The organism is Azospirillum aestuarii, assembly GCF_016632405.1.
Lineage (GTDB): Bacteria > Pseudomonadota > Alphaproteobacteria > Azospirillales > Azospirillaceae > Azospirillum > Azospirillum aestuarii.
The window spans coordinates 513,939-625,824 of sequence record NZ_JAEPIV010000001.1 but is presented as its reverse complement, the minus strand read 5'-3'; the positions used below and the strand labels follow the sequence as shown (position 1 = coordinate 625,824).

Here is a 111,886-nt window from a genome sequence, read left to right as displayed (position 1 = left end):
GTCCGCGCGCCCGCTGGCCTTCCAGGGTCAGGAGATTGCCGCCAGCGTCAGCATCGGCATCGCCGCCTGTCGCAGCGGCGAGGATCTCGACACGGCGCTGGCGGCCGCCGATCTGGCCCTGTACCGGGCCAAGCGGAACGGCCGCAATCAGGTTGTGATCGCCGAGGCGGCGGGATGAGAGCGGAACGGCTTACGCCTGCTCCGCTTCCGTCTCGTCCACGCCGCGCGTCTTCTCGATGCGGCGGCCGATCAGGATCGACACCTCGTAGAGTGCCAGCAACGGAATGGCGAGACCGACCTGGCTGATGACGTCCGGCGGTGTCAGGATCGCCGCTACGACGAAGACGAACACGATGGCGTAGCGCCGCTTGGCGGCCAGGGTCTCCGTCGTCAGCAGGCCGGCACGGATCAGCAGGGTCAGAAGGACCGGAAGCTGGAAGGCCAGACCGAAGGCGAAGATCAGGTGCATGACGAGGCCGAGATACTCGCTGACGCGAGCCTCGAACTCGATCGGCAGGGCGCTGGTGTCCATCCCCGGGTGGAATTCAAACCCCAGGAAGAAGCGCCAAGCCAGCGGGAAGATGAAGTAATAGACCATCGCCCCGCCCAGGAAGAACAGGATCGGGGTAGCCGCCAGGAAGGGCAGGAAGGCCTTGCGCTCGTGCTTGTAGAGGCCGGGTGCGACGAACATCCAGATCTGGCTGGCGACGATGGGGAAGGACAGGAAGCAGCCGGCCCAGAAGGCCACCTTCACATAGGTGAAGAAGGCTTCGGTCAGGCCGGTGTAGATCATCCGCCGCCCCTGCCCGGCCAGGATGTCGGCCAGGGGCTGGACCAGGAAGTTGTAGATGCGGTCCGAGAAAGCGTAGCACACGAAGAAGGCGATGATGATCGCCAGCGTCGCGTACATCAGACGGTTGCGCAGCTCGACCAGATGGTCGATCAGCGGCATCTTGCTTTCTTCGAGCTCGTCGTCAGACTCGCCGGTCATGCGCGTTTCGCCGGACACTTAGGTCACGCCTGCTTGTTCGTGGTTGCCGCCGCAGCGGAATCGGCGGAGGCCGGAACCGGCGGCTGGGCCGGGGCCGGGACGAATTCCGCGGGCGGAGCCGGAGGAAGCGCGGCCGTGACCGGCGGTTCGGTCGCCGGCTGCGGCTGGGCCGCCGTCACCTGCGGCGATCCGACGGGAGGCACGGGGGAAGCGACCGTCGGGGTCTGGCCATCCTCCGGCGGGCTGCCGTGATAGCCGTCGGCCCCGAGGTTGGCCCCCACGTCGAAGGCGCCCTTCAGTTCCCCCTTTGGATCGATCGTGTTCTCGACCATCTTCTGGAGGTTCGTGTCGCGGACCTTCAGGGCCTCCTTGCGAAGCTCGTCAAGCTCCGCCTCGCGCATCATGTCGTCGATGTGGCCCTGAAAATCGCGCGCGACGACGCGCGCCTTCTTCACCCATTTTCCCAGGGTGTAGATGGCCTTGGGCAGGTCCTTCGGGCCGATCACCACGAGGGCGATGACCGCGATGACCATCAGTTCCGACCATGCGATGTCGAACATGGCTCCTCAGCCTTTCGAAGCGGCGCGGGGATGACGGGCGCCGGACGGTCAGGTGCGGGCCGTCTCGTCCTTCTTCACGCCGGGGTCGGCAGCGGGCGGAACCGGGGCGGGCGGAACCGGATGGACCGAGGACACCGGCTGGGCCGGCGGAACCGGCTGGTTCGGCAGGACCTTGGAGTCGGCACCGGGAGCAGCACCCTCTTCCTCGTCCTTCAGGCCGGCCTTGAAGTTCTTGATGCCCTTGGCGAGGTCGCCCATGACCTTCGGCAGCTTGCCGGCGCCGAACAGGAGCAGGACGATCAGAAGGACGATGACCCAATGCCAGACGCTGGAGAATCCCATGACACACGTTTCCTGAACAGGCAGCCCAATGGCGGGGCGGCACTATGGCAGAAAGGTTCCCCTCCCGCAACGATCGGTCGGGTGAAACCGCTCAAACGACTAAGTGGGTGCACCGGCTGGAAAAACGAAGGCCTGACACAGGTCCATGCACGCCGAGACATGACTTTGTTCGGGGGGCAGGAACTGGCCGGGCATGCGGGAGTGCAGATGCACCGACCCGCCCTTCCCGTCCGGCACGTCGAGATGCACCAGGCTGGTGCGACCCAGCAGGCGCGCCGCCATCACCCGCGCCAGAACCGGCAGGTCCCCGGCGGGGACCGTGGCGGCGGGCTGGGCGGACAGCTTCAGCGCTTCCGGGCGGATCAGCACCTCCACGGCGGTGCCTTCCGCGATCTCCGTGGGGATCGGGCCGACCGGCGTGTCCACCGCACCGCCCTGCACGACGCCGGACAGCCGGTTGACCTCGCCGAAGAATTCCGCTGCGAAGGCGTTGACCGGGCGGGTGTAGAGGTCCACCGGGTTGCCGACCTGCACGACCTTGCCGGCGCGCATCAGCGCGATGCGGTCGGCCAGGAACATGGCCTCTTCCGGGTCGTGGGTGACCAGCATGGTGGCGGCGCCGTTCTGCTTCAGCACGTGCAGCGTCTCGTCGCGCACCTGCTCGCGCAGCCGGGCGTCCAGACCCGAGAAGGGTTCGTCGAGGAGCAGAACCGCCGGGTTCGGGGCGAGCGCGCGGGCCAGCGCCACGCGCTGCTGCTGCCCGCCGGACAGATGGTGCGGGAAGGAATCGGCGTAGCCGGCCATGCCGACCTGCCCCAGCGTTTCCAGCGCGCGCTTGCGCTGCGCCTCGCCGGACAGGGCGGTCAGGCCGAACCGCACGTTGTCGAGCACCGACAGGTGCGGAAACAGCGCGTAATCCTGGAAGACGAGGCCGACGCCGCGGCGTTCCGGCGGCACCGCGCCGCGTTCGTCCGCCACCACGGTTCCCCCGATCCGGACGGAGCCGGTCTGTACCGCCTCCAGCCCCGCGGCGATGCGCAGCAGCGAGGACTTGCCGCAGCCGGACGGGCCGCACAGGCAGACGATCTCCCCCGCCCCGATGGTCACGCTGACGTCGTCGACGGCGACGACGCGCCCGTAGCGGTGGGTGACGCCGTTCAGCGCCAGGGCCTCCACCGCGATGGCGGCACCACTGCCCTGCGGGCCGAAGGCGTCGAGATGCCGCCCGTTGCTCGGGAGCGTGACCGGCGCGGCTTCACAGGGCGCGCCCTGCCGCGGATCGGTCCCGCGGCTGAACAGGGCCGACGCCTTGTCGCGCAGCGCATTGCGCAGGCTGGCGGGCCGGGGTTCGGAAACGGCGTCTCCGGTCGCGGAGAAAGAACGGGCGTCGGTGACGGACGGACGATCCATGGCAGTCCCAGTCTATGGCGGTCCCAGTCTGAAGCGGCCCGGGGGTCGTTTGATGGCGGTCGATTGACCTTACTACCGGTGCGCCGACCCCGATGCAAATGGTTCTTATTTTCGAGCATTCCGCTCAGGTATCGGAATCGTCAGCGTTTTCCGATGGTTCCGCATCCTCCAGGCCGGCTCCGCCGATGCCCAGCAGCACCGGCCGCGAATCGAGCAGGCCGGCGGCGCGCAGATCCTCCACCCCCGGCAGGTCGCGCAACGTCTCCAGGCCGAAATGGTCGAGGAAATGGTCGGTGGTGATCCAGGTCAGCGGACGCCCCGGCGTCTCGCGGCGGCGGCCCGGCCTGATCCAGCCATTTTCCATCAGGATGTCCAGCGTGCCCTTGCTGGTCGCCACACCGCGGATCGCTTCGATCTCGGCGCGGGTCACCGGTTGGTGGTAGGCGATGATCGCCAGCGTCTCGATGGCGGCGCGGGACAGCTTCTTGGAGACCTCCTCCTCCTGCCGCAGCAGCGGGGCGAGGTCCACCGCCGTACGGAAGGACCAGCCGGCGCCGGTGCGGATCAGGTTCACGCCGCGCGCCGCGTAATGGACGCGCAATTCCTCCAACAGCGCCCGGACGTCGGCGTCGCGGGTCAACCGCCTGCCCAGGGTCTCCTCGTCCAGTGGGTCGGCGGAGGCGAACAGCAGAGCTTCCAGCAGTCGCAGATCGCGCAATCGCTGCTCGACCTCCTCCGGGTTGTCGATCTCCTGGATCATGCCGTCGGGTCCGCTCATTCCTCGTCGCCTTGCTCGTGCCGGCGCGATGCCCGGCGGACGTAGATGGGGGAAAAGGCGCCGTCCTGGCGAAGCTCCACCTGCCCCGCCTTGGCCAGTTCCAGCGTCGCCGCGAAATGGGCGGCCAGCGCCGAGCGGGTCAGCAGGCCGCCGCGCACGCCGTCCGGCAGGAAGCTCGACAGGGTGGCCCAGTCCGGCATCCGGCCCAGCAGCTCGGACAGGCGGCGCACCGCGTCCTCCAGCGAATAGAGGCGCACCGGTTCGATGTGCAGGACGCCGCCCTCCTGCCGCTTCCTGTGCTCGCCGTAGGCTTTCAGCAGGTCGTAGAGCGTGACCTGGAAGACCGACTTGCGCAGGATGTCGAGATCCTCCGGAGCGCCGCGGGCGAAGCGGTCCACCCCGAGCTGCGGCCGGGCGAACAGCTTGGCGGCCGCCCCCTTCATCGCCTCCAGCCGCTGGAGCTGGAAGGCCAGCGCCGCCGCCATGTCCTCGCCCGAGGGCTCCTCGTCCTCGACCTCCGGGATCAGCAGGCGGGACTTGAGGTAGGCCAGCCACGCCGCCATGACGAGATAGTCCGCCGCCAGCTCCAGACGCACCTTCCGCGCCTCGGCGATGAAGGCGAGAAACTGGTCGGCGAGCTGGAGGATGGAGATCTTCGTCAGGTCAACCTTCTGCTCGCGTCCCAGCGCCAGCAGCATGTCGAGCGGCCCTTCGAACCCGTCCAGAACGAGGACGAGCTGTTCCGCCGGGCTGACCGCCGCGGCCTCGTCCTCGCGATCCGGGGGTTTCCTGCCGACCATGCCGTCAGTTGCCGCTGAGGATGCGGATCAGCTCGATCATGTAATCCACCGGCGGGCCGAGCACCCAGGAGAAGACGCTGAGGTCCATGCCGAGCTCCCGCCCGATGAAGGGCAGCAGGAAGAAGGCGCCGATCAGGATCAGCATGCCGTACTTCTCCAGCCGGGCCAGCGGGAAGGCCAGCGCGTCGGGCAGGATGCCGACCGCCACGCGCCCGCCGTCGAGCGGCGGCAGCGGGATCATGTTGAAGACCATCAGCACGACGTTGACCAGAACCGACACCTCCAGCGCGGCGCGGAACCACATCTCCATCGCCCCGCCCTGCGGGCTGGTGAAGCCCCAGATGATGGCGGAAACCAGCGCCAGCACGAAATTTACCCCCGGGCCGGCCAGCGCCACCCACACCATGTCGCGGCGGGGGTGGTGCAGGCGCCCGAAATTCACCGGCACCGGCTTGGCCCAGCCGAAGACGAAGCCGGTGGTGAAATACATCACCGCCGGCAGCACCACCGTGCCCAAGGGGTCGATGTGGCGGAGCGGGTTCAGCGTCACCCGGCCCAGCCGCCACGCCGTGTCGTCGCCGCGCCACATCGCCACGAATCCGTGCGCCGCCTCGTGCATCGTGATGGCGAGGATCGCGGGGATGGCGACCGCGAAGATCATCGGTATGCGGTCGATCAGACCTTCCAGCACGCCCGTCTCTCCCGTTGCGCTCCCCGGACCCGTCCGGGAAGCCTGAGCATGGCCTTGAACCTGGCCCTAAACCTGGGGAGTTCCCAGCAATTCCGCCAGACGCGCCCGCAAGGCATCGGCGTCCACGGGCTGCACCGGGCCTAGCATCGCCTCGGCCCTCGCCCAGCGGCGGACGGCCGCGCCGCTCATCGCCGGAACGCCCTCGGCCACCGCCACCATCTCCTCCATCACGCCGTTGCAATGGAGCACGACGTCCAGCCCGGCGGCCAGGACCGCCTCGGCCCGACCGCGCATGCCGCCGGCCAGCGCGCCCATCGACAGGTCGTCGCTGAACAGCAGCCCGTCGAAGCCGATGGGGGCGCCGCGCACCACGTCGCGCACCACGATCGCCGAAGTGCTGGCGGGCGCGTCCGGGTCGATGGCCTTCATCACCACATGGGCGACCATGCCGAGCGGCATGTCGGCCAAAGCGCGGAAGGGCGCGAAGTCGGTGGCCTCCAGCGCCTCGCGCGGGGCGTCGACCACCGGCAGCTCGGCGTGGCTGTCGGTGAAGGCCCGGCCATGGCCGGGCAGATGCTTGACGACCGGCAGCACGCCGCCGGCCATCAGCCCCTCGCAGGTCGCCCGCGCCAGATCGGCGACACGGGCCGGATCGCCGCAGAAGGCGCGGTCGCCGATGATGTCGTGGGCGCCCTCCACCGGCACGTCGCAGACCGGGGCGCAATCCACCGTCACGCCGCAATCCGCCAGCATCAGCGCCAGCAGCCGGGCGTTGATCCCGGCAGCCTCCCGCCCGGCGGCGGCGTCGCGGGCCGCAAGGTCGCCGAAGGCGCGCATCGGCGGAAAGGCCGGCCAGTGCGGCGGGCGCATGCGGGCCACCCGCCCGCCCTCCTGGTCGATCAGCACCGGAGCGTCGGCTCGGCCCACCGCCATGCGCATCTCCGCCACCAGCGCGCGGACCTGCTCCGGCGTGTCGCAGTTGCGCCGGAACAGGATGAATCCCAGCGGATCGGCGTCGCGGAAGAAGGCGCGCTCGTCCGCGGTCAGGGCGGTGCCGGCGGCGCCGAACACCACCGCGCGATGGGGGTCGCGATGAGGTCCTGACGCGTTTCGGGCGTTCGGCGAGGCCGGATCAGGGACGGACAACCACACACCCCACATTCTGGGACTTGAGCTGGGCGCAGACCGACTTGGCGCGCTCCTCGTCGAGGCCGACGCCCTGGATGCGGTAGAAGATGCCCTTCTCGCCCAGATCGGCCTTGGCGACCTGCATGGACAGCCCGCCGAGCGCCGCGCCGTAGCGGCTGGTCAGGCGCTTCCATTCGCTCGAGGCCTCGGCCTCGCTGCGCACCGCGGCGAGCTGGACGCGCCAGTTCCCCCCACCCGACGCCTTGGCGGGTGCCGAAGCGGGTGCCGGCTGCGGAGCCGGAGCGGCGGCCGGCGCAGGCTGCGGCTTGGGCGCCGCGGCGGGCGGCGCCTGGGGAGGCGTCTGGGCCTGCGGCGGAGCCGGGGCCGGCTTGGCGGCGGGCGGCGCGGGCTGTGGCTTGGGCGCCGGAGCCGCCGGTGCCGGGGCCGGAAGAGCGGCCACGGCGGGCGGCGCGGGCGGAGCGGCAGCGGGCGGCGGCGCCGCCTCCCCGTCCTGGCGCGGCACCGTGGTGGTGGAACCCGGCGGCGGCGGCGGAAGCTGGGCCACCGCGGGCGCCTCCGGCAGGGTCGGCGACGGTGGCACCTGAGGGGCCACGACCGGCCGCGGCAACGGCTCCTCCGGCGGCGGCAGCAGCCGCTCGATCTGCGACTTCGCCCCGCGGTCGTTCAGCCGCTCGTAGACCAGCTTGTCCTGGTGGGGCACTTCCATGCCGCCGGGCTGCTCCGGACGGGACTTGGTCGGCGCGGTTTCCGCCATCAACAGGGGCGGAGCGCCGTCCGGCGTGCCGCGGCTTCCGCCACCATAGACCACGACGATCGCGCCGGCGAAGGCCACGATGCCGACCACCGCCAATCCGAGGCCGAGCAGACCGCGCCGACCTCCCCGCTGCGGCGGCGTGCCGTAGGGGTCGCTGGCGTAGTTGGCATCGCCCTCATACCTCATGACCGCAATTCCTCCACCGGCTCCACGCCCATGACGGCAAGGCCGGAGGCGATCACCGTGGCGACCGCGCTGATCAGCGCCAGACGGGCCACCGTCACCTCCTCGTCGCCGTCGATCAGGAATCGCAGGCTGGTGTCGTCGCGGCCCTTGTTCCACAGCGCGTGGAAGTCGCTGGCGAGATCGTAGAGGTAGAAGGCCACGCGGTGCGGCTCGTGCGCCTCGGCGGCGGATTCGACCAGACGCGGCCAGGTCGCCATGCGCTTGGCCAGCGCCAACTCCTCCTCGCTGTCGAGGCGGGCTAGGTTGGCCTTGGCGGCCAGCGCCGCCAGCGACAGGTCGGCCCCCGGCAACGCCGTCGCGGCGTGGCGCAGGACCGAGCGGCAGCGGGCGTGGGCGTACTGCACGTAGAAGACCGGGTTGTCCTTCGACTGCTCGACGACCTTGGCGAAGTCGAAGTCCAGTGTCTGGTCGTTGCGGCGGGTCAGCATGATGAAGCGGACGACGTCGCGGCCGACCTCCTCGATCACGTCGCGCAGCGTCACGAAGGTGCCGGCGCGCTTGGACATCTTCACCGGCTCGCCGTTCTTCATCAGATGGACGAGCTGGCACAGCTTCACGTCCAGCGACGCCTTGCCCTCGGTGATCGCCGTGGTCGCCGCCTGCATGCGCTTGACGTAGCCGCCATGATCGGCGCCCCACACGTCGATCTGCAGGTCGAAGCCGCGGCGGTGCTTGTCGTAGTGGTAGGCGATGTCGTTGGAGAAGTAGGTGAAGGACCCGTCCGACTTCTTCAGCGGGCGGTCGACGTCGTCGCCGAAGTCGGTGGACTTGAAGAGGGTCTGCGGGCGCGGCTCCCAGTCGTCGGGCTTCTTGCCCTTCGGCGGCTCCAGCACGCCGACATAGATCAGGCCGCGGTCCTCCAGCGCCTTCAGCGCCGTGTCCACCGCCCCGGCCTTCACCAGCGCGCGTTCGGAGCTGTAGACGTCCATGCGGACGCCGAGGACGCCGAGATCCTCCTTGATCCATTCCATGATGGTGGCGATGGCGAAGTCGCGGCAGGCCGGCAGCCAGTCGGCCTCGTCCGCGCCGACCCACCTGTTGCCGTCGCGCTCGGCCAGCGCCTGCCCGACCTCCTTCAGATACTCACCGGGATAGAGGCCCGCCGGGATCTCGCCGATCTCCTCGCCCAGCGCCTCGCGGTAGCGCAGGAAGGTGGAGCGGCCGAGCACGTCGACCTGGGCGCCAGCGTCGTTGATGTAATATTCGCGGGAGACGGCGTAGCCCGCCTTCTCCAGCAGGGCGGCCAGCGCGTCGCCGAACACGGCGCCGCGGCCATGGGCCGCGTGCAGCGGGCCGGTGGGGTTGGCCGACACATACTCGACGTTCACCGGACGCTTGCCGCCCAGCGCGCTCTCGCCATAGGCGGTGCCGGCCGTCAGCACGTCGCGGATGCGGTCGCGCCAGACATCGGCCGACAGGCGCAGGTTCACGAATCCCGGACCGGCGATCTCGGCGCTCGCCACGTCGGGGCGGGTCTTCAGCTTCGCCACCAGCAGCTCGGCCAGCGCGCGGGGCGGCTTGCCCGCCGGCTTGGCCAGGATCATCGCCGCGTTGGTCGACAGGTCGCCGTGCGCCGCCTCGCGCGGCGGCTCCACCGTCAGGCGCGCGGTGTCGAGCCCCGCCGGGATCTGGCCCTCGGCGGCCAGCTCGTCCAGCAGCTTGCGGATGTCGTTCTCGAAGACCTTGAAGATGTTCATCGTTTCAATTCTTGCTTTAGGTCTGGGCCGGTTAGGTCTTAGCCGTTTAGGTCTGGGCCGTTCAGGTCTTGGCGTCCATGTCGAACAGGCGGGCGTATTCGGCGAGCGCGTAGCGGTCGGTCATCCCGGCGATGTAGTCGGCGACCAGCCGCGCCAGCACCGTCCGGTCCCCGTGCCCGCCCTGTTTGGCGACGTCCTCCTGCCACTGCGTCGGCAGGGTGTTCGGCTCGGCCATGAACAGGTCGAACAGGGCGGTGACCACCCGCTTGCACTTGCTCATTTCCCGGTTGACCCGGTAATGGCGGTACATGCGCTGTTTCAGGAAGGCGCGCAAGGGCCGCTGCGCCTCGAACATCGCGGGGGAGAAGCTGACGACCGCCTCCGGCAGGGCGCGCAATTCCCCGGCGCTGCCTGGGCGGTGGCGGTCCAGCCGCTCCCGCGTCTCGGCCAGCAGGTCGACGACCATGTTGTTGATCATCCGCCGGATCGTCTCGTGGATCAGGCGGGACCGCTCCAGCCCCGGATAGCGGTCGCAGACCTGCCGCACCACCGGTCCCACCAGCGGCAGTTCCGCCACCTCGTCCACGGTGAACAGGCCGGCGCGCAGTCCGTCGTCGATGTCGTGGTTGTTGTAGGCGATGTCGTCTGCCAGCGCCGCCACCTGCGCCTCGGCGCCCGGGTTGGTGTGAAGCTCCAGGTCCCAGCGCTCCTGGAAGGCGGCCAGCGTCGTCGGCAGCCTTTCACCGTTGCCAAGTGGCAGCAGCGGGCCGTTGTGCTTGACCACGCCCTCCAGCGCTTCCCAGGTCAGGTTCAGCCCGTCGAAGTCGGCGTAGCGCCGCTCCAGCATCGTCAGGATGCGCAGCGTCTGGTCGTTGTGGGCGAAACCGCCGTAGGGCGCCATGCAGGCGTTCAGCGCGTCCTCTCCGGCATGGCCGAAGGGGGTGTGGCCAAGATCGTGGGCGAGCGCCACCGCCTCCGCCAGATCCTCGTTCAGCCCCAGCGCGCGGCTGATCGAGCGGGCGATCTGCGCCACCTCCAGGCTGTGGGTCAGGCGTGTGCGGAAATAATCGCCCTCGTGATAGACGAAGACCTGGGTCTTGTACTTCAGCTTGCGGAAGGCGCCGGAATGCACGATGCGGTCGCGGTCGCGCTGATAGCACGAGCGCGTCGGGCTTTCCGGCTCCGGGAACAGCCGGCCGCGCGTCTGTGCGGGGTCGCAGCCATAGGGCGCCGGGCGATCCTGGAAGAAGTCCGCCGTCATGGCGCGGACACTACCGGCGCAAACCGCGCTGTGCAACGGCGAAGGCGGAGACCCGTCGAGACATCCGGCAGCCGTACGCAGGCATTCGGGCGCAGGCGAACCGCAGGTCAGGCATGAGTTCGCCGGACATGCCTTTGACGAAAGGCGGACGCACCCTTACATTCGTCATTGTGTCGTCTGTCCCGCGAAACACCCCCGCGAAACACCGAGGTCCGTCCCATGCCCGACACCGCCCTTCCCGCCACCGCGCAAGAGGGTGCGCGCGTTCTCGCCGTGTCCGACAGCGCCGCCAAGCGCGTCGCCTTCCTGATCGAGCACGAGGGCGACCCGGCCCTGATGCTGCGCCTGACGGTGTCGGGCGGCGGCTGCTCCGGCTTCCAGTACGGCTTCGCCTTCGACGCCACGGCGAACGAGGACGACCATGTGTTCGAGAAGAACGGCGTGAAGGTCGTCACCGACGACGCCTCGCTGGATCTGCTCGCCGGCTCCACCCTCGATTATGTCGAGGATCTGATGGGGGCCGCGTTCCAGATCAAGAACCCGAACGCCACGGCCTCCTGCGGCTGCGGCAACTCCTTCGCCGCCTGACGGTTCCTTTTTTCCCTGGCCTTTGCCGAACAAGAAGAACACGACGTGAAGATCGCCACCTGGAACGTCAATTCGGCGAAGGCTCGCCTTCCGCTGATCACCGACTGGCTGCGCGCGGAGTCCCCAGACGTCGCGCTTCTGCAGGAGATCAAGTGCGAGACCACGGCCTTCCCCCGCGCCGCCTTCGAGGACCTCGGCTATCACGTCACACCGGTGGGACAGAAGTCCTACAACGGCGTGGCGTTCCTCTCCAAGGCGCCGCACGAGGACGTGCTGACCCGCCTGCCCGGAGAGCCGGAGGATGAGCAGGCCCGCTATGTCGAGGCCACGGTGGGCGGTGTGCGCATCGCCTCGCTCTATCTGCCCAACGGCAACCCCCTCGGGACGGAGAAGTTCGCCTACAAGCTCCGCTGGATGGACCGGCTGCACGCCCACGCCCGCGGCCTGCTGGCACAGGAAATCCCCTTCGTGCTTGGCGGAGACTACAACATCATCCCGGAGCCGCGCGACGTCTTCGACCCGGTGGCCTTCGCCGGCGACGCCCTGTTCCAGCCCGAATCGCGAGCGAAATTCCGCGCCTTGTTGAATCTGGGGCTGACCGAAGCCTACCGCGCCCTTCACGACGACGACCACGCCTACACCTTCTGGGACTATCAGGCGGGCTGCTGGCCGCGGGATCTGGGGTTGCGCATCGACCATTTCCTGCTGTCCCCGCAGGCCGCCGACCGTCTGGTGGAATGCCGCATCGACCGTCGCCCGCGCGGTGCGGAAAAAGCGTCCGACCACACGCCAGTCCTGCTCGACCTGTGCGACGGATCAGACATTTCTTAAATTTTTTCACGCATCCTCAAGACCGACTCGGAAACCGAGCGAGCGTCCATCCGCGGGGAGAGGCGGCAAGACGATGGTCTGGGGACAGGACAGCGGCCGCAGGGCGATCGAAGAACTGCTGACGGCCATCGAGCAGCAGGCCGGCGAAGCGGTCGCACTGGGCGTGCGTGCACAGCGCGATATCCAGGAGGACCGTTTCTCCTCGTTCCTTGGCTTCCGCCGGAAGGTGGAGGAGGTGCGCGCCCTCGTCACACTGACGGAAGAGCGCCTGACGACCGTCGGCACGGCGAAGCTGTCCGACCTGCGCACGGAGTTCGAACGGATCGACCTTCTCCTGACCGGCCTGCTGGCCCGCGCCACCCGGAACTATTTCGAACGGATGCGGGACGATCAGGCGCTCCCCATCGGCGCCCGCGAACTGTTCGAGCCGGAGTTGAAGATCATCGAGGAGATGCGCAGCAAGCTGGACCGCCCACACTACGCGGGCCGCGTTTCGGCCACGGTGATCGACGATCTGGAGGCGACCGGCGTCATGATCCGCAAGGTCCTCAACCGAGCCCCCAGCCTGCCCGATTTCTCCGACTCCCCGACGCCTCCGAAGCCGACGAAGCGGCTGTCGAACCTGGGCCGCCCGATCCGGATGTGACTTCCCCACGTTGAACCAAGACGACCCCCGCGCGACGAGCATCAAAAGCGAGTTGACCGAGGAACGGGGACACGGCATGTTCCCCCCGCTTCTGATCCCCGGTGAGGAGATAGCCTGAAATCGGGCGCCAATTTCGGGGATCAGGGTGGGGACCAGAGAGCGATGGTTCCCAGACGCGCAAGGCAAAGCCCTTGAAAGCGTTGATTGGATGGGTGGCCGAGCGGTTTAAGGCTCCAGTCTTGAAAACTGGCGTGGGGGTAACTCCACCGTGGGTTCGAATCCCACCCCATCCGCCAATTCTCCCTTGCAGCAAACTCAGGCCACCGTCCTATCGTTGAAAATCCCCTTGTTTTCGACAAACCTCACTTGTATTGGCCCCTTTTTTTCAGTTGGGTTGGCACACACTACCCGTCGATCCAGGTTCATTCGGAAATCCATACGGTTGTAATGTTTCCTTCAAGGCTTTGTGCTTCTCTGGAGCAATGGTCGTGGAGGCCGCATGCGGATTTTGGTGGTGGACGATTCGCGCATGGCGCGCACGGTGCTGTGCCAGCAGCTTGAAGGCTTTGGCCATCAGACGGCCTTTGCCGAAAGCGGCCAGGCAGCCTTGGCCCGCTGCCGCGACGAGCCCATCGACATCGCGCTCGTCGATTTCCGTGTCGGCGAGACGGAGGGAGTGGAGGTGTGCTGGCACCTGCGCGCGGCGCAGCGGGAACGGCACCTCTACCTTATGTTGATGATCCCCGGCAGCATCACAAACCAGTTCTTCGAAGTCGTGGAGAACGGCGCCGATGAATTCCTGCGCAAACCGCTGGACCTCACGTGGCTTCGCGCCCGTCTGCTCGCCGCCTCGCGCGTGGTTGACATGCAGCGCCAGTTGGAACGGCTCGCCACCACCGATTCGCTGACCGGGGCGCTGAACCGTGGACGCTTCATGGCGCGGGCCGCCGACGAGGTGGCGCGGGCACACCGCAACGGCCAACCGCTGTCGGCGATCATGCTGGACATCGACCATTTCAAGAAGGTCAACGACACCTACGGTCACGCCACCGGGGACGAGGCCATCCGCACCGTGGTCCGCGTCTGCCGGTCCATGGTGCGCGGCGCGGATGTCCTGGGCCGGCTGGGCGGCGAGGAATTCGCCATCCTGCTGCCCGAGACGCCGCCACAAGGGGCGGCGCTGCTGGCGGAACGGCTGCGCCGCGCGCTGGCCGAAACCGACGTGCGAATCGCCAACGGCGCCGGGTCCGTCCTCACCTTCACGGTCAGCATCGGCGTCAGTGCGCTGAGACCGGGTGAGAACGGAGTCGCCGCGGTGCTGGCGCGGGCGGACGAGGCGCTATACCGCGCGAAGAATGGCGGCCGCAACCGGGTGGTGTGCGACGCGGTGCCGTAATCCGGCATAACGCCGTCAAGTTCCCGGCATCAGCCAAGGCCGCGCTTCCTCATCCGCGCGATCGAAGGCGTCGATGGCGTCTTGGTAACGCAGCGTCAGAGCCACGTCGTCGAGGCCTTCGATCAGGCATTCCTTCTTGAACGGGTCGATGGCGAAGGGCCGCGGCTGGCCGTCCGGACCGGTTAGAGTCTGGGCCGGCAGGTCCACGGTGACGGCGGCGCCCGGCGTCTCCTGCAATTGACGGCGCAGCTCCGCCACCGTCTCTTCCGGCAGGGTGATGGTCAGCAGGCCGTTCTTGGCGGCGTTGGCGGCGAAGATGTCGCCGAAGCTGGGAGCGACGACGCAGCGGAACCCGCCGTCCACCAGCGTGTAGACCGCCCCCTCCCGCGATGACCCGCAGCCGAAATTGCGGTCGGTCACCAGCACGCGCGCCCCGGCATAGGCGGGGTCGTTCAGCGGAAAGCCGGGCTTGCGCTCGTCATGGAGCAGGAAGTTGCCGTAGCCGGCGCTGCGCGGCTTCTTCAGGAAGCGGGCGGGGAGCAACTGGTCGGTGTCGATGTTGGCGATGTCGAGCGGCACCGCCGGAGCGGTCAGCGTGACGAAGGGGTCCATCCTTACGAAGCTCCCAGCTTGCGGACATCGGTAAGTTTGCCGGTCACGGCGGCGGCGGCGGCCATCGCCGGGCTCATCAGATGCGTGCGCGCGTTCGGCCCCTGCCGGCCGGGGAAGTTGCGGTTGGTGGTCGAGGCGCAGCGCTCCCCCGCCGGGACGAGGTCGCCGTTGATGCCGACGCACATCGAACAGCCGGGCTCGCCCCATTCCAGACCGGCGTCGGTGAAGACGCGGTCCAGCCCCTCCGCCTCCGCCTGACGGCGCACCGGGACCGATCCCGGAACCACCAGCCCCGGCACCACGGCGCGGCGGCCGCGCAGCACGGCGGCGGCGGCGCGCAGATCCTCCAGCCGGGCGTTGGTGCAGGACCCGATGAAGACGCGGTCGATCCCGACGTCCTCCAGCCGCGTGCCGGGGATCAGACCCATGTAGTCGAGCATTTTGCGCATCTGGCCGGCGCGCACCGGGTCGCTCTCGGCGCCGGGATCGGGAACCGCGCCGGTGACCGGAACCGCGGTTTCCGGGCTGGTGCCCCAGGTGACGGAGGGGGCGATGGCGGCGGCGTCGAGCGACACCTCGCGGTCGAAGTCGGCGTCCGGGTCGCTGGGCAGGGTCCGCCACTGCGCGACGGCACGGTCGAACAATTCCCCCTTGGGAGCGTAATTCCGCCCCTCGATCCAGGAGAAAGTGGTGTCGTCGGGGGCGATCATGCCGGCCCGCGCCCCCGCCTCGATCGACATGTTGCAGACGGTCAGCCGGCCTTCCATCGACAGGGCGCGGATGGCGCTGCCGGCGTATTCGATGACGTGGCCGGCCGCCCCGTCGGCGCCGATGAAGCCGATCACCGCCAGGATCAGGTCCTTGGCCGTCACATGCGCGCCCAGCACCCCGTCGATGGTGACGCGCATGGTCCTGGGCCGGCGCTGCCACAGCGTCTGGGTCGCCAGCACATGCGAGACCTCGGTGGCGCCGATGCCGAAGGCGAGCGCCCCGAAGGCGCCGTGGGTGGAGGTGTGGCTGTCGCCGCAGACGATGGTCAGGCCCGGCAGGGTCAGCCCCTGTTCCGGCGCCAGCACATGAACGATGCCCTGCGCCGGGTCGTGCAGACCGAAATGGCGCAGACCGTGACGCCCGGCGTTGGCCTCCAGCATCGTCACCATGTTGGCGATTTCGGGGTCGGCGATCGGCTTGGCGCGGCTGTGCGAGGGCACGTAATGGTCGGCGACGGCGAAGGTCAGCTCCGGCCGGCGCACCGGGCGTTTGGCGTGGTCGATCATGCCGAAGGCGTGGAACGAGCCCTCGTGCAGGAAATGGCGGTCGATGGCGAGCAGCGCCTGACCGTCCGGCCGGGTCGCCACCAGATGGGCGTCCCAGACCTTGTCGAACAGGCTGCGGGGGTGCTGCGTCATTGAGTGTTCTCCTCCCTCACTGCCTCCGCGGCGGCGGCCCCGGCGATGCGCCCCAGCGCCACCGCGGTCAGCAGCCCGTTGCCGGACAGATAGCCGGACGCCTTCGCTCCCGACACGCCGCAGGCGGCCCCGCCGGCGGCGTAGAGGTTGGGCAGCGGACCACCCTGCCCGTCCAAGACGCGAGCGTCGTCATCGACAACCAGCCCGCCCTGGGTGTGGAACAGGGCGCCGGTGACTCGGACCGCACGGAAGGGTGCGACCAGCGGCGCAGAGCCGGCGAAATCCCGGCCGAAGCCATCGTTCCCCCCCTCGACCTTCAACCGGTCGACCTCGGCCAGCGTGGCGGCCAGCGCCGCCGCGTCGATCTTCATCTGACAGGCGAGGTCCGCCGGATCGTCGGCGCCGAGCACCGCGCCCATCGCCTCGGCCTGCCGGAAATCCTCGAACTGGCGGGCGACGGCGGCGATGCGCTCGTCGAAGACGGTCCAGGCGATGCCGTCGGGCTGGCGCAGCACGACGGCGGCCTGCTCCGAATAGCCCTGCGCCTCGTTGGAGAAGCGCTTGCCCTCGGTGTTCACCTGCACGCCGCCTTCGGTGACCGTCGCCCAGGTGACGAGGATGCCGGCGGGATGGGCGACCGAGCCGTGGCCCTGGTGCCCCGACAGGTGCCGCGTCGCCGCCCCCAGCGCCTCGCCCCAGAGCAGCGCGTCGCCTTGATTGCCGGGATGGCCGAAATAGAGCGCGTCGGCCAGTTCCGGGACATGGCGCTCGACCAGGGCCCTGTTGCCGCCATAGCCGTTGCAGGCGAGGATCAGCGCCGCGCAGCCGACCCGCTCGACGCTGCCGTCGGGCCGGGTCACTTCCACGCCGCGGACACGCGGGCCTTCGGCGTAGAGCGCGGTCACATGCGCCTCGCACAGCACGTCGATGCCGGCGGCTTCCACGGCGCCGCGCAGCCGGTCGATCAGTTCGGCCCCCGACCGGCTGGGCAGCCCGTGCATGCGCCGGGCGCTGTGGCCGGGATAGGTGAAGTTGTCGACCACCGAGAACGGCAGGCCATAGCGGTCGGCCAGCCATTCCAGCGCCGGGCCAACCGCGTGGGCGACGCGGGACACGTTCGCCGGATCGGGCTCCCCCTTCGCCTTGGCGATGATGTCGGCGGCAAAGAGTTCCGCGCTGTCCTCGATCCCGGCGGCGCGCTGCCAGCGGGTGCCCGGCGCCGGGATCAGACCGGCCGACAGGGCGGTGGAGCCCTGGGGCAGCGCGTCGCGCTCCAGCACCAGCACCTCCGCCCCGCGCTCATGGGCGGCGAGCGCCGCGATCATCCCGGCCGCACCGCCGCCGATCACGACGACGGGCACCGTGAATTCGAACGTCACGCCCTCGCCGGGCAGGATGCGGCTCATGGCGCGGACAGTTCCTCCAGCATCGCCGCGACCGTCGCCACGCGGCAGACCGGGCGCAGGGCGGCGACCGAGACGTCATGGACCTGCGGCGTGAAAGCGGCGCAGCCGTCCTCCAGCAAAATGGTGTCGAAGTCGCGGACATGGGCGTCGCGCACGGTGGAGGCGACGCCGCCGTTGGTGACGATGCCGCAGACCAGCAGCCGCTCCACCCCGCATTTGCGCAGCACCCACTCCAGCCGCGACATGTAGAAGGCGGAATAGGCGATCTTCTCCACCTCGACATCGACGGGCTGGAGCGTGTCCACGGTGCGGTGCCCCCAGCCGCCCGGCTGGAAGTCGCCCTTGGTCAGGAAGGGACGCAGCGCCTTCAGGTGGGGGGAGATCATCGGCTCGCCGCCGCGGCCGGGAACCAGGGTGAAGTTGGTCGAGATCACCCAGCCGCCGCGCGACCGCAACAGGTCGGCCAGCGGCTTCACCCGCTCCGGCAGGGCCAGGATTTCCGGCGCCGTCTGCCCGGCGCGGCCATAGGCCCCCTCGGCGTGCAGGAAATCGTTCTGCAGGTCGCAGACCAGCAGCGCGGTGCGCTCCATGGGAATCGCCGCGGCGCTCATCGGGCGCTCCTTTCCACGATGACGTTGCCGAAGCCATCGACGCGGGCGCTCAGGTCGGGATCGATGACGGTGGTGGCGTCGGGCTGCTCCAGGATCGCCGGTCCCTGGATATGCGCGCCGACCGGCAGGTCGAGGCGGTTGTAGACCGCCGTCTCGTGCCACGCCCCGTCGAACCACACAGGCCGCGCGCCGGCACGGGCGCCCTCCACCGTCGTGCCGGCGGCCGGGGCCAGCGCGGCGAGGTCGAAATGCGGGCGACGGCCGATGGCGGCGGTGCGCAGGTTGACGATCTTGGCACCCACCCCCGGCAGCAACCGGCTGAAGGAGGCCTGATAGGCGCGCTCGAAGGCGGCGCGGATGGTCGCCTCGTCGACACCCGTGGTCCCGTTCGCCACCGACAGCGGCAGCGGCACGGCGACCGTGTGGGTCTGGCCGATGTAGTGCATGTCGAGTTCGAAGACGAGGTCGATGCGCTCGACGCTGAGGCCGGCGGATTCCACCACGGCGCGGGCGGCGGTCGCCTCCTCCACCATGCGGCGGTCGAGCGACGCGGCGTCGATGCCGGCCAGCGGCAGGTTCACCGTCTGCACCTGATCGTGGCGGATGTCGGCGATGACGCAGCCGAGCGCCGAGGTCACGCCGGGGAAGCGCGGCACCAGCGCCGCCTTCAGCCCGACCTCCTTGATCAGCGCGCCGACATGCAGCGCGCCGCCGCCGCCGAAGGGCACCGCGGCGAACTTGGCCGGGTCGTGCCCGCGCTCGATGGAGACGAGGCGGATGGCGCCAGCCATCTTGCTGTTGGCGATGCGCACCACCGCCTCTGCCGCCGCCATGACGTCGAGGCCCAGCGGCTCGGCGACGTGGGTGGCGATGGCGGTGCGGGCGGCGTCGACGTCGAGCCGGGCGAGCTTGCCGCCGATCGGACGCTCCGCGTTGATGCGGCCGAGCAGCACGTTGGCGTCGGTCAGCGTCGGGCGGCTGTTGCCCTGGCCGTAGCAGACCGGCCCCGGCCGCGAGCCGGCGCTCTCCGGCCCGACCTGGAGCATGCCGCCAGGATCAACCCCGGCGATGGAGCCGCCGCCGGCGCCGATGGTGGTGATCTCGATCATCGGCGTGCGGACGACCAGACCGAAGTCGATGGTGGTCTGGGCGGCCAGCATGGTCTGCCCCTCCACCACCAGCGACACGTCGAAGCTGGTGCCGCCGAGGTCGCCGGTGATGACGTTGGGGAAGCCCGCCGCCTTGGAAATCGCCGCCGCGGCGATGACGCCGGCCGCCGGTCCGGACAGGGCGGTGCGCACCGGCAGGCGCCGGGCGGTGTCGGTGGACATGACGCCGCCGTTCGACTGCACGATGTGGAAGCGGCCGCCGAACCCCTCCCCGGCCAGCGCGTTGTCGAGCTTGGCGAGGTAGCTGCCGACCACCGGCTGGAGATAGGCGTTGAGCGCGGTGGTCGAGGTGCGCTCGAACTCGCGGATCTCCGGCAGGATGCGCGACGAGCATTCGAGGTTGGCGTTGGGCCAGACCTCGCGCGCCGCCTCCAGCGCCGCCAGCTCGTTGGCCGGGTTCGCGTAGGCGTTGATGAAGACGATGGCCAGCGCCTCCGCCCCCATGTCTGCCAGACGGCGGGCGGCGGCGCGCACCTCCTCCGGATCGACGGCGGCGCGGACGGTGCCGTCGGCCAGCGTGCGCTCGGTCACCTCCAGCCGCAGGTCGCGGTCGACCACGGGGACGAAGTCGCCCCACAGGCCCCAGGTCTGGCGGCGGTCGCGGCGGCGCATCTCCAGCACGTCGCGGAAGCCGGCGGTGGTGATCAGCCCGACCTTGGCGCCCTTGCGCTCCAGCAGCGCGTTGGTGCCGACCGTGGTGCCGTGGACGATGGAGCCCAACTCGACGACCGGGCCGAAGCTCTGCAGGCCGGCGAGGAAGCCGACTGCCTCGTCGCCGCGGTTGGACGGGACCTTGGCGGTGCGGAAGCTGCCGCGCGCCTCGTCGTAATGGAACAGGTCGGTGAAGGTGCCGCCGACATCGACGCCGACGATCGCGCCACCGGGGATAGAATTGCTCGTGCTCATGGTCTTGGTCCCGGATTCGTCAGGCGGCGGGGGATTCGCGGAGCGCCGCGGTGGCAGCGACGTCGAGCGTGCCGTCGTCGGTCAGCGCCACGCCGTAGGCCCTGCGCGCGGCCTCGGCGCCGAGATAGCCGAGCCGCACGTCGCGGGCCACGGCCACGGCGTCGCGGCGGAACGGGTCGCCCCAGCCGCCGCCGCCGGGCGTCTCCAGCCGCACGCGCTGGCCGTCGCGGACCTTCACGTCGGTGACCTTGGAGGCAAGCGGCGGCGACTTTTCGCCCTCATCGCTCTGCCACGTGAAGCGGTTCAGCGCGGCGGGCGTGCCGCCGGCCACCCCGAAGGGCGCGAAGACGCCGCGCTCGCCCAGCAGGAAGACGTCGGCGGCGGTCAGCGCCTCGATCTCGTAGACGGCGCCCAGCCCGCCGCGGTGCAGGCCGGCCCCGGCGGAATCGGGGCGCAGTGCCCATTGGGTGAACATCACCGGATAGGCGGCTTCGAGGATTTCCACCGGCGGGATGGTGGCGGTGGAGATCGGGTTGTTCGCGTGGTTTAGCCCATCGCTCTCCGGGTTGCCGCCCAGGCCGCCGCCGAAGAAGGAGAACATGACCCAGCGCGAGCCGTCCTGGCGGTGGCCGGCCAGCGACAGCGCGTTGATGGTGCCGAAGGGGGCGGCGGTGGCGCGGGACGGGTCGGCCAGGGCCAGCGCGCCGAACACCACGCCGATGACGCGCAGGATGGTCTCGGTGTAGCCGCCGACCGGCTTGGGCGGCTTCACCGCCAGCAGCGTCGTCTCGGGGATGACGAAGGTGATCGGGTTGAGGCAGCCGGCGTTGGCTGGCACGTCGGTGAAGACATGCTTCAGCGCGACGTAGCAGCAGGCCACCGCCGTGGAATAGGCGATGTTGAGCGGCCCGGCGCAGGGTGCGGCGGAGCGGGAGAAATCCAGCACCATACGGTCGCCCGCGATGGTCAGGTCGAGGGCGATGCGCAGGCGGTCGGCGGTGATGCCGTCGTTATCGAGATAATCCTCGAAGCTGTAGGTGCCGTCGGGCAGCTTGGACAGGGCGCTGCGCATCAGCGCCTCGGCCCGCGCGGTGAAGGCGTCGAAGGCGGCGGCGACGGTGTCCTCGCCATGCTCGTCCAGCAGCTCGGTCAGGCGGCGGACGCCGAGGTCGAGCGCGTTGAGCTGCCCGTTCAGGTCGCCGTAGTTGGACACCGGCACGCGGGAATTGGCGGCGAGGATCGCCAGCAGGTCGTGGTTCATCACCCCGGCCTTGACCAGCTTCACCGGCGGGATGCGCACGCCCTCCTGGAAGCTGTCGGTGGCCCGCGCGTTGAAGTTGCCCGGCACGTTGCCGCCGATGTCGAGCCAGTGGCCGACCGACGCCATCCAGCAGAACAGCCGGCCCTGGCGGAAGATCGGCCGCACCAGCCGGAAGTCGTTCAGATGGGTGCCGCCGTCGTAGGGGTCGTTGAACAGGAAGATGTCGTCGGGGTGCAGGTCGCCCTCCCGCGCCACCTTGTCGATCACCGCCTTGACCGCAAAGGCCATGGCGCCAACGAAGATCGGCAGGCCGTTGGTGCCCTGGACCAGGGTCGCGCCGGTCTCGGCGTGGTAGAGGCCATGGCAGGCGTCGCGTGCCTCGGCGATGATCGGGTTGAAGGCGGAGCGGTAGAGCGTCGCGTCCATCTCGTCGGCGATCTGCTCCAGCCGGCCCTTGAGGACGGCCAGCGTGACGGGGTCGATTGTGGGGCTTTTGGTGGTCATGCTGCGTCCTCCCGATTGGTGGAGGTGAAGTCCTTGTAGGTTTCGCCGAGCGCCAGCATCTCCGGCGTGCCGATGAGATCGTTCAGCGCGTTGAAGTCGAACATGCGGTCGCGGAAGGGCTGGGTGGTGCCGTGGGCAGCCAGCGAGGCGTAATAGTCCTGCGCCTGCCGGGCCAGCGCCCGCACGATGCCGCCGGGGAAGATCACCAGCCGGTAGCCGAGATCGCCGAGGTCGGCGGCGGAGCTGATCGGCGTCTGCCCGCCCTCCACCATGTTCGCCAGCAGCGGGCGGATGCCGCCGAGATCGGTGGCGATGGCGGAGAGCTGCTCGCGGCTCTTCGGAGCCTCGACGAACAGCACGTCCGCGCCGGCCTCGACATAGAGGCGGGCGCGGTCGAGCGCCGCCGGGACGCCCTCCACCGCCACCGCGTCGGTGCGGGCGATGATCAGCGTGCCTTCGCTGGTCCGGGCGTCGACCGCCGCCTTGATCTTGCCGGCCATCTCGCCGGCCGGGATCACCGCCTTGTCGGTCAGGTGGCCGCAGCGCTTGGGAAAGCTCTGGTCCTCAAGCTGCAGTGCGGTGGCGCCGGCCCGCTCGAACATGCGCACGGTGCGCTGCACGTTGAGCGCGTTGCCGTAGCCGGTGTCGGCGTCCACCACCAGCGGCGTCGGCACGCGGTCGCGCACCAGCGCGATGGTGTCCGCCACCTCGCTGACCGAGACCAGCCCAATGTCGGGCCGCCCGAGCCGGGTGTAGGCGATGGCGGCCCCCGACAGATACAGCGCCTCGAACCCCGCCGCCGCCGCCAGCGAGGCGGTGAAGGCGTCGTAGACGCCGGGGGCCAGGACGACGCGATCCTGGGCCAGTCGGTCCCGGAAACTCATGCTGGGGACGGTCATGTCAAGCGCTCCCCCCGGTACCGGTCCGCGAAGCCGTCGCAGCACCACCGGGTCAGGGTTGAGAGATGTCGGGACAGGGCCGGAGCACGCATCGCTCACAGCCCCAGATAGGTGCGTTTCAATTCGGGGTCGCGCGCGATCTCGTCGGAAGGTCCCGACAGCGCGAAGACGCCGTTTTCGAGGATGTAGGCGCGGCGGGCGACCTCCAGCGACTGGACGACGTTCTGTTCGACCAGCAGGATCGCCAGCCCGTCCGCATTCAGCTTGCGGATCAGCCCGAACATCTCCTCCACCACCAGCGGCGACAGGCCGAGCGACGGCTCGTCGAGGATCAGCAGGAGCGGTTCGGCCATCAGGCCGCGCCCGATGGCGAGCATCTGCTGCTCGCCGCCCGACAGCGTGCCGGCAAGCTGGCCCTCGCGCTCCTTCAGGCGGGGGAAGGTCGTGAAGATGCGCTCCAGGTTCCGCGCCCGGTTCGGCTTGCCGCGCCGGTAGCTTCCCAGCTCCAGATTCTCGCGGATCGACAGGTTGGGGAAGATCTTGCGGCCTTCCGGCACCTGGATCAGCCCCTCCTCCACGATGCGCGCGGCGGAGCGGCCGTCGATGCGGCTGCCGGCGAAGCGGATCTCGCCCTCCCAGGGCGGCAGCACGCCCGACAACACCTTGTTCAGCGTCGTCTTGCCGACGCCGTTGGAGCCGAGGACCGTGACGATCTCGCCGTCCAGCACGGCCATGTCGATGCCGCGCAGCACCTCGGTGGCGCCGTAGCCAGTCTTCAGCCCCTGGATGCTCAGAAGCGCCTCAGCCATGGGCCGCCCCCTCGGCCGCCAGACGGGCGGCGGCGCCGTGGCCGAGATAGGCCTCGATCACGCGGGGGTCGGCGCAGACGGCGGCCGGCCTGCCCTCGGCGATCATGCGGCCCTGCGCCAGCACATAGACGCGCTCGCACAGGTTCATCACCGCCTGCATGACGTGTTCGATCATCAGGATCGTCACCCCTTCGTCGCGGATGCCCCGGATCACCGGGATGATGTCGCGGATCTCCGACGGGTTCAGGCCGGCCAACACCTCGTCCAGCAGCAAAAGCTTCGGCTCGGTGGCGAGCGCGCGGGCCAGCTCCAGCCGCTTGCGCCCGGCCACCGTCAGGCCGCCGGCCGGCCGGTCCAGCTCGGCCGCCAGCCCGACGCGGCGGGCCACCTCGCGCGCCTTGGCGATGGCGTCGGCGCGCCTGGCGTGGCGCAGATAGGCGCCGACCGCGATGTTCTCGCACACCGTCAGCCCGGCGAAGGGCTGGACGATCTGGAAGGTGCGGCCGATGCCGCGTTCGGCGCGGCGGTGCGGCTCCTCGCCGGTGATGTCGGTGCCCTCAAACAGAATCCGCCCGTCGCTCGGTGCGACGAAGCCGGAGATCATCGAGAATAGCGTGGTCTTGCCGGCGCCGTTCGGCCCGATCAGGCCCACGATGCCGCCCGGCTCCAGCGCGAGCGACGCGTTGTCCACCGCCATCAGCCCGCCGAAGCGCTTGGACACGGACTCAACGGCCAGCATGGGACACCTCCTTGGCGCCGCGCGCCACCAGCCCGCGCCCACGGTCGCGCAGCCGCTCCAGCAGGCCCAGGATGCCGCCGCGGGCGAAGGCGACGGCCAGCACCAGCACGCTGCCGAAGACGATCAGGTCGATGCCGGGGATGCGTCCGGCGAACTGCTTGGCGAGTTCGCCCAGCCCGTGCAGGGTCAGGGCGCCCACCACCGGCCCGAAGACGGTGCCGACGCCGCCGATGATCGGGGCGAGCAGCAGCTCCACCGAGATCCAGCTGCCGTAGGCGATGTGGGCGTCGATGTAGAGGAAATACTGGGCGTAGAGGCAGCCGGACAGCGCCGTCACCGCGCCCGACAGGGCAATGGCGCGCAGCTTCACCTTCAGGGAATCGACGCCCAGCGCCTTGGCCGCGTCCTCGTTCTCGCGCACCGCGACGAGCTGCGCACCGAAGCGGGAGCGCTGGATCCAGCGCGTCAGCAGCAGCACGCCGGTGACGAAGGCCAGGACCAGCCAGTAGAAGACGGCGCGGTCGGCGAATTGCAGGTTGGCGGGGTGGACCTCCAGCTTGATCAGCAGGCCGGCGGCGCCGCCGGTGACGGGCGTCGCGTTGGCGAGGATGCGGAACACCTCGGCGAAGGCCAGCGTCACCAGCGCGAAGTAGGACCCGCGCAGGCCGGAGCGGAAGCTGAGGAAACCGATGGCCCAGGCGACCGCCGCCCCCGCCGCCGCCGCCAGCAGCAGACCGGCCCAGGCGTTGACGCCGTAGCGCATCTGCAGGATCGCCGTCACATAGGCGCCCGTGCCGAAGAAGGCGGCATGGCCGAAGCTGAACTGGCCGCCGAAGCCGCCCAGGATGTTCCAGCCCTGCGCGCCCAGCGCCACGATCAGCGTGAAGACGAGGAAGTTCATCACCGGGCTGGACGTCACCACCAGCGGCAGCAGCGCGGCAAGGACAGCCAGGACGGCGATCGGGATCAGGTCGCGCGCGGTCATGCCTTGGCTCCGAACAGGCCGGTCGGCCGCACCAGCAGCACGGCGATGAAGATCAGGAAGACGCCGATCTGCCCCAGGCTGTCGCCCAGGAACAGGCCGCACAGGCTCTCCACCACGCCGATGAACAGGCCGCCCAGCAGCGCGCCGGGGAGCGACCCCATGCCGCCCAGCACCACGACCGTGAAGGCGACCAGCACGAAGGCGCTGCCGATGCGCGGGTTCACGTAGAAGGTCGGCATCAGCAGCCCAGCGGCCACGGCGAGGCAGGCGCAGCCCAGCCCGAAGGTGATGGCGTAGACGTGCGGCACGTCGATGCCGACCAGATTGGCGCCCAGCTTCTCCTTGGCGACGGCGCGGATGGCCTTGCCGGTGTCGGTGCGGTTCAGCACCAGCCAGAGCAGCCCGGTCACCACCACCGCCACCGCCAGCCCGATCACCCGCGGGAAGGACAGCAGCAGCGGCCCCAGCGCGACCACCTGGAACGAGTAATCGGTGTCGAGCGTGCGGGTGTCCGACTGGAAGACCGCCAGCAGCACATTCTCCAGCACGATCGACAGGCCGAGCGTGACCAGCAGAATGTTGCCGTCGTCGCCGTGGCTGGCCGGCCCGATGACGAAGCGTTGCAGCCCGTAGCCCAGCACGAACATCAGCGGCACCAGCGGCACGATCACCAGATAGGGGTCGAGGCCCAGCCACGCCCAGGCGATCCACACCGCGAACATCGCGCAGGTCAGCAGCGCGCCGTGCGCGAAGTTGATGATGTGGAGCACGCCGTAGATCAGCGTCAGGCCGAGGGCGATCAGCGCGTAGACCGCGCCGGTCATCAGCCCGTTCAGCGCCGCTTCCAGGATGATCTGAGGTGAATACATGGCAGCCCGCGCATGAGGGGAGCGATCCCCCTACCCGTCCGGGAGGCCGATGCGCGGCGCCTCGGGACGGGCGAGGGAATTGCGGGAGGTGCGGAGGCGGACGGACCGGTCACGCCGCCGGGAAGTTGACCTTCGCTTCCGCGACGGATTCGGGGAAGATCACCTTGATGTCCTCGCCCTGGATCTGCGTGTTGATCGGGGTGGCGCCCTCGTTCTGGCCGTTCACGAACTTCGTCGGGCCGTAGGGCATGATGTGACCGGCGAAGGTGGAGGCGTTCAGCGCCTCGATGATCGTCTTGCGGTCGGCGGAGCCGGCGCGCTCGATGGCGTCAGCCAGCAGCAGCAGGTTCGAATAGTTCAGCGGAACATTGTAGGCGAAGGACTTGCCCTGCCCCTCCACCGCCTTGCGCAGCGCCAGCGCCTTCGGATTCTTCGGGTCGTGCCAGTGGTTGCAGTCGATGACGTTCTGGGCCGCCTGCGGGAATTCCTTGACGAAGCGCCCGTTCGACGCCGCCCCGCCCAGCACCGCGTAGACGCCCTTCGGCTTGATGCGCTGCTGCTGCATGGTGCGGGCGAGCAGAACGAACTCGCCGTAGTAGTTGGACGGGATGACGAGATCCGGGTTCAGCGAGCGGATGCGCAGCGCCACGTTGGACATGTCGCGCGCCGGGGTCGGATGGGCGATGGTCTCCAGGATCTCGAAGCCGCGCTTGGGCAGTTCAGCCTGCAGCAGCTTGGCGAGGCCGGAGCCGAACAGGCCATCCTCATGCACCAGCACGACGGTCTTGGCCGGCTTGCCGGCCAACTCGTTGATCCTGGTCAGGTTGTCGAGCGCGACCTGGGTGACCTTGCCGAAGCCGGGGCTGAAGCGGAAGGTGTTGGTCAGGCCCCGCGCCATGATCTGGTCCGACACGCCGACATCGACCAGATAGGGCAGATCGTAGCGCGCCGCGGCCTGCGAGGCGGCGAGGCAGATCGGGCTGGCGAAGCCGCCGACGATGGCGCACACGCCCTCGGCCTGCATGCGCTCGACCTCCTGCGTGCCGGCCTCCGGCGTGGAGCGGGCATCGCCGAACACCATCTCGATCCTGGCGCCGCCCAGCGACTTGATGCCGCCCGCGGCGTTGATCTCGTTGATCGCCATCTCGGCGCCGAGCCGGCCGAGGTCGCCGTCATGGGCGAGCGCGCCGGTCACCGGCTGGAGGATGCCGATCTTCACGGCCGGGGTCTGCGCCCGCAGAATAGACGGGGCGGCCACCGGCACCGTCGCGAAGGTGGCGGCCGCGGCGCCCGCCTTGAGCACCGTGCGGCGGGAGATGCCGAAGGGTGCGGAGTCCTGAACCGAACGTCCCATAACGCTCAACTCCTCTGCTTGATGGCCCGCGAGCCGCGGGTGGGCTTTTCGCCCGCATTGTTCTTGTCGGTGTTGGCTTTGTCGGCCTTGGTTTTGTTGGGGGCGCGCGGCCGACCCAGCGCCGGGCTCCAGCGCCGTTCCCCGTCATCGCCGATGCGCACGAGATCCATGTGAAAGCTGTAGCGGTCGGGCCGGTACAGCGCGTGCAGATGCTCCACCCCGCGGCCGGACGGGTCGTGCACGACGCGGGTCAGGGTCAACAGCGGCGAGCCGATCTCCAGATCCAGCGCCGCCGCCGGCTCCGGACCGGCCAGCGTGGCGTTGATCGCCTGGGTCGCCCGCTCGGTCTTCACGCCCGACCGCTCGATCAGCTCCAGCAGCGGGCGCGCCGCCAGCTCCGCTTCCGAATAGGTCAGGCCGAGCCATTCCGGCACATGGGTGGTCAGGTAGGAGAAGGGCTCCCCGTCGATCAGCCGGACACGCACCGACCGCTGGACCCGCTCGCCCGGCTTCAGCCCCAGGCTTTCGGCGATCGCCTCCGGCGGCGCGACATAGCCGAAGGAGAGCAGCTTCACGTCGGTGCTGCGCCCCATGTCGATCAGGTGCGACAGCACGTTGGAGAGGTCGGCGACGATCGGACGGACGCTGCGGGTGTCATGGACGAAGGTGCCGGAGCCGGCCTTGCGCTGCACCAGCCCTTCCTTCTCCAGCAGGTCGAGCGCCCGGCGCACGGTCACCCGCGACACCTCGTGTTCGGCGGCCAGCGCCGGCTCCCCCGGCAGCCGGCAGCCCGGCGGCAGGTCGCCGGCGACGATGCGGTCGCGCAGCAGCAGATAAATCCTACGCGCCTTCAGGGGTTCGACCGCCGACTTCACAGTGCCCCGCCTCCCTCTCGCTGGAAACCGGTGTCTGTCTTTGCACCAGACAGAAACCTGTATGATCTATGATACAGCTTCGGTCAACAGCGATGTTGGGGGTGCGAATGATCCAGGCGCGATCAATCGGGTTCCCGCAGGCACGCGCGGCGGGAGGGCACGGCGGGCGAGGGATGGGCAAGCCGGATGCCCAAAAGAAAAAGGCGCCTCGGAAGGGAGGCGCCTTTTCGTCGTTTTCGTCGTTTGCCGTCAGGACTGTTCCAGGTTGATCCGACTTGGCAGCGGGTCGAGCTGGTCGCGGTATTTGGCGTCGGGGCGCGCGGCGTAGGGCTTCGAGGTCGGCGACATCAGCGTCTCGAAGCTGAGGGCGCAGATCCGCATGCCCGGACGCAGCGCCAGCGGCAGCCGTCCGCAATTGAAGAATTCCAGCGTGATGCGGCCGTTCCAGCCCGGATCGATGGTGTGCGCGGTGGCATGCACCATCAGGCCCAGGCGGGCGAGGCTGCTGCGGCCGTCCAGGCGGCCGGCGATGTCGTTGGGCAGGCCGATGCGCTGGACGGTGATGCCAAGCACCAGTTCGCCCGGATGGAGGAAGAACGGCTCGCCGACGGGAACCTCGACCCGGTCCATCAGCTTGTCGGGAACCTGGCTGGGATGGCCCTCGGGCGGGGCGAGGTCGACGAAGGCCGCCTTGCCCGGCGGGAAGACCTGGAAGGCGCTCCCGAGTTGCAGGTCGACCGACATAGCGCCGATCTGGCTCTCGGCCGGCAACGGGTCGATCTCGATGCGTCCTTCGGCGAGGTATCGGCGAATATCGACGTCTGACAGCTTCATTCTTTCCGACCCTCCTGTCGAAACCGCAATCGGCGCGGCTCCGGTCGCTTTCCTGGCGCACTCTATAGCCGGATCGACGCCTCTCGACAACACAATCACCAGTCCCTTAGATGAGGCTCCTTAGCACAAGGGGTGATGGGAATGGCGGTATCCTCGATCGACGCGGCGGCAACGGACCCATCGGCAACAAACCACGAGGCCGAGTTGCGGCGTCTGTCCGTCATCCTGGGCGATGTCCCGCCCGCGGGCGCCCGGCCGGACGTGGTTTCGCTGTTCCGGACTCGCGTCGCCGAACATGGAGAGCGGGTCCGACACCTGCGGGACTCCGTATCGCCGCTGTTCGTCATCAACGGCGACCTCGCCTCCTACAGCGCCGAGGACGGGCCTCTGCCGACGTTGATCCTGGTCGGCGACAATCCGGGGCGCCGGGAGTATGAGCAGTCGGTCTATCTGTGCGTCCAGGGGCGCGCGGGGGCCATGGCGCACAGCTTCTTCGACGGCATCTTCGGCGCCGGGTCCTTTCGCAGCAAGGTGATGGTGCTGAACAAAAGCTCCTTCCACACGCCGCGCACGGTGGGGCTGACCGAGGCGATGCGCGACGATCCGGCGCTCGCCGAGGCCATCCGGCGCGACCAGGAGGAGAACGCCCGCCTGATCGCCGACTCGGTGGCGCTGCTCGGCGTGCCGGTCGTCACCATCGGCATGGAGAGCGGAGGGACGAGCTTCCAGAGCTTCCGCAAGTCGCTGGAGGCCCGTTACCGCGCCCACGGCAACCCGTCGGCGATTTTCCAGGGGAAGCGCCTCGCCGGCCCCTTCCGCAAGGTGCCGCACTTCTCGCTGTCGAAGATTTTCTGCCGCAACGCCGATCCCGCCTGGAACGCCGCGCTCGAACGTTTCCTGGCTCGCCACGCGGCGGTGGCAGGACTGCGGACGGACAACGGCAACGTGTCGTCCAAGCTGCTGCTCGGGCTGGGAGACGGTGCTCTGCTGGCCGATTATCTGGACACGGTGATCCTCGGGAATGGCGGGTAACCGCGGGTGTCCAACGAAACGGTCGGTCTGACGGCGCTGATCCTGGCCGTCGCCACGCTGTACGCCGCGGTCGGACAGGCCGGCGCCTCGGGCTATCTGGCGGTCATGGGAATCGTCGGACTCGATCCGGCGACGATGAAGCCGACGGCGCTCGCCCTCAATCTCCTGGTGGCAACCATCGGCACCGTCCGTTTCGCACGCGCCGGGCTGTTCGACTGGCGCGCCTTCTACCCGTTCGGCGTGCTGGGGATGCCCTTCTCGTTCCTCGGCGGGACGCTGCACCTGCCGCCGCATCTCTATTACCCGCTGGTCGGGGCGATCCTTCTCCTGGCGGCTCTGGAACTCGCGCGTTCCACCTGGGCGGCGCGCGGAACGCCCGAACGGGCGGATGCGACCGTGCCGCCCATCCTGCCGGCGCTCGCCGCCGGGGCCGCCGTGGGGTTCCTGTCCGGGATGACCGGCACGGGCGGCGGCATTTTCCTGGCGCCGCTGATCCTGCTCATGGGCTGGGTCGAGACGCGCCGCGCCGCCGCCGTGTCGGCCGCCTACAACCTGCTGAACTCGGCGGCGGCGCTGGCCGGGACCTGGACGACCGCGACGACCCTGCCCGCGGCCCTGCCCTGGTGGCTGGCCGCCGCCGGGGTGGGCGGGGCGGTCGGCGCGTGGCTGGGCAGCCGCCATCTGCCGACCGCGGCGCTGCGCTATCTTCTGTCGGCGATCCTCGCTCTGTCCGGCCTCAAGATGCTGACGGCCTGACCCTCGAGTCCTCCCACGCCCGCCGCTCCCAGACCTGGGCGGGCAGACGGCTCATCAGCGCGATGGGCAGCAGGAACAGGGCGAGATTGGTCCAGGAGAAGGCCCGGCGTCCGTCCGTCCGTCCTTGCGGCGCCTGCGCGGCGGCGCGCTCCATCCAGCCGCCGCTCGCCTCCCGGTAATCGGGCATGGCCTCCAGAACGCCGCCGGAGGTGTCGTGGGCCGGACGGTTGTCGAACATGTCGCGGTCCATCCGGTGGGCCAGCATGCGGTCGGCCAGCGCCGGCGCCACCGCGTGCGGCAGGGCGGCGGTGCGCCCCGCGGCGCCGACGAACAGTTCCGGCCGGGGGTTCTCGGCCAAGCGCAGGATGGCCTCGGCCACCTCCTCCGGCGGGCGCAGCGGCGTCATCGCCTTGACGGCGCGGCCGGTGTAGTTGGCGCCATGCTGCCACAGCGGCGTGTCGATGGGACCGGGCAGCACCGTGCAGACCTGGATGCCGGGGTCCTCCACCAATTCCTGCCGCAGCGTTTCGGAGAAGCCGCGCACCGCGAATTTGCTGGCGGCGTAGGCGGCGGCGTAGCGCTGCCCGACGATCGAGGCCAGCGAGGCGACGTTGATGACCGTGCCCTCCTCCCGCTCCAGGAAATGCGGCAACACGGCCCGGCAACCATTCGCGGTGCCGAAGAAGTTCGTGCGCATCACCTCCTCGAACACGTCCTGCGGAGTCTCCTCGAAGCGCCCGAAGGCGATCACGCCCGCGTTGTTCACCCAGACGTCGATCCCGCCGAACACCTCGATGGCGCGCTCGGCCAACCGGTTCATCTGCTCCTGGTCGCGCACGTCGGTGGGCACGACCATCGCCCGCCCCCCGGCCTCGATGCAGTCCTCCGCGACCTCGTGCAGGGCGGCGTGGCGCCGCGCCGCCAGCACCACCGCGGCGCCGTGGCGCGCGAACTCCAGGGCCGTCGCCCGGCCGATCCCGCTGGACGCCCCGGTGACGACCACCACCTTGTCGAAATGCCGACCAGCCATAAGCGTTGCTCCCGCATTGTTCGTTCGAATCCGTTTCCCTGGCTAACATCCCAACCCGGCAAAGGTGCCCTGGGCCTCCGGACCGCCGAACTGTCCGGAACGGTGGAGACGGCGGCGCGAACCCGCTACAGTCGCGGCGTCCGGTGCCCATGCAGAAGAAGAGGTTACGTTCGTGGCGGCCAAGGAACTCGACGTGAAGGGGCTGCATTGCCCGCTGCCCATCCTGCGGACGCGCGCCCTGCTGGACAAAATGGCCGAGGGGGAGGAGGTGATCGTCTACGCCACCGACCCGGCGTCGATCATCGACTTCAAGCATTTCTGCAACACGACCGACAACGTGCTGCTGGCGCACGAGACGCGCGGCGAGGTGTTCGTGTACCACATCCGCCGCGGCGTCTCCGTCGCGTGACTTTCGTCTCCATCTCCGAAGGAGCCCGCCCCATGCCGACCCTGCGCCCCGCGGTTCCGCCCCCGCTGCGTCCCGGCGCGGTGGTCCATGGCCCCGGTTCCGCCGCCGTGGACGCGATGATCGACCGCTTCGTGACGGAGTTGCAGCGGCGCGGCTTCCGCGTCGGCGGCGTGATCCAGCGCAACACCGGCGCCCCCGGCGACTGCGCCGACCTGATGGAGCTGGTGGACGTCGCCACCGGCCAGGCCTACGACATCTCGCAGCATCTGGGCCGCCAGTCGCAATCCTGCCGCGTCGATCCCCAGGGAGTGGCCGAGGCCAGCCAGGCGCTGCGCCGCGCCATCGCGGAGCGCGCCGACCTGCTGGTGGTCAACAAGTTCGCCGGTCTTGAGGCGCACGGCGAAGGGCTGGCGGACGAACTGCTGGCCGGCATCGCCGAAGGCATCCCGGTGCTGACCAGCGTCGGCAGCCGATTCCTCAACGAATGGCAGAGCTTCACCGGCGGCTTCACCTCCCTGATCTCGCCGGACGAGGACGCGCTGTGGCGCTGGTGGGGGGCGCACCGGCTCTACGACGACCTGCTGCACGGGGTTGAGGATGCCGAGGTCCGCGCCATCACCATCGGCGCCAAATGGATCATGGTGGAGACGGACGGCACCACGGGAGCCGGCATCGGGCTGGCCGCCCGCCCGCAGTCGGCGCCGCCGCCCGATCCGGCGCGCTGGGCCGGGGTCGGCCTCGCCGGACTGGCCGCCCACGCGGCGCGCTCCTGGGACCCGCAGGAGGCCGCGGTCGGCATGGCAGCGCTGAACGCCCACTACAACCGCCCCGACCTGACCGGCTCAGCAGCGAACGGGCTTGACCTGTTCACCGGGATGGAGGGGCGCGTGGTCGTCTTCGGGGCCTTCCCGCAGATTGCCCGGCGCCTGCCCAACGCCCATGTGGTCGAAATGAACCCCAGCGACGGGGAGTATCCGCAAGCCGCCGGGGAATGGCTGCTGCCGGGCGCGGAGGGCGCGGCGATCACCGCCTCCACCCTGACGAACCGCACCCTGCCCCGCCTGCTGTCGGTGGCCGAGGGAACCCGCGTCGCCCTGGTCGGGCCGGGGACGCCGCTGACCCCGCGGCTGTTCCGCTACGGCGTCGCCGCGCTGGCTGGTTTCGTGGTGGAGGACCGCGACGCCGTGGCCGAGGCGATCCTGGGCGGCGGCTCGTCCCGGAGCTTCCACCGCCATGGCCGCTTCGTCACGCTGCACAACGAACAGAATTGAGAGGGATTGGAATGGACGAGAAGACCCGCACCGAGCTGGAAGCCGCCGCGTTCCGCGGTCTGGTCGCGCATCTCCAGAAGCGCACCGACGTGCAGAACATCGACCTGATGAATCTGGCCGGCTTCTGCCGCAACTGCCTGTCCAAATGGTACGCCGCCGCCGCCAGGGAGCGGAACGTGCCGCTGACCGACGAGGAGGCCCGCATCGCCGTCTACGGCATGCCCTATTCGGACTGGAAGGCGAAGCACCAGAAGGAAGCCACCCCCGAGCAGCAGAAGACGTTCGAGGACACCAAGCCCCTGCATGCCGAGATCAGCGGCCACATGCCGAAGAAGTAAGGGCTCCCCTCCCTCTCCCGGAGGGCCGGGAGAGGGATTGTCCGGCGCTCAGGCGAACAGGCCGGTGAAGGGCAGGAACTCCACCATGTCCCCCTCGCGGATCGCCGTGGCATCCGCCGGCATATCCACCAGCCCGTCGGCCTCGACCATCGAGGTCAGGACGCCGGAGCTGTCGCTGGGAAACTTGTGGGCGACTGGGCGGCCATCCGGTCCGGTCGCCAGACGGGCGCGCAGGAACTCGCGGCGCCCCGGCTTCTTCTTGAAGTCGAAGCCGGCAACGACAAGGCAGCGGGGGGCCGGCGCGTTCTTCGCACCCGACAGGCGCAGCACCAGCGGGCGCCCCACCAGCATGAAGGTCACCATCGCCGAGACCGGGTTGCCCGGCAGGCCGAGGAAGGGCGTGGTCCCGATGCGCCCGAGCGCCAGCGGCTTACCCGGCTTCAGCGCGAGCTTCCACAAATCGACGGACCCCAGTTCGCCGACCACCGCTTTCACATGATCCTCCTCCCCCACCGACGCTCCGCCGGAGGTGACGACGAGATCGGCGGTCGCCGCGGCGTCGGCCAGGGCAGCGCGGGTCACGTCCGGCTTGTCGGGCAGGATGCCGAGGTCGCGCACGTCGGCCCCCAGCGCGTCGAGCTGGGCGGCCAGCGTGTAGCGGTTGGCGTCGTAGATGGTGCCCTCCGGCTTGTCCGTCCCCGGCTCGCGCAACTCGTCGCCGGTGGAGAACAGGACGACGCGCAGACGCTTGCGCACCGACAGGCTCGACCGCCCGACCGCGGCGGCCAGACCGATCTCCTGGGCGCGCAGCCGCAGGCCGGGGGTCAACACGACCGACCCGGCCGTCATGTCCTCCCCGGCGTCACGAATGTTGGCGCCGCGCTGGAGGGTGGCGGGCACCAGCACCGCACCGTCCTCGGCCCGGCAGTCCTCCTGCATGGCGACGGTGTCAACCCCCACCGGGATCGGCGCGCCGGTGAAGATGCGCACCGCCTCGCCCGGCCCGACCGTTCCGGGGAAGACGGAGCCCGCCGGCACACGCCCCACCACGGCCAGCCGCCGGACATCGCCTTCCGCACCCGCGGAGTCCGCCTTGCCGTATCCCCAGCCGTCCATCGCCGAGACGGCGACCGGCGGCACATTCACCGTCGCCGTCACCGGTTCCGCCAGGATGCGGCCGAGCGCGGCGCGCAACGGCACCTCCTCGGGCTCCGTCACCGCGCCGTAGGTCCGCTGCACGCGGGCCAGCGCCTCGTCCAGCGGGATGGGGGCGGCGGGGCCGGGGCCGGCGAAGCAGTCCATGCGACAATCCTTCTCCCTTGAGGGCCACCCTCACGGGGCGGCGCCGCGTCATATCACCCCGGATAGTCCGGTGCGCGGTCATGTTCCACCTTGATCATCGTCAAGACGCGGCGCGGCGCAAGCGTCCGTTCGTGGATGCTCCATCACGGTGGAACATCACAGCGGATATTTCGCGTCTTAATTGTTTGATGCGCGAATTAAATTTCGCAGCGCTGCGTTTTCCGTCTTGCGCATTTGGATCGATCCAAATAGGCTCCCCCAACATCCGGCGCCGGAGGCATCGCCGCGGTTCGCCGGACGACGAGAGGCCGATAACGAGAATCCCGCACAGGGACCGTCCGCCGGCGGCGCGCAACGCCCTCGGCATGGTTGCGGCCGGTCCGGATGCGGAGGGAAAGCCCGTGAACTACACCTTCGATTTCAAGGCGGTCATCGATTCCTGGGACTATCTGCTCCAGGGCGCGTGGCTGACCGTGCAACTGTCGATCGGCGCCATGGTGCTCGGCCTGATCGTCGCCATCCTCTGCGCGCTCGGCAAGACGTCCGGGCCGAAGCCGGTCCGCTGGGTGATCAACGCCTACATCGAGGTGGTGCGCAACACGCCCTTCCTGGTGCAGATCTTCCTGATCTTCTTCGGCCTGCCGACCATGGGCATCCGCCTGTCGCCCGACCTCGCCGCGCTGATCGCCATGGTGATCAATGTCGGCGCCTACGCGACGGAGATCATCCGGGCCGGCATCGAATCGATCCAAAAGGGCCAGATCGAAGCCGGGTTGGCGCTGGGGCTGAGGCCGTTGCAGGTCTTCCGCTACATCGTCATCAAGCCGGCGCTGCGCACCGTCTACCCCGCGCTGACCAGCCAGTTCATCCTGCTGATGCTCAGTTCCAGCGTGGTCTCGGCGATCTCGGCGGACGAGCTGACCTCGGTCGCCAACAACATCCAGTCGCAGACCTTCCGCAGCTTCGAGATCTACATCGTGGTTACCGGCATCTATCTGGCGCTGGCGATGATGTTCTCCGCGCTGTTCGCCGGCATCTACAAGCTGGCCTTCGCCTACGACACCGACCGGCGCTGAGGGAGGGCCGAATCATGATCCGCGCCTTCGGTTACAACGAGTTCCTCTTCCTCGTCAGCGCCATGCAATGGACGCTGGCGCTGTCGGCCATCGCCTTCGTCGGCGGGGCCACGGTCGGGCTGGTCATCGCGCTGGCCCGCACCTCCGACATCAAGGCGGTGCGGCTGGCCGCCACCGGCTACATCCAGCTGTTCCAGGGCACGCCGCTGCTGATGCAGCTCTTCCTGGTCTTCTTCGGCGCCACGGTGCTGGGGCTCGACCTGAATCCCTGGGCCGCCGCCGCGCTGGGCCTGACGCTGAACGCCAGCGCCTTCCTCGGCGAGATCTGGCGCGGCTGCATCCAGGCGGTGCCGCGCGGCCAGTGGGAGGCCGCCTCGGCGCTCGGCCTGCGCTATCCGGGGCTGATGCGCTACGTGATCCTGCCGCAGGCGGTGAAGGTCGCGGTGCCGCCGACGGTGGGCTTCCTCGTGCAGCTCATCAAGAGCACGTCGCTGGCCGCCATCATCGGCTTCACCGAGCTGACCCGCGCCGGGCAGATCGTCAACAACGCCACCTTCCAGCCCTTCCTGGTGTTCGGGATCGTGGCGGTGCTCTACTTCCTGATGTGCTGGCCGCTGTCGCTGCTCAGCGCCCGTCTGGAGCGGCGCTACGCCCTGGCCACCCGCTGATACTCCCCTTTCATAAGAACCGTGAGGAAACCCCAATGACCCTGTCGATCACCCGCCGCCTCGCCGTCGCCGGCGCCATGATGGCCGCCGCCGTCGCCCTGGCCGCTCCGGCCGCCGCCCAGACCGTCGACGAGATCAAGTCGAAGGGCAAGCTGACCATCGGCATGCTGGTGGACTTCCCGCCCTTCGGCATCACCACCGCCGACGGCAAGCCGGACGGCTATGACGCCGACGTCGCCAAGCTGCTGGGCAAGCACATGGGCGTCCCGGTGGAGATCGTTCCGGTCACCGGCCCGAACCGCATCCCCTACCTGCTGACCAACAAGGTCGACCTGCTGGTCGCCTCGCTGGGCATCACCCCGGCCCGCGCCGAGCAGGTGCAGTTCTCCGAGCCCTACGCCGCCATCGAGATCGGTCTGGTCGCCCCGGCCAACACAAAGATCAAGGAGGCCGCGGAGCTGTCGGGCAAGCGCGTCGGCGTCGCCCGCGCCAGCACCCAGGACAACGCCCTGACCGCCGTCGCCCCGAAGGACGCGCGCATCATGCGCTTCGACGACGACGCCAGCGCCGTGCAGGCGATGCTGTCCGGTCAGGTGGACGCGCTGGGCCTCAGCAACGTGGTCACCAAGGAGATCAAGAAGCTGGCCCCGCAGGCCAACTACGAGATGAAGTTCGTGCTGAACCGTCAGGTCCAGGGCATCGCCATGCGCAAGGGGCAGGACGCCCTGCTGAAGTGGGTCAACGAGTTCATCGAGACCGCGAAGTCGAACGGCGAGCTGAACGAGGTCCACAAGAAGTGGCTGGGCACCGACCTGCCCCCGCTGACCAAGTCGTAACGACGTAACTCCCTCTCCCCTCTGGGGAGAGGGCTGGGGTGAGGGGGTTGCGCTTTTGCCGGACGCTCCGACACGCGCATCCCCCTCACCCTCCCCTCTCCCCAGAGGGGAGAGGGTTTACACAGAGCAGGAGGAGTCCCCCCATGGCCTCGGCTTACGATACGACGGACGTCCCCGCGCCGCGGCCGGTCAGCGGCGAGGTCGTCATCCGCATGGCCGGCGTCCAGAAATGGTACGACAGCTTCCATGTGCTGAAGGACATCGAGCTGGAGGTCCGCAAGGGCGAGCGGATCGTCATCTGCGGCCCCTCGGGCTCCGGCAAGTCCACGCTGATCCGCTGCATCAACCAGCTGGAGAAGCACCAGAAGGGCACGATCACCGTCAACGGCGTCACGATCGACGCCCACCACCGCCACCTCGATCAGGTGCGGCGCGACGTCGGCATGGTGTTCCAGCAGTTCAACCTGTTCCCCCACCTGACCGTGGTCGAGAACTGCATGCTGGCGCCCATGCGGGTGCGCGGCACCTCCAAGCAGGAGGCGCGCGACATCGCCATGAAGTATCTGGCCCGCGTGCGCATCCCGGAGCAGGCGGACAAGTATCCCGGCCAGCTCTCCGGCGGCCAGCAGCAGCGCGTCGCCATCGCGCGGTCGCTGTGCATGAACCCGAAGGTCATGCTGTTCGACGAGCCGACCTCCGCGCTGGACCCCGAGATGGTCAAGGAGGTCCTCGACACCATGATCGGGCTGGCCGAGGACGGCATGACCATGCTCTGCGTCACGCACGAGATGGGCTTCGCCAAGTCGGTCGCCGACCGCGTCATCTTCATGGACCGCGGCGAGATCGTCGAGCAGGCCACCCCGGCCGAGTTCTTCACGAATCCGAGGTCCGAGCGGACCCGCAACTTCCTCGGCCAGATCCTCACCCACTGAGTCTTCCCCATTAAGGACAGCGTTTGATGAAGCCGGAGATCCTCCTCGTCGAATCCATGATGCCGGACATCGAGGCGGCGCTGGACGCGGGCTACACCGTCCACCGCCTCGCCGGGGCGCCCGACCGCGACCGGCTGATCGCCGAGGTGGGACCGCGCGTCCGCGCCGTCGTCACCGGCGGCGGCACGGGCGTCAGCAACGCGATCATGGACGCCTGCCCCAGCCTGGGGATCGTCGCGATCAACGGCGTCGGCACCGACGCGGTGGACCTGAAGCACGCGGCCAGCCGCGGCGTCCGCGTCACCAACACGCCGGACGTGCTGACCGACGACGTGGCCGATCTCGCCATCGGGCTGATGATCGCCGGGTCGCGCCGCATGATGGTCGGCGACCGCTTCGTGCGCGCCGGGCGCTGGCCGGGCGGCGGGCTGCCGCTGGCCCGCAAGGTGACCGGCAAGCGGCTGGGCATCCTGGGTCTGGGCCGCATCGGGATGGCCATCGCCCAGCGCGCCGCCGGCTTCGGCATGGACATCGCCTACACCAACCGCAAGCCGCGCAGCGACGTGTCCTACCGCTTCGTCGCCTCCCCGATCGATCTGGCGCGGGAGAGCGACATCCTGATCGTCGCCGCCTCCGCCGGTCCGGACGCCCGCAACATGGTCAACCGGGCGGTGATCGAGGCCCTGGGTCCCGACGGGCTGCTGGTCAACGTCGCCCGCGGCGCCGTGGTGGACGAGCCGGAGCTGGTCGCCGCTTTGACCGACGGGCGCCTCGGCGGGGCCGCGCTGGACGTCTTCGCCAACGAGCCGCACGCGCCGGAGGCCCTGTTCGGCCTCGACAACACCGTGCTCCAGCCGCATCAGGCGAGCGCCACCATCGAGACGCGGATGGCCATGGGCAATCTGGTTCTGGCGAACCTGTCGGCCTTCTTCGCCGGTCAGCCGCTGCCGACCGCCGTCGTCTGAATGGCGGCGTGAATGCCCATCCTCGACGAGCGCGGCGGACCGGCCCGCATCACCCTGACGGAGGTGGCACACCACGCCGGGGTGTCGCGGTCCACCGTCTCGCTCGTCCTGCGCGGCAGCCCGCTGGTCGCCGCCGAGACGAGGGAGCGCGTGCAGGCCGCCATCGCGGCGTTGGGCTACGTCTACAACCGCGGCGCCGCGACCCTGCGCGCCGCCCGCACCGACACCGTCGGGCTGCTCGTCTGCGAGATCAACAACTCCTTCTACGGCGAGCTGACCGCCGGGGTGGATGACGTCCTGGGTGAACAGGGGGTCGTCGCCTTCCTCGCCAACACCGCGGAATCGGGAGAGCGGCAGGACCGCTACCTCCAGCGCATGCGCGAGCAGAACGTGGACGGGGTGATCATCTGCCCCGCCGCCGGCACGTCGCCGGCGCTGCTGGACCGGCTGCGCCAGTGGCAGCTTCCCGTCGTCCAGGCGCTGCGCTTCATCTCCGCCCGCGAAGGTGACTACGCCGGGGTGGATTACGAGTTCGGCATGGAGATGGTGACCGAGCATCTGCTGCGCCTCGGCCATCGCCGCATCGCCTTCGTCGGCGGCAACCTGTCCCACTCCGCCTTCGCCGGGCGCCGCGTCGGCTTCGCCGCGGCGCTGCGCCGCCACGGCCTAACCCCGGACCTTGTCGTGCGCTGCCCGGCCACCCGGCGCGGCGGGCTGGACGCGGTGGGGCCGCTGATGGACCTTGCCGACCCGCCCACCGCGATGCTGTGCTACAACGATCTGGTCGCGTTCGGCGTGATGCTGGGGCTGGAGGCTCGCGGTCTGCGGGCGGGACGGGACATCGCCGTGACCGGTTTCGACGACGTGACCGAAGCGGCGATGAGCCGCCCCGCCCTGACCACCGTTGCGACCTCCGCCCGCCAGATCGGGCAGGAGGCCGCCCGCCTGCTGCTGCGCCGCATCGCCGACCCGCAGGGCGCTCCGGAGCGCGTGATCCTGCCCGCCCGGCTGGTCATCCGCGAATCCTGCGGCGCCATGAGAGTCCAACCCGACAAGCACCAATAACCAAAGAAAAGCAAAGGCCCGAAGAGATGAACGATTCCGCATTCAGCGACTCCGTCGATGCCCTGATCCAGGCGCGCGAGACCCGCAACTGGCTGTCCGCCCTGCCGACCCGCCCCACCAGCGAGGCCGAGGCCTACGCCATCCAGGACGCCGTGGCGCGCCGCCTCGGCCCGGTGGTCGCTTGGAAGGTCGGCGCCCGCACCCCGGACTCGGAGCCGTTCCGCGCCCCCATCCACGCCGACACGCTGTTCTTCGACACCACGGTGCTTCCCGCAGCGGACTATCAGGTCATCGGCATGGAGGCCGAGATCGCCTACAAGTTCGCCAAGGACCTGCCGCCCCGCGCCGAGCCCTACAGCCGCGAGGAGGTCCTCGACGCCGTCGAGTCAGTCCATCCCGCCTTCGAGATCGTCGACACGCGCTTCGCCGGCTTCGGTTCGCAGGAGTGGTTCAGCCACATGGCCGACCAGTTCAACCACGGCGCCCTGGTCGTCGGCCCGGCCATTGCCGACTGGCGCTCGCTGGAGCCGCTGAAGGAGCGAGTGGCCCTGGTCGTCGACGGCGAGACGAAGGCCGATACGGTCGCCGGCAACTCGGCGGGCGAGCCGGTGCGGCTTCTGGTGTGGATGGCCAACACCGGCGCGGTCAGCCTGGGCGGCCTGAAGGCCGGCGACGTGGTAACCACCGGTTCGCACGTCGGCACCGTCATGGTCCCGGCGGGAAGCACGTCGGTCGCCGTGTACGGGACGATGGGCACCTACGAGCTGACGGTGAAGTGATTGGACTTCCCTGGCGCCGACCAGGGCCGTCACCTCTGGCCTTTATAGCCCTCCCCCCCTGGGGAGAGGGTGGCCCGGAGGGCCGGTGAGGGGGTTGTGCATGGCGATACGTACGGCATACGCGCACCCCCCTCACCCTAACCCTCTCCCCGGAGGGGAGAGGGAAACTGCAATAGGATCACCCCTCAGCCGAACACCGACGCACCGGCCTCGGCGCTGCCGACCGCCCGGCGGAACACACCGAACAGCTCCCGCCCGCAGCCGACACCGGCATCCGCCGGCGCGTCCGCCAGCGAGCGAGCGTCCCACTCCGCGTCGTCCACTAGCACCTCCAGCGTGCCGCGCTCGGTGTCCAGCCGCAGCCGGTCGCCGTCCCGCACCCGGCCCAGCGGGCCGCCCGCCGCGGCTTCCGGCGTGACGTGGATCGCCGCCGGGACTTTGCCCGACGCCCCGGACATCCGCCCGTCCGTCACCAGCGCGACGCGGTAACCGAGATCCTGGAGCACGCCCAGCGGCGGCGTCAGCTTGTGCAGTTCCGGCATGCCGTTGGCCTTCGGCCCCTGGAAGCGCACCACCACCACCACGTCACGATGCAGCTCGCCGCGGCGGAACGCCGCCTGAACCGATTCCTGATCGGTAAAGACGCGGGCCGGCGCCTCGATGACGCGATGGTCCGGCTTCACGGCGGAGACCTTCACCACCGCGCGGCCCAGCGGCCCGCTCAGCACGCGCAGCCCGCCCTCCGCCGCCATGGGCGACGACACCGGAGCCAGCACGGCGGGGTCGGCGCTCTCCCGGACCGGCGCGCCGCGCACCAATTCCCCTTCCTCCAGCCGCAGCGGACGGCGGTAGGCGGCGATGCCCTCACCCTCGCACACGGTGGCGGCGTCACCGTGCAGAAGCCCGGCGCCGGCCAGTTCCCCGATCAGGAAGGCCATACCGCCCGCCGCCTCGAAATGGTTCACGTCGGCGCTGCCGTTCGGGTAGACGCGGGCGAGCAGCGGCACCACCGCCGACAGCTCGGCGAAGTCCTCCCAGGTCAGGGCGATCCCCGCCGCCGCCGCGATGGCCGGCAGATGCAGCGTGTGGTTGGTCGAGCCACCCGTCGCCAGCAGCCCGACCACCGCGTTGACGATGGCGCGTTCGTCGACGATCTCCCCGATGGGCGTGCGCAGTGACACCACCCGCCGCGCCGCCGCGTCGGTCAGCGCGTCGCGCAGCGCCGTGCCGGGGTTGGCGAAGCTCGCCCCCGGCAGATGCAGCCCCATCATCTCGACCAGCATCTGGTTCGAGTTGGCGGTGCCGTAGAAGGTGCAGGTGCCCGGCGCGTGGTAGGACGCCGCCTCCGCCTCAAGCAGCGCCTCCTTGTCCAGCTTGCCTTCCGCGTATTGCTGGCGGATGCGCCCCTTCTCCTTGTTGGGCAGGCCAGAGGGCATCGGCCCGGCGGGCACGAAGACGGTGGGCAGATGGCCGAAGGACAGCGCGCCGATCAGCAGCCCCGGAACGATCTTGTCGCAGACGCCCAGGCACAGCACGCCGTCGAAGGTGCCATGCGACAGGGCGACCGCCGTTCCCATGGCGATGACCTCGCGCGAGAACAGCGACAGCTCCATCCCCGGCTCGCCCTGGGTGACGCCGTCGCACATCGCCGGCACGCCGCCCGCCACCTGCGCCACGCCGCCTGCCGCGCGCACCGCCGCCTTGAGCCGCTCCGGGTAGTCCCCATAGGGCTGATGGGCGGACAGCATGTCGTTGTAGGAGGTGACGATGCCGATGGCCGGCGTGGAGCCGCCGCGCAGCGCCGCTTTGTCCTCCGCGGCGGTGCAGCCGGCGAAGCCGTGCGCCCGGTTGGCGCAGCCGAGCGCCAGACGGCGCGGCCCCTGCGCCGCGGCGGCCCGCAGCCGCTCCAGATAGGCGGCGCGGGAGGTGGCGCTGCGCTCCCGGATGCGGCGGGTGACGGCGTCGAGGACGGGGTGAAGACTCATGGCGCGGTCCTTCCAGACGGCAGAATGTTCAGGCGGCGGGAGCGATCCGGGAGGAGACGCGGGCGGCGATCTCCGCCGGGCTGGCGTCGATGTCGCAGACGATGCCCATCTCCCCGGACTTTAACGGCTCCAGCGCGGCGAACTGGCTGTCGAGCAGGGCGGTCGGCATGAAATGACCGGCGCGCAGGGCCATGCGGGCGTGTATGGTTTCCCGGCTGCCGTGCAGATGGACAAACAGGACGCGCGTCCCGCCGGCGCTCAGCCGGTCGCGGTAGCGCCGCTTCAGCGCGGAGCAGGACACCACAATCGGCGCCTTCGCCTCCCGCGCCAGCGCGATGTGGGCGGCGATGGTGTCCAGCCAGCCCCAGCGGTCTTCGTCCTGAAGCGGGATGCCGGCGGACATCTTCGCAATGTTCTCCGGCGGATGGAAGCCGTCGCCCTCCAGGAACTGCCAGCCGAGGCGCCGGGCCAGTTCCTCCCCCACCGAGGTCTTGCCGCAGCCCGCCACGCCCATCACCACGATCGCATCCACGGCCCCGCTTATGTTAGCGGTAACATCAGGAGTCGGGAGAGCGCTCATGCCGGTCGGTCCTCGAAACAATATGTGTGGGGAGTGATGCGCATGTTACCGCTAACAAACGAGGCTTGTAAAGCCCAATCCGGCGCGGGATAATGGCCGCCGGACAACTGGAACGCTGATGACCGCCACTCCCCGCAAGCCCCGATCCTCGCGCAGCGGACGCGCCACCATGGCCGACGTCGCCGCCGCCGCCGGGGTCAGCGCCATGACCGTGTCCCGCGCCCTGCGCCGGCCCGACACGGTCAGCGAGGAGGTGCGCGCCCGCGTCGAGGAGGCGAGCCGCCGCCTGGGCTTCGTGCCCAGCCGCGTGGCCTCGGCGCTGGCCTCGGCGCGGACGATGACGGTGGCGGTGCTGATCCCTTCCCTGACCAACGCCGTCTTCATCGACCTGCTGGCCGGCGTGCAGGAGACGTTGTGCCCGCAGGGCTACCAGCCGCTGATCGGCATCACCGGCTATGGCCCGGAGGCGGAGGAGCGCGTCCTGCGCACGCAGCTCGCCCACGATCCCGACGGGGTGATCCTCAGCGGGCTCGACCATACGCCGGGCACCTGGGAGCTGCTGCGCGGCCTGACGATCCCGGTCGTCCACACCATGGATCTGGCCGTGGAGGGTTATCCGATTGCCGGGGGCGGGCACGACGATTGCCCGGTGCAGACGGTCGGCTTCTCGCAGTTCGACGCCGGCTACGCCGTCGGCGCGCATCTCGCGGCGCGGGGGCGGCGGCGCATCGGGTTGATCGCCGGGCAGCTCGACCCGCGGACGCGCCAGCGTTGTGACGGCTGGCGGCAGGCTCTGCGCGACACCGGGCGGTACGACCCGGACCTTGAGCTGATGGTGCCGGATGCCACCTCCGTCGCGCTGGGCGCGGAGTTGCTGGAGCGCGTGCTGGCCACTCACCCGGATACCGACGCGCTGTTCCTGTGCAACGACGATCTGGCCCAGGGCGCGCTGTTCCGATGCGCGCGGCTGGGCATCCCGGTGCCGGAGCGGCTGGCCGTCGCCGGCTTCAACGATCTGGCGGGAGCGGCCTGGACCGTCCCGCCGCTGACCACCGTCGCCACCCCCCGCCGCGCGATCGGCGTGGAGGCCGCTCGCCTGCTGATCGCGGGCATGGCGGACCGGACGCCGAATAGCCCGGAAAATCCGCGCCGCGTGGATCTGGGCTTTCGCCTGATGGTCCGCGAGACCACTTGAGAGACCGCAACCGACCCCCCGCGCCGCGGGGCGTCATCGAAAAGAAAGTACGGGAGTTCGTCGTAATGGTGCAGGGCAACGCGACCGAGACCGGAGCGGAATCCGCTGCCGTAGGCTCGGCCGACATCGCCGTCCTCGGCCTGGGCGTGATGGGGCGCAACCTCGCCGCCAATCTGGCCGACCACGGGGCCGTGGTGGCGGGCTACGACCTGGACGAGGGGCGCCGGGGCGCCTTCGCCGCCCAGGTGGGCAACGCCGTCCCCTGCGCGTCGGTGGAGGCGTTGCTGGGCGCGCTCAAGGCGCCGCGCACGATCCTGATGATGGTGCCCGCCGGCGCCCCGGTGGACGAGCTGACGGCCGCCCTGCTGCCCCGCCTGTCGCCGGGCGACGTGCTGATCGACGGCGGCAACTCCCACTTCCGCGACACCAACCGCCGCGCCGCGCTCGCCGCCGCGGCGGGCGTGCGCTTCGTCGGGCTGGGCGTGTCGGGCGGCGAGGAGGGGGCGCGGCGCGGCCCTGCCCTGATGGCCGGCGGCGACGCCGAGGCGCTGGCCCCCGTCGCCCCGCTGCTGGCCGCCATCGCCGCCCGCGCGCCGGACGGCGAGTCCTGCTTCGCCCGCGTCGGGCCGGAGGGGGCGGGTCATTTCGTGAAGATGATCCACAACGGCATCGAATACGCCGACATGCAGCTGATCGCCGAGGCGTATCATCTTCTGCGCGAGATCGGCGGCTGCTCCTACGAGCGTCTGGCGGACATCTTCGCCGAATGGAACGGCGGGGAGCTGGCTTCCTACCTGATGGAGATCACCACCGACATCCTGCGCACGAAGGACGGCGAGACCGGCGCCCCGATCCTGGAGGTCATCCGCGACGCCGCCGGCCAGAAGGGCACCGGCCATTGGGCGGCGACCACGGCGCTGGAGCTGGGCATGCCCGCCCCGACCATCGCCGAGGCCGTGCACGCCCGCTGCCTGTCCGCCCTGAAGGACGAGCGCGTGCGCGCCGCCGAGGCGCTGGCAATCCCGCACGCCCCCTCCACGGAGGATCTGGTCGCGTCGGTCGGCGACGCTCTGCTCAGCGGGCGGATCGCGGTCTATGCCCAGGGCTTCGCGGTGATCGCGGCGGGCAGCCGGCAGTTCGGCTGGGACGTCGATCTGGCGGCGGTGGCGCGCATCTGGCGCGGCGGCTGCATCATCCGCGCCCGCCTGCTCGACCGCATCCTGACCGCGCTGAACCGTGCGCCGGAACTGCCGAACCTGATGCTGGACCCCGACATCGCCGGCCTGATGACCCGCGGCGACGCCGGCTTCCGCCGCGTGGTGGCCGCCGCGACGCTGGCTGCGGTGCCGGTTCCGGCGATGGCCTCGGCGCTGTCCTACTGGGACGGCTACCGCAGCGGCCGGCTGTGGGCCAACATGATCCAGGCCCAGCGCGACTATTTCGGCGCCCACGGCTATGAGCGCACCGACCGTCCGGGCATGGTGCACACGGAGTGGAAGGTGGGGTGAGTGGTTGAACCGGGCCCCCTCCCTAACCCTCCCCCGCTATCGCAGGGGAGGGGATTAAGCTCCCTCCCCTGCGATAGCGGGGGAGGGCCGGGGTGGGGGCCTACGCTCGCACTCACCCCTTCGGAAACACCGGCGCCCGCTTCTCGAAGAAGGCCGTCACGCCCTCCCCGGCCTCGTCGTTGAACAGCGACTCCACGAAGGCGTCGCGCTCGCGGTCGAGCTGATCCGCCAGCCCGCCGTAAGCCACTTCCAAAAGCCCCTTGGCGCGGCCCAGCGCCGCGGTCGGGCCATTCGCCAGCCGCTCCGCCCACGCCGTCGCCTCGGCCAGCGCGCCGCCGGGGGCGGTCAGCCGGTTGATCATGCCGAGCTGCGCCAGACGCGGCGCCGCCACGCGCCCGCCCTCGAACAGGATCTCCGCCGCGAGTTGCGGCGGCAGCGCGCGGGCCAGCGACGCCGTGCCGCCGCCGTCCGAAGTCAACGCGACCTTGATGTAGGACAAGGTGAAGACCGCGTCCTCCGCCGCGACGATCAGGTCGCAGGCCAGCGCCAGCGGGAAGCCCGCCCCGCCCGCCGGCCCCTCGACCGCGGCGATCACCGGCTTGGGGCAGGCGCGCAGGCTGCGGATCATGGCGTGGAAGCTCTCCACCCCCGCCCGCACCGACTCGCGGTCGCCGTTGCGCGCCTCCTTCAGCCATTTCAGATTGCCGCCGGAGCAGAAGGCTCCCTCGGCACCGGTCAGCACCACCGCCCCGACGCTCGCGTCCGCCGCCGCCGCGTCGAAGGCGGCGCGGGCCGCCTCCATCAGCGCCGGGCCGATCGAGTTGCGGGTGGCCGGGTCGTTGATGGTCAGGCGCAGGACACGACCGTCCTGGGCGATGTCCAAACCAGTCTTCTTATCGTTCGTATTGGTCATCGGGGCGTTCCCTCCGGATTTTCGCTTCCGGGGGCATATTTGAACATTCCCTCGGCGGACGCCAGCAGCGCGCCGTCCTCCTTGCGCCGCACCTCGCCCCGGCAACCGACGATCTTGCGCCCGCCACCCAACAGCGTGCCGCGGGCCACCACCGTGCCCTCCGCCACGGCACCGAGGAAGTTGGAGGACAGCGACAGCGTGACAACCCGGCGGGAATGGCCGGGCACTGCGCAGTGGGTCGCCGCGAATCCCATGACGGTGTCGAGCAGGGTCATCAACGCGCCGCCGTGCAGGACGCCACCCCGGTTGCGGTGCTGCGGAGCGATGGTCAGCTCCACCTCCGCCACGCCCTCTTCCCACCGCACCAGCCTGTAGCCGAGCAGGTTTTGGAAGCCGGAGGCCGGTTCCCCCTTCATCAAGTCGTCCATAAAAGCGCTCTCCAACCCGTCTTCTTGGTTCTGGAGCGCAAGTGTCGCACGAATGGGTGTGTCAGTGCCGCCGCGCCGCCTTCAAAAAACGCTCGCGGTCGCTGGAGCCGACGCGCATGTCGAACACGTCGCCCTCCCGCTCCATGGTCAGCGGCACGTCCACACCCGCCGGGCCAAGATTCCACAAGGCCCGGTAGAAGTCGGCCAGCGAGCCCACCGGCTGCCCGGCGACGGCGCGCACCACATCGCCGGCCCGCAGTTCCGCCCGCTGCGCCGGCCCGTCGCCGGCCAGCCCGACCAGCACCACCCGCTCCCGCTCGTCCTGGGTGGCGTAAAGACCGAGCCAGGGGCGCGGCGGGTCACTGACCTTCCCGCGGGTCATCAGGTCGTCCAGGATCGGCTTCAGCAGATCGATCGGCACATTCATGTTCAGCGGCAGGACACGCTCCTCCGGCGCCCGGTACTGGAGCTGGAGGGAGCCGATGCCCAGCAGTTCGCCCCCCGCCCCCAGCATCGCCGTGCCGCCCCAATTCGGATGCGCCGGCAGGGTGAACAGCGCGTCGTCGATCATGTACTCCCAGTAGCCGGCGAACTCCTGCCGGGCGACCACCCGCGCGGTCATGGACCGCTCGCGCCCGCCGGCCCCGGCCACCACCACCGGGTCGCCCAACTCCACATGGCGCGACGAGCCGAGCATCAGCGCCGGCACGCCCAGCGGCGACAGCGCCTGCACCAGCCCGAATCCGCTGGTGTGGTCATAGGCCACCACATGGGCCTGCACCGCCCGCCCGTCGTTGGTGGTCAGCCAGACCTCCTCGGCCTCCGCGATCAGATATCCGATGGTCAGGACCAAGCCATCCTCGCGGATGACGGCGCCCTGCCCGGCGCGCTCGGTGCCCAGCACGCCGGCGGTGTAGGCATCGTCCGGCACGTTGGCGCGCAGCCCGACCACGGCGGACAGCGCCCGGTCCAGGTCATAGGCCAGCTCATCCGGATCGGGCTGGAATTGCGGCGGAATCCGCCAGTCGTCGGACGGGTTCATCGGCGGCTCCTTTGCGCAGGGGGCGGGGTGATCCTCTGCCCTTTCAGCGTGATTCTCTATGACGTTATTTGGGCTCCATGACCTTATTTGGGAAGTCGAACGCGCCTGCTAAGCCCGGCGTTCCGCACCCCCTCCTCCGCGCGTGAAACCAGCGGGCCGCAACGGTGTTGTCCGGGATCGCTTCACCAAGGCGACCAACCGAGGGAGGACATGATGGGCCTGTTCGATTTCTTCCGCCGTGATCACGGCGAAAAGGTCGGCGATGCGGACACCCCGACCGCCGACGAGCTGAAATCCCACCTGACACAGATCGGCCTGCCGACCAACGGGCTGGACATCCAGGTCGCCGAGGACACGGTGACCGTGCGCGGCAGCGCCGCCTCGCAGGAGGAGAAGGAGAAGATCGCCGTGGCGCTCGGCAACGTGAAGGGCGTGTCGCGGGTGGACGACCAGACCGCCGTCATCGCCAAGGACCAGGGGGCGGGCGGCCCGGACCAGCCGACCGTGCCGCCGACCGGGCAGCCGGCCAGCCAGACGCAGTTCCACACGGTGGAGACGGGCGACACCCTGTCCGCCATCGCCAAGAAGGTCTACGGCGACCCCAACCGCTACAATGCCATCTTCGAGGCGAACAAGCCGATGCTGAAGGACCCGAACAAGATCTATCCCGGTCAGGTCCTGCGCATCCCGCCGCAGTGAAACGGCACCGTCCCGCGGCGGGGGCGAAAACCCTGCCGCGGGATCGATCCGCAAAGGTGCAGATCGCGGCGGAGTCTCCCGCCATTCCGACCGATCTCGAATTGCTCCGCCCAAGCCGCTTCGGCAGGCTTCCCGCCACTAACCGGCAGGGAGGAACAGGCTATGAAGATCATCGGATACCCGGACGAACTCATTCCGCGCGTGGCGACGGCCAGCCTGGGGACGTACCGGACCCGGCAGGAATGCGCGGATCTGCTGGCCGGGATGGCTGACGCGGAGAAGGCGTTCAACTCGATCACGTGGCACAAGGTGATGCTGCTCGCCCTCACCAAGCCTGAGCCGTTGGACGAGGACACCATCCACGTCTATGAGAGCGAGGTGGACAACGCCATCGCCCGCGTGTTCCGCAAGATGAAGATGCTCAACACGCTGGCAGCCGCAGCCTCCAAGGATCTCGGCGCCCTGGCGAAGGCGAACCCGAAGGACGCGGTGGCGAAGAAGGCCCTGGCCGCTACCAAGGCGGTGCCGGGCGTCACGGCGAAGCTGGTGAAGGCCCTCGAGGACGCCATCGACAAGGACCACAAGGACATCAAGACCCGCTTGGCCAAGGACGAGGCGGCCCATGAAAAGCAGCGCAAGGCGGCTGCAAAGGCGGCACAGCAAACCAATGGCGGCCAATTCGTGAACCCCTTCGAAGGCAAGGACATCGACGACATCCTGAAAAGCAGCAAGCTGACGCTTCTGCTGCACGCCTACGCCAAAACGGAGCAAACCGACGAGAACGTCGAGTTCCTGTCGATCACGCGCAAGGGCGTCGACCAGCGGGGCGCGCTGAAGCTCTACAACCTGTTCATCGACCCGAACGGCGCGAAAAGCCTGAACATCACGGGCCAGCAGCGCACCGATTTCTCCAATGGGATCGGCAACGGTGCCTATGTGGGCGTCCTGAAGGACATCCAGACCCATATTCGGATCGTCGTCAGTGGGAACACTCTGACGCGGGCGCAGGCCCTCGATGAGCCGGCCCTGCGCAAGCTCGGCTACAAGTGATGCCAACCGGCGCTGCCCTTCAGGCGACCTTCCTTCAAGGAACCTCCTTCAGGCGGCGCCGGGCCTCCAGCGGGTCAGCCGCGCCGCCAGCCGGTCGAAGCCGGCGTCCAGCACCACCGCCAGGGCGGCCACGATCACCGCCCCCTGGATGACGTAGGCGGGGTTGGAGCCGTTCAGCCCGACGATGATCGGCAGGCCGAGGGTCTTCGCCCCGACCGTGGAGGCGATGGCCGCCGTGCCGAGATTGACGACCGCCGCCGTCCGAACCCCGGCCAGGATCACCGGGGCGGCCAGCGGCAGTTCCACCCGCCACAGCATGGCACCCGGCCCCATGCCCATGCCACGCGCGGCCTCACGCACCGGCTCCGGCACCGATTCCAGACCGGCCACCGTGTTCTCCACGATGGGCAGCAGCCCATAGAGCGTCAGCGCGATCAGCGCCGGGGCGGGGCCGAAGCCGAGGACGGGAACCGAGACGGCCAGCACCGCCACCGGCGGGAAGGTCTGGCCCATCGCCGCCACCGCGTCAAGGACGCCGCGGAACTCCCGGCCGAAGGGCCGGGTCACCGCGATGCCCGCCGCCCCGCCGAGCAGAGCCGCGATCAGGCTCGCCCCGCCGGCCAGGGCAAGATGGTCCAGCGTCAAAGCGAGGAAGCCGTCCGCCTCGTACATCGGCCGGTCGAGCGCCGGGAAGGTTGCGGCGAACAGCGGCTTCAGCGCAGGCATCCCCAGCACCAGCGCCGCCAGGACGAGCAGGCCCAGGATCAGCCGGTCCGTCAGCAGAACCGTCAGAGCGCCCCTCATGCGCGATCCGCCCCACGCAGAAGGTCCGCGAGGTGGAGCACACCCATCGGGCGCCCCTGCCCGTCCGCCACGGGAAGCCGGTCGGTGCCGCATGCCACCATCGCGGCCAGCGCCTGACGCAGCGATGCTCCCGCCGCCAGGGGATCGCCCGGCGCCGTTTCGCCGGGGCGCGTCCGCTCCGCCACCGTCTCCACGGCCAGCCGCTTCAGCCCCCAATCCTCGCGCCCCACCAGATTGCGCACGCGGTCGTCGGCGGGCCGGGTCAGGATGTCGAGCGGCGTGCCGGTCTGCACCAGCCGCCCGCGGTCCAGAATGGCGATCCGGCTGGCCAGAGTCAGCGCCTCGTCCATGTCGTGGGTGACGAAGACGATGGTGGTCCCGGTCGCCTTGTGGATCGCCGCCATCTCCGCCTGCAAGGCCCCGCGGGTGATCGGGTCGAGCGCGCTGAACGGCTCGTCCATCAGCAGGATGTGCGGCTCCGCCGCCAGCGCGCGGGCGACGCCGACGCGCTGCTGCTGCCCGCCGGACAATTCGTACGGGTAGGCGCCGCGGTACCGCTCCGCATCGAGATTCAGCAGGGTCAGCAGCTCCGTCACCCGGTCGCGCACCCGCGCCCTGGGCCAGCCGAGCAGGTCCGGCACGGCGGCGATGTTGCGCTCCACCGTCCAGTGCGGGAACAGCCCGACGCTCTGGATCACGTAGCCCATGCGGCGGCGCAGCGTCTCTGGCTTCAGGCGGGCGATGTCCTCCCCCTCCACCCGGATGGTCCCGGCGTCCGGCGCGATCAGCCGATTCATCATCCGCAGCACCGTGGACTTGCCGGAGCCGGACGGGCCGATCAGCACGCGGAACTCCCCCGCCGCCACGCTCAGCGACAGGTCGTCCACGGCGGTCCAGGCGCCGAACCGCTTGGTCACTCCCTCGAAGGCGATCACGCCGCCATCCTCCCGAGTCGCGACAGCGCCAGCGCCGAGGCCAGCTTCAGCGCCGCGTCGGCGGCAACGGCCAGCAGGATCACCGGCACCGCCCCCAGCAGCACGAGGTCCAGCGCGTTGGCGAACAGCCCCTGGAACATGATCGCCCCCAGCCCCCCGGCGCCGATCAGCGCCGCCACTGCGGCCAGCCCGACCGCCTGGACCAGCGTGATCCGCAAGCCGGACAGGAACACCGGCAGGGCCAGAGGCGCCTCGACCCGCCAGAAGACTTGGCGCGGCGTCATGCCGATGCCGCGCGCCGCCTCCCGCACCGGCTCCGGCACGCCGGCCAGCCCGGCGGCGGTGTTGCGCGCGATGGGCAGCAGCGAATAGAGCGTCAGCGCGATCACCGCCGGCACCGGCCCCACCCCGCCGATCCCCAGCCCGGGAAAGGCGGCGGCCAGCGCCGACAGCGGCGCCAGCAGCAGCCCGAACAGGGCGATGGACGGGATCGTCTGCACCACGTTCAGCACCGGGAAGACCAGCCGCCCCACGGCGGGCGAACGCTGCGCCGCGACGCCCAGCGGCACGCCGATCAGCAGGGTCGGCAGCAGGGCCGCCGCGACCAGCGCGGCGTGGCGCAGCACGGCTCCGGCGAAGACGTCCCGCTGGTTCGCGTATTCCTTCATGATCGACAGCTGGTCGAGATGCCCGGCGGCGAATTGCCCGCCGATCAGCGCCGCCGCCAGCGCGCCGACGGCGACCCGCCCGGCGGGACCCAGCCCCAGCCGCCGCACCCCGTCGAGAACGGCGAGCAGAGCCGCCGCCTCCATCACCCAGAACCCCGCCGCGAAGGAGGTCCGCGCCGCCGGGCTGGCGGTCGCGGCGAGCAGGGCGGCGTGCTGCCCGGCCAGCCAGACCAGCCCCGCCGCCGCCAGCGCGCCGGCCCCGGTGTAGAGCGCGTTCACCATCCGCCCGGCGCGCAGGAACGGCACGGCCAACAGCAGGGCGACCGGCAACAGCGCCGCCGCGCTCCACCCGCCGCCCGCCGCCGCGCTCAACGCGATGGCCTTCCCCGACAGCAGCCGGTTCGGCGCGAAGCCGAGGAACGGCAAGGCCAGCGCCGCCACCACGGTGACGGCAGCCAACAGCAGGGCGACGCGGTTGTGAATAAGCCGGACGCGGGTCATCCCGTCAGTTCAGGAAGCCTTTCGACTTCAGGTACGTCGTGGCGACCGCTCGAGGGTCCTGCCCCTCCACGGAAATCTTGGCGTTCAGCCCGCGCAGGGTCTCGGTGTCCAGGGATTTGAAAACCGGGTCCAGCAGGTCGCGGATCTTCGGATAAGCGTCCAGCACGCCGTCGCGGATGGCCGGGGCCGGGGCATAGACCATCTGCGCGTTCTTGGTGTCCTTCATGACCACGAGGTCCAGCGCGGCGATGGCGCCGTCCGTGCCGTAGACCATGGCGGTGTTCACGCCGGACGTGCCCTCCGCCGCGGCGCGGATGGTCGCCGCCGTGTCGCCGCCGGCCAGCACCAGGATCTGGTCGGGCTTCAGCGTGAAGCCGTAGGATTTCTGGAAGGAGGGCAGCGCCGCCGGGCTTTCCACGAACTCAGCCGACGCGGCGAGCTTGGCCGTGCCGCCGGCACCGACCCAGCGGGAGAAGTCCTCCATGGTGGCGAGGTTGTTGGGCGCCGCCACGTCGCGGCGCAACGCGATGGCCCAGGTGTTGTTCGCCGGGGCCGGGGTCAGCCAGACGATGTTGTGTTTGTCGCGGTCGAGCTGCTTCACCGTCTCGTAGCCGGCGGCGGCGTTCTTCCAGGCCGGATCGCTGTCGAGGTTGAAGAAGAAGGCGCCGTTGCCGGTGTATTCCGGATAGACGTCAATCTCCCCGGCCAGCAGGGCGCTGCGCACGATCCGGGTGGGGCCGAGCTGGATCTTGTTCTCCACCGGGATGCCGTTGGCCTCCAGCACCTGCAGGATCATTGTGCCGAGCAGGCCGCTTTCGGCATCCAGCTTCGATCCGACACGGACCTTGTCCGCCGCCGCGGCGCTCCCCGCCGTCAGCAGCGCACCCAGCGCCAGGGTGGCCACCGCCCGAACCACACGCCGCATCGCCCGCATCCTCCCAACCATCGTCCATTGTGTCCGTCCGCTAGGATGGGGAAACCGGGCCGCCGCGACAACCCGCCCTTTCCGCCTGTGCGGTCCTCCATTTTGGGGAAGGGTGTCACGCCGTGACGTGGTCCTCCGCGTCGCGGGCCGCCCGCGCCCCGGCGCCGTCCACCCAGCCGCCCAGTTCGCGCTCCACGATGTCGGCCAGGAAGGCGACGTGGTCGGGATGATCGTTCAGGCAAGGAATGTAGGTGAAGCGCTCGCCGCCCGCCGCCATGAAGGCGTCCTTCACCTGGAACTGGATCTCCTCCAGCGTCTCGACGCAGTCGGCGGAGAAGCCCGGCGCGATCACCGCGATCTTCGTCTTGCCGGCGCGGGCCAGCTCCTCGACCGTCTTGTCGGTGTAGGGCTTCAGCCACTCCGCCTTGCCGAAACGCGACTGGAAGCTGTACTGCACGCGTCCCGGCTCCCAGCCCAACCGCTCGGCCAGCAGGCGCGCGGTCTTCACGCAGAAGCAGTGGTAGGGGTCGCCACGGTCGAGATAGGCCTTGGGCAGGCCGTGGAAGCTCGCCAGCAGCACGTCCGGCGTGTGGTCCAGCGCCGCGATGTGCCGCACCACCGACCGCGCCAACGCCTCGATGTAGCCCGGCTCGTCGTGGTAGGCGGGAACGGTGCGCACCGCTGGCTGCCAGCGCATGGTCATCAGCTGGCGGAAGGCCTGATCGTTGGCCGTGGCCGTCGTCGTCGCCGAATATTGCGGGTAGAGCGGAAACAGCAGGATGCGGTCGCAGCCCTGGTCCTTCATCCGCTGGATCGCCGGGCCGACCGCCGGCTGGCCGTAGCGCATCGCCCAGTCCACCACCACCGTTTCGCCGTGCCGCACCGCCAGCGCCGCCGCCACGCCCTCCGCCTGGGCGCGGGTGACGGTCTTCAGCGGGCTTTCGTTGCGCTCCTCGTTCCAGATGCTTTTGTAGGCATGGCCGCTCTTGCCGGGACGCACGGTCAGGATGATGCCGTTCAGCACCGGCCACCACACCGCCTTCGGCACCTCGATCACGCGGGGGTCCGACAGGAACTCCTTCAGGTAACGGCGCATCGACCAGTAGTCGGTTGCCTCCGGCGTTCCGAGATTCATCAGAAGCACACCGACACGGCGCGCGGGAACCGGCGGATGGTCGGCGGGCTTGGAAATAGGCTGCATGATGTCGGTCACCTCGATGTCGCGGCGGGCAGCATAATAGCGAGCCGAACCCATCGGAAGCAGCCCTTTGTCCCTATGCGGTCGATAGGGCCGGGCTATCCTCCGACCGTTCGGACAGGGCCTTACGTCGGGTCCGCCAGCCGATCCGCCGGCCGTTCCGCGAAGACGGATTTCAGATCGACCGCGCCATCCGGCCGCAGGTCGAGGTCGAGCTGACGCTCCACCTCGTCCAAATGCTCCATCATCAGCCGCATCGCCTCGCCCGGCGGGCCGGACTCCAGCGCCGCCACGAACCGCCGGTGCTCGGTGGCGGAGCAGGAATGGGAGGACCGCCGTTCAAAGGCCGCGATGGCGAGGCTGGAGCGGTCGATCAGGTCCGCCAGAATTCCGGCCAGCGTGGCGTTCCCGGCGAAGTCGGCCAGCAGCAGGTGGAACTGGCCCGACAGGCGGATCAGCGCCATGCGGTCGCCGGAGCGGTCGGCCTCCTCCTCCCGCGCCAGATGGGCGCGCAGCTTGTCCGACATCTCGTCGGGCAGGGGGCGTGGAGTGCGGTCCAGCGCCTCGACCACGGCGCGCTCGATCACCCGCCGGGCCTCGAACACCTCGCGCGCCTCCCGCGCGGTTGGTCTGGCGACGAAGGCGCCGCGGTTGGGGATCAGCGTCACCACGCGCCGCTGCGCCAGCAGGAGCAGCACCTTGCGCACCCGCTCCCGGCTGACGCCGAACACCTCGGCCAGACTTTCCTCCGCCAGCTTGGTGCCGGGCGGCAGACGGCGGTCGGCGATGGCCTCGCCGATGCTGCGGACGATGCGGGCCTCCGCCCCCTCCCCCCGCCCCCGGACGGCGCGGCGGGGTGCGCTCAGGACAGTCTTCATGATGGCACGGGCGCTGTTCAAACCTTCGCCGCGGATTGTGCACAAAGCGGACCAGCGGACAAACGCCAACGCCGCGCCGTGCCCATGCATCGGGCACAGCCCACCCATGCACAATTTCGCGCCATAGCGCCGAAATCCTGACCATTCGCTGATTTGCGCCACTGGAAAGGCGTGGGATTCCGCCATTCACACGCTGGCATGGAACTTGCGGACATCTCCGACAGCCGCACCGGGCGCCTCAGATTGTGCACAAAATGGAGAAGGCCATGACCACCGGATCGACCACAGCCGGATCGGCCACCGCCGGTTCAAACGTCGAGCTGGTGAAGCTGCGCAAGTTCTATGGCTCCACCATCGCCGTGGACGGCATCGACCTGCGCATCGCCGCCGGCGCCTACTGCTGCCTGCTCGGCCCCAGCGGCTGCGGCAAGACCTCCACGCTGCGCATGATCGCCGGCCATGAGGACATCTCCGACGGCGACCTGCTGATCGGCGACACGGTGGTGAACGGAGAGCCGCCGGCCCGCCGCGGCACCGCCATGATGTTCCAGAGCTACGCTTTGTTCCCCCACCTCGACTGCACCGACAACGTCGCCTTCAGCCTGAAGATGAAGGGCGTGGCGAAGGAGGAGCGGCGGCGCCGCGCGCGGGAGATGCTGGACCTCGTCCACATGTCCCAGTACGCGGACCGGCTGCCCGCCCAGCTCTCCGGCGGCCAGCAGCAGCGCGTGGCTCTGGCCCGCGCGCTGATCACCCGGCCGGGCGTGCTCCTGCTCGACGAGCCGCTGTCGGCGCTCGACCCCTTCCTGCGCATCCGCATGCGCGAGGAGCTGAAGCGCCTGCACACCGAGCTCGGCATCACCTTCGTCCACGTCACCCACAGCCAGACCGAGGCGATGGCGCTGGCCGACCTCGTGGTGGTGATGAACCAGGGCCGGATCGAGCAGGCCGGCCCGCCGCGCGAGGTCTTCAACCAGCCTCGCACCGCCTTCGTCGCCCGCTTCATCGGCGGCCACAACGTGGTGGAGGACGCCGCGGGCCGCCGGGCCGTGCGGGCCGACCGCATCCTGCTGGGCCGGCCGGAGGGCGCCGACCATCAGGTGGAAGGCACCGTCCGCGCGCTGGAGTATCACGGCGCGTCGGTCCACCTGACGCTCGACGTGCCGGGTGCGGAGGACTTCGCCGTGGTGCTGGACGAATCCCGTTTCTACGACGCCCCGCTTGCCATCGGCGACCGCGTGACCGCGGGCTGGCGGGCGCGCGACGTCCACCCCCTGGTTGCCTGATTTCCCGAACCAATCCCCAAAACGACCGACCATACTGGAGGCACAGAGCATGACCGAGACGCGCACCGGCTCGCCCCTTTCCGCCGGGACCACCATGGGCGTCAGCCGCCGCACGCTGCTGAAGGGCACCGCCGCCGCCGCGGGTGTCGCCATCGGGTCGGGGGCGATCACCGGCTTCCCCACCATCTGGGCGCAGAACATCAAGAACGTCACGCTGCGCCAGTTCGGCACCGGCGTGTCGAACCTGAACGCCGTCGCCGACAAGGTGAAGGAGGATCTGGGCTTCACGCTGCAGATGACCGCGCTCGATTCGGACGCGGTGGCCCAACGCGCGGTGACCCAGCCGAAGTCCTACGACATCGCCGACATCGAATACTGGATCTGCAAGAAGGTCTTCCCGGCGGGCGTGATGCAGCCGATGGACGTGTCCAAGATCAAGAACTTCGACAAGATCGTACCGATCTTCGTCAACGGCAAGCTGACCCCGGAAAGCGCCGTCGCCCAGGGCACCGCCCCGCACACCGTCGGCTTCGTCGAAGGCAAGGACAGCATCAAGTTCGCCAAGTCGGCTACCCAGTGGATGACGCTGATCCCGACCATCTACAACGCCGACACGCTGGGCATCCGCCCCGATCTGGTCGGCCGCCCGATCACCAGCTGGACGGACCTGCTGGACCCGGCCTTCAAGGGCAAGGCGTCGATCATCAACATCCCCTCCATCGGCATCATGGACGCCGCCATGGTCTGCGAAGCCATGGGCGAGGTGAAGTACGGCGACAAGGGCAACATGACCAAGGAGGAGATCGACAAGACCCTCAAGATCATGACCGACGCCAAGAAGGCCGGCCAGTTCCGTGCCTTCTGGAAGACCTTCGACGAGAGCGTCAACCTGATGTCGTCGGGCGAGGTCATCATCCAGTCGATGTGGTCGCCGGCCGTGGCCGCCGTGCGCGCCAAGGGCATCCAGTGCGTCTACCAGCCGCTGAAGGAAGGCTACCGCGCCTGGGGCGGCGGCCTCGGCATCGCCAAGCATCTGAGCGGGCTGGAGCTGGAGGCGGCCTACGAGTACATCAACTGGTACCTGTCGGGCTGGGTCGGCGCCTATCTGAACCGCCAGGGCTATTACTCCGCCGTGCTCGACACCGCGAAGGAGCACATGTCGCCGGACGAGTGGGCCTTCTGGATGGAGGGCCAGCCGGCCAAGACCGACATCCTCAGCCCCGAGGGCAAGGTGATGGAGAAGGCCGGCGCGGTGCGCGACGGCGGGTCGTTCAAGGACCGCATGGGCCGCGTCGCCTGCTGGAACGCGGTGATGGACGAGGACCGCTACATGGTCCGCAAGTGGAACGAGTTCGTCGCGGCGTAACCTAGGCCCGTTTGCCCCCACCCTCCCGCCTTGCGGGTCCCTCCCTCCCCCGCCCAGCGGGGGAGGGTCAGGGTGGGGGCAAGACTCCCCCACACCAGCACTCCCCCACGGCACCGGACCCCTGCGCCATGACCGTCTCCGCCGTCCCATCCGAAGCGTCCAGCGCGTCCGCGGCACCGCGGAGCGGCGGGGTGCGCCGTTCCGTGCTGCGCCGGGTCGCCCCCTATCTCCAGGCCGGGCCGCTGGCGCTGACGCTGTTGGTCTTCCTGCTGATCCCCATCCTGACCATCGTCGCGGTCAGCTTCTGGGACTATGACAGCATCCGCATCTACCCGGACTTCGTGCTGACCAACTACGAGGAGCTGCTGACCTCGCCGGTCACCTGGAAGACCTACCTGAACACGGTGAAGTTCGCGGCGCTGACCTGGGTCATCACGCTGCTGATCGGCTTCACGGTGGCCTATTTCCTGGCCTTCCACGTCCGGTCCACGACATGGCAGATGGTGCTGTTCCTGGTCTGCACGATCCCGTTCTGGACCTCCAACATCATCCGCATGATCTCGTGGATTCCCTTCCTCGGGCGCAACGGGCTGCTGAATTCCGGGTTGATCTCCGCCGGGCTGATCGACCAGCCGCTGGAGTTCCTGCTGTTCTCCGACTTCGCGGTGGTGCTGGCCTTCGTACACCTCTACGCGCTGTTCATGGTGGTGCCCATCTTCAACTCGATGATGCGCCTCGACCGCGCCCTGGTCGAGGCGGCGCGCGACGGCGGCGCCAGCGCGGCGCAGGTGGTGTGGAACGTCATCCTGCCGCTGGCCAAGCCGGGCATCGCCATCGGCTCCATCTTCGTGGTCACGCTGGTGATGGGCGATTTCATCACCGTCCGCCTGATGAGCGGCGGGCAGAGCGCCTCGATCGGGTTGATGATCGCCAACGAGATCTCGCTGCTCCAATACCCCGCCGCCGCCGCGAACGCCGTCGTCTTGCTGGCCGTCGTCCTCATCATGGTCGTGGCGATGCTGCGCATCGTCGACATCCGCAAGGAGCTGTAAGCGATGACCGGCACCAGCGCCCGCCGCGGCCTGTCCTTCTACCTGCTCGCCGCCTTCTTCGGGCTGTTCGTCCTGTTCCTCTATGGGCCGATCGCCACCATCACCATCCTGTCCTTCCAGGGGCCGGAGGGCGGGCTGACCTTCCCGATGAACGGCGTCTCCCTCCACTGGTTCAAGAACCTGTTCGAGCAGCAGGCAGTGGGCGATTTCGGCGGGTCCTTCCGCCGCTCCATCGCGCTGGGGCTGACGGTGATGGTGCTGACGGTCCTGTTCTCGCTGCTCGCCGGCTTCGCCTTCCGCCGCCGCTTCCTGGGCAGCGGGGCACTGTTCTATCTGGCGGTGGCGAGCCTGATCGTGCCGTCGATCCTGGTCAGCCTGGGCATCGGCCTGCTCTTCAACATCCTGGGGATCGAGCCGACCTGGTACGGCTCGGCGCTCGGCGCGCATCTGACCTGGACGCTGCCCTTCGGCCTGCTGATCGTCTTCGCCATCTTCAACCGCTTCAACCCGGCCTACGAGGAGGCGGCGCGCGACCTCGGCGCCACGCCCTGGCAGACGGTGCGCCATGTGGTGCTGCCCATCCTCCTGCCCAGCCTGATCGGCGTCGGGCTGTTCGGCTTCACCCTGTCCTACGACGAGTTCGCGCGCACGCTGATGACCGCGGGGTCCTTCAACACCCTGCCGCTGGAGATCTACGGCATGACCACCAACGTCACGACGCCGGTGCTCTACGCGCTGGGCACGCTGACGACGCTGTTCTCCTTCACGGTGATCGGCCTGTTCCTCGCCGGGGTGATGATCCTGCGCCGCCGCCGGCTGCGGCGCACCGGCGCCGCCGCTTGAGGAAATAAGGACCACCATGCGCATCCTGGTCGTCAACCCGAACACCACCGCCTCGATGACCGCGAAGGCCGGGGATGCCGCCCGTGCCGTCGCGGCGCCGGGGACGGAGATCGTCGCCGCCAACCCGGCCATGGGTCCCGCCAGCATCGAGGGCTATTACGACGAGGCGCTGGCCGTCCCCGGCCTGCTGCAGGTGATCGCCGCCCACGAGCGTGCGGCGCCGGGCATCGACGGCGTCGTGATCGCCTGCTTCGACGATGTCGGGCTGGACGCCGCGCGCTGCCTGTCCGCCGTCCCGGTGGTCGGCATCTGCGAGGCGGCGATGAAGACCGCCACCCTGCTTGGCGGGCGGTTCAGCGTCGTCACCACCATGCCGCGCTCCGTCCCGGCGCTGGAGCATCTGTCGGGGCGCTACGGCGTGGCCGGGCGCTGCCGGGTGCGCGCCGCCGGCGTGCCGGTTCTGGCGCTGGAGGACCCGGCGTCGGGCGCCGTGGAGCGGGTGCGCGAGACCATCCGCCAAGCCATCGCCGAGGATGGGGCGGAGAGCGTCGTCCTGGGCTGCGCCGGCATGGCTGATCTGGCGCGCGCCCTGACCGCCGAGATGGGCGTGCCGGTGGTGGACGGCGTCACCGCCGCGGTGAAGCTGGTGGAGGGGCTGGCCGTGCTGGGCTTGCGCACCGGCAAGACCGGCGGTTACGCTTTCCCACTGCCCAAACCCTACGCCGGGGAGATGGCGCGCTTCGCCCCCGCCCCGCAACCCTGACCGGAGCGCCCTCATGCAAGGCTACCGCGTGCGCGTGATGAGCCGGGCCGAACTGGATCTGGCCGTGGATTGGGCGCGGGCCGAGGGCTGGAACCCCGGCCTGCACGACGCCGGGGCCTTCCACGCGGTGGACCCGGAGGGCTTCCTGATCGGGGAACTGGACGGCGAGCCGGCGGCCTGCATCTCCGTCGTCCGCTATCCCCAGAACTTCGGCTTCCTCGGCTTCTACATCGTGCGGCCCGAGATGCGCGGGCGCGGCCTCGGCTGGAACCTCTGGCGGGCCGGTCTGAAGCATCTGGAGGGCTGCACCGTCGGTCTGGACGGGGTGGTGGCGCAGCAGGACAACTACCGCAAGTCCGGCTTCGCGCTCGCGTACCGCAACATCCGTTATGGCGGCACGCCGCCCGCCGGAACCTCCTCCGCCGCGGCGCTGGCGGACGCGCGGACTGTACCCTTCGACAGGCTGCTGGAATGGGACCGCGCCCTGTTCCCGGCGCCGCGCGCCGGTTTCCTGTCCAACTGGATCGCCCTGCCCGGCGCCTCCGCACTCGCCGCCGTGCAGGACAAGGCGTTGCGGGGCTTCGGGGTGATCCGCCCCTGCCACATCGGCAGCAAGATCGGCCCGCTCTACGCCGCCGACCGCGGGACGGCGCGCGATCTGGCGCTGGCGCTCGCCGCCACGGCGGGAGAGGGTCCCATTTTCCTCGACGTGCCGGAGGTCAACCGCGACGCCGTCCTGCTGGCGGAGGAGTTGGGCCTGACTCCGCAGTTCGAAACTGCCCGCATGTATCTCGGCCCCGCCCCAACCATCGACACCGCGCGCCTGTACGGCGTGACGAGCTTTGAGTTGGGTTGAGCCGTAACAGTCCGTTACCAAACAGGGGAGTGCCGGACACACGCCGGCAACAGGGGACGCGCAGCATTGGGGCATCGGGATCACGATCCCGGCCTGATGAGAAGAGGGACACCCCCATGTCGCGCATCCTGATCGCCGCCATGACCACCGCCTTGACCGCCGCCTCCGTGCTGGTCAGCCTGGGCACCCAAGACGCCGCCGCCGCCGGCTGGGGACCGGATCATCGCGAGCCGCCGCGAATGGAGCGGGACCACCGCGGCCCCGACCTGCACCGCCCCGATCTGCATCGCCCTCCCCCGCCCGTCCACCGCGCGGCGCGGCATTGGAGGCCCGGCGACCGCCTGCCCGCCGCCTATGCATCGCGCCGCTACGTCATCGCCGCGCCAGCCGCGTATCATCTGCACCGGCCGCCGCGCGGGCATCACTGGGTCCGCGCCGGGTCGGACGCCGTTCTGGTGGCGTCCGGATCGGGCGTCATGGTCCGGATCGTTCCCGGCCTCTTCCGCTGAGGACACCCCCTTCCTTCATGGACCCGACCCGACCGGGCGGTCTACTCTCCCCCGAGTTGCACCGCCCGCTCCCGCGATGCCCGCTCCTTGAGATGAACGCTCCATGACGGACAGCCGTACCGCCCGGCCCTCGATCACCGATGCCCTGACCCTGCACAACGACGGCCGCGGCGACGAGGCGGAGCGGGCGTACCGCCAGATCCTGAAGCGTGAGCCGCGGAACCCCGACGCCTGGCATCTGCTGGGCGTGCTGCAGTCCGAGCGGGGCGACCACAACGCCGGCATCGCCAGCATCCGCACCGCCCTGTCGTTCCGGGAGGCGTTGGAATACCACCTGAATCTCGGCTCCGCCCTGCTCGATGCGGGCCGTGTGGACGAGGCCTTGGACGCCCTGATGGCGGCGCTGCGCCTCGGCCCGGACCGGGCGGACGTCCATTTCCGGCTGGGCAATCTGTTTCGCCTTCAGCGCCGGCCCAACGAAAGCGTCGCCGCCTACCGTCAGGCCATCGCGCTCCAGCCCGGTTTCGTGGAGGCGCTGAACAACCTCGGCTCGCTGTTCCTGGAGGTCGGGCAGACGGACGCCGCCATCGCCGCCTTCACCGACGCCATCCAGGCAGCACCGACCAACGCCGAGTCCCACTGCAACCTCGGCTACGCCCTGGACCAGCAGGACCGGTTGGGCGAGGCGGCGGCGGCCTACCGCGTCGCCCTGGCCTTCCGGCCCGATTTCGCCCTGGCTTGGTCCAACCTCGGCAACACGCTGAAAGGACAAGGCCATCTGCACCAGGCCATGGCCGCCTACCGTTCGGCGTTGACGCACCGTCCGGATTTCCCGATGGCGCACAGCAACATTCTGATGGCACAGCATTATGTCCCGGAGTGCGGAAACGCCGACTATCTCGCCGCCGCCCGCGATTGGGCCGAACGAAGCGGCGGCGGTCTTCCCGACACCGCTCGGGTGGTCCGCGACGACCGCCCCCGCCCGCTGCGCATCGGCTACGTCTCCAGCGACTTCAACAGCCATCCCGTCGGCTATTTCCTGGAAAGCGTCCTGCGGGCTCACGACCGTTCGGCGGTCACCGCCTTCGGCTACGCCAACAACGGCCGGACCGACGACGTGACGGAGAGCCTTCGCGCGGCTGCCGACGGATGGCGCCCGATCGTCGGCATGGACGACGCGACGGTGGCCGACCTGATCCGGCGGGACGGCATCGACATCCTCGTCGATCTCTCCGGCCACACCGGGAACAACCGCCTGACCCTGTTCGCCCGGCGGCCCGCGCCTATCCAGGCGAGCTGGCTTGGCTATTTCGGGACGACCGGCCTGCCGACGATGGACTGGATCATCGCCGACCGCCACGTCCTGCCGCCAGGGGAGGAGAGCTTGTTCACAGAGAAAGTCTGGCGCCTTCCCGACAGCTATCTGTGCTTCACACCGCCGGCGGATGAGGTGCCGGTCGGACCGCTCCCGGCGCTCTCCGGTGGCCCGGTCACGCTCGGCGCCTTCCACAACCGGGCCAAGATCACCCGGCCGACCGTCGCGCTGTGGGCGCAGGTCCTGGCCGCCCTGCCGCAAGCCCGCCTGCTGCTGAAATCACGTGAGTTCGGCGATTACGGCGTGCGGCAGGCCCTGCGCGACCAGTTCGCCGCGCACGGCGTCGCAGCGAACCGCCTGCGCATGGAAGGAAAGACGCCGCGGGCGGACTATTTCAACAGCCACAACCGCATCGACCTCGCGCTGTCCCCCACCCCCTTCGGCGGCGGCACGACGACGGCCGAAAGCCTGTGGATGGGCGTGCCGGTGGTCACCCTGCGCGGCGACCGCTGGGCGGGGCGGATCGGGGTCAGCTTCCTGGAAACGCTCGGCCTCGCCGACCGGCTGGTGGCGGACAGCCCGGAGGACTACGTCGCCAAGACCGCTGCTCTCGTCGGTGACCTGGAATCCCTGTCCGCCCTGCGCGCCGGCCTGCGGGAACGTATGCGTCAATCCCCCCTGTGCGACGCGCCGACCTTCGCCCGGTCGCTGGAGAAGGCCTACCGCTCGATGTGGCGCGCACCGTAAGGATGCCGCGGGCGTGCCAAAGGAAGTCCTTCCGATACGCCCTGGCACAACGGCGCCGGACATGCGTTGAAGGAACCGACGACGCAGCGGAAGCGAGGCCGAGACGCCGATGATGAAAGATCCCAAACAGATCGCGCGGGTTGCCCTGCAATCGGCCCGCGTCAATGTCGAGGTCTACGAAGCCTGCGGCCTGATCGACACGCCGTCGGCCCACGGCCTGCGCTACAAGATCGCCGTGCAGGCCAGCGACGTGAACGGCGACGAGTGCCGTTTCCCCTCCTGCGCCTGCACCTGGCCGGACTGCTCCCGCCAGGCGGAGGCGGGGGCGGCGGGCGATCAGCCCAGCGGCCCGACCGTCTCCACGTAACGCTCCATGGCGGCCACGCCGTCATCGGTCAGTTCGATGAAGACACGGCGACCGTCCTTGTCGTCGGCGATGCGCCGGACCAGCCCGCGGTCGTGCAGGTCGGTGATGCGGCGCAGCGCCGTGGTCTGGGCCACGCCGGACGCGATGCACAGCGACGACACGGAAATCCGCCGGCCCTGGAGATGATTGATCATCAGGTCCAGCAGCATGTCCCAGCAGGGGTCCTCGAACAGGCCCTTGGGGAAGAATTTCTCGCGGGCGGCGCGCTTGCGCCGGATCGCCGTCAGGATGCCCAGGCTGTCCGGCACACCACCCTCGGTCACCGCTTCGCAGGCCGGTTGAACCGCGGTCGTGATCGCCGCAGGAGACGTTGCGGGTTCGACCGCCGCGCGATGGGCCGCGACAAAGGGCATCACGCGGGCCGCCGCGGCCTCTCCGCGCAAGGCGCGCACCGTCTCGACCAGCGCCAGCCCATGGCGGTAGGCCTGTTCCAGCGCGTCGTCATGGCTGCCCATGGACAGCGGCGGACGATCCGTGACGGACGATGCGATGCCCTCCCCGCCACCGAGGACACGGGCGAGCGCGCGCTCGATCTGCGCCTCATCCTCCGGGTCGGTCACCACATCGGCGGCGTCGAGCCGCAGGGCGCGCACCACGTCGTCCGCCTCCGGATTGCGGGCGAAGAGGATGCAGGCGAGCCCGCGGTGGGTGCGGTGCAGCCGCTCCATCAGCGCCAGACCATCGAACCAGGGAGATCCGCCGTCCACGAACACGACGCCGACGCTGCGATCCACGTCGAGCAGGCCCAGCGCCGAAATGACGTCGCGCGTGTCCTGCACCCGGTGGCCGAGCCGCAGCGCGCAGTCACGGATGCCGGCGATGGCCGCGCTGTCGTTGCCGATGATCAGAATCGACGGCGCCGCCGCGTAACTCGGTGCCGAGTAATTCTGCGCTGCTTCACTGGCCGCCGTTTGACCAGCCGCCATATGACCAGTCAGCGTGAAGCGCTCCGCCGAACGCGAAACCAGGGACCGTTGCATGCCGCTCTCACCCGCATCAGATCGCGCACCGGTTGGCCGGCGGCGGTGTCAGGCCCGGAGCGGCGCCCCGATGCGGCGGAACGCTCCGCCACCTCCAGGTACCCGCTTGGAACCGTCAATCATTCGTTGGGTGATGTATAGCATTACCCCGTTCGAACGCGTATCAACGGCGGTTGATACTTTTCCATCGGAGTAACCGGCGGTTTATTATTGCATATTAATCATTATCGTCAAGATTCGTCAGATTCCAATGCATAACCGACCCCACGGACGGTAACGATCGGCGAGGACGTGCCGTCGTCCAGCCGCATCTTGCGGCGCAGCCGGGTGATCAACGTATCCACCGTATGCTCGCTGATGGAGCGCGGGTCGCGGTTGCTGATCACATCCAGCAGATATTCGCGGCTGACCGGGTTTGGCCGCATGGCCGCCAGCGCCGCCAGGATGTTGAACTCCCCCGTCGTCAAAGCGAGGTAGGAGCCGTCGGGACGGAACAGCGCACGGCGCACGAGATCCAGACGCCATCCCTGGAAGGTCAGAGGCGCGTCGGGCGACGGAACCGCTCCCCCCTCCGCGGAGGCAGGCGGAACGGCGGACGCTCCGGAGCGGCGCAGCAGGTTGCGGATGCGGATCAGCAGTTCCAGCAGGTCGACCGGCTTGGTCACATAGTCGCCGCCGTGGGACAGGCCGGCGACGCGGTCGGTCGGGCTGTCGCGCCCGGTCACGAAGATCAGCGGAACGGTTTCCCCCAACCGCAGCCGTTCGGCCAAGGCCAGCCCGTCGCAATCCGGCAGGTTGATGTCCAGCAACACGAGATCGGGCCGGTCCTGTGCGATGCGGGCGGTCAGTTCCGCCCCATTCGCGGCCCGCAGCACCCGCAATCCCTGATGCTCCAGATAGGTGGCGATCAAATCCTGCGTTTCCGGCGAGTCCTCGACCACCAGCACGGTCCGTCCGGCCAGTTCCGATCCGACACTCATGATGCCCTGCCCGCCACGACCGCTCCCGTCCCAACCACCCTTGTCGCCGTCATGTCAGTCCCGCCTCCCCATTTTCGATGGCGTGCAGGGCGGCGTGCAGCCGGTCCCGAAGCGCCGCCGCATCTCCTTGCATGGAAGCGGTCCCCCCGCCTCCGTTTTCGACGGCCTGCGCCGTCCGCTCCAGCGCCCGCGCCGCGGCGCTCACCTCCGGAAAGCCATAGGTGCCGCCGCTGCCCTTCATGCGGTGCGCCGCGTCGACTACGCGCCGGGGCGCCGATTCCGGGTCATCGAGAACCGCCAGCACCTCTCGGCAGGCCAGGGCGAAGCGGTCCATCAACCGCGCCCGGTCCGCGCTTGACAGACCTCCCGTGACCGGTGCCCCGGTGAGCGGCGCCTGCTGGACCGTGAAGGACGGAGCGGGTGCGCAGGAGCCGGACGGCGCGTGGCGGGCAAGCGCGTCCTGAAGCGCGTCGGGGTCCACCGGCTTCGCCACCACCTCGTCGACACCGGCGTCCAGATAGTCCGCCCGATCCTCCGGAGAACTGTTGGCGGTCACCGCGATCACTGGCACCAGAGCCCGTTCCGCGTCGGACAACGCGCGGATGCGCCGCGTCACCTCCACCCCGTCGATACCCGGAAGCCGCATGTCGAGCAGCACGACGTCCACGACGCGGGTGGCCAGAACCGCCAGAGCCTCCTCCCCGCTGTCCACATAGACGGCGCGGTGACCGCCCGGCGCCAAATACTCGCGAAGGATGGCCTGGTTCTCCGGCGCGTCCTCCACCACCAGGATGTCGAGGCTCCCCGGAACGGGCATCGGCGCGGCGCGGCCCGGCGACGGATCGGCCACCGGCAACGGGCGTGTCGGCAGCGAAACGGTGAAGAGGGAGCCGCCACCCGGCCGACCCTCCAGGCAAACGTCGCCCCCCATCAGCCGGACGAGCCCGTTGACAATGGCAAGGCCGAGTCCGGCGCCATCGCGGCGGTTGCCTTCGAGCCGGCTCCCCTCCAAACGATGAAAGGGCTCGAAGATGATGGCCTGCGCCGCCCGCGGCACGCCGGGCCCGCTGTCCGCCACGGTCAGGCACAAAACGACGGTCCCGCTTTCCGTGCCCGCCGGCGCCGGCTTCGCGGTCAGCGATACCTCCACCCCGCCGCGTTCGGTGAACTTCACGGCGTTGCTCAGCAGGTTCAGAACGATTTGGCGCAGACGCAATGGATCGATCCAAAAGCGCGCCGCCCCCAGCCCGCTGACCGACAGGGACAGGTCGAGGCCCTTCTCCTCGGCGCCCGCGCGCATCAGCGCCACGGCGTCCTCCACCAGCGCGACCACATCGGTCGGCTGGGGATGCAGTTCCATCCGGCCCGCCTCCAGCCGCGACAGGTCGAGGATGGTGTCGAGCATCGAGACGAGATGCCGCCCCGCCCCGTCGGCGACGCGCAGCCGCTCGTCCAGCTGGTCGGTCGGTCCCTCGCGGCGGATCACCCGCACCATGCCCAGAACGGCGTTCAGCGGCGTCCGGACCTCGTGGCTGAGGTTGGCGAGGAAGCGCTCCAGCATCGCGGACTTGTCCGACAGGGCGCGTGTGCGCTCGGCGATCTGGCGCTCCAGCCCCTCGTTGAGGGCGGCCAGTTCCTGCGACAGCCGGCGTTCGTTGAGAAAGGCCGTCTCCACCCGCCGACCCAGCACCAGCGCGTGGCTGAACAGGAACAGCAGCGCCCCGTAGGGCACGAGGTCGATGCTTTCGAAGAAATGCGCGTACATCAGCGCGTCGTGCACCACCGACCCCAGGAAGGCCAGCGCCCCCGCCCCAAGCAGAAGCGCGCCCGCGTGGCGGCGCAGGGCGGCCACGGCGAGGCGCCACGCGAAATACAGGGCCGACAGCACCAGCAGCAGGCTCGCCAGATCGCGAAACCGGGTGAACTGCGCCGGTTCGGTCACCAGCACCAGGAACATGCCCGGCACCGCGACCGCCATCATGGCGCGCCCGACCCCACGGTGCAAACATCCGGGAAACAGTTCGCGCAGCAGGTGAAAGTAGATCGGGTAGAACATGTAGATCGGCAGATATTCCAGCCGGTAGGCCCAGACATCCGACACGCCGGGGAAGAAGACGCGCAGCAGTTCGCTGGTGCAGATCAGCCGCATGGCGCAGGCGGCCAGCAGCATGACCAGGAACAGCGGGGCCGCCGACAGGCGGCGGCGCAGGAAGGCGCCGATGAACAGCGCCATCAGGGACAGCGACATCAACGCCCCGGCGTTGGTCATCAACTGGCGCTGCCACAGCCGCGACAGCCCGCCGTTGGCGTCGAGATAGATCGTGCGCCCGATCCCGCCTTCGAAATGGAAATGGTTGGAGACCTCGACCGCCAGTTCGATCGCCCGCTGCCCGCCATGCAGCGTGACGAACCGGGAGACGGACGATGGCTGCTCCTGCGCGGCGGCCACGGCCGGAACCCCCGCGGAGGCGACCGAGCGGCCGTCCACCCACACCCGCATGGCGGAATTGACCGGCGGTATCTTCAGCGTCAGCGGCGGCATGCCGGGCGGCAGGAGGATCTTGAGGCGGAAGGTGGCGGCCCCCATCCCGCCCATTCGCTGCCCATCCGGGCGCTCGGCCCCGTTCCAGATCGCCGGCAGGGTGAAGGGCGTCCACAGCCGGCCATCCGGCTCCGGCAGGGGATTCAGGCTTTCCTCGCCGGCCAGACGGTCCCAGGACACCAGCCATTCGCCGTCCAGGGACACTGGACCGTCAAGATCGGCGTACCATCCACGCAGATCGAGCACGCCGCCCTCCGCCTGCGGCAGGACCGAGGCCAGGGCCGGAGCGGTGCAAAAAAGAGCGAGGAGCAGAATCGCGCCCAGCCGCCGGGTTGCACGCGCAAGGAAAGCGCTCATGAACGGCACGACGGCAGACGGCAGAGGCACCAGGGCAAAGTTCCTTCGACAGGCGCATGGCACGGGCCGCGGCCCGACCCGCAGGTCGAAAGGCGCCGAGCCACTCCCATCATGAGGGGTATCGCAAAACGGTTGTTGCGGAAATACCGATGCACCCAGGCATTTAAAGCCGAAACCCCATGAAACCGAAACCGGCCGCGCTGCGAAGTATAATCAGCCATCGACGTAACAACGACTCAGAAATTCGCAACAAGCTTCATCAATCGTAAATCCTATAGGAATTATGGTTTTTAACCTCTCAGTCGGGGACACGTGCTGTATTTGGCATCAGCCGACGGACAGGACGATTCCAACAGGAACCGCTAATGGAATGAGCGTCTGGAACCGCCCTTATAATGACGGTTTCCCAGACGCTCCATCCCGGTGCGGCCAATCGGCCAGCGCGCCGGGTGCGGTCAGGCCATGGCCTTCATCTGCTTGTCCATGCGGGCGAGCACGGCCATCACCTCCTTGCAGCGGCTCTTCACGTCCTCGTCGGTTTCCGGGATGCCGTCCTGGGAGGAGATGTTGCGCCAATCCTTCAGAAAGGCCTTCAACTCGGGCATCTTCGGCAACTGGGTGCCGACGCCGCGGATGTCCTCCTTCCACAGATCCTGATAGTCGCTCACCGTCTTCGCCGTCTTCAGCTTCTTCGCCAGGGACAGCATGTACTTCTCGAGAATCTCGCGCCCCTTGGCGCGCACCTTGTCGGCCTTCTCGATGGCGTCCTTCATGCCCTCATAGTCATCGACGATCTTGTCGCCGAGCGAGGACTGGTTGAAGGCGACGAAGAGCTGGTCGGCGGCCTTGGCGACCTTCTCCGCGTGGGCGGCGGAGTCCTTCGGAATCAGCTTGTTGGATTTGAACTTCTTCGCCGTCGCCTCGGCCAGATCGCGGAGCTTCTGGAGCTGGGTGCGCAGCGGCTCGACCGAGCGCTTGTACTCCGCCCGTGCCTCGTCCAGCAGCGAATCGAGATCGTCCAGCGTGGCGTTGCTGGGAGCGTTCACCGACACGCTCAGCGTCTTCCAGTTGATGGCGCCATGCGCCTTGTCCACCGCCTTCATCGCGTCGCCGATGCCGGTCTTGCCGGCGATCTTGGCGATGGCGCCCTTCTTCTTGTCCCAATCCTTCTGGGTCAGGATGTCCGGGATGTCGATGCGCTTCAGGGGACCACCCATGTCTCAGCTCCTCCGCTTAACCAAACATTCACCCTATCCGTCCGCATGGTAGGAGGCGGGCGTCCCCCTCGGAATCGGCGATTGCTCCTCTCCCACCGCTACCGGAACCGATTGGGTCCAAAACGGCGGCTTCCCTCCCCGCCTCATTTCAGCGGCCACCCACCAGCTGCACCACGCCCTTGCAGACGGTGGCGAACTCCTTGATGAGGTCGGTGATCTGGCGCGCGGTGTAGTCGGGCGGCACGCGCATCGGCGGCCCGTCGCCGCCCTGCCCGGCCCAGGGGGCGAGCTTCCGGCGGTAAAAGTCCGGATCGGCGCGCAGCCCGTCCAGCGCTTTCGCCGCGGCGAGCTGGGCGGCGAGATCGCGGGCCAGCGCCGGGAACAGCTCGTTGTAGGTCTCCGGCGTCGGCTTGGCGCGCACCTTGGCGACTCCGGCGGCGGCGCGGGCGAGCGCGCCGTTGATGTTCGCCTCCCACCGCTTCTGCGCCCGCTCCGCCGACGCGGTGTCCTTCTCGGCCTGGGCGGCCTGCGCCTTGAAGCGATCGGCGTCCGCGCCGATGTCCGCCTCCAGATCGGCGAGGTCCTTGGCGAGCGCCTTCATCGCCCGCTCGCAGGCCGCCGCCGCGGCCTTGTCGCCACGGCTGGCCACATCCTGATTCAGGGCCTCGTCCAACGCCTTTCCGAGCGCGGCCAGATAGGCCTTGCGCGCCTTCACGACGTCCTTTCCGGCGGCCACGAGATCCTTCGCGGCCTCGTCGCCGGCCGTGGCGGCGCGGTGGACGGCGTCGCCGGACTTCAGCGCCTTGACCAGCGCGGCGTCGCCGTTCAGCGCGGCGGCGACCGCCTTGGCATCCTTCGGCCGGTGCTTCGCCGTTGCAGCCTCGAAGCGCTTGCGTGTCGCGGTCCAGCGCTGCTCGTAGGGGACATGCGCCATGGCGGCCCGCCCGTTCCGGTGCTACGCGACGGCCGGCTGGAGGCGATCCTCCAGAGAGCGGATGGCGGCCCAGTCGCGCTCGAACACAGCACGGTCCGGATGCGCCAGATATATCTTCGCCAGCACCTGCGTCAGATCGAGCGTCGGCACCACCTCGTCCCCGAGCCGCGGCACCAGGGCGTAGCCACGCACGCTCGCCATCCCGTCCAGAATGGAGAGATCCGGCAGCGCCTCAACCCGGCCCGACACCAGAACCGGCAGATACAGCACCATCGCGTCGGCCAGGAACCGGTAATGGCCGTCGAGCAGCGGCCCGACCACCGCCGCCCCATCGAAGGCGTCGACCAGCAGATCCACCTGATCGTGCCCGGTGCCCGCCGCGATGGCGGTGGTGGAGCCGGCCGGCCCCATGGCGCGCGCCGCGATCTCCACCAGCGCCGGACCGCGGGCGGTCATCCGCACCTCGGCGTGGCCGGCGCCGTCGGTGATCTCCAGCGCGTCGAGAACCCGGCGGATGTAGGCCATCAGCGCCTGCGCCACCGGCTCCTCCGGCGGCAGAAGCCGGTAGTAATCGTAGACGAAGGGCGACCCGTTCAGCGCCCGCTTGGCGGACAGCAGCACGTCGCAGACATAGTGGCGCCCGCCGCGGCTGACCGTATTGACGACATATTCAAGCCCGTCGAGGTAGGTCTGCACGAGCACCCGCTCGTTGGCCGAACCGCAGAAGTCGCGGCTGCCCAGGATGGCGTCCACGGCGGCGCGGAGTTGCGCCGGGGTGTCGCAGAAATAGACATGGTCGGTGGAAGCGCTGGCCATCGGCTTCGCCACCACCGGCCAGCCCGCCTGCGCCGCCCATTCCACCGCCTCGGCGGCGTCGGTCGCCATGGTCTGGCGGGCGGTCAGCAGGCCGGCGGCGGCCAGCCGCTCGATCATCATGAACTTGTTGCGGCGCGCGGCGGTCAGCTTCGGGCTGTTGCCCGGCGTGCCCAGGACGGCGCCCAGCGCATCGGTCAGTTCCACCGCGGACTCATTGCCCGGCAGGATGAAGGCCGGGGCCAGCGGGCGCAACCGCTCGGCCAGCGCGTCGAGATCGCCGCGGTCGCCGTCAAGGAGGATGTGCGCCGCGAAGTCGTCGGGCTGATAGCTGCGCAGCAGCGACGGGGCGAGGTCCGGGCGGCTCTGCACCGCGACCACGTCGTAGCCCCGCGCGCGCAGGCGCGGCGCCAGAAGGATGCCGGTGGAATAGGGATCGACGACAACCGCCGTCTTGCGGGGCGCGCTCATGGCGTGGTCTCCATCACGGCGTCCTGAGGCACAGCCGGCACCGCCTCGACCGGGCGCGCGTAGGTGACCAGCGGCACGGGACCGTCCAGTTCCACCGAACGCCCGATCCAGCCGGCCTCGATCACCGCCTTCTGCTCCTCCAGCTCCGGCACGGCGAAGACGCGCTCGCTGCCCGGCACCCAGGCGGGCGGCGCCGCCCCGAGGTCGCGGTGCAGCAGGTAGCGCAGCCGACCGCTGGCGTGCATGACCAGAACCCGGCGCACCAGGAAGCCGCCGGACAGCAGGTTCGACAGGCTGCGCGGGTTCGACAGGGCAACGCGCGAGAACAGATGCGGGCGCCCGGCCCCCAGGGCGTGGAGCGTGCGCAGCGTGACCAGCAGCCGTTGCAGCCCGTTGCCGCGGAAGTCCGGGTGGACCATGCAACTCGCCATGTGGGCGGTGGCGGTAACGGCGGGCCGAGCGCCCGGCAGATCGTCCACGAAGGCCGGCATGCCGGGCAAGGGCAGACCCAGGATGGCGCAGCCGATCAGCCGCCCCTCGGTCTCCAGCCCCAGCGTCACTCCGCGCTCGCCCAGATGCAGCCCGGCGAACTCCGGCGTTTCGGGGAAATAGGCGTCGATGTCCGGCAACTGCCCGAAGATGTAGCCGCGGAACGCCTCCAGCGCCGGCAGGTCGGCAGGGCCGAGAAAGCGGATGCGGTAGGGAACGCAGACCGGCTGGCCGCGCCGGACGCGCAGCTTGCCCGTGTGGACCGTCTGTTCGGGGGATAAGAGGACCGTCATGTCAGGCGTCCTGGACGATTTCGGCGATGTTGAGCAGGCGCATCGGCGGGTAGAGGTCCAGTTGCTTGGCCGCCCCGATGCGCAGCAGCAGGGAGAAGCGGTTCAGCGTCTCCACCGGGATGCCGTCGGCGGGCTTGGCCCCGGTCAGGATCTCCACCGCCTTCAGCCCGGCGAAGCGCCCGACGTTGACCGCCGGGCTGACCAGCCCCATCAGCAGGTTGGCCCGGCGGATCGGCAGCTCGGTGGAGCAGAAGGTGGCCAGCCGGTGGGCCAATGCCTGTTCCGCCACCACCGCGTTGTTGTTGGAGGCGACCAGCGTGTCCGGCCCGATGTAGACCAGTTCCGCCCCGGCGCGCGCCGCGTCGGCGATCAGGTCCGGGATGGCGGCGGCCTGCGGCGCGCCGGAGGCGTCGCGCGGCAGGGCGGCGTCGTGGACCTCCACGCCCTGGCGGGCGGCCTCCTCCTTCAGGTCGCGCACGGCGACCACCATGTTGTCCTCCGCCGGGTTGTAGACCGCGGCGATCTTCTTCCAGCGCCGGTAGGACAGCATCGTCTTCATCTGCACCGCGACCGGCGCGATGTGCCGCGTGCCGGTGACCGCGCGCCCCGGACGGTCGAGCGCGCGCACGACGCGCGACGCCACCGGGTCGGTGACCGAGGTGAAGACCACCGGCACGTCGGTCAGGAAGCGCGATGGGTCGGGATCGTCGTAGCGCCCGACCGTCGCCAGGGTCAGCGGCGTGAAGACCGTCACCACCAAGTCGGGCTTGGACGCCCGGATCTCCGGCAGCAGCGTCGGCATGGCGGAGGCCTGCGGCACCTCGCGCACCTCCACCGTGGCGGACAGTCCGCTCGACGCGATGAAGTCGCGCAGGCCCAGCACGTCGCCCACATCCTTGCGCGGGGTCAGCACGACGATGCGCGCCGGCTTGGCGGAGGTGAAGGTCCTGGCCGTCTGCGCAAAAGCCGGGAAGCCGCCGGCCGCCAGCGTTCCGGCGGTCAACGTTCCAGCGGTGAGGGCACCCGTCAGGACAGTGCGGCGGGACAGGCTCATGCGGGGGTCCTCTGCGGAAGGTCGGCGGGCGGGCGCGGGCGGAACAGGGCGCTCAGCAGCAGTTGCACGGCGACGCAGGCCGCCAGCACCGCGCCGATGCCCTTCAGCGCCCCGGCGTAGCCGTAATGGGCCAGGAACAACCCGGCCAGGAAAGGGGCGATGACCGAACCCAGCCGCTCGATCAGGCGGAACATGCCGATCACCGTGGTCTCGCCCAGCGCCGCCCGTTCCTTGACGCAGACATCGGCGAGCATGGCGAGCTGCGGCGCGCCGAGCATGGCGTGCGCCACCCCCAGCAGCGCGACCCCGGCCAGCGCCGTGCCGAGCGACCCCGGCATCGACAGCACCCAGGCCGCCCCGGCGGCGACCAGCCCGCCCGCCACCAGGAAGCCGATGCGCTGGCCCGAGCGGTCCGACAGCTTCGCCGCCATCGGCGACACCACGATCATCAGCAGCCAGTAGAGCAGCAGCACGCGCCCGATCCAGGACTGGCTGACCCCCTGGTCGTCCAGCGCCAGCGGCAACAGGAAGAACAGAAGCGCGGTCAATCCCAGCTTGGCCGGAACCGCGCTGAAGACGGCCAGACCGACGAAGCGCGGGTTGCGCAGGCACAGCGCGGCGTCCGCCAGACGCAGGCCGCGGCTGGACTTGGCCTGCGCCGCGCGCACCCGCGGCAGCACCTGCCACGCCATGAAGGCAGCCAGCAGCGCCAGCCCGGCGGAGATCAGGAAGGTCGTGCGGAACCCGACCTGCCCGGCGATCACGCCGCCGATGGCCGGGCCGCAGACACCGGCGCTGAGGATGCCGCCGGCGTACATGGCGATGGCCTGGGCGCGCTGCTTGGGGTCGGTGGCGTCGATGACGAAGCCCTGGGCGGCGATGAAGACGCTGGCGTAACCGATGGCGGTCAGGCAGCGCGCGACGACGAGCTGGATGAGGTCGGTGGCGAGGCCGGAGCCGACCAGACCGACGAAGGAGAGCAGCGCCCCGCCGAGGAACACCGCCCGCCGCCCGCGCCGTTCCGACATGCTTCCGGCGATCGGCTGGCTGACCGCCCACAGCAGCATGAACAGGGCGATGGGCGCGCCGATGACCATCTCCATCGACAGGCCGGGCACCGGTTCGAACAGCTGCTTGATGTAGACGGACAGGAAGGTGCGAGTCAGCTCCTCCGCCAAGGAGAAGATGAAGATGGCGAAGCGCAGTTCCACCACCCGCTGCATCATGCCGATCTTGGTCATGGCCGGCTCGGACGCGGACATGTCGGCCTTGTGCTGCACGCTGTCCAGCGCCCAGTCGACGGCGCGCGACAGCTCGCCCACCTCGTCGCGGTTGCGCAGGGCGACGCGCACGCCGAGATGCCCGTCGGCGGCCTGCTTCATCACCGCCGTCACCCGGCGCAGCGGCGCCGCGACGGAGGAGCCGACAACCAGCAGCAGGATCTCGATGTTCAGCAGGATGGCGACGATCAGCACGGAACCGAGATCGAACACCACCTCGTTCATGGCGGAGCGGACATAGCCGGAATCGACGCCGACATGCAGCCGCGCCTCGTCGTTGCCCTCCAAGGGCAGGACGGTGTCGAGGAATTGCGGGGACTCGCCGTCCGGCGGGGCGTCCGCCACGGTCAGGCGGGTGCCGGAGCGCGCCTCCTCGGTCCCGGAAAAGGCGTGGAGGCGCCCGCCGATCTCCAGCGCCAGATACTTGACGTCCGGGTTGGCGGCCAGCGCGTCGGACAGCAGCTCGTCCACCCCGACCAGCTTGTCCAGCTCGAAGCCGAGCGCCACGGCGCGGTCGATCTGCGCCACCACGTAGGAGCCGACGACCTCGGCCTTGCGGGCCAGCTCCGGTTCGATCAGCGGGCGGAACAGCGTGTTGACGTGGTTGGTCTGGACCGCGAGGCTGACCAGCATCAGGACGGACACGACGCCCGTCAGCATCCAGTTCAGGCGGCGGATGAAGGACAGCTTCATGGCGTGACTCCCGCCGGGCGCGCGTCCTCCGCCGCCGGTTTGGCGGGTTGGGGAGGGTCCTCCTCCGCGCCGTGCCGCTGCTGTTCCAGGATGCGGTCGGTAAAGTCCTTCAGGCCGGGGGCGAAGGCGACCAGCTCCGGAGTCAGGTTGGGCGGCTCGCCCATGCCCAGCTGGTTGATGCTGACGGTCATCTCGCGCAGCCGCCGCTGGATCGGGCGCAGCAGCAGCCAGACCGCGATCATGGTGACCAGCAGCCCGGTCACCAGATTGATGCCGCCGGACAGCAGCAGGTCCGGGATGGTGCCGCGGATGCCCGCCTGCACCTCGCCCAGCGAATAGGTCAAGGCGACGCCGCCGGCCACGCCGCCGAAGGCGTTGCGGATGCCGAGCAGAAGCGCCTGGCTGTCGCCGTCGGCCACGGCGGCCACCCGGTCGGACTTGCCGTCGCGCGCGAAGGCCGCCTTCCAGCCGACGGGGATCGCCCCCACCGGCCCGCCGTGTCCCGCCCCCCGGCCCGCCGCCGCCAGCACCTCGCCCGTGTCGGTGAACAGGACCAGACCGGTGATCCGGTCATCCCGTGCCATCGCGCGCTGGATCAGCGCGTCGAGATTTCGCAGGGCCGTGATGGACACGCCGAGGCTGACGGCGCCCTCGACCTCCCCCGCCAGCCCGCGGAGCGCGACGGTGAAGCGGGACGCCACGGTGTCCTCCACCATGCGCTCCATCTTCAGATAGGAGAGCGCCGCGGTGGAGAGCAGCGCGAAACAGAGCGCCACCTGCAGCAGCAGAATGATCTTGGTCGTCAGGGTCAGGCGCATGGGTCCGGTGCCGGCAAGGGATGCGGCCAACCTTACGCGCATCGCGCAAGCCGCCGATTCCAAGACGGGTCCAGTCTGGAGAAGACCCCGGCGACATGGCTCCGCTCCGGCCCGACCCCGCCAGACGCGCACTCTCGCCTGCCGCGCCACAACCGAAAAGGGCAGTCCATTGAATTTGACTTATCAAATCAAGAACAGATGACGCGGCAAATTCGTCGTCTTATGCCTTTCCGCCTAATCCATAGAAATTTTGCGGAATTTTGAGACATTTCCCGATCGCTCTATTTTGGACCATGATTGCATCCATGATGGTTTGCTTTGCGTGGTAATCCTTAAGCACAGCAATCCATGCACCCAACGGGGAAGGGCTTCGATGCGGATCGAGTTGGAGCGACCCTTGGCGTGGCCGGTGCGCCCGGTCCAGACCAGCGCCGGCCTTCATGTTTCGGCGACGTCCATCCTGATCGCCTGCGCGGATCGCGCGCTGGGCATCGGCATGCACGACGCCTTCGAACGCAACGGCCACCGCATCCATGTGACCCACGACCCCATCGCGGCGCTCGACACGCTGGAGGCGGACGGCAGCATCGGCATCGTGGCGGTGGAGCTGGCCCTGCCCCATTTCGACGGGCTGGCGTTGGTCGAGCGGATGCGCAAGAGCGTGCAGCGGCATCTCCAGGTCATCGTCGTCGCACCCAACGCCACGGCGGCCGACGTCGTCCGCGCCATGCATCTGCGCGCGGCGGATTTCGTCAGCGACCCGCAGGACGGCAGCCAGCTCCACGGTGCGCTCGCCCGCGCCCTGGCCGCCCATCAGGCGGCGGCCCCGTTGCCCGCCCCGGCCCCGCCCGCCGGCAACGGCGAGTTGCATGGCGCGCTGGAGGACGCCTACCGTCACGGCCTCGCCCTGATCGAAGCGGTGAAGGCTCTGCGCGAAGGCCAGCCGGCGGTTGCCGCCCCGGTTCCGGCTCCCGCACCGGCCGTTCCGTCCTCCGCCCCCGCCGCAACGGGAGAGAACCGGCGCTTGGCGGTGTTGAGGGCGCTCCAGCAATCCCGCGTCGCCCGCGACAAGTATTTCCCGAAGGGGCTGTTCGAGGACCCCTGCTGGGACATGCTGCTGGACCTGATGGCCAACCATCTGCGCGGGCGGCGGATTTCCGTGTCGTCGCTGTGCATGGCCTCCGGCGTGGCCCAGACCACGGCGCTGCGGCGGATCACCGAACTGCACGACCGGGGGCTGGTGCGCCGGATCGCCGACGAGAAGGACGGCCGCCGCGTGTTCATCGAGCTGACCGAGCAGGGGATCGCCGCCCTGTCCGGCTATGTCGAGCACATCCAGGAGCTGACCTGACCGGACCGGCGCGAATTGGCCCGGTCCGGCGAGGTTCCCGCCCAGACTGCTTCAACCGGGACCTGTCCCGGATCGACAGCGCACCCCGAAAGCGGCCAACATCGCGGTAAGGAACGCCCTGCGCGCAGGACGGCGGAGACCCGATGGCCGACCAGAAACTGAAGGATGTGATCGTCGTCGCGACCCCCACGGAGGGGATCGGCCCGACATCCTCCCTGCCCACGCGCCCGGCGACGCCCAGCGAGGAGCCGGACCGCCAGCGCATGGCCGAACGGCTGCGCGCCCAGGGCTGGAGCTACCGCCGCATCGCGGAAGAACTTCAGGTTTCCTACATTCTGGTGTCGCGCTGGCTGGGGGGCGACGGCGCCACCCCCACCGGTCCACGCACGCCCCCCGCCGCCGCGGCCCCCTCCCCGCCGCCGCCCGCGCCCGGCGGAACGCGGACGGCCAAGGCGACCAAGACGACCAAGGCCGCGAAGGCGGCGGCTACGGCTGCGGCGGCCAACGCCGACGATGACGTTCTGGCCCTCCAGTTCCGCGCCTTCGAACAGTATGTGCGCGAGGTCATCGACGCGATGGAGACGCGGCACGAGACGCTTCTTGAGCGCCAGGAGGACTTGATCCAGGCGCTCGACACGGAGCGTGCCGCCGCCCGTGCGCGGGAAGAGGAGCTGCTCGCCACCCTCGACCAGGAGCGCCAGCGCTGGTCCGAAGCCGAGGACCGCTTCCGCGAGGAACTGGAGCGCTTCAAGGCGGAGATGCGCCGCGGCCAGAGCGCGGCGAACGCGGTCGCCGTTGCCGCCACGGCTCTCGGCGGCGACGACGATGAGAAGGAAGAAGAATCCTCGGATTTCTCCGCCTTCAGCTTCGACGATGAGGACGAGGACGAGGCAAAGGACGACGACGATGCGGGCGGCGGTGATGCCAATGCCTTCAATTTCGATGACGAGGAGGACGAGGACGAGGACGGCGGCAATCCCTTCAGCTTCGACACCGACGATGCGGAGGAGAAGACCGAAGACGAAGCGACCGACTCGGCGGACAACTCCGACGACGACGGCGATCCCTTCAGCTTCGACGATGACGAAGCGGAGGAGACGGCCGAGGACGCCCCCGCCAAGACAGATGCGGAACCGGACGAGGACCCGTTCTCCTTCGACACCGACGACGAACCGGACGAGCCCAAGTCCGGAACCAAGCCGACCGAAACCAAGCCGATCGAAACCAAGCCGGCTGGAACCACAAAGGCCGACGCCGAGGACGATCCCTTCTCCTTCGACGACGAGCCGGAGCCGGAACCCGAACCGGAGGCTCCGCCGAAGAAAAAGGGTCTCTTCGGCTTCTGGCGCAAATGAGGCCCTGTGCCGGGGTCTTGAGAATACGGCCAACACACACGTTTGCGTGTTGATCGCGCCCCGCCGCAAGTTGTATGACATGGCGCATGATTCAACCGCGCCGCCTCCTGTCCGCCGCCGAGCGTTTCGACTGGCTCCGTCTGATCCGATCGGAGAATGTCGGGCCGATCACCTTCCATCGGCTGCTGGAGCGGTTCGGCAGCGCCGGGGCCGCGCTGGAGGCGTTGCCCGATCTCGCCAAGCGCGGCGGACGGACCAAGCCGCTGCGCATTGCGCCGAAGGCGGACATCGAGCGCGAGTTGCGTGCCAACGACCGCATCGGCGCCCGGCTGCTCTGCTCCTGCGAGCCCGACTATCCGGAACCGCTGGCGGCGCTGGACGACGCGCCACCGGTTGTGTCGATCCTCGGCCACCCGCATCTCCTGCAACGGCGCGCGGTGGCGCTGGTCGGCGCGCGCAACGCCTCGATGAACGGCAAGAAATTCGCCGAGCGGCTGGCGCGGGAGCTGGGAGAGGCCGGATTGCTGGTCGTCTCCGGGCTGGCGCGGGGGATCGACACGGCGGCCCACGCCGGGGCGCTCGGCAGCGGAACCGCGGCGGTGGTGGCGGGCGGCGCCGACGTCGTCTACCCGCCGGAGAACGAGACACTTTACCGCGACATAGTGCAGCAGGGAGTTATCGTGGCGGAAAGCCCGGTCGGCACCACGCCGCAGGCCCGCCATTTCCCGCGCCGCAACCGGCTGATCTCAGGCTTATCGCTGGGGGTCCTGGTGGTCGAGGCGGCGCTGCGCTCCGGTTCGCTCATCACCGCCCGCATGGCGCTGGAACAGGGGCGGGAGGTCATGGCCGTTCCCGGCTCGCCGCTCGACCCGCGCTGTCAGGGCACCAACAATCTTCTGCGTCAGGGGGCGGCCTTGGTGGAAGGGGTGGACGATGTGCTGCGGGCACTGGACAGCCTGTCATCGCCGGTCCTGCGGGAACGCCAGGGCGATCTGTTCGCGCAATCCCGCCCGATGCCTCCGTCCGAGTCGGACCTCGATGCGGCGCGTGCCATCATCCTGGAAAACCTCGGCCATACACCGGTTGCCATTGACGAACTCGTCCGCGGGTGCCAATTGTCCGCTCCGGTGGTGTTGACCGTGGTGCTGGAACTTGAGCTTGCGGGCCGTGTCCAGCGCCAACCTGGGAATCAGGTGAACCTGATCTGATCCCGATCCGCACCGCCGGTGTATGGGATAGGCACTTTCAGGGGCGCGGACTCTTGCCGGGCAGCAACGTCGTCATCGTCGAATCGCCGGCCAAGGCGAAGACCATCAACAAATACCTTGGCTCGGACTACACCGTGGTCGCCAGCTTCGGCCATGTGCGCGACCTTCCGGCGCGCGACGGATCGGTGCGTCCGGACGAAGACTTCGCCATGGATTGGGAGCTGGGCGACCGCTCCAAGCGCCACATCGACGAGATCGCCAAGGCGGTCAAAGGGGCCGAACGCGTCTATCTCGCAACCGACCCGGATCGCGAAGGGGAAGCCATCGCCTGGCACCTGTCCGAGCTGCTGCGTGAAAAACGGCTGATCGACGCGTCCAAGGTCCAGCGCATCACCTTCAACGAGATCACCAAGAGCGCCGTCCAGGCCGCTCTGGAGGCCCCGCGCGACGTCTCGCAGGAATTGGTGGACGCCTATCTGGCCCGCCGCGCGCTCGACTATCTGGTGGGCTTCACCCTGTCGCCGGTGCTGTGGCGCAAGCTGCCGGGCTCCCGCTCGGCGGGCCGCGTGCAGTCGGTGGCGCTGCGCCTGATCTGCGAGCGCGAGTCCGACATCGAGATCTTCAAGCCGCAGGAATACTGGACCATCGAGGTGGGCTTCGCCACGCCGGGCGGCGCCTCCTTCACGGCCCAGCTGACCCAGCTCGACGGCAAGCGGCTCGACAAGTTCGCCCTGCCCGCCCGCGAGGCGGCGGAAGCCGCAGTGGCGCGCATCAGCCCGCAGGCCTTCTCGGTGGCGACGGTGGAGCGCAAGCAGAGCCGCCGCAACCCCTCCCCGCCCTTCACCACCTCGACGCTGCAGCAGGAGGCCTCGCGCAAGCTGGGCTTCGGCGCCACCCGCACCATGCGCACCGCGCAGCGATTGTACGAGGGCGTGGACATCGGCGGCGAGACGGTCGGCCTGATCACCTACATGCGAACCGACGGCGTCAGCCTGTCGCAGGAGGCCATCGAGGGCGCCCGCAACCTGATCGGTTCCCATTGGGGCGAGCGCTACGTCCCGGCGCAGCCGCGCGTCTACAAGACCGCCGCCAAGAACGCCCAGGAAGCCCACGAGGCCATCCGCCCGACCGACCTGTTCCGCCGCCCGGAGGAGGTCTCCTCCTACCTGGAAGGCGATGAGCTGCGGCTGTACGAGCTGATCTGGAAGCGCACGCTGGCCAGCCAGATGGAAAGCGCGGTGCTGGATCAGGTGGCGGTGGACATCGCCTCGCCGTCCAAGGACGTCGTGCTGCGCGCCACCGGCTCGGTCGTCGTGTTCGACGGCTTCCTTAAGGTCTATCAGGAGGACCGCGACGACGGCGCCGCCGACGACGACCAGGAGCGCCGCCTGCCGGCCATGGAGCAGGGCGACGCCCTCGCCCGCGGCGACATCAGCCCGGAGCAGCATTTCACCCAGCCGCCGCCCCGCTACACCGAGGCGAGCCTGGTGAAGAAGCTGGAGGAGCTGGGCATCGGGCGTCCGTCCACCTACGCCTCCATTCTCCAGGTGCTCCAGGACCGCAACTACGTGCGGCTGGACAAGCGGCGCTTCATCCCGGAAGACCGCGGGCGTCTGGTCACCGCCTTCCTTAAGAACTTCTTCAACCGGTACGTCGAGTACAATTTCACCGCCGACCTGGAGAACAAGCTCGACGAGATCTCCGACGGGCGGATCGACTGGAAGACCGTGCTGCGGGACTTCTGGCGCGCCTTCCACGTCGCGGTGGACGGGACCAAGGACCTGACCATCACCCAGGTCCTGACCACGCTGGACGAGGAGCTGGGGCCGCACTTCTTCCCGACCAACGCCGACAGCGACACGCCGGGCCACGACCCGCGCGTCTGCCCGGTGTGCAGCCAGGGCCGGCTCGGCCTGAAGCTCGGCAAGATGGGCGCCTTCATCGGCTGCTCGCGCTACCCGGACTGCCGCTACACCCGGCCGCTCGCCGTCGCCAACGACGAGAACGGGGAGGCGCAGGAAGGCCCGCGCGAGCTGGGCAACGATCCGGAAACCAGCCTGCCGGTGACCGTGCGGCGCGGCCCCTACGGCGCCTACATCCAGCTCGGCCCGCCCCCGGTTTCCGCCGCTCCGGCTGAGGTCGTGGCCGAGGAGGCCCCCGCCGACGGCAAGAAGACCAAGGGCAAGAAGAAGGTCAAGACCGAGGAGCCGAAGCCCAAGCGCGTCTCCCTGCCCAAGGGCATGGCCGCCGCCGACGTGGATCTGGACACCGCGCTGAAGCTGCTCGCCCTGCCGCGCAGCATCGGCAACCACCCGGAGACGGGCGAGGACATCAGCGCCGGCATCGGCCGCTTCGGCCCCTACCTGAAGCACGGCAGCGTCTACAAGTCGCTGACTCCCGACGACGACGTGCTGACCATCGGCATCAACCGCGCGGTGGACCTGCTGGCCGGCGCCGCCAAGAAGGCGTCGGCACCCGCCAAGACGCTGGGCGACCATCCGAAGACCGGCAAGCCGGTAACCACCGGTTCGGGCCGCTTCGGTCCCTACGTCAAGCACGGCTCCGTCTACGCCTCCATCCCCAAGGGAACGGAACCGGACAGCGTGACGCTGGAACAGGCGCTGGAGCTTCTGGAGGCGAAGGCCGCGAAGGACGCCGCCAAGAAGGGCAAGGCCCCGAAGGACGCCGAGCCTGCCGCCGCGGACGGTGCCGAGGCGCCCGCCAAGCCCGAAAAGGCGACCAAGGCCAAGGCGACGGCCACGAAAAAGGAGCCGGCCAAGAAGGATGCGGTGAAGAAGGCCGCTCCGAAAAAGGCGGCCGCCAAAAAGTCCGACGCCGAGAAGGCCGATGCGGGCAGGACCGACGCAGGGGGCGAGGAAAAGCCCGCCGCCCGCAAGCGGGCCTGACCGCGGACAACGACAAGACCGCCAACAAACAGACCGCCGGTGAGCACCTCGCGGGTGCTCACCGGCAGACGCCCGCGCGTCCCTTCATCAAGCGTGACCATGGGAAAACAACGATGACGAGCGGCCGCACGGCCCCGTCAGGCGGTTGCGGTCGCCTTGGCCTTGGCCGCGTTCCGACGGTGGCGCAGCTTGACGCGGATGCGCTCGACAGGGCTGAGCAGCCGGGGGTGGCGGCGCTTCAGCCGAACGAACAGGCGGCGGGCGTTCGCGGAGTTGCGCAGCAGGATCACCCCACCGGCAAGGGCCACCGGGAAGCCGAATGGCCCCGGCAAAGGCGACATCAAGGCGCCCAGACCGATCAGGCCCCACCCCGTGCCGATCAGCGCGAGTTGCCGGACACGGGCAAGCGTGGGCCGGGCCAGCAGCGAACGGCGGATGATGGCGCGGCGATGCATCGGGGCTCCTCCTCCTGTGCCAGGAGCCATATGGGGGCGGCCGGGCATAGGGGAAGAGGCTGGAAGATGTGACCTTTCGAGGGAAGGACGGGCAAAGGGGAGCGTCAATGCAACGGCGTGGCGCTGCTGGGCGGCCCCAGGACGAACAGCGCGGCGGTGACCTCCGCGGGGGCGGGCGCCCATTCGAAGTCGCGCATCAGCTCGCTACGGGCGGCGTCGGCGCGCTCCGCCAGGGCCGCACCGTCGGTGCAGCCGGTCCGCCGGGCCGGCCTGCGGCACCGCCGGTCGGCGCAGCTTTCCAGCATCAGGCGGATCATCCGCTCCCGCTTGGCGGCGTCAACGAAGCCCGACTGGTCGAAATACAGCTTGGTGAAGGCGACCTCGGTCACGGTGGGCGCCGCGCCCTGCTTGCCGACCAGCACCGCCGACACCAGTTCAACGCAACGGCCGGCGTAGTCGGGGATCGGCGCCGTGCCGTCGTCGGCGCGGTCGTACTGGCGGCTCGTCAGTTCGACCAGCCGCCCGGTCGGTTCCTTCACGAGGTAACGGCGCCACACCGGCATATCCGCCTCCCGTCTGGTTTCCCCATGGGCTGAAAAAAGGGTACACCAGACCGGACCGCGACGGAACAGCCCCTTTCCGGCTTCGGCCGGAACCGGACAGCACTCACCGGAGGAGAGGCGCGGCTCAACCTTCGGGAACGGGAAGGGTTTAGCCTGATGAAACTTCTGCGATTCGGCCCGCCGGGCCATGAGCGTCCGGGCCTTCTGGACCGCAACGGCGTGATCCGCGACCTGTCGGGCGTGGTGTCGGACATTGGTCCGGCCACCCTGACCGAGGATGGGCTGGCCCATCTGCGGACGCTCGACACAGACCGGCTGGCCCAGGTGCCGGACGGCACGCGGCTCGGCCCCTGCGTCACCGGGGTGTCCAAGGTGGTCTGCGTCGGGCTGAACTACCGCGCCCACGCGGCCGAATCCGGCTTGCCCGAGCCGGCCGAGCCGGTGCTGTTCATGAAGGCGACCACCGCCATCTGCGGCCCCAACGACCCGGTCCAGATGCCCAGAGGCGCCACCAAGCTCGACTGGGAGGTCGAACTCGGCATCGTCATCGGGCGCACCGCCCGCTACGTCGATCAGGCCGACGCCTTCGACCACATCGCCGGCTATTGCGTCCTCAACGACGTGTCGGAGCGCGCCTTCCAGACCGAGAGCACCGGCCAGTGGGTGAAGGGCAAGAGCGCCGACAGCTTCTGCCCGATCGGCCCCTGGATGGTCACCCGCGACGAGGTGCCCAACCCGCAGGCGCTGCGCCTGTGGCTGGAGGTGGACGGCCAGCCGATGCAGGACAGCACGACCGCCGACATGATCTTCGGCGTGGCCGAGATCGTGTCCTACATCAGCCGCTTCATGACCCTGCTGCCGGGCGACGTCATCGCCACCGGCACGCCGCAGGGCGTGGCGATGGGCCGCGGACCGAACCATCCCTGGCTCCAGCCCGGCCAGACCATGCGCCTGGGCGTCGAGGGGCTGGGCGAGCAGCGCCAGTCCGTCCGCGCCTTCGAAGGTTGAGCGGCGCCGGGACTGGAATGGGAGTGTCTTCGATGAAGCGAACAAGCCGTCTGGCCGCGTGGCTGCTCGCCGCCGGTGTCGGCACCCTGGCGGTGTCCGGGGTCGCGTCCACCTCCGCCAGGGCCGAGGACAGCGCCGCGGCGCTGGCCGGGAAGACCTGCGGCACGCTGGTATCGCGTGTGGCGGAGATTCCCGGCACCGGCCCGGTGTTCCTGCGCAGCTACGACAGCAGCTTCGGCGTCGGCCAGACGTCGGAGCTGCCGCTGCGCGAGGCCGCCTTCACCTACGACAACGCGCTGGCCGTCATCGCCCTGGTCGCCTGCGGCAAGACGGAGCCGGCGCTGCGCATCGGCGAGTCGCTGCTTTCCGCCGCCACGCTGGACCGCGCGCGCCGCCAGGGGCGGCTGCGCAACACCTACCGCGCCGGCGCCCAGACCCAGAAGCCGATCCCACCCAACGGCTGGTGGGACGTCACCGCGAACCGCTGGTTCGAGGACGCCTATCAGGTCGGCTCCGCCACCGGCAACGTCGCCTGGGCGGGCCTGGCCCTGATGACTCTGGGCGAGGCGACCGGCGAGGAGCGCTTCCGCAATGGCGCCGCGGAGTTGGCCCGCTGGGTGGTGGCGAACGCCGCCGACCCGCGCGGACCGGGCGGCTTCAACGGCGGCGTCCAGGGCTTCGACGACAAGCCGCAGGCCCTGACCTGGAAGGCGACGGAGCACAACACGGACCTCGTCGCCCTGTTCGGCTGGCTGGAGCGCAGCGGCACGGCAGGCGACTGGGCCGGGCCGGAGAAGGCGGCGCGCGGCTTTCTCGACCGCATGTGGGCGGACGGCGGCGGGCATTTCCCCACCGGCACGGCGCCGGACGGGGTGACGGTCAACCGGGCCACGTCCGGTCTGGACGCCCAGCTCTGGCCGTTGCTGCTGCGCGGCGCGCCGGAAGCGTGGCGGGCGGCGCTGGATTATGCGGAGAAGGCCCACGGGGTCGACGGCGGTTTCGACTTCAACGACGACCGCGACGGCATGTGGGTGGAGGGCACGGCGCAGGCCGCGCTGGTCTACCGCCTGCTGGGGCGGTCCGACGAGGCGCAGCGGCTTCTGGCCGAGGTCGGCAAGGAGGTCAGCCGCGGCGGCCATGTCTGGGCGACGCGCGAGGACAGCATCACCACCGGCCTCGCCATCGGGCCGGACAGCACCACGGACGATTTCCGCTACTACCGCCGCCCCCATCTCGCGGTGACGGCCTGGACGGTCCTGGCCGCCGTGGGCTGGAACCCGTTCACCGGTGAGCGGGTGAAGTAGACGGTGAAAAGCCCCTCTCCCGCCCCAAGGCGGGAGAGGGAACCCGGCCCCTTACTTGCGGACCTTGTTGATCTCGCCCTGCAGTTCGTTCAGCAGGTCGGCGCCGCCTTCCGCGGCGAACTTGTCCATGGCCGGCTTGACCATCTCACGCATGCGGCCCAGCTCGGCGTCGCTCAGCTCGTTGATCTGCATGCCCTTGTCCTTCAGATAGGCGATGCTCTGCTTCGACGCGTCGCGGCTGTCCTTGCGCTCGAAGTCGCGCGAGGCGGCGGCGGCCTCGGCGATGATCTTGCGCTCGTCGGCGGACAGGCCGTCGTACCAGCGCTTGGAGGCCAGCACGATCCACGGGCTGTAGACGTGCTTGGAAATGGTCAGGTACTTCTGGACCTCGTAGAACTTCGAGGACTGGATGGTGGTGACCGGGTTCTCCTGGCCGTCCACGGTGCCCGTCTCCATGGCGGTGAACAGCTCGGAGAAGGACAGCGGCACGGCGTTGGCGCCGAAGCCGTTGAACATGTCGATGTAGACCGGGTTCTGCATGACGCGCAGCTTGATGCCCTTCAGGTCCTCGACCTTCTCGACCGGGCGCTTGCTGTTGGTCAGATTGCGGAAGCCGTTCTCCCAATAGACGAGGCCGACGAGGCCCTTCTCGTTCAGCTTGGCCGCCAGCTTCTGGCCGAACGGGCCGTCGAACACGGCGTCGGCCTCCTGCTCGTTGTTGAACAAGAAGGGCAGGTCGAAGACGGCGAAGTCCTTGACGATGCCGACCAGCGTGGCGGTCGAGCCGACCATCATCTCCTGCGCGCCGCCGATCAGGGCGTTCTGCATCTGGATGTCGCTGCCCAGGCTGGCGTCGGCGAAACCCTTCACCTTCAGCTTGCCACCGGAGCGCTTGGACATCTCCTCGACGAAGAACTTCACGGCGCGGCCCTGGTTGCTGCTCTCCGACAGGCCATAGCCGAAGCGGATCAGCCGCGGCTTGATGTCCTGGGCGGAGGCGGCGACGGGGGCGAGGATGGCGGCGGCGAGGCCGGTCGCCAGAAGAACGGAACGGAGCAGCTTCATGGGTCGGTTCTTCCCTGTAGCGTGTTGTGATTAATGGCGGAACAGAGTCAGCGGGGCCGTGACGATCTCCGGGACGGCGATCAGCAGGCTCAGCAGAATCAGGTAGGTCAGCAGGAACGGCCAGATGCCGCGCGTGGCGCTTTCCAGCGAGATGCGGGCGACGCCGCACACCACGTTCAGCACCGTGCAGACCGGCGGATGGATCAGGCCCAGCGTGCCGGTCAGGACGAACATCACGCCGAAATAGGTCGGGTCGATGCCCGCCGCCGCCGCCAGCGGGGTCAGCACGGGGCCGAGCACCAGGATCGTCGGCGTCAGGTCCATCACCGTGCCGACGGCCAGCAGCAGCAGCGTGATGGCGACCATCAGCAGCTTCGGATGCTCCAGCAGCGGCGACAGCATCTCGTTCATCTGCTGCGGCAGGTCGGCCAGCGTCACCATGTAGGACGACACCAGCGCCGCCGCGCACAGGAACATCACCGTGCTGGTGGTGCGCGCGGCCTGGACCAGCAGCGGCACCAGATCCTTCAGCGTCACCTGCCGGTAGACGAACAGCGCCACGACCAGCGAGTAGACGGCGGCGACCACCGCAGCCTCGGTCGGGGTGAAGATGCCGCCACGCAGGCCGCCGATGATGATGACCGGCAGGGCCAGCGCCCAGACGCCCTCGACCAGGGCGGTGCGGCGCTCGCCCCAGCTCGCCTTGGGCTGCAGCTTCACGGTCATGCCGCGCACCACGAACATCCAGGTGATGACCAGACCGGCGCCCATCAGCAGGCCGGGCACGATGCCGGCCATGAACAGCCCGCTGATCGAGGTGTTGGTGGTCACGCCGAAGATGATGAAGGGCATGCTGGGCGGAATGATCGGGGCGATGATGCCGCCCGACGCGATCAGGCCGGCGGAGCGCGGCACCGGATAACCGTTGTCGCGCATCATCGGGATCAGCAGCGTGGCGAGCGCCGCCGTGTCGGCGATGGCCGAACCGGACAGGCTGGCCAGCATCACCGACGCGCCGATGGTCACGTAGCCCAGGCCGCCGCGGATGTGCCCGACGAGGCTGACCGCGAGGTTGATGATCCGCTGCGAGATGCCGCCGGCGTTCATCAGCTCGCCGGCCAGGATGAAGAAGGGCACCGCCATCAGCGGGTAGTTGTCGGCGCCGCTCAGCATGTTCTGGGCGACGAGCTGGGCGTCGAAGAAGTCGAGATGCACCATCAGCGCCACGCCCGTCAGCATCAGGGCGAAGGCGATGGGCATGCCGAGCAGCATCAGGCCGAACAGCGAGGAGAGGAAGACCGCAAGGGCCATGGAACGGGCTCCGCTTTCAGAAGGCCGGACGGAATCAATGCTCGGCGATGGCGCCGCCCTGCGGGGCGGTGACGCCGTGGGGGTCGCCGTTGCCGGGGATGTGCGCGGTCGCGTCGCCCGACAGGATTTTCCAGAGGTTGGCGAGGATGGTCAGCGCCATGGCGATCGCCGGGAAGAAGCCCGCGGCGGCGTAGAAGGCCATGGGGAAGCTGAGCACCGTGGAGCGCGTCTCCATCCCGATCAGAAGCTGGAACCAGCTCCCCTCGATGAACAGCCACAGCGCGTAGATCATCAGCAGATGGCTGATCACGGCGCAGGCCCGGCGGACGCGGACCGGCAGGCGCGACTGGAGGATGTCCAGCCCGAGATGCTGGTTGCGGCGCAGCGCCAGCGTGGCGCCCAGGAAGACCAGCCAGACGAACATCAGGCGGGCCAGTTCCTCGGCGGCGACGATGCCGCTGTTGAAACCGTACCGCAGGACCACGTTGCCGAAGACCAGCGCCACCATCACGGCGAGCATCAGCGCCATGATCCATTCGGTGACCATCTCCAGCGCTTCCACCATGCGCTTCATGCACACTCCTCGGCCCGCCTCGCGGCGGGGCTCACCCAAGCGGAAAGGGCGGCGGCAGGGGACGGCGCGGGAGGACACGGGCGGCGCGACGCACCGGCAGCGGGGCCGGGCGGCGGGTCGGGGTTCCTCCCTCGTGGTCTCTTGCCGGGACCTTGAATTTTCTGTGGCGGAAAATAGAGGAGTCCCGCAACCGAGTGAAGAAGATTTTCTTCATAACGGCGCTGAAATCGTCAACCAATGGGCATATCGACGAAAATTATCTTCACAAGCCGCCCTGCCCCGCATAGCTTGTGGCCCAAGGGCGGTGGCGCGACGACCCGCGCCGACAGGTCCTGGCGCGCTATGCCGTTCGCGCCGGCGGTGGTACGGTCCGCCGCCCAAAGACGACCCGGGACCAAGAATGTCGGGGACCAAAAACGCTTTTAGGGATGGACGGTCCGTTTCGATGCTCCAGCCGGTGAACATCCTCGATCACATCCGCGGCCGCCTGCCGGAGCTGAAGCGTTCCGAGGCCCAGGTCGCCGAGATCGTGCTGGCCGAGCCGCAGAAGGTCCTAGGGCAGAGCATCACCATGCTGGCCCAGGCCGCCGGGGTCAGCGAGGCGACCGTCGTCCGCTTCTGCCGCAGCATCGGCTGCGCCGGCTTCCCGGACTTCAAGCTGCGGCTGGCCGAGGGGCAGGCCCGCGGCACCCCCTTCGTCAGCCAGGACGTGGCGCCGGACGACGAGACTCCGACCGTCGCGCGAAAAATCTTTTCATCCGCCGCCGCCGCTCTGAACGACGCGGCGGGCGCGCTGGACATGGCGGCCGTCTCCCGCGCCGTGGAGCTGCTGGCCGACGCCTCCAGCATCCTGTGCATCGGCACCGGCGCCTCGGCGGTGGTGGCGGAGGACGCGGCGCACAAGTTCATGCGCTTCGGCATGGCGGCGCAAGCCAGCGCCGACCCGATGATGGTCCGCATGCTGGCGGTCAATCTGGGGGCGCGCGGGGTGCTGCTGGCGATCTCCAACACCGGGCGCACCGTGATGGTGACGGAGCTGGCGCAGATGGCCCGCGACCTGGGCATCCCGGTCATCGCGATCACCGCGCCGGGCTCGCCGCTGGCCGCGGTGTCGTCGGTCGCCATTGGCCACACGCCGGTCGAGGACGCGGAAATCTACACGCCGATGGCCTCCCGCCTCGTCCATCTGGCGATCATCGACGTGCTGTCCACCGGCGTCGCCCTGAAGCTCGGCGCCGAGGCGCGGCACCATCTGGCCAAGGTGAAGGCCGTGCTGTCCGGCACCCGCTCCTCCCACGGCAAGCCCGCCAGGACCCGCCATCGGGCCTGATCGTCGGGCCGGGCGGCCTGGACCTTCGACAGGCCGCCCGCCGGACCGCCGTCAGTGCCGCACCCCCGACCCGCCGACGGCAACGATGCTGTAGGGCGTGCCGGCCACCGCGATCGTGCGCTCCTCCCGCAACGTCTCGGTGGAAACCACGCGCAACAGCCCCTTGAGCGGATCGGTCACCACCACGTGGTCGCCGGCCACCGCCAGCCGCGGCCGCGGGTTGCGCCAGTGGCCGTCCATCGAATAGGGGGCGGTCAGCTGGACGCTCGCCTCGATCGCGCCGGACACGACGTTGAGCCGATGCAGCCGGCCGTCCTCGGTCAGAATGTAGGCCTGGTTGGCCTTGGCGTCGTCCAGCGCGAAGTCCACGCGGCGCGTCGGCAGGTCGATCTTGCGAACGCCCGGTTCGTCGCCCGGCTCGATGATGACGACGGCGCGCGGCCCGTAATTGCCGAGGAAGAACTGCATCGCCGTTCCGCCCTTGAGCGTCGAGACGTTGCCGTCACCAAGCGCGGCGGTGGACACATGGCGCAGCGTCGGCGGCTTCGAGCCGCCGGCCGGGTGAGCGAAGACGAGTCCGTCCTTGCAGCCGAAGGCGAACACGCCCACCGACTGGGCCTGCCCGTGAACCGCCGGGCAATGCACCACCCCACCAACCGGCTTGCCCTCCGCGTCGATGATCTTGAGGCCGACGCGCGGCTTTTCGGGATCGTCGTGCGGGACCGAAACGACCAGGAACTCGCCCATCGGAGCGGCGAGGCCATGATGAGCGGCGCCCGGCTTCAGGTTGCGGGCCTTGACCGTCCCTTCCAACAGGTCGCTTTCCCGGTACAGAGCGACATCGCCCGTGCCATCGTCGAACAGCGCAATGGTGCCGGAGCCGTCCACGACGTGGGCCGGCTTGGTCCCCGTGATCGCGGTGGGCAGGAGTTTGGCGTCTTCGATCGCGATGTCCGCGTGGTCCCCATGGTCCTCGAACGAAAGTCCGGTGCCGATGACCGCGACCTTTCCGGCATCGCCTTGAACGGCGAAGACGGTGCGGCCGCTGGTGCTGCGTGCGAGGGCCGGCGACTGGTCGAGCCTGAAGACTCCCGCGCTCGCTCCGTCCTCAAGATCGACGGCATGGACGACCCCGTCGGCGTGATCGCCGATGAACAGGCGGTGGTGCGTCGCGCTCGCGGCGTGCTTGTGATCGTCGGCCAGCGCCGCACCGGCGGCGAGCCCCCCGGCCGTGGCACCGATCCACAGCAGCGTCGAGAGAATGGGCAGGCGGTTCATATGCAACCTCGTTGTCAGACCTTGCGATGCGGCTTAGGGGACGCGGCTCACCCGCCCGCCGCGCCGGGAACGTGGCGGTTGACTCCCTCAAAAGCGCACGTAACGTTATAACGTTACATTCCGACAGCGCAACCACCCTTGCGTCATGACGCGGGTCTGCCCTTGCCATTCCCGCCGGCTTCGTCCAATTGATGCGCCGCCGTTCCCGATTCACAGACAGTTCTCGCCCATGCCAGCCATAGCCCTCAGCGTCGCACCGATGATGGAGCTAACAGACCGCCATTGCCGGACCTTCCATCGCCTGCTGTCGAAGAATACGCTGCTCTACACCGAGATGGTCACCACCGGCGCCATTCTGCATGGCGACCGCGAGCGGCTGCTCGGCTACGAAGCGGCGGAGCATCCGGTGGCGCTCCAGCTCGGCGGCTCGGACCCGGTGGATCTGGCCGCCTGCGCCCGCATCGCCGAGGAGTGGGGCTATGACGAGGTCAACCTGAACGTCGGCTGCCCGAGCGACCGCGTGCAGTCGGGCCGCTTCGGCGCCTGCCTGATGGCCGAGCCCGATCTGGTCGCCCGGCTGGTCGGCGCCATGCGCGAGGCGGTGTCGATTCCCGTCACCGTGAAGTCGCGGATCGCCATCGACGAGATGGAGGAATGGCCGACGCTGGACCATTTCGTGCGCACGGTGTCCGCCGCCGGCTGCACCCACTTCATCGTGCACGCCCGCAAGGCATGGCTGAAAGGGTTGAGCCCCAAGGAGAACCGGGACATCCCGCCGCTGCGCTACGACCTCGTGCACCGGCTGAAGCAGGAGAACCCGCAGCTCACCATCGCCATCAACGGCGGCATCCGGACCCTGGACGAGGCGGAGGAGCATCTCGCCACGCTGGACAGCGTGATGATCGGGCGCGCCGCCTACGAGACGCCCTACATCCTGGCCGACGCCGACCGCCGCCTGTTCGGCGGGGAACCCGGCCCCGACCGCTATGCGGTGGTCGAGTCCATGGCGGCCTACGCCGAGGAGCGGATGCGCCAGGGGGCGCCGCTGTCGGCGATCACCCGGCACATGCTGGGGCTGTTCCAGGGCCTGCCCGGCGCCCGCGCGTGGCGCCGCCACATCAGCGAGAACGCCCATCTGCCCGGCGCCGGGCCGGAGGTGCTGCTGAAGGCCGCCGCGCTGGTGCCGCGCCGGGTCATGGCGTCCACCGCGGAGTAAACTCCAGCTTCTGACCCCCAGCTTCCGGCCACCAAAGCCGGGCGCGCCGCTGCATGGGTGCCATCGCAAGGTTGCCGTGCGGCTGGCGGGCCGACCTGCCTTACGTTGGCGTTCCTACGATCCAGCCGGAACGCCCCGCCCTCCCATGCGCCTTCTCATCCTGATGCTCGGTCTCGCCGGATTCGCGAGCGCCTTTTCGCTGCGGACGACCGACCCGATGCTGACCGTCATCGCGTCGGACCTGGACATCGGCGTGGCCGAGGCGGCCCTGCTCTCCTCCGCCTACACGCTGCCCTACGCGGCGATGCAGTTGATCCTGGGGCCGGTCGGCGACGCCATCGGCAAGACGCGGCTGATCCGGCTGTCGCTGGTCGTCCTGACCATCGGCGTGGCGCTGTCGGCGGTGGCGCCCGGCTACTACGCCGTGCTGGCCTCCCGGATGCTGGCCGGCGCCTTCGCCGGGGGGATCATCCCGGCCTCTATGGCACTGATCGGCGACCGCGTGGTCTACACGGAGCGGCAGTTCGCCATCAGCCGATTCCTGCTGGCCGTCATCCTTGGCCAGATGTCCGGCTCCGCCGTGGCCGGCGCCCTGTCGGAGGTGGCGGGCTGGCGCACCGTCTTCGCCCTGGCGGCGCTGGTGACCGGCCTGATCGCGCTGACCGCCGCCCTGCTCCTGAAGGGCGAGCGGGAGGAGCGGCTTCCCCTGTCGGTGGCCGACGCGCGGACGCGCTACGCCTCCGTCCTGGCGAACCCGGTGTCGGTCTGGGTCTTCGCCACGGTGGCGGCGGAAGGGCTGCTGATCTTCGGCGTCTTCCCCTTCGTCGCCCCCATGCTGGCCCACCACGGGGCGGAGGGCGCCTTCGAGGCTGGGGTGACGCTCGCCGCCTTTGCCATCGGCGGAGTCGTCTACAGTTTCGTGGTGCGGCGACTGCTCGGCACGCTCGGCCAATGGGGAATGATGGGCGCCGGCGGTCTGGTGGCCGGAGGGTCCTATCTGGCGATGCTGGCCCCGGTGCCCTGGCCGGTGGTGTCGCTGCTGTTCCTGGTCGCCGGCTTCGGCTTCTACATGCTGCACAACACCATGCAGACCCAGGCGACGGAGCTGTCGGCGACGGCGCGCGGGTCGGCGCTCGCCCTTTTCGCCTCCTCCTTCTTCCTGGGACAGGGGATCGGGCCGGTGGTCTATGGGGCGGTCGCCGATCGGGTCGGCCTGCCCGCCCTGTTCCTGTTCGGCGGTGTGCTGACCATGCTGCTGGGCGTCGGGGCCGCGCGGCTGATCCGCCGCCCAACGTGAGGGATGGGCCTGACGGATCGGCGTGAGCGATGTTTCAATATTTCGGATATCCCCAGATTCTGTGGATAACTCTGTTGGCGAATCGAGGGGTAACCGAAGGGACAGGCGGCCCCTCAAGGGGTCCGATGAAAATGCCTCGTTTTTAGGCACATTAGAAAACGGCTCCAATCAAGGGTTTTTCCCGCGCCCCTCACCAATCCAGCTCCGACCCGGCGGCTGCCCCGCCCCGCAACGGGAGTCAAGCGAAGGATATCGCCGCCTGTGAACAACTTTGCTTGACAGGGCCTGTGGGCCACGGCAAAGGGCTGCTCCCGGCGCCGAGACGACTTGCGCGCCACCGGTCCGCAGGGCACTCTGGCGCCATGTTCACCGTCAGCGAAAGCGAAGCCGAAACGATCCGACGGGCCTTCCACGAACGTGGGGAATGGTCCGCCGTGGTGGAGCTGCGTCGGCTGTTCCCGGTCTTCGCCAACAACCCGGAGGCGCTGCGTTGCGTGCGCGCCATCGCCGGTTGGCAGCCCCTGCCCGACCCCGCCACGGCTCCACCCAAGGTAACCCCGCTGCGGCGCCGCAAGCCGGCGGAGCCGCAGCCCTGAGACTCAGGTGGCCGTGCGCGGTCCGCGGTCGATCAACGTGTCGGCCAACGGCACGACCTTGCCGCCGTCGGCCACCACCTGAAGCTCCGGCACGCCGGACTGGGCGCGGCGCTCGGCGAGGAGAACCTCCAGCATCGCCTCGACCTTCGGCATGTGGACGGTCTGCTGGTCGAAGGGCATCTGGATGCCCTGCTCGCGGAACTGCTCCAGGATGCGCAGGCGCAGCTCGTTGCGCACCGGGATGATGTGCTCGGTGTTGGCGACGAAGCAGCGCAGCTCGAACTCCGGCCCGCTCGGCCCGAAGTCGCGGAACATCACGACCGGCTCCGGGTTGCGCAGCACCTGGGCGTGGCCGTAGCCGATCCTCAGCAGCAGCGCGTAGACGTGCCGGGCGTCGGTGTCGTAGGTGATGCGGACCTTGATCTCGATGCGGGTGGTCTTGTCCTTCAGCGTCCAGTTGACCACCGACTTGGAGATGAATTCCGAGTTCGGGATGATGACGGAGGCGCGCTGGAAGGTCTGGATCTCCGTCGCGCGGACGCTGATCCGGCGCACCGTGCCCTCCAGCCCGTTGACGACCACCCAGTCGCCCACCTTCACCGGCCGCTCCACCAGCATGATCAGGCCGGAGATGAAATTGCTGACGACGTTCTGAAGACCGAAACCGATACCGACCGACAGGGCCGAGGCGATCATGGCGAGGCTGGACAGGTCGAGCCCCAGCGTGCCGACCGACATCAGCACCGCCATGGTGGTGCCGAGATAGCCCACCCCCATGCGGATGGAGTTGCGCACGCCGTCGTCCATGTTGACGCGGCCGAGGATGCGCTCGTCGAGCTGGCGCTGGATGAAGCGGGTCACCGCGACGACGACGCCCAGCACCATCAGCGCCGACATGATGTCGCCCGGCGCGATGCGCACGCCGCCCACCGTGACGCCGCTGAGGAAGCCGTCGGCCAGCCCCTTCATTTCCGACAGGGTCATGCCGGTCAAAGGCAGCAGGAAGAAGGCCGCCACGGTCAGCAGCAGACCGTCGATCACCGTCCGCCCGGCCTGCCCCAGCATCCGCCGGCCACGGTCGGTGGCGATCACGATGTCGCGCACCTCCGCCACCTGCCCGCTGCCGCGCTCCAGCAGGACGCACAGCAGCTCGCGCAGGACGCCGCGCGCCACCAGCAGGACACCGCCGATGATGAGGGTGGTCAGCATCAGCTTCGAGGCGTAGATGGCGCCGACCAGATAGCCCGCCCCCGACGCCACCAGCGAGGCGAGCGCCACCGCCCCGATCAGCAGGCGCAAGCGCAGCCCGACGACCCGCGGACGGGCGGGCAGCACCTCTTCGGCTTCTGTCGCGGGTGCGGACGCCGGAGGCGGCAGGGTGACGTCCACTGCGGCCCCAGGCGTGGGGTCCGGGCATCCGCAATCGTCGGTCTCCTCGGCCTCCGGCGGCGGGGCGGCGAGCCAGAGGTGATCGGGGTAGAGGAACAGCAGCGACACGGCGATCAGCGCCATGGTGCCGAAGCCGGTGATCGACCGCAGTTCCGGCGGGGTGAACATGCCCTCCGACAAAGCGATGCCGGTGCCGGCCAGGGCCAGCCCGATCATGACGAGCGGGACGCGGCGGACCAGACGCCGTGCGCTGTCCGGGTCGAGGTTGGCGAGCTGCCAGGACGGATGGTCGGGCGCCAAGGTGGCGCGGGCGACGCCGGTGACCAGGAAATAGGCGGTCAGGCCGCCCGACACCCCGACCACCAGCGCGGTCAGCGGCCCAGCGTCCGCCGCGTCGCGCAGCAGCCCGACCAGGGCGCCGCTCAGCACCAGCGTCGGCACCAGCGGCACCAGGCAACGGGCCAGCGCCTCCACCGCCATCGCCACCACCCGCTGGCGGTAGCTGGGCCGCTCCTCCAGGTCGCGGTGGCCGTAACGGCGCAGCAGCACCCGGCGCACCGGCCAGGCAACCAGGAAGAGGACGGCGGCGAGCGCGCCCAGGCCATACAGGCGGCCGCGCCACTCGTCGTCGCCCATCACGATGCCGAAGGCCCGCGCGATGCGCTCCTGCACATAGGCCGTCTGCTCGGGCAGGGCGGCCCAGGTGGCGGGCAGCAGCGGCACCGGGCCGCGACGGACGATCAGCTCGGTGAGCTGGGTCATGCGCTGGTCGGCGGCGGTGCGCAGCAGGATGTCGGCGCGGGTGACGATCAGCTCGGTCTGCTTGGTCCGCCCTTCCGCCTCGCCGATGGTCTGGCTCAGGCGCTTGCGCTCCGCGGCGATCCCCGCCTCCTCGGGCGGAGCGCCTTGGGCCGGCGGCGGACCCAGCGCATCGAGCATGCGCTGGGCGGTGTCACGGGCGGCCGACGCGGCGGCCCCGGCCTCGCGGACCTCATGCTGGATCTTCGCCAGATCGGCGCGCAGCGTCTCGTATTCGGTGTTCGCCAGATCACCCCCGGCGATGCGGTTGGCCGCCTTTTCCAACGCGTTCTGCCATTGCGGCAGCCGCGTCTTGAAGTCCGCCACCGCTTCCGCCGCCGGGGCGGCGGACTGGGCCAGGGCCGATGGAGCGGCGGCACCCGCCGCAAGCGCACCGCACAGCATCAGGGCTGCCAGAAGCCGGCCGATCCGGCAACGGAAGGCGGAAGAAATCTGCATCACCGTTCGAAGTCTCTTGTTGGCGAAAGGCTGCGACCCGGCGAACCGGGAAATGGGATACCTATACTCTTCGGCGTCGCGGCAAAAGTATGGCGCTTCCTGTCACCTGAATGTGACAGGAAGGATCGGGATCACGGATTCGTTCGCGAGGACCCGAGCGAAGCGCCTGTCCGGGGTCCGGTGTTTCGTGCATCTGCCTTCTGATTGGGCATGGCGTGGTTGCGTGTCTTGATGATACAGGTTGTTCATCGTCGCTTCACACGCACGTCATCATGGCCGGCTTGACCGACATCGACCGCACCCTGCTCCGCACCGCGCTGAAGGCCGCCAAGCGCAACGACGTCCCATCCGTCGGGATGCCGACCGAGACGCTGGAACGGCTTCTGGAGTATCTGGCGGTTCTGGAAGGCGCGCAGCCCGGCGCGCCGACCGAGGGCGCTCCAGGGTCGAATTGACCCTTCAACCATTGCTTGGACGGCAATGGCAGGGCGTTCCAACCCCGCGTTACATACTATGGTATGTCTACCGGCCGGTGCCGAACCTACGGGAACACTGAACGGCACGTTGTGACATCGAATTCGAGTCTCAACCGATACTCGACGAGCCCTATCGAACGGAGTAAGACTTTGGGACCCACTCCTTCAGGCGGACGATCCTCTTGTGCCAGTTTGCCACACCGGAATGCGGTCACGCCTGTCGCGCGATCAGGCTCGTCCGCGAACACAGCCGCGGGCCCGTGGGGCTGGATGCGCGCGCCTATCTGATCCGGGTTGAGCGTCGGCTCATGCAGTTCCACTGCGGCGCTTCGCTGGGCATTCCAACGAAAGTAACGCAGGTCCGCGAGGCCGCCGAGTAACCGGCCGCCAGTCCCGCATACCCTCAATCCCTCCCGCTGGGGGCATCGGAGCGGCCCCGGTCCGGTTCGCGGCTCCGTTCTTCCTTCTCCTGGCGGCCCCCATCCGACGCCTCGTCGCGTTCCTGCTGACGCTGCCATTGATCGAACTTCTCGGGATCGGTCACCAGATCGATGACGGACGGCTTCCGGTTGCCGTCGTCGCGCTGTGCGGGCATGAACACCTCCATCGCTACGCCACACCTGTCCTTTTGCACATCAACAGCCCAAAGGGCCCCGCGCACCAAGCCCCGCAAGGGGAGAACCCCACAAGCACAGCCTTGCTCCTTTGGCGTCCGGTTTTTGACACAGCACACCCCCGTCCGAATCCTTAGCCTGCGACAACGATCAAGACACAGTCGGGGGCGGGATGCTGCGGTTGGGAACACGGGTGAGGTTTGCGGGCCAGGAGGCCCTCGTCGTCGCACGGACCCTTGCCGGTGAGCCGACCTACGACATCCGCCTGGCCGACGGTCGTCTCATCAAATACGCCGCCGAAAGCGATCTGGAGCCGATCGAGGGGGACGGGTCCGAACCCCCGCCCGCCTCGGCGCGACCATCCCGCTCCGGCGGCTCCAACCAGGGGGGCATGCAGTGACCCGCGACGACTTCCCCTATTCGCTTCAGCCCTACGCGATGCCGGAAAACGGCGGCGACGGCGCGCAGCCGTCCGACGCCTGGACGCTGGTGCTGTTCCGCGCCGCCGACGAGGCGGAACGCCTGTGGTTTCGCGGCCATGGATTCGTCATGGAGGGCCGCCGCTGGGTCCGCCACGCCCCCATTCCGGACAGCCGCGCCGAGACGCCGGCCTCCGGCAGCGCGCCCGAGGATGAGGACTTCGGCGACCGCGAGTCCGACGACAAGGCACCGAGCACCGGCGGCCCCGCGCCGGACGTCGCCGCCTGATCTTCCGTTCCGGCGTCCGCGGCCTTTTGCAATGCCGGCGCCCCTGTTCGCGGACACGCACGCCCCATGCCCGACAGCCTCGACTTCGACCGGAACGACCTTGGTCCAAACGAACCCGGGCAAAATCCTCTGAGCCCCGGCGATCCGAACCGGCCCGCTTCACCCCCGACCGCGCCGCCCCCATCCACGCAGCCGTCCACCGTTCCGCAGACCGCCCTGATCCGGCGGCTGCGTTGGGCGGCCTCCGGCAACGTCCCGGCGCCGGAAGGGGTGACACTCCGCCAGGCCCAGCAGCGCGACGTGATGGTCGGCGCCCATCTGACCCTGAGCATCGATTGGGCGACGGAGGTCGAGGTCCGGCTGGGCGCGGAGATGGTGCGCTTCGCCATCTACTGCCGCAACGCCGCCGAACTGAACGCGACGCTGGCCCGCGACCTGGACGCCGAGGCGGCCTCGCTGGAAACGGCCCATCGCTTCGCCACGCTGCTCGGCCCGCTGGACGAGCGGGTCGAGGCGATGTCCGCGGCGGAGGAGCCGCTGCCGCCCCTGCCCTCGCTGCGCGGCCCCTACTATCTGCATGAGGTCTGCACCGGCTGCGACGGCGGCGGGGTGCGGGCCTGCGGAAGCGACGGTTGCCGGGGCGGCAAGATCCGTTGCGCCCACACCGCGACGGCCGAGACGCCGGACTGTCCGGAGTGCGGCGGGCGCGGCCAGCACCGCTGTCCGGTCTGCGCGGGCGACGGGGTGGTCGCCTGCGAAACCTGCGGCGGGGTCGGACAGTTCACCCACATCCACCACCCCCGCCTGACGGCCCACCCCTCCTACAGCCTGACCGCGCCACCGGACGCCCCGGCGGCGGTGCGCTTAGCGCTGGAGGAGGCCGGATTCGCCGGATTCGCGGCGCTCGCCAACCCCGCGCCCGCCGCGGTGCGCCACTCCGGCACGCAGCTTCTCTACCAGCGCAGCGGCACGCTGACGGTGGTCGCCCTATCCTGGGACTGCGACGGCGTGCCGTTCGAGGTGGAAACCGTCGGGCCGGACGCTGACTCCGCCCCCCTTCCCGCCTTCCTGGACACGGTGCTGGCCCCGGTGCTGACGCGCATCGCGGCGCTGCCGCCCGCCGACGCCTTCGCCCTGGCCGGCGCCTACCGCCTGACCCGCTCCGTCGCCGAGGCGGTGCTGGCCGGCCGGGAGCCGGACACCGCGGCAATCGTGACCGACCATGAGGGCTGCGTCAGCCCCGCCTTCGTGAAGGAAACCGCCGCCGCGCTGACGGAGCGGTTCGCCGAGACCAGCCGCACCGCCGTGGCACGGAGCTGGATCGCCGCGGCGGGGCTGCTCGCCCTGGTCCTGCTTCTGGTGGCGGGCGTGGACGGTCCCGCTCTGTTGACCGGCGCGACGCCCGAACAGCCGGCACCGGCGGCGCTGCGGCTGGCCTGGGACATCGGGATTCCCATCGCCGCCGGGCTAGGCCTGTGGGCGCTGGTGCGCGGGGTGGTGCGCGGGGCGCTGGCCGCCGCCTTCGGCGGACCGGTCCGAGCGCCGGACCAGGGGTCCTGGCCGCTCGTCCTGCTGTCCGCCGCGGCGGCGATCCATCTCGGCCTTCTGACCTTGTGGAACGGTGGGCCGGGATTCAGCCGGCTGAACCACCGGCTGGACGTGGAGGCGATCACCCAGGGACGCGCGCCGATGCCCACCCCGCGCGTGCTGACGCCGGAGGAGCGGATCATGGCCGCCCAGCGGGCGCTGGCCCGGCTGGGGCGCTACGACGGGGCGATCGACGGCAAGATGGGTGAAGGCACCCGGACGGGTCTCGCCAGCCTGACCGGGCTGGTCGAAACGCCGCCGGGCGTGGCGCCCGAAGACCCGCTGGAGTTGGCGGTGGCCATCGCCGCCGACCGGGTGCCGGTCAACGTTCGGACGCCGGAGCTTCTGGTCGGGCCGGGCTGGAGCAACGCCACCCGCCTGCGCATGAACCGGGACGACCAGCCTTTGGTCGCCGGAGCCTTCCTGGGGGCTTTGGCCGCGTCGGGAACCGAACGGGCGGCGTCGGGTCAGGTGTGGGTTTCGGAAGACGGCTTGCGATCCGGGTTGATCACCGTGACGGGCCGCATCGCTGACCCGAAGGATCGTGGGCGCCTGTGCTTCGCGCTGACCCACGTCGTGACCACCCCCGCCGGCCGGGACGCCGGCGCGCCGCTGCGCACCTGCCGGACCGCCGGAAACTGGACCCTGGAGGAATGAGGCCCGGAGGAATGATGAGGGAGATGAGGACAAGGACCCGTTCCACGCGGGCATGAAAAAGGGGCCTGAGAAGGCCCCGATTTTCGTAACCGTTCGGCGATGCGCCGAAGGAAAGATGGTGCGGTCGAGAAGACTCGAACTTCCACAGCATTTCTGCCACAGCGACCTCAACGCTGCGCGTCTACCAATTCCGCCACGACCGCGACTTCATCATTCGAATGGACTGGGCACAAAGGCTCAACCCATTGAATTCCTTTACTTTCCTAAGCCGAACGTTACGCGGCGCCGCGTCGGAATGCAACAACTTTCTCATGTTGAGAGCAACCCGACGACAGGCCGCATCGGCCCGCACGCGCACCCTTCCATGCGCGCCGCGCCCTGTTATCGCATTCGAAGGGGATTGGCAAGCGGCTTGAATCCATCGCCGCCCACGGCGCCGCCGGAAGAAGCGCAAGGGATCGGCGGGAGCGGCGCCGAGACGGGCCGCCGCCGCGTTCATTCGCGATCACCGTCGGGTCCAGGCGGTCCACCGCGGGCCGCAAGATCGTGTCCGGCATGACATCCTCCTTCTCAACCGGCGCGACGGCGGACGGCAGTGCGGACCGGGAGCGATGCCAGCCTACCGGAAACGCCTCCGGCTGCCGGACGGAAATCAACACTGGACCACATGATAGACGTTATAAATCTATTATTTTAACTGGTTTATTTGAGCGTAAATCACATTTATAAAACGTTTTTATGCGGGGAGGTGTTTCCTTACGCTCCGGCGGACGAGGGCCAACGCAGCGTCTACGCATTGGCTGCGCAGTTCGGGCACCGCGGTCATCTCCCAGAACGGCGCGCGGCTGACCGGGCCGAGCGCGAAGAGGCGGTCGGACACCGTCCCACCTTCCCCGATCAATGCCCCTTCCTCGGTAACGTCGAGGCCGAGGCGCAACGGGTCGGGGCGGGCCAGCCCCTGCTGAAGCAAGGCGCGCATCAGCGGATGGCGGATGCGCGCGAAGTCGCACTCCGTGCCGGTCGCGTTGACGATGGCGCCCACCGTGCGTGTCCAGAGCGCATCTTCCGCGCCCCGCGCGCGGACCGTCGCCTCCACCCCGTCGGAGGTCAAGGCCAGAGCCAGAAGGCGCCCGGCGCGGACGGTCAGTTGCCCGCTCTCGCGCAGGGCATCGATGCGCGCCGCAACCTCCGGCGCCATGCGGTGGCGGTGCACCTCCCAATAGGGCCGGGCGTGACGCAGGAAACGCCGCCGCTCCTCCAACGGCAGATGCTTCCAGATCAACGGATGGAAGGGCCGCAGGGAATCGAAGGCGGCGCGCCAGTCCAACCCTTCCTCCCGCGCGCGGCGCACATCGGCCTTCAGGGCGATCAACACGTCCAGCACCGTGCCGGGCATCGTCTGGGGATGGACGAAGCTCTTGAAGGGCCGCGTCTCCAGATGGGTGGTGGGCAGCAGCCCGCGGCGCGACAGCGCCAGGATCGGGCCGCGGTGGCCCTGGCTCTCCAGCGACAGCACCGCATCGACCATCGTCAGCCCGGTGCCGAGGATCAGCACCGGCGCGTCGGGGTCGATGGCGGCGACGGCCTCGCGGTTCCAGGGATCGCCGATGAAACGGCCCGACGCGAAGACCTCCGGTGCCGCGACGGGGGGCGGCGATGGCGGAAAATGCCCGACACAGAGCACCGCCCGGTCCACCGCGAGGCTTTCCCCGCCGGCGAGCCGCAGACGAACACCGCTGTTGGCGGAGCCGTCCACCGCCGCATCGACCACCTCCGCCCGCACCGTTTCGAGCGTCACATGGGCGGGAGCCTCCGCTTGGGCCTCGCGCAGCACGTCCTGGATGTACGCGCCGTAGAGCCGGCGCGACACGAAGGCGTGGCCGCTGGGCGGCACGTCGCCGCCGAGATCCTTCGCCCACAGCCAGCGCAGGAAATGGCGCGGGTCGTCGGGATAGGCGCTCATGTTGTAGGCGCGCACGTTCAGCAGATGCGCCGCGCTGTCGGTGGAGTAGGCGAGCCCGGTGCCGAGCGTGCCGGCGCGTTCGATCAGATGGATGCGCGTCGGCTCCTCCGCCTTGCGCAGGAGGTGGGCGGCCAGGATACTGCCGGTGAAGCCGGCGCCGACGATGGCGATGCTGTGCGCGGTGTCGTTGGACGGCATGCTCGTCGTTCCTCTCCCTGTGTCCAGGACCCCGCGGGGCGCCTTCGAATCGACAACATTAGAGCACCATGAATTCCTATTGAACAAGTCGGTTTTTGCCTTGATGCATGTTCTTTAATATATCGATTACGGGAAAACACTAAAAATAATTGTTTATCTTCCCTCGACCACCAGGAGACGGACCGCAGAATGACCGTGGGCAAACATGCACCCTTCGTCGTCGGAATCACCGACCACATGATCCCCCCACCGGACCTGGAGGCGGCGGTGCTGGACGGTTGCGCCGAGGTGGACTTCCTCGACACCCGCCGCGAGGAGGATCTGGACCCGGAGCGTCTGGCCCGGCTGGACGCGCTGCTGGTGTGGAGCACCCGCATCGGCCCGGCGACGGTGGCGAAGCTGCCGCGCTGCCGCATCGTCGTGCGGTTCGGGGTCGGCTACGACAAGGTCGACGTGGCGGCGCTGGACGCCGCGGGCATCTCCTTCTGCAACAACCCGGATTACGGGACGGAGGAGGTGGCCGACCACGCCGTCTCCCTGCTGCTCTCCTTGCAGCGCCGGCTGTGGGAGCATGACGCCCGCGCCCGCGGCTACAGCACGACGTGGCAGGCCAACACGCTGCCCCCTCTGCGACGGTCGAGCGCGGCGACGGTCGGCGTCGTCGGCGTGGGGCGGATCGGCACGGCGGTGGTGAACCGGCTGAAACCCTTCGGCTACCGCATCCTCGGCTACGATCCGCAGCAGCCGGCCGGCCATGAGAAGGCGGTCGGCTACCATCGCGTCCGCCGGCTCGACGAGCTGCTGGCTGAATCCGACATCGTGACCTTTCACTGTCCGCTGACCCCGGAAACCCGCGGCCTGATCGACCGGGACTTCCTGGCGAAGCTGAAGCCCGGCGCCCTGCTGGTCAACACGGCGCGCGGCGAGATGTTCGCCGGGCTGGACCCGCTGGAGGCGGCACTGCGCAGCGGCCATCTCGCCGCCGTGGGAACGGACGTGCTGCCGACCGAACCGCCCGCCCCTCACCCTTTGCTGGACGCTTGGCGCCGGCGGGAATCCTGGCTGGAGGGCCGGCTCGTGGTCACGCCGCACAACGCCTTCCATTCCGACGAGGCGGCGATCGAGATGCGGCGCAACGCCGCCGAAACCGCCCGCCTGTTCCTGGAGGACGGGGTTCTGCGCAACCGCATCCTGCCCTGACCCCACCCGGTCAGGCCCCCAGGAAAGCCGGAACATCGAGGCCGAGCGGCCCCCGATCCCGTGAAGGGCGCGCACGGTGTCGGGGGCGAGCGTGATGCCGTGCTCGGCGGCCAGCGCCCGGCTCCGCCGCTCCGGCCCGCCGGGCACCAGCACGCCGTCACCGCCGGGGACCGGCAATTCGTGCGGGCGCAGGATGGTGATGCTGGGATAATCGCCGAGGAAGGTGATGTCGGCGTGCCAGGAGTTGGCGCGCTCCCCGCGGCAGCCCTCCACGTACAGGATGCTTTCGGTCCCACCGAGCGACGGGGCGGTCGGATGACCGACCAGCTTGCCCCACAACCGCCCGAACGCGTCCTGCTGGGCGTCGTCGATGTGATGCTGGCCGCGGACGAAGACCACCTCGTGCCCGTTGATGGCGTCCTGGATTGCCCTCAGCACCGCCGGGTGCAGATCGCCGGACAGGGTCACGCCGCGCAGTTCGGCGCCAATGTTACCGTTGAGTGGCGTCCGGAGGGCTCAGCGTCGTGGTCAGCGGTTCGAGGTCATACTGATGACCGGGCCCGAACTCCTTCTCCGCGGCGACCTGGAGAATGACCGAATTGATGGAGACCTTTACCACCGGCACCGCGATGCGTTCCTTGTCGGTCAGGTCGCGGATGCTGCGGACGTTCGGGTTGTTGCTGTTGATCCGGTAGCCCGAGGAATCCAGCCCGGCAATGGCCTTCACGCCGATGCCGCCGCGCGTCTTGTCCCAGACGGTCAGCAACGGCGCGATGCCGGCGGAGACAATGTGGGCGTTGCCGCTCAGCAGCGCGTGGTTGGCGGCCACGCCGCCAAGGTCAGTCCGATGAAAGCCCACCGCGCCGGCGACCTGTACCGTTTTATGTCCGCGGTCATCGAAACCTCCGTGATGGCGTCGTCCGGGTGATTTACCCCCGATTCCACCAATCCCACGAAGCCCTGCCAAGTATAATCTACTAATTTAATAGATTTTCAGATCTCACAATAACATACATACTGTGCCGAATTGTGATTCGGCGGCTCCGGGACGCAGCGGCATCTCGGAGGCCCGGCGATATCCGTCACATCAGCCCTTCTTGCTGGGCTTGGTAAACGGTCCTAACGGTGGGTCGGAAGCCAAGAGTGCGAGCCAGCGAACTGTCGACGTGAAGATGCCAAGGATTTGAGAAAGGTTGGGAGTTCGCTTCCATTCGCGTGTCCAGCAAACCGGCAAGTTCGAAAATGGACATGGCGGCTTCGTCCGCGACGTTCACGACGCGCTTATCGAACACTCCATCCAACGCGAGCTTCATTGCAGCGGCGATATCGCGGTGGTGGATCATGCTCAAACGTTGAGCCGGATGCCAGTTACCAACATAGCTGGGAAGAGATTCGAGATGTCCGTCACCATCGCCGTAAACAAATGGAAACCGGATGATGGACCAGTTCAAACCACTCTCACGCAGTTCTTCTTCCGCTGCCACCTTGCTCGCAGGATAGGCTTGCTTGGGACCGACCGGGTCCTCCTCTCGTCCGGGATGCGGGTTGTCCACATTATAGACATGGCTGGTGCTCGACATGATGAAGCGGGCATCCGGGGCATTCGCTTTCACGGCAGAGATCAGATTACGGGTTCCATCGAGATTGCTTTTCCAGATGAGGTCAGTGTCCTGGGTGCGAAAGACCGCTGCCAGATGGACGATCGCCGAAACGCCCCGGACGGCGTCCGAAAGTGTCGAAGGGTCAAGAATGTCCCCGGTCACGGCCTTTGCTCCCTGGGGGCTGGGTTTCCCGGCCCGCAGCAGCACACGGCAGGCAAAACCGGCTTCCATCAGCCGCGGGACCAGCCGCGCACCGACAAGGCCGGTTGCTCCGGTTATCAGCACAGTCATTGGCTCAATCCTTCCGCAGCAGGTTCTGAAGTCGCTCGGTGGCCAGTTGCAGAACGCGGACGGTCGTGGCCAGATCGGCCTCGTCGATGCCGCCGAACGCCGCTTCGTGAATGAAAGAAAGATCGGGGAGTTCACGCCACAGGGCTTCCCCCGCGACTGTCAGCGTCAGAACACGCTGACGCTGATCTTCTCCGTTTGAAGTCTGTTCAACCAAATTCTTGCGAACGAGAGTGGCGACAATCCCGCTCAGCGTCGCCCGTTCGAGTTCAAGTGTTCGCCCAAGGTCGCGTTGAACGGTCGGACCGAAGTTGGCCAGATGCCAGAGAACATACCACTGCGTCGACCCCAGATCATAAGGTCGCAGGGCCGCGTCCATAAGGGCGCGGCCCGCGAAATAGCATCGCTTGGCCCACCCTCCCACAGCCAGAATCTCCGCGTCGCTCCGCTCCCGCATGAAGCCAACACCCCAGCAATTCGTTCGCTACCTCGCGATATTTGCAAGGTAGCGAACGAATGTCAAGCGGCGGACGAACCTTGAGCTTCGGTTGGATTCAGGACGCGGGAGAATGGGCCGGATCAGGGCCTTTTCCTCGGCTGGAACTGGGCGCTTCAAACGGTCTGTTCGCCGCCCTTCTCACCCCGATCGCAAAGAACAGCTTACCGGTCTGATCAGGAAAGGGCGGCTTATTCTCCCGGCTACCGCGAACCACTTTCAATGACTTGCGATCCCAAGGCGCCCGTCCTGCACACGACTGGCGGCCGATATGTTGCAGCCATTGAGGGAGTCTGGGTAGCGGACTTGCAAGACAGGCAACGTCCCGACATCCCCCGCCGGCAGGCTCTGGAAGCTGGGACCGTCGTCTCGTTGACTGGAACGATGCTGCCGAGAGCAGGGCTTGCCCCACAGAACCATCAGCACCAGCTTTGCCTTAGCCGGCTCCACACAACGAGGGGTGGTGCTCCACCCCTCTCAACTGCTCAGAATCATTCCCACTCGATGGTGCCGGGCGGCTTCGACGTGATGTCGTAGACCACGCGGTTGACGCCGCGCACCTCGTTGACGATGCGGTTGCGGCATACTAGCGCATTGATTCATATTGATTTCTTGTCGGATGGAGCGGGCGCGAATCGGGTTTGGCGCGACCGACTCCCCACAAAATCCCCACAGATCGGAATCCAACCGATCATCATGTAGGGAATTAAGTTTATCGCAAAACCTACCTAAGCGCTTCGCCGTAAGCCTGATGCTGCATAGCACATTGCTTCTTCACCGCCGACGTTCGGGTTCAGCGACTCTCATATAAATGGTTTTCGGCTCGATAAGACTAATTTTATAAATTTCTCGTGCGTCGCGATCAGATGGATCATAATAACACTCTACACTAATGCTCGCTCTTTGAGTTCTCTCGACCGTCTCGTTAATTTTTCTCCAAGGCATCAGAACTTTATCTTCACTATCATATGTGGCAGTCGCCATGTCGTCATACCTAATATCAGCTTCAAATGTAACATCAACTGGCATATCAACAGAGAATGAGTTTCCATTCTTCTCTATTACGAAAATATCTAGGACATTGACATCAGTAACTTCCATACCCACCACATCTCCGTTCTGATCCTCTATTATGCACCATCGGTTAGGAAATTCGCGCTCGACTTTTTCTTGAATTTCATAGGCATCCATGAGCCATATTTTCAGTGCATCAAGGACTCGAGCCTCTACTGTCGCTATAGTAATTAGTTCTTCTAATGATGAAACATGTAACAATGGACCGCAATCGGAACAGCAAGACTTAAGGTCTCCGTCCTTTGATACGACATAAATTTTTGAATTTTCCTGCTCGCACCAAGCCATCAGACTCATGGCAACGAAAGCGTCTGGGAACTCGCTCT

At 69.1% G+C, this 111,886-nt stretch carries 106 protein-coding genes, 2 tRNA genes and 2 pseudogenes (2 of these 110 only partly in view); 46 read left to right on the top strand and 64 right to left on the bottom strand.

From position 1 onward, the window contains the following. A protein-coding gene (locus tag JJL56_RS02875) for a GGDEF domain-containing protein (RefSeq protein ID WP_200484115.1) crosses the window boundary here: on the top strand, window positions 1-178 show its final stretch. The gene continues 986 nt to the left of window position 1, outside the view; the window shows 178 of its 1,164 coding nt (coding positions 987-1,164); its start codon lies beyond the left edge, outside the window; its stop codon occupies window positions 176-178. Between the two features lie 12 nt (window positions 179-190). Here JJL56_RS02875 and tatC read toward each other — a convergent pair whose 3' ends face one another. From tatC to JJL56_RS02820, 11 genes are all read right to left on the bottom strand, one after another. Beyond that, a complete protein-coding gene (gene tatC / locus JJL56_RS02870; protein WP_145623709.1) occupies window positions 191-991 on the bottom strand; it encodes a twin-arginine translocase subunit TatC in 801 nt (266 codons plus the stop codon). Between the two features lie 23 nt (window positions 992-1,014). Beyond that, a complete protein-coding gene (gene tatB, locus JJL56_RS02865) occupies window positions 1,015-1,551 on the bottom strand; it encodes a Sec-independent protein translocase protein TatB (RefSeq protein ID WP_145623710.1) in 537 nt (178 codons plus the stop codon). Between the two features lie 48 nt (window positions 1,552-1,599). After that, window positions 1,600-1,893, bottom strand: a complete 294-nt coding sequence (locus JJL56_RS02860; RefSeq protein WP_137141115.1) for a twin-arginine translocase TatA/TatE family subunit — start codon at window positions 1,891-1,893, stop codon at window positions 1,600-1,602. 99 nt (window positions 1,894-1,992) lie between these two features. After that, entirely contained in the window at window positions 1,993-3,303 is a 1,311-nt protein-coding gene (locus JJL56_RS02855; RefSeq protein ID WP_200484114.1) for an ABC transporter ATP-binding protein, read from the bottom strand. Window positions 3,304-3,427: 124 nt separating this feature from the next. Continuing rightward, window positions 3,428-4,081, bottom strand: a complete 654-nt coding sequence (gene scpB, locus JJL56_RS02850) for an SMC-Scp complex subunit ScpB (RefSeq protein ID WP_145623711.1) — start codon at window positions 4,079-4,081, stop codon at window positions 3,428-3,430. After that, complete coding sequence (locus JJL56_RS02845) at window positions 4,078-4,881, bottom strand: segregation and condensation protein A (protein ID WP_200484113.1); 804 nt, start codon at window positions 4,879-4,881, stop codon at window positions 4,078-4,080. Before JJL56_RS02845 ends, scpB begins: the two co-directional genes overlap by 4 nt. Before the next feature lie 4 nt (window positions 4,882-4,885). Beyond that, window positions 4,886-5,572 carry a site-2 protease family protein gene (locus JJL56_RS02840; RefSeq protein WP_145623713.1) on the bottom strand — a complete coding sequence of 229 codons (687 nt, stop codon included), beginning with the start codon at window positions 5,570-5,572 and terminating at the stop codon, window positions 4,886-4,888. A 66-nt stretch (window positions 5,573-5,638) separates the two neighbouring features. Then, window positions 5,639-6,733 carry a beta-N-acetylhexosaminidase gene (gene nagZ, locus JJL56_RS02835; protein ID WP_200484112.1) on the bottom strand — a complete coding sequence of 365 codons (1,095 nt, stop codon included), beginning with the start codon at window positions 6,731-6,733 and terminating at the stop codon, window positions 5,639-5,641. Then, window positions 6,705-7,661 carry an SPOR domain-containing protein gene (locus JJL56_RS02830; protein ID WP_200484111.1) on the bottom strand — a complete coding sequence of 319 codons (957 nt, stop codon included), beginning with the start codon at window positions 7,659-7,661 and terminating at the stop codon, window positions 6,705-6,707. Before JJL56_RS02830 ends, nagZ begins: the two co-directional genes overlap by 29 nt. Further along, window positions 7,658-9,418: an arginine--tRNA ligase gene (gene argS / locus JJL56_RS02825; RefSeq protein ID WP_200484110.1), complete on the bottom strand. Its 1,761-nt coding sequence runs from the start codon at window positions 9,416-9,418 to the stop codon at window positions 7,658-7,660. The genes JJL56_RS02830 and argS overlap by 4 nt, the downstream gene beginning before the upstream one ends. 61 nt (window positions 9,419-9,479) lie before the next feature. Further along, window positions 9,480-10,679 carry a deoxyguanosinetriphosphate triphosphohydrolase gene (locus tag JJL56_RS02820; RefSeq protein ID WP_200484109.1) on the bottom strand — a complete coding sequence of 400 codons (1,200 nt, stop codon included), beginning with the start codon at window positions 10,677-10,679 and terminating at the stop codon, window positions 9,480-9,482. A gap of 219 nt (window positions 10,680-10,898) precedes the next feature. Between JJL56_RS02820 and erpA the strand changes: the two genes are divergently transcribed. From erpA to JJL56_RS02795, 5 genes are all read left to right on the top strand, one after another. After that, window positions 10,899-11,267, top strand: a complete 369-nt coding sequence (gene erpA / locus JJL56_RS02815; RefSeq protein ID WP_145623718.1) for an iron-sulfur cluster insertion protein ErpA — start codon at window positions 10,899-10,901, stop codon at window positions 11,265-11,267. A gap of 45 nt (window positions 11,268-11,312) precedes the next feature. Further along, window positions 11,313-12,098 (top strand): exodeoxyribonuclease III, encoded by a 786-nt coding sequence (locus tag JJL56_RS02810; protein ID WP_200484108.1) that lies wholly within the window; start codon window positions 11,313-11,315, stop codon window positions 12,096-12,098. A 73-nt stretch (window positions 12,099-12,171) separates the two neighbouring features. Continuing rightward, the gene (locus tag JJL56_RS02805; RefSeq protein ID WP_200484107.1) at window positions 12,172-12,744 is read left to right on the top strand and encodes a hypothetical protein; all 573 of its coding nucleotides are present in this window, start codon (window positions 12,172-12,174) and stop codon (window positions 12,742-12,744) included. A 206-nt stretch (window positions 12,745-12,950) separates the two neighbouring features. Next, window positions 12,951-13,040: transfer RNA gene (locus JJL56_RS02800), tRNA-Ser, on the top strand. A gap of 203 nt (window positions 13,041-13,243) precedes the next feature. Next, entirely contained in the window at window positions 13,244-14,140 is an 897-nt protein-coding gene (locus JJL56_RS02795; protein ID WP_200484106.1) for a diguanylate cyclase, read from the top strand. Between the two features lie 15 nt (window positions 14,141-14,155). Here the strand turns inward: JJL56_RS02795 and leuD are convergent, their stop codons facing one another. From leuD to dcd, 14 genes are all read right to left on the bottom strand, one after another. After that, window positions 14,156-14,752, bottom strand: a complete 597-nt coding sequence (gene leuD / locus JJL56_RS02790) for a 3-isopropylmalate dehydratase small subunit (RefSeq protein WP_200484105.1) — start codon at window positions 14,750-14,752, stop codon at window positions 14,156-14,158. 2 nt (window positions 14,753-14,754) lie between these two features. Then, the gene (gene leuC, locus JJL56_RS02785; protein WP_200484104.1) at window positions 14,755-16,161 is read right to left on the bottom strand and encodes a 3-isopropylmalate dehydratase large subunit; all 1,407 of its coding nucleotides are present in this window, start codon (window positions 16,159-16,161) and stop codon (window positions 14,755-14,757) included. Continuing rightward, entirely contained in the window at window positions 16,158-17,567 is a 1,410-nt protein-coding gene (locus tag JJL56_RS02780; protein WP_200484103.1) for an FAD-dependent oxidoreductase, read from the bottom strand. The genes leuC and JJL56_RS02780 overlap by 4 nt, the downstream gene beginning before the upstream one ends. Continuing rightward, a complete protein-coding gene (locus JJL56_RS02775; RefSeq protein WP_200484102.1) occupies window positions 17,564-18,178 on the bottom strand; it encodes a cysteine hydrolase family protein in 615 nt (204 codons plus the stop codon). Before JJL56_RS02775 ends, JJL56_RS02780 begins: the two co-directional genes overlap by 4 nt. After that, complete coding sequence (locus tag JJL56_RS02770; protein WP_200484101.1) at window positions 18,175-20,253, bottom strand: hydantoinase/oxoprolinase family protein; 2,079 nt, start codon at window positions 20,251-20,253, stop codon at window positions 18,175-18,177. Before JJL56_RS02770 ends, JJL56_RS02775 begins: the two co-directional genes overlap by 4 nt. Window positions 20,254-20,272: 19 nt before the next feature. Further along, window positions 20,273-22,018, bottom strand: a complete 1,746-nt coding sequence (locus JJL56_RS02765; protein ID WP_200484100.1) for a hydantoinase B/oxoprolinase family protein — start codon at window positions 22,016-22,018, stop codon at window positions 20,273-20,275. Further along, a complete protein-coding gene (locus JJL56_RS02760) occupies window positions 22,015-22,917 on the bottom strand; it encodes an isocitrate lyase/PEP mutase family protein (RefSeq protein WP_200484099.1) in 903 nt (300 codons plus the stop codon). The genes JJL56_RS02765 and JJL56_RS02760 overlap by 4 nt, the downstream gene beginning before the upstream one ends. A 95-nt stretch (window positions 22,918-23,012) precedes the next feature. After that, window positions 23,013-23,726 carry an ABC transporter ATP-binding protein gene (locus JJL56_RS02755; RefSeq protein ID WP_145623728.1) on the bottom strand — a complete coding sequence of 238 codons (714 nt, stop codon included), beginning with the start codon at window positions 23,724-23,726 and terminating at the stop codon, window positions 23,013-23,015. After that, the gene (locus JJL56_RS02750) at window positions 23,719-24,465 is read right to left on the bottom strand and encodes an ABC transporter ATP-binding protein (protein WP_145623729.1); all 747 of its coding nucleotides are present in this window, start codon (window positions 24,463-24,465) and stop codon (window positions 23,719-23,721) included. Before JJL56_RS02750 ends, JJL56_RS02755 begins: the two co-directional genes overlap by 8 nt. After that, window positions 24,452-25,450: a branched-chain amino acid ABC transporter permease gene (locus JJL56_RS02745; RefSeq protein ID WP_145623730.1), complete on the bottom strand. Its 999-nt coding sequence runs from the start codon at window positions 25,448-25,450 to the stop codon at window positions 24,452-24,454. The genes JJL56_RS02750 and JJL56_RS02745 overlap by 14 nt, the downstream gene beginning before the upstream one ends. Then, complete coding sequence (locus JJL56_RS02740) at window positions 25,447-26,319, bottom strand: branched-chain amino acid ABC transporter permease (RefSeq protein WP_200484098.1); 873 nt, start codon at window positions 26,317-26,319, stop codon at window positions 25,447-25,449. Before JJL56_RS02740 ends, JJL56_RS02745 begins: the two co-directional genes overlap by 4 nt. A 109-nt stretch (window positions 26,320-26,428) precedes the next feature. After that, entirely contained in the window at window positions 26,429-27,673 is a 1,245-nt protein-coding gene (locus JJL56_RS02735) for an ABC transporter substrate-binding protein (RefSeq protein WP_145623731.1), read from the bottom strand. A 5-nt stretch (window positions 27,674-27,678) separates the two neighbouring features. Continuing rightward, window positions 27,679-28,548 carry a UTRA domain-containing protein gene (locus JJL56_RS02730; protein WP_200484097.1) on the bottom strand — a complete coding sequence of 290 codons (870 nt, stop codon included), beginning with the start codon at window positions 28,546-28,548 and terminating at the stop codon, window positions 27,679-27,681. 249 nt (window positions 28,549-28,797) lie between these two features. Then, the gene (gene dcd / locus JJL56_RS02725; protein WP_145623733.1) at window positions 28,798-29,382 is read right to left on the bottom strand and encodes a dCTP deaminase; all 585 of its coding nucleotides are present in this window, start codon (window positions 29,380-29,382) and stop codon (window positions 28,798-28,800) included. A gap of 141 nt (window positions 29,383-29,523) precedes the next feature. On the opposite strand from dcd, the gene JJL56_RS02720 reads away from it, so the two are divergent. Both JJL56_RS02720 and JJL56_RS02715 read left to right on the top strand, forming a co-directional pair. Next, the gene (locus JJL56_RS02720; RefSeq protein ID WP_200484096.1) at window positions 29,524-30,414 is read left to right on the top strand and encodes a hypothetical protein; all 891 of its coding nucleotides are present in this window, start codon (window positions 29,524-29,526) and stop codon (window positions 30,412-30,414) included. A 6-nt stretch (window positions 30,415-30,420) separates the two neighbouring features. Beyond that, window positions 30,421-31,170 (top strand): TSUP family transporter, encoded by a 750-nt coding sequence (locus JJL56_RS02715; protein WP_200484095.1) that lies wholly within the window; start codon window positions 30,421-30,423, stop codon window positions 31,168-31,170. Here JJL56_RS02715 and JJL56_RS02710 read toward each other — a convergent pair. After that, on the bottom strand, window positions 31,151-32,200 hold the full coding sequence (locus tag JJL56_RS02710) for an SDR family oxidoreductase (protein WP_145623736.1): 1,050 nt from the start codon (window positions 32,198-32,200) through the stop codon (window positions 31,151-31,153). The genes JJL56_RS02715 and JJL56_RS02710 overlap by 20 nt on opposite strands. A 172-nt stretch (window positions 32,201-32,372) precedes the next feature. On the opposite strand from JJL56_RS02710, the gene JJL56_RS02705 reads away from it, so the two are divergent. From JJL56_RS02705 to JJL56_RS02695, 3 genes are read left to right on the top strand one after another with little or no spacing between them, the layout of a single operon-like run. Continuing rightward, the gene (locus JJL56_RS02705; RefSeq protein ID WP_145623737.1) at window positions 32,373-32,609 is read left to right on the top strand and encodes a sulfurtransferase TusA family protein; all 237 of its coding nucleotides are present in this window, start codon (window positions 32,373-32,375) and stop codon (window positions 32,607-32,609) included. A 32-nt stretch (window positions 32,610-32,641) separates the two neighbouring features. Further along, window positions 32,642-33,880, top strand: a complete 1,239-nt coding sequence (locus tag JJL56_RS02700) for a DUF2478 domain-containing protein (protein WP_200484094.1) — start codon at window positions 32,642-32,644, stop codon at window positions 33,878-33,880. Window positions 33,881-33,891: 11 nt separating this feature from the next. Beyond that, the gene (locus tag JJL56_RS02695; protein WP_145623739.1) at window positions 33,892-34,218 is read left to right on the top strand and encodes a DUF1244 domain-containing protein; all 327 of its coding nucleotides are present in this window, start codon (window positions 33,892-33,894) and stop codon (window positions 34,216-34,218) included. 48 nt (window positions 34,219-34,266) lie between these two features. Here JJL56_RS02695 and JJL56_RS02690 read toward each other — a convergent pair whose 3' ends face one another. Continuing rightward, entirely contained in the window at window positions 34,267-35,520 is a 1,254-nt protein-coding gene (locus JJL56_RS02690; protein WP_145623740.1) for a molybdopterin molybdotransferase MoeA, read from the bottom strand. 401 nt (window positions 35,521-35,921) lie between these two features. Between JJL56_RS02690 and JJL56_RS02685 the strand changes: the two genes are divergently transcribed. From JJL56_RS02685 to JJL56_RS02655, 7 genes are all read left to right on the top strand, one after another. Further along, a complete protein-coding gene (locus tag JJL56_RS02685; RefSeq protein WP_145623741.1) occupies window positions 35,922-36,596 on the top strand; it encodes an amino acid ABC transporter permease in 675 nt (224 codons plus the stop codon). A 14-nt stretch (window positions 36,597-36,610) separates the two neighbouring features. Continuing rightward, window positions 36,611-37,264 (top strand): amino acid ABC transporter permease, encoded by a 654-nt coding sequence (locus JJL56_RS02680; RefSeq protein WP_145623742.1) that lies wholly within the window; start codon window positions 36,611-36,613, stop codon window positions 37,262-37,264. Between the two features lie 35 nt (window positions 37,265-37,299). Continuing rightward, window positions 37,300-38,100 carry a transporter substrate-binding domain-containing protein gene (locus JJL56_RS02675; RefSeq protein ID WP_035676336.1) on the top strand — a complete coding sequence of 267 codons (801 nt, stop codon included), beginning with the start codon at window positions 37,300-37,302 and terminating at the stop codon, window positions 38,098-38,100. Between the two features lie 143 nt (window positions 38,101-38,243). Continuing rightward, window positions 38,244-39,032, top strand: a complete 789-nt coding sequence (locus tag JJL56_RS02670) for an amino acid ABC transporter ATP-binding protein (protein ID WP_145623743.1) — start codon at window positions 38,244-38,246, stop codon at window positions 39,030-39,032. A 26-nt stretch (window positions 39,033-39,058) separates the two neighbouring features. Continuing rightward, window positions 39,059-39,997, top strand: a complete 939-nt coding sequence (locus tag JJL56_RS02665) for a 2-hydroxyacid dehydrogenase (protein WP_200484093.1) — start codon at window positions 39,059-39,061, stop codon at window positions 39,995-39,997. A 12-nt stretch (window positions 39,998-40,009) separates the two neighbouring features. Continuing rightward, window positions 40,010-41,062 carry a LacI family DNA-binding transcriptional regulator gene (locus JJL56_RS02660; RefSeq protein WP_200484092.1) on the top strand — a complete coding sequence of 351 codons (1,053 nt, stop codon included), beginning with the start codon at window positions 40,010-40,012 and terminating at the stop codon, window positions 41,060-41,062. A 26-nt stretch (window positions 41,063-41,088) separates the two neighbouring features. Continuing rightward, the gene (locus tag JJL56_RS02655; protein ID WP_200484091.1) at window positions 41,089-41,841 is read left to right on the top strand and encodes a 2-keto-4-pentenoate hydratase; all 753 of its coding nucleotides are present in this window, start codon (window positions 41,089-41,091) and stop codon (window positions 41,839-41,841) included. Window positions 41,842-42,026: 185 nt separating this feature from the next. Here the strand turns inward: JJL56_RS02655 and edd are convergent, their stop codons facing one another. Continuing rightward, window positions 42,027-43,826: a phosphogluconate dehydratase gene (gene edd / locus JJL56_RS02650; RefSeq protein WP_200484090.1), complete on the bottom strand. Its 1,800-nt coding sequence runs from the start codon at window positions 43,824-43,826 to the stop codon at window positions 42,027-42,029. 28 nt (window positions 43,827-43,854) lie between these two features. Further along, a complete protein-coding gene (locus JJL56_RS02645) occupies window positions 43,855-44,358 on the bottom strand; it encodes a gluconokinase, GntK/IdnK-type (RefSeq protein WP_200484089.1) in 504 nt (167 codons plus the stop codon). A 166-nt stretch (window positions 44,359-44,524) separates the two neighbouring features. Here JJL56_RS02645 and gntR point away from each other — a divergent pair, with 166 nt between their 5' ends. Continuing rightward, the gene (gene gntR / locus JJL56_RS02640; protein WP_247890907.1) at window positions 44,525-45,601 is read left to right on the top strand and encodes an HTH-type transcriptional regulator GntR; all 1,077 of its coding nucleotides are present in this window, start codon (window positions 44,525-44,527) and stop codon (window positions 45,599-45,601) included. A gap of 65 nt (window positions 45,602-45,666) precedes the next feature. After that, window positions 45,667-47,109, top strand: a complete 1,443-nt coding sequence (gene gndA, locus JJL56_RS02635; RefSeq protein ID WP_200484088.1) for an NADP-dependent phosphogluconate dehydrogenase — start codon at window positions 45,667-45,669, stop codon at window positions 47,107-47,109. Window positions 47,110-47,221: 112 nt separating this feature from the next. Here gndA and JJL56_RS02630 read toward each other — a convergent pair whose 3' ends face one another. The 3 genes from JJL56_RS02630 to JJL56_RS02620 all read right to left on the bottom strand — a co-directional run bounded on the left by JJL56_RS02630 (window position 47,222) and on the right by JJL56_RS02620 (window position 49,492). Beyond that, a complete protein-coding gene (locus JJL56_RS02630; RefSeq protein WP_200484087.1) occupies window positions 47,222-48,022 on the bottom strand; it encodes an oxepin-CoA hydrolase, alternative type in 801 nt (266 codons plus the stop codon). Then, entirely contained in the window at window positions 48,019-48,450 is a 432-nt protein-coding gene (locus JJL56_RS02625; RefSeq protein ID WP_200484086.1) for a PaaI family thioesterase, read from the bottom strand. Before JJL56_RS02625 ends, JJL56_RS02630 begins: the two co-directional genes overlap by 4 nt. A 61-nt stretch (window positions 48,451-48,511) precedes the next feature. Next, window positions 48,512-49,492 carry a S1C family serine protease gene (locus tag JJL56_RS02620; protein WP_145623752.1) on the bottom strand — a complete coding sequence of 327 codons (981 nt, stop codon included), beginning with the start codon at window positions 49,490-49,492 and terminating at the stop codon, window positions 48,512-48,514. Between the two features lie 210 nt (window positions 49,493-49,702). Between JJL56_RS02620 and lysM the strand changes: the two genes are divergently transcribed. Continuing rightward, window positions 49,703-50,191 (top strand): peptidoglycan-binding protein LysM, encoded by a 489-nt coding sequence (gene lysM, locus JJL56_RS02615; RefSeq protein ID WP_282188911.1) that lies wholly within the window; start codon window positions 49,703-49,705, stop codon window positions 50,189-50,191. A 162-nt stretch (window positions 50,192-50,353) separates the two neighbouring features. Then, complete coding sequence (locus tag JJL56_RS02610) at window positions 50,354-51,241, top strand: regulator of G-protein signaling domain-containing protein (RefSeq protein WP_145623753.1); 888 nt, start codon at window positions 50,354-50,356, stop codon at window positions 51,239-51,241. 48 nt (window positions 51,242-51,289) lie between these two features. Here the strand turns inward: JJL56_RS02610 and JJL56_RS02605 are convergent, their stop codons facing one another. From JJL56_RS02605 to JJL56_RS02580, 6 genes are all read right to left on the bottom strand, one after another. Further along, complete coding sequence (locus JJL56_RS02605) at window positions 51,290-52,045, bottom strand: ABC transporter permease (protein WP_200484085.1); 756 nt, start codon at window positions 52,043-52,045, stop codon at window positions 51,290-51,292. Further along, a complete protein-coding gene (locus JJL56_RS02600) occupies window positions 52,042-52,980 on the bottom strand; it encodes an ATP-binding cassette domain-containing protein (RefSeq protein ID WP_200484084.1) in 939 nt (312 codons plus the stop codon). The genes JJL56_RS02605 and JJL56_RS02600 overlap by 4 nt, the downstream gene beginning before the upstream one ends. Beyond that, on the bottom strand, window positions 52,977-54,149 hold the full coding sequence (locus tag JJL56_RS02595; RefSeq protein ID WP_200484083.1) for an ABC transporter permease: 1,173 nt from the start codon (window positions 54,147-54,149) through the stop codon (window positions 52,977-52,979). The genes JJL56_RS02600 and JJL56_RS02595 overlap by 4 nt, the downstream gene beginning before the upstream one ends. Window positions 54,150-54,153: 4 nt before the next feature. Further along, a complete protein-coding gene (osmF, locus tag JJL56_RS02590; RefSeq protein ID WP_200484082.1) occupies window positions 54,154-55,074 on the bottom strand; it encodes a glycine betaine ABC transporter substrate-binding protein OsmF in 921 nt (306 codons plus the stop codon). Between the two features lie 115 nt (window positions 55,075-55,189). After that, a complete protein-coding gene (gene hemH, locus JJL56_RS02585) occupies window positions 55,190-56,329 on the bottom strand; it encodes a ferrochelatase (RefSeq protein ID WP_200484081.1) in 1,140 nt (379 codons plus the stop codon). A gap of 68 nt (window positions 56,330-56,397) precedes the next feature. After that, window positions 56,398-57,150 carry a GntR family transcriptional regulator gene (locus JJL56_RS02580; RefSeq protein ID WP_247889315.1) on the bottom strand — a complete coding sequence of 251 codons (753 nt, stop codon included), beginning with the start codon at window positions 57,148-57,150 and terminating at the stop codon, window positions 56,398-56,400. Window positions 57,151-57,416: 266 nt separating this feature from the next. Between JJL56_RS02580 and JJL56_RS02575 the strand changes: the two genes are divergently transcribed. The 9 genes from JJL56_RS02575 to JJL56_RS02535 all read left to right on the top strand — a co-directional run bounded on the left by JJL56_RS02575 (window position 57,417) and on the right by JJL56_RS02535 (window position 66,254). After that, window positions 57,417-58,436, top strand: a complete 1,020-nt coding sequence (locus JJL56_RS02575; RefSeq protein WP_200484080.1) for an ABC transporter ATP-binding protein — start codon at window positions 57,417-57,419, stop codon at window positions 58,434-58,436. 49 nt (window positions 58,437-58,485) lie between these two features. Further along, window positions 58,486-59,802 carry an ABC transporter substrate-binding protein gene (locus tag JJL56_RS02570; protein WP_200484079.1) on the top strand — a complete coding sequence of 439 codons (1,317 nt, stop codon included), beginning with the start codon at window positions 58,486-58,488 and terminating at the stop codon, window positions 59,800-59,802. A gap of 128 nt (window positions 59,803-59,930) precedes the next feature. Continuing rightward, window positions 59,931-60,854, top strand: coding sequence for an ABC transporter permease (locus JJL56_RS02565; protein WP_200484078.1), 924 nt, complete (start codon window positions 59,931-59,933; stop codon window positions 60,852-60,854). A gap of 3 nt (window positions 60,855-60,857) precedes the next feature. After that, entirely contained in the window at window positions 60,858-61,697 is an 840-nt protein-coding gene (locus JJL56_RS02560) for an ABC transporter permease (protein ID WP_200484077.1), read from the top strand. A 16-nt stretch (window positions 61,698-61,713) separates the two neighbouring features. After that, window positions 61,714-62,460, top strand: a complete 747-nt coding sequence (locus JJL56_RS02555) for an aspartate/glutamate racemase family protein (RefSeq protein WP_200484076.1) — start codon at window positions 61,714-61,716, stop codon at window positions 62,458-62,460. Between the two features lie 13 nt (window positions 62,461-62,473). Then, on the top strand, window positions 62,474-63,316 hold the full coding sequence (locus JJL56_RS02550) for a GNAT family N-acetyltransferase (RefSeq protein WP_200484075.1): 843 nt from the start codon (window positions 62,474-62,476) through the stop codon (window positions 63,314-63,316). Window positions 63,317-63,432: 116 nt separating this feature from the next. Then, window positions 63,433-63,825 (top strand): RcnB family protein, encoded by a 393-nt coding sequence (locus JJL56_RS02545; RefSeq protein WP_200484074.1) that lies wholly within the window; start codon window positions 63,433-63,435, stop codon window positions 63,823-63,825. Between the two features lie 103 nt (window positions 63,826-63,928). Continuing rightward, complete coding sequence (locus JJL56_RS02540; protein ID WP_200484073.1) at window positions 63,929-65,887, top strand: O-linked N-acetylglucosamine transferase, SPINDLY family protein; 1,959 nt, start codon at window positions 63,929-63,931, stop codon at window positions 65,885-65,887. Between the two features lie 109 nt (window positions 65,888-65,996). Next, window positions 65,997-66,254 (top strand): hypothetical protein, encoded by a 258-nt coding sequence (locus JJL56_RS02535; protein ID WP_200484072.1) that lies wholly within the window; start codon window positions 65,997-65,999, stop codon window positions 66,252-66,254. Here the strand turns inward: JJL56_RS02535 and JJL56_RS02530 are convergent. The 10 genes from JJL56_RS02530 to JJL56_RS02485 form a co-directional block, all read right to left on the bottom strand. Continuing rightward, window positions 66,224-67,294 carry a response regulator gene (locus JJL56_RS02530; protein ID WP_145623768.1) on the bottom strand — a complete coding sequence of 357 codons (1,071 nt, stop codon included), beginning with the start codon at window positions 67,292-67,294 and terminating at the stop codon, window positions 66,224-66,226. The two genes, JJL56_RS02535 and JJL56_RS02530, sit on opposite strands and share 31 nt — an antisense overlap. A 230-nt stretch (window positions 67,295-67,524) precedes the next feature. Further along, window positions 67,525-68,274 (bottom strand): response regulator transcription factor, encoded by a 750-nt coding sequence (locus JJL56_RS02525; RefSeq protein WP_145623769.1) that lies wholly within the window; start codon window positions 68,272-68,274, stop codon window positions 67,525-67,527. Between the two features lie 49 nt (window positions 68,275-68,323). Next, a complete protein-coding gene (locus JJL56_RS02520) occupies window positions 68,324-71,173 on the bottom strand; it encodes a response regulator (protein WP_211111741.1) in 2,850 nt (949 codons plus the stop codon). A gap of 455 nt (window positions 71,174-71,628) precedes the next feature. Next, a complete protein-coding gene (locus JJL56_RS02515) occupies window positions 71,629-72,390 on the bottom strand; it encodes a hypothetical protein (RefSeq protein WP_145623772.1) in 762 nt (253 codons plus the stop codon). Between the two features lie 148 nt (window positions 72,391-72,538). Further along, on the bottom strand, window positions 72,539-73,324 hold the full coding sequence (locus JJL56_RS02510) for a hypothetical protein (protein WP_145623773.1): 786 nt from the start codon (window positions 73,322-73,324) through the stop codon (window positions 72,539-72,541). Between the two features lie 21 nt (window positions 73,325-73,345). Beyond that, complete coding sequence (locus JJL56_RS02505) at window positions 73,346-74,608, bottom strand: ATP-grasp domain-containing protein (protein ID WP_145623774.1); 1,263 nt, start codon at window positions 74,606-74,608, stop codon at window positions 73,346-73,348. Then, the gene (locus JJL56_RS02500) at window positions 74,605-75,390 is read right to left on the bottom strand and encodes a GNAT family N-acetyltransferase (protein ID WP_200484070.1); all 786 of its coding nucleotides are present in this window, start codon (window positions 75,388-75,390) and stop codon (window positions 74,605-74,607) included. Before JJL56_RS02500 ends, JJL56_RS02505 begins: the two co-directional genes overlap by 4 nt. Before the next feature lies 1 nt (window position 75,391). After that, window positions 75,392-76,444, bottom strand: a complete 1,053-nt coding sequence (locus JJL56_RS02495) for an ABC transporter substrate binding protein (protein WP_145623775.1) — start codon at window positions 76,442-76,444, stop codon at window positions 75,392-75,394. Next, window positions 76,441-78,417, bottom strand: a complete 1,977-nt coding sequence (locus tag JJL56_RS02490; protein ID WP_145623776.1) for an MFS transporter — start codon at window positions 78,415-78,417, stop codon at window positions 76,441-76,443. The genes JJL56_RS02495 and JJL56_RS02490 overlap by 4 nt, the downstream gene beginning before the upstream one ends. Beyond that, window positions 78,414-79,235 (bottom strand): hypothetical protein, encoded by an 822-nt coding sequence (locus JJL56_RS02485; protein ID WP_200484069.1) that lies wholly within the window; start codon window positions 79,233-79,235, stop codon window positions 78,414-78,416. The genes JJL56_RS02490 and JJL56_RS02485 overlap by 4 nt, the downstream gene beginning before the upstream one ends. Window positions 79,236-79,608: 373 nt before the next feature. Between JJL56_RS02485 and JJL56_RS02480 the strand changes: the two genes are divergently transcribed. The 4 genes from JJL56_RS02480 (at window position 79,609) to topA (ending at window position 86,055) form a co-directional block, all read left to right on the top strand. Further along, on the top strand, window positions 79,609-80,586 hold the full coding sequence (locus tag JJL56_RS02480) for a response regulator transcription factor (protein ID WP_145623778.1): 978 nt from the start codon (window positions 79,609-79,611) through the stop codon (window positions 80,584-80,586). A gap of 143 nt (window positions 80,587-80,729) precedes the next feature. Then, window positions 80,730-81,941, top strand: coding sequence for a helix-turn-helix domain-containing protein (locus JJL56_RS02475; RefSeq protein WP_200484068.1), 1,212 nt, complete (start codon window positions 80,730-80,732; stop codon window positions 81,939-81,941). An 86-nt stretch (window positions 81,942-82,027) separates the two neighbouring features. Then, window positions 82,028-83,149 (top strand): DNA-processing protein DprA, encoded by a 1,122-nt coding sequence (gene dprA, locus JJL56_RS02470; protein WP_200484067.1) that lies wholly within the window; start codon window positions 82,028-82,030, stop codon window positions 83,147-83,149. 53 nt (window positions 83,150-83,202) lie between these two features. Further along, a complete protein-coding gene (gene topA, locus JJL56_RS02465; protein ID WP_200484066.1) occupies window positions 83,203-86,055 on the top strand; it encodes a type I DNA topoisomerase in 2,853 nt (950 codons plus the stop codon). 137 nt (window positions 86,056-86,192) lie between these two features. Here the strand turns inward: topA and JJL56_RS02460 are convergent, their stop codons facing one another. Both JJL56_RS02460 and JJL56_RS02455 read right to left on the bottom strand, forming a co-directional pair. After that, window positions 86,193-86,510 carry a hypothetical protein gene (locus tag JJL56_RS02460; protein ID WP_145623782.1) on the bottom strand — a complete coding sequence of 106 codons (318 nt, stop codon included), beginning with the start codon at window positions 86,508-86,510 and terminating at the stop codon, window positions 86,193-86,195. 104 nt (window positions 86,511-86,614) lie between these two features. Further along, window positions 86,615-87,073: a hypothetical protein gene (locus JJL56_RS02455; protein ID WP_200484065.1), complete on the bottom strand. Its 459-nt coding sequence runs from the start codon at window positions 87,071-87,073 to the stop codon at window positions 86,615-86,617. Between the two features lie 156 nt (window positions 87,074-87,229). Here JJL56_RS02455 and JJL56_RS02450 point away from each other — a divergent pair, with 156 nt between their 5' ends. Both JJL56_RS02450 and JJL56_RS02445 read left to right on the top strand, forming a co-directional pair. Beyond that, on the top strand, window positions 87,230-88,081 hold the full coding sequence (locus JJL56_RS02450) for a fumarylacetoacetate hydrolase family protein (RefSeq protein WP_200484064.1): 852 nt from the start codon (window positions 87,230-87,232) through the stop codon (window positions 88,079-88,081). Window positions 88,082-88,113: 32 nt separating this feature from the next. Next, a complete protein-coding gene (locus JJL56_RS02445; RefSeq protein WP_200484063.1) occupies window positions 88,114-89,385 on the top strand; it encodes a hypothetical protein in 1,272 nt (423 codons plus the stop codon). Between the two features lie 51 nt (window positions 89,386-89,436). Here the strand turns inward: JJL56_RS02445 and JJL56_RS02440 are convergent, their stop codons facing one another. The 3 genes from JJL56_RS02440 to JJL56_RS02430 are packed head-to-tail and all read right to left on the bottom strand — an operon-like array spanning window position 89,437 to window position 92,335. Beyond that, on the bottom strand, window positions 89,437-90,450 hold the full coding sequence (locus JJL56_RS02440; RefSeq protein ID WP_200484062.1) for a TRAP transporter substrate-binding protein: 1,014 nt from the start codon (window positions 90,448-90,450) through the stop codon (window positions 89,437-89,439). A gap of 30 nt (window positions 90,451-90,480) precedes the next feature. Next, entirely contained in the window at window positions 90,481-91,761 is a 1,281-nt protein-coding gene (locus JJL56_RS02435; RefSeq protein WP_145623786.1) for a TRAP transporter large permease, read from the bottom strand. A 34-nt stretch (window positions 91,762-91,795) separates the two neighbouring features. Further along, complete coding sequence (locus JJL56_RS02430; protein ID WP_200484061.1) at window positions 91,796-92,335, bottom strand: TRAP transporter small permease; 540 nt, start codon at window positions 92,333-92,335, stop codon at window positions 91,796-91,798. A 445-nt stretch (window positions 92,336-92,780) separates the two neighbouring features. Here JJL56_RS02430 and hexR point away from each other — a divergent pair, with 445 nt between their 5' ends. Beyond that, window positions 92,781-93,665 carry a transcriptional regulator HexR gene (hexR, locus tag JJL56_RS02425; RefSeq protein ID WP_200484060.1) on the top strand — a complete coding sequence of 295 codons (885 nt, stop codon included), beginning with the start codon at window positions 92,781-92,783 and terminating at the stop codon, window positions 93,663-93,665. 51 nt (window positions 93,666-93,716) lie between these two features. Here hexR and JJL56_RS02420 read toward each other — a convergent pair whose 3' ends face one another. Then, window positions 93,717-94,943, bottom strand: a complete 1,227-nt coding sequence (locus tag JJL56_RS02420; protein ID WP_200484059.1) for a metallochaperone AztD — start codon at window positions 94,941-94,943, stop codon at window positions 93,717-93,719. A 229-nt stretch (window positions 94,944-95,172) separates the two neighbouring features. On the opposite strand from JJL56_RS02420, the gene dusA reads away from it, so the two are divergent. The 3 genes from dusA to JJL56_RS02405 all read left to right on the top strand — a co-directional run bounded on the left by dusA (window position 95,173) and on the right by JJL56_RS02405 (window position 98,052). Next, complete coding sequence (dusA, locus tag JJL56_RS02415) at window positions 95,173-96,159, top strand: tRNA dihydrouridine(20/20a) synthase DusA (protein ID WP_200484058.1); 987 nt, start codon at window positions 95,173-95,175, stop codon at window positions 96,157-96,159. A 145-nt stretch (window positions 96,160-96,304) separates the two neighbouring features. Continuing rightward, window positions 96,305-97,456: an MFS transporter gene (locus JJL56_RS02410; protein WP_200484057.1), complete on the top strand. Its 1,152-nt coding sequence runs from the start codon at window positions 96,305-96,307 to the stop codon at window positions 97,454-97,456. Window positions 97,457-97,818: 362 nt separating this feature from the next. Continuing rightward, window positions 97,819-98,052, top strand: a complete 234-nt coding sequence (locus JJL56_RS02405; protein WP_200484056.1) for a hypothetical protein — start codon at window positions 97,819-97,821, stop codon at window positions 98,050-98,052. 3 nt (window positions 98,053-98,055) lie between these two features. Here JJL56_RS02405 and JJL56_RS02400 read toward each other — a convergent pair whose 3' ends face one another. Next, window positions 98,056-100,698, bottom strand: coding sequence for a DUF3772 domain-containing protein (locus tag JJL56_RS02400; RefSeq protein WP_247890906.1), 2,643 nt, complete (start codon window positions 100,696-100,698; stop codon window positions 98,056-98,058). Between the two features lie 272 nt (window positions 100,699-100,970). Here JJL56_RS02400 and JJL56_RS02395 point away from each other — a divergent pair, with 272 nt between their 5' ends. Then, window positions 100,971-101,153, top strand: a complete 183-nt coding sequence (locus JJL56_RS02395; protein ID WP_145623793.1) for a hypothetical protein — start codon at window positions 100,971-100,973, stop codon at window positions 101,151-101,153. A 424-nt stretch (window positions 101,154-101,577) separates the two neighbouring features. Here the strand turns inward: JJL56_RS02395 and JJL56_RS02390 are convergent, their stop codons facing one another. Then, window positions 101,578-101,769 (bottom strand): hypothetical protein, encoded by a 192-nt coding sequence (locus tag JJL56_RS02390; RefSeq protein WP_247889319.1) that lies wholly within the window; start codon window positions 101,767-101,769, stop codon window positions 101,578-101,580. Between the two features lie 212 nt (window positions 101,770-101,981). On the opposite strand from JJL56_RS02390, the gene JJL56_RS02385 reads away from it, so the two are divergent. The 3 genes from JJL56_RS02385 (at window position 101,982) to JJL56_RS02375 (ending at window position 104,740) form a co-directional block, all read left to right on the top strand. Further along, the gene (locus JJL56_RS02385) at window positions 101,982-102,188 is read left to right on the top strand and encodes a hypothetical protein (RefSeq protein ID WP_345772532.1); all 207 of its coding nucleotides are present in this window, start codon (window positions 101,982-101,984) and stop codon (window positions 102,186-102,188) included. Further along, window positions 102,185-102,496 (top strand): hypothetical protein, encoded by a 312-nt coding sequence (locus tag JJL56_RS02380; RefSeq protein WP_145623797.1) that lies wholly within the window; start codon window positions 102,185-102,187, stop codon window positions 102,494-102,496. The genes JJL56_RS02385 and JJL56_RS02380 overlap by 4 nt, the downstream gene beginning before the upstream one ends. Window positions 102,497-102,562: 66 nt before the next feature. Then, entirely contained in the window at window positions 102,563-104,740 is a 2,178-nt protein-coding gene (locus JJL56_RS02375; protein ID WP_247890905.1) for a hypothetical protein, read from the top strand. Window positions 104,741-104,856: 116 nt separating this feature from the next. Here the strand turns inward: JJL56_RS02375 and JJL56_RS02370 are convergent. Continuing rightward, window positions 104,857-104,943: transfer RNA gene (locus JJL56_RS02370), tRNA-Leu, on the bottom strand. Between the two features lie 533 nt (window positions 104,944-105,476). Next, entirely contained in the window at window positions 105,477-106,901 is a 1,425-nt protein-coding gene (locus JJL56_RS02365; protein WP_200484054.1) for an FAD/NAD(P)-binding protein, read from the bottom strand. Between the two features lie 189 nt (window positions 106,902-107,090). On the opposite strand from JJL56_RS02365, the gene JJL56_RS02360 reads away from it, so the two are divergent. Next, window positions 107,091-108,101, top strand: coding sequence for a C-terminal binding protein (locus JJL56_RS02360; protein WP_211111740.1), 1,011 nt, complete (start codon window positions 107,091-107,093; stop codon window positions 108,099-108,101). Window positions 108,102-108,305: 204 nt separating this feature from the next. Here the strand turns inward: JJL56_RS02360 and JJL56_RS02355 are convergent. The 6 genes and pseudogenes from JJL56_RS02355 to JJL56_RS02330 form a co-directional block, all read right to left on the bottom strand. Next, window positions 108,306-108,569: pseudogene (locus JJL56_RS02355) on the bottom strand (TauD/TfdA dioxygenase family protein); the annotation flags it as partial. Window positions 108,570-108,591: 22 nt separating this feature from the next. Continuing rightward, entirely contained in the window at window positions 108,592-108,930 is a 339-nt protein-coding gene (locus tag JJL56_RS02350) for a hypothetical protein (RefSeq protein WP_186452826.1), read from the bottom strand. Window positions 108,931-109,183: 253 nt separating this feature from the next. Continuing rightward, complete coding sequence (locus tag JJL56_RS02345) at window positions 109,184-109,993, bottom strand: NAD-dependent epimerase/dehydratase family protein (protein WP_200484053.1); 810 nt, start codon at window positions 109,991-109,993, stop codon at window positions 109,184-109,186. 4 nt (window positions 109,994-109,997) lie between these two features. Next, window positions 109,998-110,369 (bottom strand): MarR family winged helix-turn-helix transcriptional regulator, encoded by a 372-nt coding sequence (locus JJL56_RS02340; protein ID WP_247889322.1) that lies wholly within the window; start codon window positions 110,367-110,369, stop codon window positions 109,998-110,000. 608 nt (window positions 110,370-110,977) lie between these two features. Continuing rightward, window positions 110,978-111,064, bottom strand: a pseudogene (locus tag JJL56_RS02335) (GMP synthase (glutamine-hydrolyzing)); the annotation flags it as partial. Between the two features lie 196 nt (window positions 111,065-111,260). Further along, a protein-coding gene (locus JJL56_RS02330; RefSeq protein WP_200484052.1) for a PIN domain-containing protein crosses the window boundary here: on the bottom strand, window positions 111,261-111,886 show its 3' portion. 454 nt of this gene lie beyond the right edge of the window; only the last 626 of its 1,080 coding nucleotides appear in the window; its start codon lies off the right edge, out of view; it ends in the stop codon at window positions 111,261-111,263.

What these genes read in the sequence shown, in the direction of transcription:
- tatC (WP_145623709.1), bottom strand. Translation starts at nt 991, where the DNA reads ATGACCGGCGAGTCTGACGACGAGCTCGAAGAAAGCAAGATGCCGCTG.
- tatB (WP_145623710.1), bottom strand. Translation starts at nt 1,551, where the DNA reads ATGTTCGACATCGCATGGTCGGAACTGATGGTCATCGCGGTCATCGCC.
- JJL56_RS02860 (WP_137141115.1), bottom strand. Translation starts at nt 1,893, where the DNA reads ATGGGATTCTCCAGCGTCTGGCATTGGGTCATCGTCCTTCTGATCGTC.
- JJL56_RS02855 (WP_200484114.1), bottom strand. Translation starts at nt 3,303, where the DNA reads ATGGATCGTCCGTCCGTCACCGACGCCCGTTCTTTCTCCGCGACCGGA.
- scpB (WP_145623711.1), bottom strand. Translation starts at nt 4,081, where the DNA reads ATGAGCGGACCCGACGGCATGATCCAGGAGATCGACAACCCGGAGGAG.
- JJL56_RS02845 (WP_200484113.1), bottom strand. Translation starts at nt 4,881, where the DNA reads ATGGTCGGCAGGAAACCCCCGGATCGCGAGGACGAGGCCGCGGCGGTC.
- nagZ (WP_200484112.1), bottom strand. Translation starts at nt 6,733, where the DNA reads ATGTGGGGTGTGTGGTTGTCCGTCCCTGATCCGGCCTCGCCGAACGCC.
- JJL56_RS02830 (WP_200484111.1), bottom strand. Translation starts at nt 7,661, where the DNA reads ATGAGGTATGAGGGCGATGCCAACTACGCCAGCGACCCCTACGGCACG.
- argS (WP_200484110.1), bottom strand. Translation starts at nt 9,418, where the DNA reads ATGAACATCTTCAAGGTCTTCGAGAACGACATCCGCAAGCTGCTGGAC.
- JJL56_RS02820 (WP_200484109.1), bottom strand. Translation starts at nt 10,679, where the DNA reads ATGACGGCGGACTTCTTCCAGGATCGCCCGGCGCCCTATGGCTGCGAC.
- erpA (WP_145623718.1), top strand. Translation starts at nt 10,899, where the DNA reads ATGCCCGACACCGCCCTTCCCGCCACCGCGCAAGAGGGTGCGCGCGTT.
- JJL56_RS02805 (WP_200484107.1), top strand. Translation starts at nt 12,172, where the DNA reads ATGGTCTGGGGACAGGACAGCGGCCGCAGGGCGATCGAAGAACTGCTG.
- JJL56_RS02795 (WP_200484106.1), top strand. Translation starts at nt 13,244, where the DNA reads ATGCGGATTTTGGTGGTGGACGATTCGCGCATGGCGCGCACGGTGCTG.
- leuD (WP_200484105.1), bottom strand. Translation starts at nt 14,752, where the DNA reads ATGGACCCCTTCGTCACGCTGACCGCTCCGGCGGTGCCGCTCGACATC.
- leuC (WP_200484104.1), bottom strand. Translation starts at nt 16,161, where the DNA reads ATGACGCAGCACCCCCGCAGCCTGTTCGACAAGGTCTGGGACGCCCAT.
- JJL56_RS02780 (WP_200484103.1), bottom strand. Translation starts at nt 17,567, where the DNA reads ATGAGCCGCATCCTGCCCGGCGAGGGCGTGACGTTCGAATTCACGGTG.
- JJL56_RS02775 (WP_200484102.1), bottom strand. Translation starts at nt 18,178, where the DNA reads ATGAGCGCCGCGGCGATTCCCATGGAGCGCACCGCGCTGCTGGTCTGC.
- JJL56_RS02770 (WP_200484101.1), bottom strand. Translation starts at nt 20,253, where the DNA reads ATGAGCACGAGCAATTCTATCCCCGGTGGCGCGATCGTCGGCGTCGAT.
- JJL56_RS02765 (WP_200484100.1), bottom strand. Translation starts at nt 22,018, where the DNA reads ATGACCACCAAAAGCCCCACAATCGACCCCGTCACGCTGGCCGTCCTC.
- JJL56_RS02760 (WP_200484099.1), bottom strand. Translation starts at nt 22,917, where the DNA reads ATGACCGTCCCCAGCATGAGTTTCCGGGACCGACTGGCCCAGGATCGC.
- JJL56_RS02755 (WP_145623728.1), bottom strand. Translation starts at nt 23,726, where the DNA reads ATGGCTGAGGCGCTTCTGAGCATCCAGGGGCTGAAGACTGGCTACGGC.
- JJL56_RS02750 (WP_145623729.1), bottom strand. Translation starts at nt 24,465, where the DNA reads ATGCTGGCCGTTGAGTCCGTGTCCAAGCGCTTCGGCGGGCTGATGGCG.
- JJL56_RS02745 (WP_145623730.1), bottom strand. Translation starts at nt 25,450, where the DNA reads ATGACCGCGCGCGACCTGATCCCGATCGCCGTCCTGGCTGTCCTTGCC.
- JJL56_RS02740 (WP_200484098.1), bottom strand. Translation starts at nt 26,319, where the DNA reads ATGTATTCACCTCAGATCATCCTGGAAGCGGCGCTGAACGGGCTGATG.
- JJL56_RS02735 (WP_145623731.1), bottom strand. Translation starts at nt 27,673, where the DNA reads ATGGGACGTTCGGTTCAGGACTCCGCACCCTTCGGCATCTCCCGCCGC.
- dcd (WP_145623733.1), bottom strand. Translation starts at nt 29,382, where the DNA reads ATGAAGCTGTCAGACGTCGATATTCGCCGATACCTCGCCGAAGGACGC.
- JJL56_RS02720 (WP_200484096.1), top strand. Translation starts at nt 29,524, where the DNA reads ATGGCGGTATCCTCGATCGACGCGGCGGCAACGGACCCATCGGCAACA.
- JJL56_RS02710 (WP_145623736.1), bottom strand. Translation starts at nt 32,200, where the DNA reads ATGGCTGGTCGGCATTTCGACAAGGTGGTGGTCGTCACCGGGGCGTCC.
- JJL56_RS02700 (WP_200484094.1), top strand. Translation starts at nt 32,642, where the DNA reads ATGCCGACCCTGCGCCCCGCGGTTCCGCCCCCGCTGCGTCCCGGCGCG.
- JJL56_RS02695 (WP_145623739.1), top strand. Translation starts at nt 33,892, where the DNA reads ATGGACGAGAAGACCCGCACCGAGCTGGAAGCCGCCGCGTTCCGCGGT.
- JJL56_RS02690 (WP_145623740.1), bottom strand. Translation starts at nt 35,520, where the DNA reads ATGGACTGCTTCGCCGGCCCCGGCCCCGCCGCCCCCATCCCGCTGGAC.
- JJL56_RS02680 (WP_145623742.1), top strand. Translation starts at nt 36,611, where the DNA reads ATGATCCGCGCCTTCGGTTACAACGAGTTCCTCTTCCTCGTCAGCGCC.
- JJL56_RS02675 (WP_035676336.1), top strand. Translation starts at nt 37,300, where the DNA reads ATGACCCTGTCGATCACCCGCCGCCTCGCCGTCGCCGGCGCCATGATG.
- JJL56_RS02670 (WP_145623743.1), top strand. Translation starts at nt 38,244, where the DNA reads ATGGCCTCGGCTTACGATACGACGGACGTCCCCGCGCCGCGGCCGGTC.
- JJL56_RS02665 (WP_200484093.1), top strand. Translation starts at nt 39,059, where the DNA reads ATGAAGCCGGAGATCCTCCTCGTCGAATCCATGATGCCGGACATCGAG.
- JJL56_RS02660 (WP_200484092.1), top strand. Translation starts at nt 40,010, where the DNA reads ATGCCCATCCTCGACGAGCGCGGCGGACCGGCCCGCATCACCCTGACG.
- JJL56_RS02655 (WP_200484091.1), top strand. Translation starts at nt 41,089, where the DNA reads ATGAACGATTCCGCATTCAGCGACTCCGTCGATGCCCTGATCCAGGCG.
- edd (WP_200484090.1), bottom strand. Translation starts at nt 43,826, where the DNA reads ATGAGTCTTCACCCCGTCCTCGACGCCGTCACCCGCCGCATCCGGGAG.
- gntR (WP_247890907.1), top strand. Translation starts at nt 44,525, where the DNA reads ATGACCGCCACTCCCCGCAAGCCCCGATCCTCGCGCAGCGGACGCGCC.
- gndA (WP_200484088.1), top strand. Translation starts at nt 45,667, where the DNA reads ATGGTGCAGGGCAACGCGACCGAGACCGGAGCGGAATCCGCTGCCGTA.
- JJL56_RS02630 (WP_200484087.1), bottom strand. Translation starts at nt 48,022, where the DNA reads ATGACCAATACGAACGATAAGAAGACTGGTTTGGACATCGCCCAGGAC.
- JJL56_RS02625 (WP_200484086.1), bottom strand. Translation starts at nt 48,450, where the DNA reads ATGGACGACTTGATGAAGGGGGAACCGGCCTCCGGCTTCCAAAACCTG.
- JJL56_RS02620 (WP_145623752.1), bottom strand. Translation starts at nt 49,492, where the DNA reads ATGAACCCGTCCGACGACTGGCGGATTCCGCCGCAATTCCAGCCCGAT.
- lysM (WP_282188911.1), top strand. Translation starts at nt 49,703, where the DNA reads ATGATGGGCCTGTTCGATTTCTTCCGCCGTGATCACGGCGAAAAGGTC.
- JJL56_RS02610 (WP_145623753.1), top strand. Translation starts at nt 50,354, where the DNA reads ATGAAGATCATCGGATACCCGGACGAACTCATTCCGCGCGTGGCGACG.
- JJL56_RS02605 (WP_200484085.1), bottom strand. Translation starts at nt 52,045, where the DNA reads ATGAGGGGCGCTCTGACGGTTCTGCTGACGGACCGGCTGATCCTGGGC.
- JJL56_RS02595 (WP_200484083.1), bottom strand. Translation starts at nt 54,149, where the DNA reads ATGACCCGCGTCCGGCTTATTCACAACCGCGTCGCCCTGCTGTTGGCT.
- osmF (WP_200484082.1), bottom strand. Translation starts at nt 55,074, where the DNA reads ATGCGGCGTGTGGTTCGGGCGGTGGCCACCCTGGCGCTGGGTGCGCTG.
- hemH (WP_200484081.1), bottom strand. Translation starts at nt 56,329, where the DNA reads ATGGGTTCGGCTCGCTATTATGCTGCCCGCCGCGACATCGAGGTGACC.
- JJL56_RS02580 (WP_247889315.1), bottom strand. Translation starts at nt 57,150, where the DNA reads ATGAAGACTGTCCTGAGCGCACCCCGCCGCGCCGTCCGGGGGCGGGGG.
- JJL56_RS02575 (WP_200484080.1), top strand. Translation starts at nt 57,417, where the DNA reads ATGACCACCGGATCGACCACAGCCGGATCGGCCACCGCCGGTTCAAAC.
- JJL56_RS02570 (WP_200484079.1), top strand. Translation starts at nt 58,486, where the DNA reads ATGACCGAGACGCGCACCGGCTCGCCCCTTTCCGCCGGGACCACCATG.
- JJL56_RS02565 (WP_200484078.1), top strand. Translation starts at nt 59,931, where the DNA reads ATGACCGTCTCCGCCGTCCCATCCGAAGCGTCCAGCGCGTCCGCGGCA.
- JJL56_RS02560 (WP_200484077.1), top strand. Translation starts at nt 60,858, where the DNA reads ATGACCGGCACCAGCGCCCGCCGCGGCCTGTCCTTCTACCTGCTCGCC.
- JJL56_RS02555 (WP_200484076.1), top strand. Translation starts at nt 61,714, where the DNA reads ATGCGCATCCTGGTCGTCAACCCGAACACCACCGCCTCGATGACCGCG.
- JJL56_RS02550 (WP_200484075.1), top strand. Translation starts at nt 62,474, where the DNA reads ATGCAAGGCTACCGCGTGCGCGTGATGAGCCGGGCCGAACTGGATCTG.
- JJL56_RS02545 (WP_200484074.1), top strand. Translation starts at nt 63,433, where the DNA reads ATGTCGCGCATCCTGATCGCCGCCATGACCACCGCCTTGACCGCCGCC.
- JJL56_RS02540 (WP_200484073.1), top strand. Translation starts at nt 63,929, where the DNA reads ATGACGGACAGCCGTACCGCCCGGCCCTCGATCACCGATGCCCTGACC.
- JJL56_RS02535 (WP_200484072.1), top strand. Translation starts at nt 65,997, where the DNA reads ATGATGAAAGATCCCAAACAGATCGCGCGGGTTGCCCTGCAATCGGCC.
- JJL56_RS02530 (WP_145623768.1), bottom strand. Translation starts at nt 67,294, where the DNA reads ATGCAACGGTCCCTGGTTTCGCGTTCGGCGGAGCGCTTCACGCTGACT.
- JJL56_RS02525 (WP_145623769.1), bottom strand. Translation starts at nt 68,274, where the DNA reads ATGAGTGTCGGATCGGAACTGGCCGGACGGACCGTGCTGGTGGTCGAG.
- JJL56_RS02520 (WP_211111741.1), bottom strand. Translation starts at nt 71,173, where the DNA reads ATGAGCGCTTTCCTTGCGCGTGCAACCCGGCGGCTGGGCGCGATTCTG.
- JJL56_RS02515 (WP_145623772.1), bottom strand. Translation starts at nt 72,390, where the DNA reads ATGGGTGGTCCCCTGAAGCGCATCGACATCCCGGACATCCTGACCCAG.
- JJL56_RS02510 (WP_145623773.1), bottom strand. Translation starts at nt 73,324, where the DNA reads ATGGCGCATGTCCCCTACGAGCAGCGCTGGACCGCGACACGCAAGCGC.
- JJL56_RS02505 (WP_145623774.1), bottom strand. Translation starts at nt 74,608, where the DNA reads ATGAGCGCGCCCCGCAAGACGGCGGTTGTCGTCGATCCCTATTCCACC.
- JJL56_RS02500 (WP_200484070.1), bottom strand. Translation starts at nt 75,390, where the DNA reads ATGACGGTCCTCTTATCCCCCGAACAGACGGTCCACACGGGCAAGCTG.
- JJL56_RS02495 (WP_145623775.1), bottom strand. Translation starts at nt 76,444, where the DNA reads ATGAGCCTGTCCCGCCGCACTGTCCTGACGGGTGCCCTCACCGCTGGA.
- JJL56_RS02490 (WP_145623776.1), bottom strand. Translation starts at nt 78,417, where the DNA reads ATGAAGCTGTCCTTCATCCGCCGCCTGAACTGGATGCTGACGGGCGTC.
- JJL56_RS02485 (WP_200484069.1), bottom strand. Translation starts at nt 79,235, where the DNA reads ATGCGCCTGACCCTGACGACCAAGATCATTCTGCTGCTGCAGGTGGCG.
- JJL56_RS02480 (WP_145623778.1), top strand. Translation starts at nt 79,609, where the DNA reads ATGCGGATCGAGTTGGAGCGACCCTTGGCGTGGCCGGTGCGCCCGGTC.
- JJL56_RS02475 (WP_200484068.1), top strand. Translation starts at nt 80,730, where the DNA reads ATGGCCGACCAGAAACTGAAGGATGTGATCGTCGTCGCGACCCCCACG.
- dprA (WP_200484067.1), top strand. Translation starts at nt 82,028, where the DNA reads ATGATTCAACCGCGCCGCCTCCTGTCCGCCGCCGAGCGTTTCGACTGG.
- JJL56_RS02460 (WP_145623782.1), bottom strand. Translation starts at nt 86,510, where the DNA reads ATGCATCGCCGCGCCATCATCCGCCGTTCGCTGCTGGCCCGGCCCACG.
- JJL56_RS02455 (WP_200484065.1), bottom strand. Translation starts at nt 87,073, where the DNA reads ATGCCGGTGTGGCGCCGTTACCTCGTGAAGGAACCGACCGGGCGGCTG.
- JJL56_RS02450 (WP_200484064.1), top strand. Translation starts at nt 87,230, where the DNA reads ATGAAACTTCTGCGATTCGGCCCGCCGGGCCATGAGCGTCCGGGCCTT.
- JJL56_RS02445 (WP_200484063.1), top strand. Translation starts at nt 88,114, where the DNA reads ATGAAGCGAACAAGCCGTCTGGCCGCGTGGCTGCTCGCCGCCGGTGTC.
- JJL56_RS02440 (WP_200484062.1), bottom strand. Translation starts at nt 90,450, where the DNA reads ATGAAGCTGCTCCGTTCCGTTCTTCTGGCGACCGGCCTCGCCGCCGCC.
- JJL56_RS02435 (WP_145623786.1), bottom strand. Translation starts at nt 91,761, where the DNA reads ATGGCCCTTGCGGTCTTCCTCTCCTCGCTGTTCGGCCTGATGCTGCTC.
- JJL56_RS02430 (WP_200484061.1), bottom strand. Translation starts at nt 92,335, where the DNA reads ATGAAGCGCATGGTGGAAGCGCTGGAGATGGTCACCGAATGGATCATG.
- hexR (WP_200484060.1), top strand. Translation starts at nt 92,781, where the DNA reads ATGCTCCAGCCGGTGAACATCCTCGATCACATCCGCGGCCGCCTGCCG.
- JJL56_RS02420 (WP_200484059.1), bottom strand. Translation starts at nt 94,943, where the DNA reads ATGAACCGCCTGCCCATTCTCTCGACGCTGCTGTGGATCGGTGCCACG.
- dusA (WP_200484058.1), top strand. Translation starts at nt 95,173, where the DNA reads ATGCCAGCCATAGCCCTCAGCGTCGCACCGATGATGGAGCTAACAGAC.
- JJL56_RS02410 (WP_200484057.1), top strand. Translation starts at nt 96,305, where the DNA reads ATGCGCCTTCTCATCCTGATGCTCGGTCTCGCCGGATTCGCGAGCGCC.
- JJL56_RS02405 (WP_200484056.1), top strand. Translation starts at nt 97,819, where the DNA reads ATGTTCACCGTCAGCGAAAGCGAAGCCGAAACGATCCGACGGGCCTTC.
- JJL56_RS02400 (WP_247890906.1), bottom strand. Translation starts at nt 100,698, where the DNA reads ATGCAGATTTCTTCCGCCTTCCGTTGCCGGATCGGCCGGCTTCTGGCA.
- JJL56_RS02395 (WP_145623793.1), top strand. Translation starts at nt 100,971, where the DNA reads ATGGCCGGCTTGACCGACATCGACCGCACCCTGCTCCGCACCGCGCTG.
- JJL56_RS02390 (WP_247889319.1), bottom strand. Translation starts at nt 101,769, where the DNA reads ATGCCCGCACAGCGCGACGACGGCAACCGGAAGCCGTCCGTCATCGAT.
- JJL56_RS02375 (WP_247890905.1), top strand. Translation starts at nt 102,563, where the DNA reads ATGCCCGACAGCCTCGACTTCGACCGGAACGACCTTGGTCCAAACGAA.
- JJL56_RS02365 (WP_200484054.1), bottom strand. Translation starts at nt 106,901, where the DNA reads ATGCCGTCCAACGACACCGCGCACAGCATCGCCATCGTCGGCGCCGGC.
- JJL56_RS02360 (WP_211111740.1), top strand. Translation starts at nt 107,091, where the DNA reads ATGACCGTGGGCAAACATGCACCCTTCGTCGTCGGAATCACCGACCAC.
- JJL56_RS02345 (WP_200484053.1), bottom strand. Translation starts at nt 109,993, where the DNA reads ATGACTGTGCTGATAACCGGAGCAACCGGCCTTGTCGGTGCGCGGCTG.
- JJL56_RS02340 (WP_247889322.1), bottom strand. Translation starts at nt 110,369, where the DNA reads ATGGACGCGGCCCTGCGACCTTATGATCTGGGGTCGACGCAGTGGTAT.